The 111,339-nt window shown below is 61.0% G+C and carries 113 protein-coding genes (2 of these 113 running past the window's edge); 50 read left to right on the top strand and 63 right to left on the bottom strand.

Annotated elements, in window-relative coordinates; all coding sequences use genetic code 11:
* Window positions 1-379, top strand: the 3' portion of a protein-coding gene (locus NXC24_RS02470; RefSeq protein WP_104821856.1) for a hypothetical protein. It extends 221 nt beyond the left edge of the window; 379 of the gene's 600 nt are visible here — the last part of the coding sequence; the start codon falls outside the window, past its left edge; the stop codon is at window positions 377-379.
* A gap of 682 nt (window positions 380-1,061) precedes the next feature.
* On the opposite strand, the gene truA is transcribed toward NXC24_RS02470, so the two are convergent.
* The 5 genes from truA to def form a co-directional block, all read right to left on the bottom strand.
* Window positions 1,062-1,853, bottom strand: coding sequence for a tRNA pseudouridine(38-40) synthase TruA (gene truA / locus NXC24_RS02465; protein WP_104821855.1), 792 nt, complete (start codon window positions 1,851-1,853; stop codon window positions 1,062-1,064).
* Window positions 1,853-2,800, bottom strand: coding sequence for a methionyl-tRNA formyltransferase (gene fmt / locus NXC24_RS02460; RefSeq protein ID WP_104821854.1), 948 nt, complete (start codon window positions 2,798-2,800; stop codon window positions 1,853-1,855). The genes truA and fmt overlap by 1 nt, the downstream gene beginning before the upstream one ends.
* Window positions 2,801-2,878: 78 nt before the next feature.
* Entirely contained in the window at window positions 2,879-3,298 is a 420-nt protein-coding gene (locus NXC24_RS02455; RefSeq protein WP_104821853.1) for a type II toxin-antitoxin system VapC family toxin, read from the bottom strand.
* Window positions 3,295-3,585: a plasmid stabilization protein gene (locus NXC24_RS02450; protein WP_104821852.1), complete on the bottom strand. Its 291-nt coding sequence runs from the start codon at window positions 3,583-3,585 to the stop codon at window positions 3,295-3,297. The genes NXC24_RS02455 and NXC24_RS02450 overlap by 4 nt, the downstream gene beginning before the upstream one ends.
* A 64-nt stretch (window positions 3,586-3,649) precedes the next feature.
* Window positions 3,650-4,165, bottom strand: a complete 516-nt coding sequence (gene def, locus NXC24_RS02445) for a peptide deformylase (protein ID WP_104821851.1) — start codon at window positions 4,163-4,165, stop codon at window positions 3,650-3,652.
* Window positions 4,166-4,357: 192 nt separating this feature from the next.
* Between def and rmuC the strand changes: the two genes are divergently transcribed.
* The 3 genes from rmuC (at window position 4,358) to NXC24_RS02430 (ending at window position 9,077) form a co-directional block, all read left to right on the top strand.
* Window positions 4,358-5,545, top strand: a complete 1,188-nt coding sequence (gene rmuC / locus NXC24_RS02440) for a DNA recombination protein RmuC (protein WP_245463964.1) — start codon at window positions 4,358-4,360, stop codon at window positions 5,543-5,545.
* Between the two features lie 101 nt (window positions 5,546-5,646).
* The gene (locus NXC24_RS02435) at window positions 5,647-6,546 is read left to right on the top strand and encodes a ribokinase (protein ID WP_104821849.1); all 900 of its coding nucleotides are present in this window, start codon (window positions 5,647-5,649) and stop codon (window positions 6,544-6,546) included.
* 182 nt (window positions 6,547-6,728) lie between these two features.
* On the top strand, window positions 6,729-9,077 hold the full coding sequence (locus NXC24_RS02430) for a methyl-accepting chemotaxis protein (protein WP_104821848.1): 2,349 nt from the start codon (window positions 6,729-6,731) through the stop codon (window positions 9,075-9,077).
* A gap of 71 nt (window positions 9,078-9,148) precedes the next feature.
* Here the strand turns inward: NXC24_RS02430 and NXC24_RS02425 are convergent, their stop codons facing one another.
* Window positions 9,149-10,093: a nucleoside hydrolase gene (locus tag NXC24_RS02425; RefSeq protein WP_104821847.1), complete on the bottom strand. Its 945-nt coding sequence runs from the start codon at window positions 10,091-10,093 to the stop codon at window positions 9,149-9,151.
* Window positions 10,094-10,321: 228 nt separating this feature from the next.
* On the opposite strand from NXC24_RS02425, the gene NXC24_RS02420 reads away from it, so the two are divergent.
* Window positions 10,322-10,753, top strand: a complete 432-nt coding sequence (locus NXC24_RS02420; protein WP_104821846.1) for an Hsp20 family protein — start codon at window positions 10,322-10,324, stop codon at window positions 10,751-10,753.
* Between the two features lie 45 nt (window positions 10,754-10,798).
* On the top strand, window positions 10,799-11,056 hold the full coding sequence (locus tag NXC24_RS02415; protein ID WP_104821845.1) for a DUF1150 family protein: 258 nt from the start codon (window positions 10,799-10,801) through the stop codon (window positions 11,054-11,056).
* Window positions 11,057-11,298: 242 nt separating this feature from the next.
* On the opposite strand, the gene NXC24_RS02410 is transcribed toward NXC24_RS02415, so the two are convergent.
* From NXC24_RS02410 to mutS, 21 genes are all read right to left on the bottom strand, one after another.
* The gene (locus NXC24_RS02410) at window positions 11,299-12,000 is read right to left on the bottom strand and encodes a tRNA (guanosine(46)-N(7))-methyltransferase TrmB (protein WP_104821844.1); all 702 of its coding nucleotides are present in this window, start codon (window positions 11,998-12,000) and stop codon (window positions 11,299-11,301) included.
* Window positions 11,997-13,250 (bottom strand): methionine adenosyltransferase, encoded by a 1,254-nt coding sequence (gene metK / locus NXC24_RS02405; protein WP_104821843.1) that lies wholly within the window; start codon window positions 13,248-13,250, stop codon window positions 11,997-11,999. Before metK ends, NXC24_RS02410 begins: the two co-directional genes overlap by 4 nt.
* A 188-nt stretch (window positions 13,251-13,438) precedes the next feature.
* Complete coding sequence (locus NXC24_RS02400) at window positions 13,439-13,858, bottom strand: helix-turn-helix domain-containing protein (RefSeq protein WP_104821842.1); 420 nt, start codon at window positions 13,856-13,858, stop codon at window positions 13,439-13,441.
* Window positions 13,859-14,011: 153 nt separating this feature from the next.
* A complete protein-coding gene (lnt, locus tag NXC24_RS02395; protein ID WP_104821841.1) occupies window positions 14,012-15,613 on the bottom strand; it encodes an apolipoprotein N-acyltransferase in 1,602 nt (533 codons plus the stop codon).
* Window positions 15,614-15,691: 78 nt separating this feature from the next.
* On the bottom strand, window positions 15,692-16,864 hold the full coding sequence (locus tag NXC24_RS02390) for a hemolysin family protein (RefSeq protein WP_104821840.1): 1,173 nt from the start codon (window positions 16,862-16,864) through the stop codon (window positions 15,692-15,694).
* A 24-nt stretch (window positions 16,865-16,888) separates the two neighbouring features.
* A complete protein-coding gene (ybeY, locus tag NXC24_RS02385; RefSeq protein ID WP_104821839.1) occupies window positions 16,889-17,395 on the bottom strand; it encodes an rRNA maturation RNase YbeY in 507 nt (168 codons plus the stop codon).
* Window positions 17,395-18,453, bottom strand: coding sequence for a PhoH family protein (locus NXC24_RS02380; RefSeq protein ID WP_104821838.1), 1,059 nt, complete (start codon window positions 18,451-18,453; stop codon window positions 17,395-17,397). The genes ybeY and NXC24_RS02380 overlap by 1 nt, the downstream gene beginning before the upstream one ends.
* A gap of 30 nt (window positions 18,454-18,483) precedes the next feature.
* Window positions 18,484-19,896 carry a tRNA (N6-isopentenyl adenosine(37)-C2)-methylthiotransferase MiaB gene (miaB, locus tag NXC24_RS02375; RefSeq protein ID WP_104821837.1) on the bottom strand — a complete coding sequence of 471 codons (1,413 nt, stop codon included), beginning with the start codon at window positions 19,894-19,896 and terminating at the stop codon, window positions 18,484-18,486.
* 60 nt (window positions 19,897-19,956) lie between these two features.
* Window positions 19,957-20,754 (bottom strand): lysophospholipid acyltransferase family protein, encoded by a 798-nt coding sequence (locus tag NXC24_RS02370; protein ID WP_104821836.1) that lies wholly within the window; start codon window positions 20,752-20,754, stop codon window positions 19,957-19,959.
* Window positions 20,755-20,784: 30 nt separating this feature from the next.
* The gene (locus NXC24_RS02365; protein ID WP_104821835.1) at window positions 20,785-21,213 is read right to left on the bottom strand and encodes a Fur family transcriptional regulator; all 429 of its coding nucleotides are present in this window, start codon (window positions 21,211-21,213) and stop codon (window positions 20,785-20,787) included.
* Between the two features lie 38 nt (window positions 21,214-21,251).
* A complete protein-coding gene (locus tag NXC24_RS02360; RefSeq protein WP_104821834.1) occupies window positions 21,252-21,746 on the bottom strand; it encodes an N-acetyltransferase in 495 nt (164 codons plus the stop codon).
* Window positions 21,747-21,748: 2 nt separating this feature from the next.
* A complete protein-coding gene (tsaB, locus tag NXC24_RS02355) occupies window positions 21,749-22,405 on the bottom strand; it encodes a tRNA (adenosine(37)-N6)-threonylcarbamoyltransferase complex dimerization subunit type 1 TsaB (RefSeq protein ID WP_104821833.1) in 657 nt (218 codons plus the stop codon).
* A 124-nt stretch (window positions 22,406-22,529) separates the two neighbouring features.
* Complete coding sequence (locus tag NXC24_RS02350; protein WP_104821832.1) at window positions 22,530-23,096, bottom strand: NifU family protein; 567 nt, start codon at window positions 23,094-23,096, stop codon at window positions 22,530-22,532.
* Window positions 23,097-23,229: 133 nt separating this feature from the next.
* Window positions 23,230-23,721, bottom strand: coding sequence for a universal stress protein (locus NXC24_RS02345; RefSeq protein ID WP_104821831.1), 492 nt, complete (start codon window positions 23,719-23,721; stop codon window positions 23,230-23,232).
* Between the two features lie 68 nt (window positions 23,722-23,789).
* On the bottom strand, window positions 23,790-24,632 hold the full coding sequence (locus NXC24_RS02340) for a PhzF family phenazine biosynthesis protein (protein WP_104821830.1): 843 nt from the start codon (window positions 24,630-24,632) through the stop codon (window positions 23,790-23,792).
* A gap of 72 nt (window positions 24,633-24,704) precedes the next feature.
* A complete protein-coding gene (gene trpS, locus NXC24_RS02335; protein WP_104821829.1) occupies window positions 24,705-25,769 on the bottom strand; it encodes a tryptophan--tRNA ligase in 1,065 nt (354 codons plus the stop codon).
* A 111-nt stretch (window positions 25,770-25,880) separates the two neighbouring features.
* Window positions 25,881-26,273: a VOC family protein gene (locus NXC24_RS02330; protein ID WP_104821828.1), complete on the bottom strand. Its 393-nt coding sequence runs from the start codon at window positions 26,271-26,273 to the stop codon at window positions 25,881-25,883.
* An 83-nt stretch (window positions 26,274-26,356) separates the two neighbouring features.
* Window positions 26,357-27,946, bottom strand: a complete 1,590-nt coding sequence (gene murJ, locus NXC24_RS02325; protein WP_104821827.1) for a murein biosynthesis integral membrane protein MurJ — start codon at window positions 27,944-27,946, stop codon at window positions 26,357-26,359.
* The gene (locus NXC24_RS02320) at window positions 27,943-30,858 is read right to left on the bottom strand and encodes a [protein-PII] uridylyltransferase (protein WP_104821826.1); all 2,916 of its coding nucleotides are present in this window, start codon (window positions 30,856-30,858) and stop codon (window positions 27,943-27,945) included. The genes murJ and NXC24_RS02320 overlap by 4 nt, the downstream gene beginning before the upstream one ends.
* A gap of 156 nt (window positions 30,859-31,014) precedes the next feature.
* Complete coding sequence (locus tag NXC24_RS02315) at window positions 31,015-31,308, bottom strand: hypothetical protein (RefSeq protein WP_104821825.1); 294 nt, start codon at window positions 31,306-31,308, stop codon at window positions 31,015-31,017.
* A 22-nt stretch (window positions 31,309-31,330) separates the two neighbouring features.
* Complete coding sequence (gene mutS / locus NXC24_RS02310; protein ID WP_245463963.1) at window positions 31,331-33,988, bottom strand: DNA mismatch repair protein MutS; 2,658 nt, start codon at window positions 33,986-33,988, stop codon at window positions 31,331-31,333.
* Window positions 33,989-34,185: 197 nt separating this feature from the next.
* Between mutS and NXC24_RS02305 the strand changes: the two genes are divergently transcribed.
* Both NXC24_RS02305 and NXC24_RS02300 read left to right on the top strand, forming a co-directional pair.
* Window positions 34,186-36,474 (top strand): NADP-dependent malic enzyme, encoded by a 2,289-nt coding sequence (locus NXC24_RS02305; protein WP_104821823.1) that lies wholly within the window; start codon window positions 34,186-34,188, stop codon window positions 36,472-36,474.
* Window positions 36,475-36,551: 77 nt separating this feature from the next.
* Entirely contained in the window at window positions 36,552-37,961 is a 1,410-nt protein-coding gene (locus NXC24_RS02300) for an adenylate/guanylate cyclase domain-containing protein (protein ID WP_104821822.1), read from the top strand.
* A gap of 36 nt (window positions 37,962-37,997) precedes the next feature.
* Here NXC24_RS02300 and NXC24_RS02295 read toward each other — a convergent pair whose 3' ends face one another.
* The 5 genes from NXC24_RS02295 to NXC24_RS02275 all read right to left on the bottom strand — a co-directional run bounded on the left by NXC24_RS02295 (window position 37,998) and on the right by NXC24_RS02275 (window position 43,979).
* Complete coding sequence (locus tag NXC24_RS02295; protein ID WP_245463962.1) at window positions 37,998-38,837, bottom strand: GNAT family N-acetyltransferase; 840 nt, start codon at window positions 38,835-38,837, stop codon at window positions 37,998-38,000.
* Between the two features lie 271 nt (window positions 38,838-39,108).
* Complete coding sequence (locus tag NXC24_RS02290) at window positions 39,109-41,397, bottom strand: PAS domain-containing hybrid sensor histidine kinase/response regulator (protein ID WP_104821820.1); 2,289 nt, start codon at window positions 41,395-41,397, stop codon at window positions 39,109-39,111.
* A gap of 55 nt (window positions 41,398-41,452) precedes the next feature.
* On the bottom strand, window positions 41,453-41,971 hold the full coding sequence (gene lspA / locus NXC24_RS02285) for a signal peptidase II (protein ID WP_104821819.1): 519 nt from the start codon (window positions 41,969-41,971) through the stop codon (window positions 41,453-41,455).
* The gene (locus NXC24_RS02280; protein ID WP_104821818.1) at window positions 41,968-42,828 is read right to left on the bottom strand and encodes an RNA methyltransferase; all 861 of its coding nucleotides are present in this window, start codon (window positions 42,826-42,828) and stop codon (window positions 41,968-41,970) included. The genes lspA and NXC24_RS02280 overlap by 4 nt, the downstream gene beginning before the upstream one ends.
* Window positions 42,825-43,979, bottom strand: a complete 1,155-nt coding sequence (locus NXC24_RS02275) for a class I SAM-dependent methyltransferase (protein ID WP_199773559.1) — start codon at window positions 43,977-43,979, stop codon at window positions 42,825-42,827. Before NXC24_RS02275 ends, NXC24_RS02280 begins: the two co-directional genes overlap by 4 nt.
* Window positions 43,980-44,094: 115 nt before the next feature.
* Here NXC24_RS02275 and NXC24_RS02270 point away from each other — a divergent pair, with 115 nt between their 5' ends.
* Together NXC24_RS02270 and NXC24_RS02265 are read left to right on the top strand one after the other, a co-directional pair.
* On the top strand, window positions 44,095-44,547 hold the full coding sequence (locus NXC24_RS02270) for a carbon monoxide dehydrogenase subunit G (protein WP_104821816.1): 453 nt from the start codon (window positions 44,095-44,097) through the stop codon (window positions 44,545-44,547).
* Window positions 44,548-44,581: 34 nt separating this feature from the next.
* Window positions 44,582-45,040 (top strand): GNAT family N-acetyltransferase, encoded by a 459-nt coding sequence (locus NXC24_RS02265; protein ID WP_104821815.1) that lies wholly within the window; start codon window positions 44,582-44,584, stop codon window positions 45,038-45,040.
* On the opposite strand, the gene NXC24_RS02260 is transcribed toward NXC24_RS02265, so the two are convergent.
* The 3 genes from NXC24_RS02260 to sppA form a co-directional block, all read right to left on the bottom strand.
* Window positions 45,032-45,364 carry a LapA family protein gene (locus NXC24_RS02260; protein WP_104824967.1) on the bottom strand — a complete coding sequence of 111 codons (333 nt, stop codon included), beginning with the start codon at window positions 45,362-45,364 and terminating at the stop codon, window positions 45,032-45,034. The genes NXC24_RS02265 and NXC24_RS02260 overlap by 9 nt on opposite strands.
* 156 nt (window positions 45,365-45,520) lie before the next feature.
* Entirely contained in the window at window positions 45,521-45,826 is a 306-nt protein-coding gene (locus NXC24_RS02255) for an integration host factor subunit beta (RefSeq protein ID WP_004120746.1), read from the bottom strand.
* A 27-nt stretch (window positions 45,827-45,853) separates the two neighbouring features.
* A complete protein-coding gene (gene sppA, locus NXC24_RS02250; protein WP_104821814.1) occupies window positions 45,854-46,810 on the bottom strand; it encodes a signal peptide peptidase SppA in 957 nt (318 codons plus the stop codon).
* A gap of 329 nt (window positions 46,811-47,139) precedes the next feature.
* On the opposite strand from sppA, the gene lptC reads away from it, so the two are divergent.
* The 6 genes from lptC to ptsN all read left to right on the top strand — a co-directional run bounded on the left by lptC (window position 47,140) and on the right by ptsN (window position 52,443).
* The gene (gene lptC, locus NXC24_RS02245; RefSeq protein WP_104821813.1) at window positions 47,140-47,826 is read left to right on the top strand and encodes an LPS export ABC transporter periplasmic protein LptC; all 687 of its coding nucleotides are present in this window, start codon (window positions 47,140-47,142) and stop codon (window positions 47,824-47,826) included.
* The gene (locus NXC24_RS02240; RefSeq protein WP_104821812.1) at window positions 47,823-48,485 is read left to right on the top strand and encodes an LptA/OstA family protein; all 663 of its coding nucleotides are present in this window, start codon (window positions 47,823-47,825) and stop codon (window positions 48,483-48,485) included. The genes lptC and NXC24_RS02240 overlap by 4 nt, the downstream gene beginning before the upstream one ends.
* 37 nt (window positions 48,486-48,522) lie before the next feature.
* Complete coding sequence (gene lptB / locus NXC24_RS02235) at window positions 48,523-49,311, top strand: LPS export ABC transporter ATP-binding protein (RefSeq protein WP_104821811.1); 789 nt, start codon at window positions 48,523-48,525, stop codon at window positions 49,309-49,311.
* Window positions 49,312-49,505: 194 nt separating this feature from the next.
* Entirely contained in the window at window positions 49,506-51,065 is a 1,560-nt protein-coding gene (gene rpoN / locus NXC24_RS02230) for an RNA polymerase factor sigma-54 (RefSeq protein WP_104821810.1), read from the top strand.
* A 249-nt stretch (window positions 51,066-51,314) separates the two neighbouring features.
* Window positions 51,315-51,890 (top strand): ribosome-associated translation inhibitor RaiA, encoded by a 576-nt coding sequence (raiA, locus tag NXC24_RS02225; RefSeq protein ID WP_104821809.1) that lies wholly within the window; start codon window positions 51,315-51,317, stop codon window positions 51,888-51,890.
* An 88-nt stretch (window positions 51,891-51,978) separates the two neighbouring features.
* On the top strand, window positions 51,979-52,443 hold the full coding sequence (gene ptsN, locus NXC24_RS02220) for a PTS IIA-like nitrogen regulatory protein PtsN (protein WP_104821808.1): 465 nt from the start codon (window positions 51,979-51,981) through the stop codon (window positions 52,441-52,443).
* Between the two features lie 85 nt (window positions 52,444-52,528).
* On the opposite strand, the gene grpE is transcribed toward ptsN, so the two are convergent.
* Window positions 52,529-53,170, bottom strand: coding sequence for a nucleotide exchange factor GrpE (gene grpE, locus NXC24_RS02215; RefSeq protein WP_104824966.1), 642 nt, complete (start codon window positions 53,168-53,170; stop codon window positions 52,529-52,531).
* Between the two features lie 221 nt (window positions 53,171-53,391).
* On the opposite strand from grpE, the gene NXC24_RS02210 reads away from it, so the two are divergent.
* Window positions 53,392-53,826 (top strand): GFA family protein, encoded by a 435-nt coding sequence (locus NXC24_RS02210; RefSeq protein WP_104821807.1) that lies wholly within the window; start codon window positions 53,392-53,394, stop codon window positions 53,824-53,826.
* 47 nt (window positions 53,827-53,873) lie between these two features.
* Here NXC24_RS02210 and hrcA read toward each other — a convergent pair whose 3' ends face one another.
* Window positions 53,874-54,962, bottom strand: a complete 1,089-nt coding sequence (gene hrcA / locus NXC24_RS02205) for a heat-inducible transcriptional repressor HrcA (protein ID WP_104821806.1) — start codon at window positions 54,960-54,962, stop codon at window positions 53,874-53,876.
* A 171-nt stretch (window positions 54,963-55,133) separates the two neighbouring features.
* Between hrcA and rph the strand changes: the two genes are divergently transcribed.
* Genes rph through hemW form a run of 4 tightly spaced genes read left to right on the top strand, consistent with a single transcriptional unit; the run spans window position 55,134 to window position 58,152 of the window.
* Entirely contained in the window at window positions 55,134-55,850 is a 717-nt protein-coding gene (gene rph / locus NXC24_RS02200; protein ID WP_104821805.1) for a ribonuclease PH, read from the top strand.
* 19 nt (window positions 55,851-55,869) lie between these two features.
* Entirely contained in the window at window positions 55,870-56,283 is a 414-nt protein-coding gene (locus NXC24_RS02195; protein WP_104821804.1) for a VOC family protein, read from the top strand.
* 11 nt (window positions 56,284-56,294) lie between these two features.
* On the top strand, window positions 56,295-56,939 hold the full coding sequence (rdgB, locus tag NXC24_RS02190) for an RdgB/HAM1 family non-canonical purine NTP pyrophosphatase (protein ID WP_104824965.1): 645 nt from the start codon (window positions 56,295-56,297) through the stop codon (window positions 56,937-56,939).
* Window positions 56,940-56,973: 34 nt separating this feature from the next.
* Window positions 56,974-58,152, top strand: coding sequence for a radical SAM family heme chaperone HemW (gene hemW / locus NXC24_RS02185; RefSeq protein ID WP_104821803.1), 1,179 nt, complete (start codon window positions 56,974-56,976; stop codon window positions 58,150-58,152).
* Window positions 58,153-58,169: 17 nt separating this feature from the next.
* On the opposite strand, the gene NXC24_RS02180 is transcribed toward hemW, so the two are convergent.
* Entirely contained in the window at window positions 58,170-59,093 is a 924-nt protein-coding gene (locus NXC24_RS02180) for a DMT family transporter (RefSeq protein WP_104821802.1), read from the bottom strand.
* A 156-nt stretch (window positions 59,094-59,249) separates the two neighbouring features.
* On the opposite strand from NXC24_RS02180, the gene gcvA reads away from it, so the two are divergent.
* A complete protein-coding gene (gene gcvA / locus NXC24_RS02175; protein WP_104821801.1) occupies window positions 59,250-60,146 on the top strand; it encodes a transcriptional regulator GcvA in 897 nt (298 codons plus the stop codon).
* A 9-nt stretch (window positions 60,147-60,155) separates the two neighbouring features.
* Here the strand turns inward: gcvA and NXC24_RS02170 are convergent, their stop codons facing one another.
* The 5 genes from NXC24_RS02170 to mutM form a co-directional block, all read right to left on the bottom strand.
* Window positions 60,156-61,238, bottom strand: coding sequence for a saccharopine dehydrogenase C-terminal domain-containing protein (locus NXC24_RS02170; RefSeq protein WP_104821800.1), 1,083 nt, complete (start codon window positions 61,236-61,238; stop codon window positions 60,156-60,158).
* A 139-nt stretch (window positions 61,239-61,377) separates the two neighbouring features.
* A complete protein-coding gene (gene dnaA / locus NXC24_RS02165) occupies window positions 61,378-62,931 on the bottom strand; it encodes a chromosomal replication initiator protein DnaA (protein WP_104821799.1) in 1,554 nt (517 codons plus the stop codon).
* Window positions 62,932-63,811: 880 nt separating this feature from the next.
* Window positions 63,812-64,087, bottom strand: coding sequence for a 30S ribosomal protein S20 (rpsT, locus tag NXC24_RS02160; RefSeq protein ID WP_028750996.1), 276 nt, complete (start codon window positions 64,085-64,087; stop codon window positions 63,812-63,814).
* A gap of 192 nt (window positions 64,088-64,279) precedes the next feature.
* Window positions 64,280-65,053, bottom strand: a complete 774-nt coding sequence (locus NXC24_RS02155; RefSeq protein ID WP_104821798.1) for an enoyl-CoA hydratase — start codon at window positions 65,051-65,053, stop codon at window positions 64,280-64,282.
* Between the two features lie 16 nt (window positions 65,054-65,069).
* Entirely contained in the window at window positions 65,070-65,960 is an 891-nt protein-coding gene (gene mutM, locus NXC24_RS02150) for a bifunctional DNA-formamidopyrimidine glycosylase/DNA-(apurinic or apyrimidinic site) lyase (RefSeq protein WP_104821797.1), read from the bottom strand.
* A gap of 246 nt (window positions 65,961-66,206) precedes the next feature.
* Here mutM and ubiE point away from each other — a divergent pair, with 246 nt between their 5' ends.
* From ubiE to NXC24_RS02095, 11 genes are all read left to right on the top strand, one after another.
* Entirely contained in the window at window positions 66,207-66,983 is a 777-nt protein-coding gene (gene ubiE / locus NXC24_RS02145; protein WP_104821796.1) for a bifunctional demethylmenaquinone methyltransferase/2-methoxy-6-polyprenyl-1,4-benzoquinol methylase UbiE, read from the top strand.
* Between the two features lie 62 nt (window positions 66,984-67,045).
* Window positions 67,046-68,620 (top strand): 2-polyprenylphenol 6-hydroxylase, encoded by a 1,575-nt coding sequence (gene ubiB / locus NXC24_RS02140; protein WP_104821795.1) that lies wholly within the window; start codon window positions 67,046-67,048, stop codon window positions 68,618-68,620.
* Window positions 68,621-68,808: 188 nt separating this feature from the next.
* Window positions 68,809-70,392, top strand: coding sequence for an aromatic amino acid lyase (locus tag NXC24_RS02135; RefSeq protein ID WP_104821794.1), 1,584 nt, complete (start codon window positions 68,809-68,811; stop codon window positions 70,390-70,392).
* 27 nt (window positions 70,393-70,419) lie between these two features.
* The gene (locus NXC24_RS02130; RefSeq protein ID WP_104821793.1) at window positions 70,420-71,802 is read left to right on the top strand and encodes an amidohydrolase family protein; all 1,383 of its coding nucleotides are present in this window, start codon (window positions 70,420-70,422) and stop codon (window positions 71,800-71,802) included.
* Window positions 71,802-73,076 (top strand): Zn-dependent hydrolase, encoded by a 1,275-nt coding sequence (locus NXC24_RS02125; protein ID WP_104821792.1) that lies wholly within the window; start codon window positions 71,802-71,804, stop codon window positions 73,074-73,076. Before NXC24_RS02130 ends, NXC24_RS02125 begins: the two co-directional genes overlap by 1 nt.
* Before the next feature lie 3 nt (window positions 73,077-73,079).
* Window positions 73,080-74,180, top strand: coding sequence for a DUF917 domain-containing protein (locus NXC24_RS02120; protein WP_104821791.1), 1,101 nt, complete (start codon window positions 73,080-73,082; stop codon window positions 74,178-74,180).
* 18 nt (window positions 74,181-74,198) lie between these two features.
* Window positions 74,199-74,528: a TfoX/Sxy family protein gene (locus NXC24_RS02115; protein ID WP_104821790.1), complete on the top strand. Its 330-nt coding sequence runs from the start codon at window positions 74,199-74,201 to the stop codon at window positions 74,526-74,528.
* A 42-nt stretch (window positions 74,529-74,570) separates the two neighbouring features.
* Window positions 74,571-76,232: a urocanate hydratase gene (locus tag NXC24_RS02110; protein ID WP_104821789.1), complete on the top strand. Its 1,662-nt coding sequence runs from the start codon at window positions 74,571-74,573 to the stop codon at window positions 76,230-76,232.
* Between the two features lie 125 nt (window positions 76,233-76,357).
* Entirely contained in the window at window positions 76,358-77,032 is a 675-nt protein-coding gene (locus NXC24_RS02105; protein WP_104821788.1) for a hypothetical protein, read from the top strand.
* A 65-nt stretch (window positions 77,033-77,097) separates the two neighbouring features.
* The gene (gene vapB / locus NXC24_RS02100) at window positions 77,098-77,340 is read left to right on the top strand and encodes a type II toxin-antitoxin system VapB family antitoxin (protein ID WP_104821787.1); all 243 of its coding nucleotides are present in this window, start codon (window positions 77,098-77,100) and stop codon (window positions 77,338-77,340) included.
* A complete protein-coding gene (locus tag NXC24_RS02095; RefSeq protein WP_104821786.1) occupies window positions 77,337-77,741 on the top strand; it encodes a type II toxin-antitoxin system VapC family toxin in 405 nt (134 codons plus the stop codon). The genes vapB and NXC24_RS02095 overlap by 4 nt, the downstream gene beginning before the upstream one ends.
* Here the strand turns inward: NXC24_RS02095 and NXC24_RS02090 are convergent.
* The 5 genes from NXC24_RS02090 to NXC24_RS02070 form a co-directional block, all read right to left on the bottom strand.
* Window positions 77,738-78,142: a GFA family protein gene (locus tag NXC24_RS02090; protein WP_104821785.1), complete on the bottom strand. Its 405-nt coding sequence runs from the start codon at window positions 78,140-78,142 to the stop codon at window positions 77,738-77,740. The two genes, NXC24_RS02095 and NXC24_RS02090, sit on opposite strands and share 4 nt — an antisense overlap.
* Window positions 78,143-78,147: 5 nt before the next feature.
* Window positions 78,148-78,630: an SRPBCC domain-containing protein gene (locus NXC24_RS02085; RefSeq protein ID WP_104821784.1), complete on the bottom strand. Its 483-nt coding sequence runs from the start codon at window positions 78,628-78,630 to the stop codon at window positions 78,148-78,150.
* Window positions 78,614-78,955 carry a metalloregulator ArsR/SmtB family transcription factor gene (locus NXC24_RS02080; protein WP_104821783.1) on the bottom strand — a complete coding sequence of 114 codons (342 nt, stop codon included), beginning with the start codon at window positions 78,953-78,955 and terminating at the stop codon, window positions 78,614-78,616. The genes NXC24_RS02085 and NXC24_RS02080 overlap by 17 nt, the downstream gene beginning before the upstream one ends.
* Before the next feature lie 118 nt (window positions 78,956-79,073).
* Window positions 79,074-79,460 (bottom strand): VOC family protein, encoded by a 387-nt coding sequence (locus NXC24_RS02075; protein ID WP_104821782.1) that lies wholly within the window; start codon window positions 79,458-79,460, stop codon window positions 79,074-79,076.
* 22 nt (window positions 79,461-79,482) lie between these two features.
* Window positions 79,483-80,766 (bottom strand): MFS transporter, encoded by a 1,284-nt coding sequence (locus NXC24_RS02070; protein ID WP_104821781.1) that lies wholly within the window; start codon window positions 80,764-80,766, stop codon window positions 79,483-79,485.
* A 96-nt stretch (window positions 80,767-80,862) separates the two neighbouring features.
* Between NXC24_RS02070 and NXC24_RS02065 the strand changes: the two genes are divergently transcribed.
* Window positions 80,863-81,738, top strand: coding sequence for a LysR family transcriptional regulator (locus NXC24_RS02065; protein ID WP_104821780.1), 876 nt, complete (start codon window positions 80,863-80,865; stop codon window positions 81,736-81,738).
* Here NXC24_RS02065 and NXC24_RS02060 read toward each other — a convergent pair whose 3' ends face one another.
* Window positions 81,739-82,644, bottom strand: coding sequence for a LysR family transcriptional regulator (locus tag NXC24_RS02060; RefSeq protein ID WP_104821779.1), 906 nt, complete (start codon window positions 82,642-82,644; stop codon window positions 81,739-81,741).
* Between the two features lie 119 nt (window positions 82,645-82,763).
* Here NXC24_RS02060 and NXC24_RS02055 point away from each other — a divergent pair, with 119 nt between their 5' ends.
* The 3 genes from NXC24_RS02055 to coaBC all read left to right on the top strand — a co-directional run bounded on the left by NXC24_RS02055 (window position 82,764) and on the right by coaBC (window position 85,864).
* Window positions 82,764-83,528 carry an SDR family oxidoreductase gene (locus NXC24_RS02055; protein ID WP_104821778.1) on the top strand — a complete coding sequence of 255 codons (765 nt, stop codon included), beginning with the start codon at window positions 82,764-82,766 and terminating at the stop codon, window positions 83,526-83,528.
* A 152-nt stretch (window positions 83,529-83,680) separates the two neighbouring features.
* Entirely contained in the window at window positions 83,681-84,577 is an 897-nt protein-coding gene (locus NXC24_RS02050; protein ID WP_104824964.1) for a LysR family transcriptional regulator, read from the top strand.
* 75 nt (window positions 84,578-84,652) lie between these two features.
* Window positions 84,653-85,864: a bifunctional phosphopantothenoylcysteine decarboxylase/phosphopantothenate--cysteine ligase CoaBC gene (coaBC, locus tag NXC24_RS02045; protein WP_104821777.1), complete on the top strand. Its 1,212-nt coding sequence runs from the start codon at window positions 84,653-84,655 to the stop codon at window positions 85,862-85,864.
* Here the strand turns inward: coaBC and NXC24_RS02040 are convergent.
* The gene (locus NXC24_RS02040; RefSeq protein ID WP_104821776.1) at window positions 85,851-86,669 is read right to left on the bottom strand and encodes a class II glutamine amidotransferase; all 819 of its coding nucleotides are present in this window, start codon (window positions 86,667-86,669) and stop codon (window positions 85,851-85,853) included. The genes coaBC and NXC24_RS02040 overlap by 14 nt on opposite strands.
* A 302-nt stretch (window positions 86,670-86,971) precedes the next feature.
* Window positions 86,972-87,565 (bottom strand): hypothetical protein, encoded by a 594-nt coding sequence (locus tag NXC24_RS34995; protein WP_158704414.1) that lies wholly within the window; start codon window positions 87,563-87,565, stop codon window positions 86,972-86,974.
* A gap of 12 nt (window positions 87,566-87,577) precedes the next feature.
* Between NXC24_RS34995 and otsB the strand changes: the two genes are divergently transcribed.
* Both otsB and otsA read left to right on the top strand, forming a co-directional pair.
* Window positions 87,578-88,372 carry a trehalose-phosphatase gene (gene otsB / locus NXC24_RS02030; protein WP_104821774.1) on the top strand — a complete coding sequence of 265 codons (795 nt, stop codon included), beginning with the start codon at window positions 87,578-87,580 and terminating at the stop codon, window positions 88,370-88,372.
* A gap of 54 nt (window positions 88,373-88,426) precedes the next feature.
* Window positions 88,427-89,803: an alpha,alpha-trehalose-phosphate synthase (UDP-forming) gene (gene otsA / locus NXC24_RS02025; RefSeq protein WP_104821773.1), complete on the top strand. Its 1,377-nt coding sequence runs from the start codon at window positions 88,427-88,429 to the stop codon at window positions 89,801-89,803.
* A 10-nt stretch (window positions 89,804-89,813) separates the two neighbouring features.
* Here the strand turns inward: otsA and NXC24_RS02020 are convergent, their stop codons facing one another.
* Window positions 89,814-90,716, bottom strand: coding sequence for a LysR family transcriptional regulator (locus NXC24_RS02020; RefSeq protein ID WP_104821772.1), 903 nt, complete (start codon window positions 90,714-90,716; stop codon window positions 89,814-89,816).
* A 94-nt stretch (window positions 90,717-90,810) separates the two neighbouring features.
* On the opposite strand from NXC24_RS02020, the gene NXC24_RS02015 reads away from it, so the two are divergent.
* The 3 genes from NXC24_RS02015 (at window position 90,811) to NXC24_RS02005 (ending at window position 93,569) form a co-directional block, all read left to right on the top strand.
* Window positions 90,811-91,761, top strand: coding sequence for a choline ABC transporter substrate-binding protein (locus tag NXC24_RS02015; RefSeq protein WP_104821771.1), 951 nt, complete (start codon window positions 90,811-90,813; stop codon window positions 91,759-91,761).
* A 20-nt stretch (window positions 91,762-91,781) separates the two neighbouring features.
* A complete protein-coding gene (betC, locus tag NXC24_RS02010; protein ID WP_104821770.1) occupies window positions 91,782-93,296 on the top strand; it encodes a choline-sulfatase in 1,515 nt (504 codons plus the stop codon).
* A gap of 63 nt (window positions 93,297-93,359) precedes the next feature.
* The gene (locus NXC24_RS02005) at window positions 93,360-93,569 is read left to right on the top strand and encodes a molybdopterin-binding protein (protein ID WP_104821769.1); all 210 of its coding nucleotides are present in this window, start codon (window positions 93,360-93,362) and stop codon (window positions 93,567-93,569) included.
* 58 nt (window positions 93,570-93,627) lie between these two features.
* Here the strand turns inward: NXC24_RS02005 and tsaA are convergent, their stop codons facing one another.
* The gene (gene tsaA, locus NXC24_RS02000) at window positions 93,628-94,152 is read right to left on the bottom strand and encodes a tRNA (N6-threonylcarbamoyladenosine(37)-N6)-methyltransferase TrmO (protein ID WP_104821768.1); all 525 of its coding nucleotides are present in this window, start codon (window positions 94,150-94,152) and stop codon (window positions 93,628-93,630) included.
* Window positions 94,153-94,504: 352 nt separating this feature from the next.
* On the opposite strand from tsaA, the gene NXC24_RS01995 reads away from it, so the two are divergent.
* Window positions 94,505-97,021, top strand: a complete 2,517-nt coding sequence (locus tag NXC24_RS01995; protein WP_104821767.1) for a hypothetical protein — start codon at window positions 94,505-94,507, stop codon at window positions 97,019-97,021.
* Here the strand turns inward: NXC24_RS01995 and NXC24_RS01990 are convergent.
* Window positions 97,008-98,591 carry a peptide chain release factor 3 gene (locus NXC24_RS01990; RefSeq protein ID WP_104821766.1) on the bottom strand — a complete coding sequence of 528 codons (1,584 nt, stop codon included), beginning with the start codon at window positions 98,589-98,591 and terminating at the stop codon, window positions 97,008-97,010. The genes NXC24_RS01995 and NXC24_RS01990 overlap by 14 nt on opposite strands.
* A 92-nt stretch (window positions 98,592-98,683) precedes the next feature.
* Here NXC24_RS01990 and dut point away from each other — a divergent pair, with 92 nt between their 5' ends.
* The gene (gene dut, locus NXC24_RS01985; RefSeq protein ID WP_104821765.1) at window positions 98,684-99,154 is read left to right on the top strand and encodes a dUTP diphosphatase; all 471 of its coding nucleotides are present in this window, start codon (window positions 98,684-98,686) and stop codon (window positions 99,152-99,154) included.
* Window positions 99,155-99,164: 10 nt separating this feature from the next.
* On the opposite strand, the gene NXC24_RS01980 is transcribed toward dut, so the two are convergent.
* Entirely contained in the window at window positions 99,165-99,629 is a 465-nt protein-coding gene (locus tag NXC24_RS01980; protein ID WP_104821764.1) for an Lrp/AsnC family transcriptional regulator, read from the bottom strand.
* A 109-nt stretch (window positions 99,630-99,738) separates the two neighbouring features.
* Here NXC24_RS01980 and NXC24_RS01975 point away from each other — a divergent pair, with 109 nt between their 5' ends.
* Window positions 99,739-100,653, top strand: a complete 915-nt coding sequence (locus NXC24_RS01975; protein WP_104821763.1) for a DMT family transporter — start codon at window positions 99,739-99,741, stop codon at window positions 100,651-100,653.
* On the top strand, window positions 100,650-100,952 hold the full coding sequence (locus tag NXC24_RS01970; protein ID WP_104821762.1) for an NIPSNAP family protein: 303 nt from the start codon (window positions 100,650-100,652) through the stop codon (window positions 100,950-100,952). Before NXC24_RS01975 ends, NXC24_RS01970 begins: the two co-directional genes overlap by 4 nt.
* Here NXC24_RS01970 and NXC24_RS01965 read toward each other — a convergent pair whose 3' ends face one another.
* Window positions 100,953-101,585, bottom strand: a complete 633-nt coding sequence (locus NXC24_RS01965) for a LysE family translocator (RefSeq protein ID WP_104821761.1) — start codon at window positions 101,583-101,585, stop codon at window positions 100,953-100,955.
* A gap of 20 nt (window positions 101,586-101,605) precedes the next feature.
* Entirely contained in the window at window positions 101,606-102,163 is a 558-nt protein-coding gene (locus NXC24_RS01960) for a cysteine hydrolase family protein (protein WP_104821760.1), read from the bottom strand.
* A 128-nt stretch (window positions 102,164-102,291) separates the two neighbouring features.
* On the opposite strand from NXC24_RS01960, the gene NXC24_RS01955 reads away from it, so the two are divergent.
* On the top strand, window positions 102,292-102,909 hold the full coding sequence (locus NXC24_RS01955) for a LysE family translocator (protein WP_104824963.1): 618 nt from the start codon (window positions 102,292-102,294) through the stop codon (window positions 102,907-102,909).
* Window positions 102,910-103,044: 135 nt separating this feature from the next.
* Window positions 103,045-104,013, top strand: a complete 969-nt coding sequence (gene cysK, locus NXC24_RS01950; protein ID WP_104821759.1) for a cysteine synthase A — start codon at window positions 103,045-103,047, stop codon at window positions 104,011-104,013.
* Between the two features lie 70 nt (window positions 104,014-104,083).
* On the opposite strand, the gene NXC24_RS01945 is transcribed toward cysK, so the two are convergent.
* Window positions 104,084-105,616, bottom strand: coding sequence for a YifB family Mg chelatase-like AAA ATPase (locus NXC24_RS01945; protein WP_104821758.1), 1,533 nt, complete (start codon window positions 105,614-105,616; stop codon window positions 104,084-104,086).
* Between the two features lie 133 nt (window positions 105,617-105,749).
* Between NXC24_RS01945 and NXC24_RS01940 the strand changes: the two genes are divergently transcribed.
* Complete coding sequence (locus NXC24_RS01940) at window positions 105,750-106,151, top strand: hypothetical protein (protein WP_104821757.1); 402 nt, start codon at window positions 105,750-105,752, stop codon at window positions 106,149-106,151.
* 56 nt (window positions 106,152-106,207) lie between these two features.
* Here NXC24_RS01940 and gshB read toward each other — a convergent pair whose 3' ends face one another.
* The 5 genes from gshB to rsmI form a co-directional block, all read right to left on the bottom strand.
* The gene (gene gshB / locus NXC24_RS01935; protein ID WP_104821756.1) at window positions 106,208-107,155 is read right to left on the bottom strand and encodes a glutathione synthase; all 948 of its coding nucleotides are present in this window, start codon (window positions 107,153-107,155) and stop codon (window positions 106,208-106,210) included.
* Window positions 107,156-107,264: 109 nt separating this feature from the next.
* Window positions 107,265-107,768 carry a cupin domain-containing protein gene (locus NXC24_RS01930; protein ID WP_199773512.1) on the bottom strand — a complete coding sequence of 168 codons (504 nt, stop codon included), beginning with the start codon at window positions 107,766-107,768 and terminating at the stop codon, window positions 107,265-107,267.
* A 96-nt stretch (window positions 107,769-107,864) separates the two neighbouring features.
* A complete protein-coding gene (locus NXC24_RS01925; protein ID WP_104824961.1) occupies window positions 107,865-108,860 on the bottom strand; it encodes an endonuclease/exonuclease/phosphatase family protein in 996 nt (331 codons plus the stop codon).
* Between the two features lie 103 nt (window positions 108,861-108,963).
* A complete protein-coding gene (locus NXC24_RS01920; RefSeq protein ID WP_104821755.1) occupies window positions 108,964-109,332 on the bottom strand; it encodes a YraN family protein in 369 nt (122 codons plus the stop codon).
* Window positions 109,325-110,233 carry a 16S rRNA (cytidine(1402)-2'-O)-methyltransferase gene (gene rsmI, locus NXC24_RS01915; protein ID WP_104821754.1) on the bottom strand — a complete coding sequence of 303 codons (909 nt, stop codon included), beginning with the start codon at window positions 110,231-110,233 and terminating at the stop codon, window positions 109,325-109,327. The genes NXC24_RS01920 and rsmI overlap by 8 nt, the downstream gene beginning before the upstream one ends.
* Before the next feature lie 246 nt (window positions 110,234-110,479).
* Here rsmI and dnaN point away from each other — a divergent pair, with 246 nt between their 5' ends.
* Window positions 110,480-111,339, top strand: partial view of a DNA polymerase III subunit beta gene (gene dnaN, locus NXC24_RS01910; protein ID WP_104821753.1) — the 5' portion only. 259 nt of this gene lie beyond the right edge of the window; 860 of the gene's 1,119 nt are visible here — the first part of the coding sequence; it begins with the start codon at window positions 110,480-110,482; its stop codon lies off the right edge, out of view.

Raw genomic sequence — 111,339 nt, 5'->3', positions numbered from 1 at the left:
CTTCTTTCGCCTGGCGCTGGTCGAGGCAGCAAGCTGGCTGGCGCCGCTGATACTGGCCGGCGTGCTACTGATGATCTTTCGTTTCGGCGACAAATTCGCGCCTATCGTCGTGGTGGTCAACTGGCTCGGCTTGCCGACTTCCTATCTCAATTCCCTGCTGATCGCGCTGCTCGCCTTCGTACCCGGTTCCAATGGGCTGGCGGCCATCCTGTGGCTGGCCTTGATGATGGCGATCGTCTTCTCGCTGGCGCGTATCCTCCGAATGATCTGCGGTGCGCATCCGCTTTTCGTCGGCGCACTGACGCTGATACTGCTGATCCCGACCATGCTGCTGACGGATTTTCTCCAGCGCTTCCTCGGCATCTATCCGCCGGGTTGAGTGGTTAGACACCTCTGACAAAGTGGCGGACGAAAGCCGTCATACGTCGTCACGTGCCATCACTGCCGGGCGATGTAGTCGCGGCAATATATTCACGGGTCATGTCTCGATATTTTCAGTTGCGCTGAATACATTCAATATAAACCATATATTAACCGCAATCTTAATGTATCCCCATAGTAGATGGTCATTGACGCATTCCGGTTTATTATAGCTCGTCTGCATGATGCAGCGATAAATTAGAGAGCTATGATATGCTTGATCTGCCAAAGATGATGCAATTACTATTATTTGCAGCTTTGATTATTTTATTTTTCCGCTGGGTGGTTGAGGACATGAACAGGTGACGCTCTGTTGCACCTGAGGATCTCAGTGCCGCGATAACCTGCTCCCCCCACAGTCTGCTACTCAAGTCGAGTCCCTCCCAAATATTGGCATGGCGCTTGGCCAGACCGCGATGTGTGCGGCCACACTTGATGTGGACGCAATTCGTGGCAATGGCGCGCTCATGTTCAATTTCGGTGGCGCAGCTCAGACGCTGAGTGTGTCAATTGACGGAGGCGGCCGCCGCCCGATGGGCTGGATGCCGCTCTCGGGGCTGAGGAGAGGGTGGAATCGACGCAGAAATGTTGTCGAAGGATAGTGTCGTCGCTGACAGGCATCCCGAGCCATCCAACGGAGGCTAGGAATCGTCCTGTTCGTCATCGGCGTCCACGGGCCCAACGCCGTCGCGATAATCCACCTGCATGAAATAGAGCCCATCCGGCGGAGCGACGGGGCCGCATGCCTTGCGGTCTCGCGCATCCAGCGCAGCGCGCACGTCGTCCACAGTCCACTTTCCCTCGCCTGCAAGCTTCAGCGTGCCGGCGAACGAGCGGATCTGATTGTGCAGGAAACTCTGCGCCGTGGCGCGGATTTCGATGAGCTCGCCATTGCGGGTCACATCCAGCCGGTCGAGCGTGCGCACCGGACTATTGGCCTGGCAATGGGCCGAACGGAAGGTGGTGAAATCATGCCGGCCGACCAGCGTCTGGGCCGCCGCATGCATGACCTCATGATCCATATCCTTCGGCACCCACCAGGCACGCCCGGCTTCCAATGCCAAGGGCGCACGGCGGGTGATGATGCGATAGAGATAGTGGCGGCGGATGGCCGAAAAGCGTGCGTCGAAGTGCGCATCAACCTCGGCGATATCGAGAATGGCGACCCGCTCCTTGGCAAGCCTCAGATGCGCATTGAGCGCATTGCGGAGCGTGTAGGTCTTCCATTCCTTAGAGAGGTCGGCATGCATGACCTGGCCCATCGCGTGCACGCCGGAATCGGTGCGTCCCGCGCCGCGAATGGAGACCTTTTCGCCAGTCAGAGACAAGATGGCGCCCTCGATCGCGCCCTGCACGGAAGGACCGTTGTCCTGGCGCTGCCAGCCGACATAAGGGATGCCGTCATATTCGACGGTCATGCGGTAACGAGGCATCAGGCTGGTCCCGCCGCCAACATCGTGCCCGGCACAATCGGCGTGCCGCGCAGGAAATCGGCCGCAGCCAGCGGCTTGCCGCCCGCCTTCTGCAATTTCGTCAGCCGGACGGCGCCGGAACCGCAGGCGATGACCAGACCGTCGGTCAGCACTTCGCCGGCCGCGCCCTCGCCTTCGGCAAGTTCGGAGCCGAGAACCTTGATCCGTTCTGGCCGGCTGGCGATCTCGGCCTCGAACCAGGCGCCGGGAAAGGGCGAGAGGCCGCGAATATGGTTGTGAACATCCGCAGCCGGCTTGCTGAAATCGATGCGTGTCTCGCTTTTATCGATCTTGGCGGCGTAGAGGACGCCCTCGGCAGCCTGCGCGGTCAGCGGCAGTTCATCATGCTCCAGCTTGTTCATCGCCTCGACCATCGCCTTGGCGCCAACCATCATCAGCTTGTCGTGCAACTCGCCCGCCGTCATCGTGTCGCCGATCTCCACTTCCCGCGTGAGTGCGACCGGACCGGTATCGAGGCCCTTGTCCATCTTCATCACCATCATGCCGGTCTTCTTGTCGCCGGCCATGATCGCCCGCTGGATGGGCGCAGCACCTCGCCAGCGCGGCAGCAGCGAAGCATGGCCGTTATAGCAGCCGAACTGCGTACCCGAGAGGATTGCCTCCGGCAGCAGCAGGCCATAGGCGACCACCACGGCGACATGGGCATCGAGCTCGCGAAAACGCTGGCGCTCTTCGGGCTCCTTGAAATTGACGGGCGTGAAAACCGGCAGGCCGAGCAGCTCCGCCGCCTGGTGCACCGGCGACTTCTGGAGATCGAGCCCACGCCGCCCGCCGGGCCTTGGCGGCTGCGTATAAACAGCGCAAATCCGGTGTCCCGCATCGACCAGCAACCGCAAAGTCGGCACGGAAAATTCGGGCGTTCCCATAAAGATGATGCTGAGCGACATGCGATCCGTCCGGCTGAATTCTCTCGTTTGGCATGATCTTGGCCAAAAACCGCTTTGCGATTTTTTGGCGATCAGGCCCTAACCGCCTTCAAACGGGTTTACGAGCTTAAGATCAAGCCCCTCGAAGTCTTTTGTGTTCCGCGTCGCCAGCGTCGCGCCTTGTGCTAGGCAGATGGCAGCGATCATGGCGTCCTGGACGGAGATCTGATGGCCGGTCCTTTCACGCCCCGCTCGAATGCGACCGGTTTCGATGGCCGATTGATGATCGAAACGCAGGATCCTGCCGCGAAAAGAAACGAGTTGCTCGTTGAACATTTGAATGTAGCGGTACGATCCCGTTCGAAGTAAGAAGCGTTCCGCCCCATAAGACAGCTCCATCACCACAATATCACAGAGATAGAGATTCATGATGGGTTGCATCTGAAACCATGCTTCGACATTGCGGTCGGTCACAGGCTTCGTCAATTCGGAGAGGATATTCGTATCGAGCAGGATCACTCGAAATCCTCAACTGGTCGGCCGAAATCCTTTTTCCGTTCCGCTTCGATCTCTTTCATGATGCGCCCATATTCTTCGGCAGCAGCAGCATCTTCGGTATAGAAAATGGGACGCAAAACATCCCACGCAGACAATCCGCTGCGACCGGCGTTAGCATCCTCCGCCACTAACGCCGCCCGCAAAAGCTCCTTTGCCTCGTCGGAGAGACTGCGGCCAGTCTGTTTTGCCCGCTCTGCGAGATCATGCTTCATGGCATCCGGAATATCGCGAATCAAAAGGTCGCTCATTCAGCACCTCCATTTGATATCACTGATATCATAGGCCTGCCCGGATGGTTTTTCAACCTTCCCTTCAGAGCGCCTTTGCCTTCGCCGCCTTGGTGAACTTTTTGATGACCATGTCGCGCTTCAGGCGCGAGATGTAGTCGATGAATAGCACGCCGTTCAGGTGGTCGATCTCGTGCTGAAGACAGGTGGCGAGGAGGCCGTCGGCCTCGACGATCTGTTCCTTGCCGTCGCGGTCGAGATGCTTGACGGTAACGCGGGCCGGACGCTCGACTTCGGCATAATAATCCGGAATGGAGAGGCAGCCTTCCTCATAAACCGAGCGCTCATCCGAAGAGGCGACGATTTCGGGATTGATGAAGACCAGCGGTTGCTTGTCCTCGCCTTCGCGCGACACGTCGATCACCAGCATGCGGCGGGCAACGCCGATCTGGATGGCCGCAAGGCCGATGCCTGGCGCATCGTACATGGTCGCCAGCATATCGTCGGCAAGGCGTTGGACTTCGGTATCGACGCGCTCGATGGGCGCGGAGGCCTGGCGGAGCAACGGATCGGGCAAAATGATGAGTGGCTTGATCGTCATGAAGTTTCCCATAACGCATCTTGCAGTGCGATGGAATTATTTAGATGGCGGTTGGAGGGTGTTTTTTCAACGCTTGCGACTTCAGGTCGATCATAACTCCCTAAATTTTGTTCACGTTTTGATCTGGATATTCTCCAAAGTTTTGTTATGGTGCAGGCACGAGTTCCACGAGTATCCGATATCATGTCCTTTATGCTCTTCGGCCAAGAGATTCCGGCAGTTCCTGTTCTGACCGGCCTTGTCATCCTGCTGCTGATCGCCGTTGTCGTCCTTGTCCTCAACAATAATGGGCGGCGGGGTGAGGAGGATATGCTGCGGGCCGAGGATGCCGAGCACAATATGGCGGCGCTTCTCCGGGCGCAGGCGGAAATGCAGGGACGGCTCGCCACCATGGCCGAAGTGTTCGGTTCGCGGCAGGCGGAGTTCAACCATGCCATCAATCAACGGCTCGACGGCATGTCGCAGCGGGTGACGGCGACGATCGGCGAGCAGACGCGCTCTACGCACGAGAACCTGCGCCGCCTGCAGGAGCGGCTCGCCGTCATCGACGCTGCGCAGAACAATATTCAGTCGCTGGCAAAGGATGTCGTCGGCCTCCAGGCAATCCTTTCCAACAAGCAGACGCGCGGCGCCTTCGGCCAGGCCCGCATGGAGACGATCATCGCCGACGGATTGCCGATGGGCGCCTATGCCTTCCAGCCGACGCTCTCCAACGGATCGCGGCCGGACTGCACCGTGCGCATGCCGAACGGCTCGCCGCCGCTGGTCATCGATGCCAAATTTCCGCTGGAGGCCTGGAACGCCATCCGCAACGCGGCGGCGACAGGCCCCGAGCAGGGCAAGATCGCCGCGCAGCAATTCCGCCGGGACCTCGAAGTGCATATTCGCGATATCGCCGAAAAATACCTCATTCAGGGAGAGACGCAGGATACGGCCTTCCTCTTCGTTCCCTCCGAATCGATCTTTGCGGAAATCCACGAGAATTTCGAAGCGATCGTGCAGAAGGCGCAGCGTTCGCGCATTGTCATCGTCTCGCCGTCGCTGCTGATGCTGTCGATCCAGGTCATCCAGGCGGTGTTGAAGGACCAGCGCATGCGCGAGCAGGCACATATGATCCAGGGCGAAGTGGCGCATCTGATGAACGATCTTTCCCGCCTCGACGAGCGGGTACGCAAGCTGCAGGGGCATTTCGCCATGGCGCAGAAGGATGTCGACATGATCGTCACCTCCGCCGACAAGCTGGCACGCCGCGGCGAGAGGATAGAAGCGCTGGAATTCGAGGCCGCCGGCGAGCCGACGAAGGCGACCACCGACGACCGGCCGAAACCGATCGACAACCGCACCGGCCAACTCAAGCTCAGGGTGGTTGACGAGGACTGATCGCTTCGGGCAGTGTCGCGCCAAATCAATGCATGATCCTCAAACCTATAAATCGGTTCTGAATGGATCATGCGACATCAACAAGCAGGGCGGAACATCCCATGATCACCATTTTCGGCTCCATCAATATGGACCTCATCGCCACCACCGACCGTCTGCCGAAGCCGGGCGAGACCGTGGCGGGCAACGGCTTTTCCACCGCTGCCGGCGGCAAGGGCGCCAATCAGGCCTTGGCAGCGCGGCGTGCCGGCTCGACGGTGCGTTTGACCGGCGCTGTCGGCAATGATGGTTTCGCCGAGCCTGCGCTTGCCCTGCTTAACGCCGCCGGCACCGATCTTTCCACCGTCAACCACGTTTCCGAGCCGACCGGCACTGCCCTGATCCTCGTTGGCGGCGATGGCGAGAACATGATCGCCGTCGTGCCCGGCGCCAACGGCACGATAACAGCCGAACAGGCGACCGCAGTGGTCGATACGCTGAGCCCGAGCGATACGCTGATGCTGCAATTCGAAATCCCGGTCGCCGCCGTTGAGACCGCGCTCGCGGCGGCAAAGGCCAAGGGCATCCGCACCGTTCTCAATCTCGCCCCCCTCATTCCCGATGCGGCACGGCTCGGACGTCTTGCCGACATCGTCATCGCCAACGAGACGGAATTCGAAAGGCTGGCAGGCCAGGACAATATGTCGGCCAGCGATCGCGAGGCGGCACTAATCCGTCTGCATGGCGAAACGGGTCAGACGCTGATCGTCACGCTCGGCGGCGACGGCGTCATTGCCATCCGCGATGGCGAACTCTCGCGTGCCAAGGGTCTCGTCATCGAGCCGGTCGATACCGTCGGCGCCGGCGACACCTTCTGCGGCTATTTTGCCGCCAGCCTCGACCAGGGCCTGGATTTTCATGCGGCTCTGCGCCGGGCCGCGGTCGCCGGTTCGCTCGCCTGCCTGAAGCCGGGCGCGCAGCCATCGATTCCGGTTGCAGGCGACGTCGCCGCGCGTCTTTGAGACCCACCATTCCTAGCCGCACAAATTAATTAAATTTTTGCGCTTCACAATCATTCTCCTCCTGCCTGCCTTGGGTTTGCTCCCCCGCGGCGGGCGCTCACGGCGGCCCCATGATAGGGCCACCCTGCGCCGACCTTGCTCCGGATAATGTGCATCCGGCGCATCGTTCTCTCGAGGAAATGATGTCCATCTTTCATATGAAGTCGCTCGCGGCCAAGCTCATCCTGGTCACTGGGGTAGCGATTGCGCTTGTCCTGTTCGTCTCCAACTTCCTGCTGATTTCCCAGACGCGCGATCGCGTGGAAATGCTCACCATGGATCAGGCCAATAGCGAGGCCAAATCCATCTCCAATGAAATTGCCGCCAATGTCGGCGAACTCGCCAGCGCCGCCCGCTCCATGGCCGCCATCATCGGCCGCGGCCACGAGGGCCACACCTTCGATCGCAAGGGCATTATCAATATCCTCAAGGCCAATGTCGAGCAGAACGCCTTCGCCTTCGGCAGTTGGTTCTGCGAAAAGCTCGGCACATTCGACGGCAAGACAACTGAACTCGCCAACAACAAGGACGAAGGCGTCAACGACAAGGGCGTGTTCACACCCTATTGGTCGAAGACGAAGGACGGCGGCATCCAGTTCTCCACCTTCGACAACGACTACACCGCCGCATGGTGGAAGCTCGCCGCCGACAGCGGCAAGGGCGCCATCACTCCGCCATACTTGGCTGAAGGCACCGAAGTTCCGACGACCATGAGCTCGATCGCCTATCCGGTGATGTCCGGCGGCAAGATGATCGGCGTCTCGGGCGTCGATATCTCGCTCGCTTCACTTTCCGTCAAACTGCAGAACCTCCATCCCTTCGGTTCCGGCCGCGTCCTCCTGCTCTCCCAGGACAACAAGTGGCTGGTGGCGCCGAACAAGGACCTCCTGATGAAGGACTATAGCGGCGAGGGCGCCGATGCCATCAAGGCGGCATTGACCTCGTCGGCGACGGGCTTGGTGAAAAACCTTAGCGATAACGGCGGAGAAGAATTCGACCGTGTGGTCTATCCGTTCGCCGTGCCCGGCCTCAATGCCACCTGGGTCGTCCTCGTCGATGTGCCGCACAGTGCGATTGCCGCGCCCGTGCGCGACCAGACCTATATGATGATCATCGGCGGCGTCCTCGTGCTGGTTGCTGTCATGCTGGCGCTCTACGCCGCCGTGCGCGCCTTCGTACAGAAGCCGCTCGGCGGACTGGTCGCCAGCGTCAACGATCTCAGCGCCGGCAACTATGCCGAACCCGTCGAGGGCCAGAACCGTGCCGACGAGATCGGCTCGGTCGCCAAGGCGCTCGAAGGCTTCCGCTTCGCCCTTGCCGATACCAAGCGGCTGGAGGCCGAGGCCAACGACCAGCGCCGTGCCGCCGAAGGCGAACGTTATCGCTCGGAAGCGGAGCGAAGCGAAACCGTGGCGCTGCAGCGGCGCATCGTCACCATTCTCGGCCAGAGCCTGGCCGAGCTTTCCAAGGGCAATCTCGGCCACCGCATCGCCGAGGAATTCCCCGGCGAATACGCCCAGTTGAAGCAGGACTTCAATGCCGCACTCGCCAGCCTGGAAGAGACGGTGCACACGATGAACCTCAGCGTCGGTAATATCGGCAGCGGCACGGGCGAGATCAGCAACAGCGCCTCGGACCTTGCCCGCCGCACCGAGCAGCAGGCGGCAAGCCTGGAAGAAACCGCTGCAGCGCTCAACCAGCTTACGGCTCAGGTCAATTCCAGCGCCGAAAATGCCCGCACGGCTGCCAGCAGCGTCAACGCGGCATCCGAGGATGCCGGACGCTCCGGCGAGATCGTGCAGAAGGCGATCTCCTCCATGCATGGCATCGAGCAGTCCTCGCAGGAAGTTTCGCGCATCATCGGCGTGATCGACGAGATCGCGTTCCAGACCAACCTTCTCGCTCTGAATGCCGGTGTCGAAGCAGCGCGTGCCGGCGAAGCCGGCAAGGGCTTTGCAGTCGTGGCGCAGGAAGTGCGCGAGCTGGCGCAGCGTTCGGCCAATGCCGCAAAAGAGATCAAGACCCTGATCAACACCTCGGCCGGCCAGGTCAAGGAAGGCGTCGATCTCGTCGGCCGCACGGGCAATGCGCTACACAAGATCGCCGAGCAAGTGATGGAGATCAACGGCCTCATCCGCCAGATCTCGGCTTCTGCCAGCGAACAGGCGATCGGGCTGAAGGAAATCAACTCGGCCATGAACCAGATGGACCAGGTGACGCAGCAGAATGCCGCGATGGTGGAAGAAACCACCGCCGCCAGCGTGACGCTGAACGACGAGGCCCAGACGTTGAAAACGCTCGTCGCCCGCTTCCGCGTATCGCATGGCGGCCAGGATAATGCCTCCGCACTGCGCGCTGCCGCTCAGCAGATGCGCACGCCGGCCCCAGCCCCTGCCCGCAGTGTTACCCCGGCCGCCGCTCCAGCGCGCAAGGCGCGTCCGCAGACCCAAGGCGCAAATGCGCTGGCGCAGGGTGAATGGGAAGAATTCTGAGCCGACTAATGAAACCATAAAAGGCCGCCGGAGCGATCCGGCGGCCTTTTCCTATTCCTGCGGCAGCAAAGTCAGATGCGTGCAAAGCGCTCGGTCAGCAGCGCAAAGAAGCCGTCTGCATCGACATGGCGCATGACCTTGGCGTTGCGCTTACGGTCAGTGACATGCCACCAGTCGACAACGGTCATACCGACGGTCAGCTCCGATGTCACTTCGATCTCGACATTGCAATCGCGGCCTTTGAAAAGCTCCGGCTTCAGCAGATAAGCGATGACGGTGGGGTCGTGCAACGGACCGCCGTCAGAGCCATATTTTTCGATATCGAAACGCTCGAAGAATTCCAGCATCTCGACCATTGCCTTGGCCGGAGCAGTGCCAACGGCGGCGATAGCAGCCACACGATCCTTGCGGGTCAGAAGCTGGTGGGTCACGTCGAGCGGCATCATGACGACAGGTACGCCGGAGCGGAAGACGACATCGGCCGCTTCCGGGTCGACATAGATGTTGAATTCAGCCGCCGGCGTGATGTTGCCGCCTTCGAAGAAGCCGCCGCCCATCATCACCAGCTCGCGGACGCGCGCGATGATGTCGGGCGCCTTCTGGAAGGCGAGCGCGATATTGGTGAGCGGGCCAAGCGTGCAGAGCGTGACCGCGCCGGCCGGCTCGTTGCGCAGGGTGTCGATGATGAAGTCGACGGCATGACCGGGCTGAAGCTCCATGGTCGGCTCCGGCAGGTCAGGGCCGTCAAGGCCGGTCTTGCCGTGGACATGTTCGGCGGTGACCAGCTTGCGCTTGAGCGGCGCATCGGCGCCGGCAAAAACCTTCACGTCGCGGCGGTTGCAGAGCTCGCAGACGATACGGGCATTGCGGCTCGTCAAACTCAGGGGCACATTGCCGGCGACCGTGGTGATGCCGAGTACGTCGATTTCCTCACGACTTCCGAAGGCGAGCAAAATCGCGGCGGCGTCGTCCTGGCCGGGATCGGTATCGATGATAATTTTTCTGGGCTCGGTCATCTCTGGGCTTTCCTCCGGTGCGGCTTGGCAGTCTTGATGCGAGCCCGTTTAAGCTTTGTCAAGCAGCCGGATGCCGGCGTGGCCATTGGCATTGCGATACCGGAAGTAATCTCGCAAATGCGAAGGCCGCGCCTCCTTGCACTCCCCCGCCCCTGCTCCCATATTACACGTAACCGGGTGCTGAAAGATCAGGTCCGGAAAGGTCGCTTGACACCAAGGACTTGAGACATGAGCCGGACCACTCCCTTTGCCAGCCCTCTGCTTCTGGGCTTCGACACCATGGAAAAGACGCTGGAGCGGATTTCCAAGGTCAGCGATGGTTATCCCCCTTACAATATCGAACGCATGCGGGCCGACCGCCTCTCGGGCGAGCCTGAGCGCCTGCGCATTACGCTTGCGGTTGCCGGCTTCTCGGAAGACGAGCTCGATATCACCACGGAAGAAAACCAGCTTTTGATCCGTGGGCGGCAGGTGGAGCATGAGGAGCGCGATTATCTCTATCGCGGCATTGCGGCCCGTCAGTTCCAGCGCGTCTTCGTTTTGGCAGACGGCATGCAGGTGCTCGGCGCCGTCTTGAAGAACGGCCTGCTTTCCGTCGATCTCATTCGGCCGGAACCGGACCGGATGGTAAAGAAAATTAACATTTCGGTATCACAGTAAGACAACGGCAGATTGCCGCTGGTCCCTCATGCTGGAGGTACGAACATGCTTTTGAGAGAAGCCACTGCGCGCCTGACTCAATCCGAACTCGCCAATATTGGTGCGGGTGAGGTTGCCTATGTCAGAAAGATCCATTCGGACGAAGTGTCCCGTTGCTTTCCCGAGGCGCCGGACATCGATCCGAATGTCGACCTCTGGGCGCTTTTCGGCGCCGATGGCACTCCGATTCTTCTGACCGACAACCGGTCCAGCACCTTCTATAAGGCGGCTGAGGACGAGCTGAAGACGGTCAGCCTTCATTGAGGGCTCCGTGCCATTAGTTGATCGAGGCGCTGCGACCGCGATTGCGTCAGAGCATTCCTATCCCGGTGTAATGCCCCTCTCAACCGGCGCTGACGCTCGTCCTTCTCCCGCGGAGGAGAAGCTGTAACTCCACCTTCCAAACTGGCTGACATGCACATGGCAATAGCTTCTTCACCCTAACGGGTAGAAAGGAGGATTTGAGCGATTTCGCGCCGCGAAATTGCGAGAGGCGGGATTGCCGCTTAAACTCTCTTGAACGTCAGATAGGCCGAAGACCGTCCCTCGCGCCGGGCTTTTGCCTCATAGCGCGTGCTGGGCCAGCCTTCATAGGGCGTCAGCCAGTCGCTGGCATTGTTTGCCATCCATTCAAAGCCGCCATGGGCGGCGCAGTGCTGCAGCGTCCAGTTGACATAGGTGTCGATGTCGGAGGCGAAGCAGAAGATGGCGCCGGGCTTCAGGACGCGGTGAAAGCGATCGAGATTGACCTGCGAGACGAAGCGGCGCTTCCAGTGTTTTTTCTTCGGCCAGGGATCGGGATAGAGCAGATCGATCTGGTCGAGGCAGCCCTCCGGCAGCCAATCCAGCAGTTGCGTGGCGTCGTCATTATAGACGCGGATGTTGCGCGCGCCGGTTTCGTCGACGCGGGCAAGCAGCTTCTGCATGGAATTGACGAAGGGCTCGACGCCGATAAAGCCGGTCGCCGGAGATTCCAGCGCCCGGTGGATCAGGTGTTCGCCGCCGCCGAAGCCGATTTCCAGGCGCAGACGCTCGGTCTGCACCGGGAACAGATCATTCAGCGGCTGCGGCGCCGGTGCAGAGAGATCGACGATATATTGCGGCAGCAGCGCTTCCAGCCTTTCGGCCTGCTGGCCGCGCAAAGGCTTTCCCTTGCGCCGGCCGAAGAATGCTTCCGTCGCCCGCGACCGGCGCTCGGTATCGATCATGCAGCTTCCCGGGTCTTCACAGCTTCCTTCAGGGCCTTGACGAGGTCCGTGCGCTCCCAGGAGAACGAGCCGTCGCGGCCTGCTTTGCGGCCGAAATGGCCGTAAGCCGAGGTCTTCGCGTAAATCGGCTTGTTAAGGTCGAGATGGCGGCGGATGCCGGTCGGCGAAAGGTCCATGTTCTTGCGGATCGCCGCTTCGATCTGGTCTTCGCTGACGCCCTTGCCGGTGCCGTGCAGGTCGACATAGATCGACAGCGGCTGAGCAACGCCGATGGCGTAGGAGAGCTGGATCGTGCAGCGGTCGGCAAGAGCGGCGGCTACGACGTTCTTTGCGAGGTAGCGCGCAGCGTAGGCAGCGGAACGGTCGACCTTGGTCGTGTCCTTGCCGGAGAAGGCGCCGCCGCCGTGCGGTGCAGCACCGCCGTAGGTATCGACGATGATCTTGCGGCCTGTCAGGCCGGCATCACCATCCGGACCGCCGATGACGAACTTGCCGGTGGGATTGATGTACCAGTTGCAGTCGGCCGCGATCTTCAGCTCGCCGAGAGCTTCGCGGATATAGGGTTCGACGACGGCGCGAACCTTCGCCGAATCCCAGCTATCATCGAGATGCTGGGTGGAAAGAACGATCGAGGTCACTTCGGTCGGCTTGCCGTCGACGTAGCGGACGGTCACCTGGCTCTTGGCGTCCGGGCCGAGCTTGGCGACTTCGCCGTCGCCCTTCTTGCGGGCGGCAGCGAGGAGCTGCAGGATCTTGTGCGAATAGTAGATCGGCGCCGGCATGAGGTCCGGCGTTTCGCGGCAGGCATAGCCGAACATGATGCCCTGGTCGCCGGCACCTTCATCGCCCTGCTGGTCGGCGGCGTTGTCGACGCCCTGGGCGATGTCGGCGGACTGCGAGTGCAGGAGAACGTCGATGCGCGCCTTCTTCCAATGGAAGCCGTCCTGTTCGTAACCGATATCCTTGATGGCGCGGCGGGCAGCGGCCTTGAACTTCGAGGGATTGATGACGTCGTTGCCATCCTTGTCCTTCTTCATCAGGCTCGGCGGCAGACGAACTTCGCCGGCGATGACGACGCGGTTGGTGGTGGCAAGGGTCTCGCAGGCAATGCGCACGCCCCAGGGGTTGACGCCGGTCTTTGCCGCTTCGCGGTAGACCAGATCGACGATTTCGTCGGAGATGCGGTCACAGACTTTATCCGGGTGACCTTCGGCAACAGACTCGCTGGTAAACAGATAATTCGCGCGCATATGGGATTCCCCTCAAAGAACAAATCTCCGCTTTTGATATTCGTCTCGAGCGCGAAAAACAAGCCACAGAAGGACATAAATATATCTTTATATCCCGGCGAAAGTGATAAAATTTTGCCATAAACATGGAAAAGGCGGCCAAAATGACCGCCTTGCGACTTTGCCACTGCAGCGCTGCTTAAAAACGCTTATTCGGCGTCGGCCTCGGCTGCGAGGGCCTTGACGAGCTCGACCACCTTGCGGCGGACCTTGCCATCGGAAATTTTCACGAAGGCGCGGTTGAGCTGCAGCCCTTCCGAGGAAGAGAGAAAATCGACCACATAATTGGAACTGGAAGCCTCGGCCATGCCGCCGGCGGTTGCCGCATGCTCACCCGGCGCGTCCTCGAAGAAGAAGGAAACCGGAACGTTAAGAATGCTGGAAATATTCTGAAGACGGCTGGCGCCAACGCGGTTGGTGCCTTTCTCATACTTCTGAATTTGCTGGAAAGTGATTCCGAGGCTCTCGCCGAGCTTCTCCTGGCTCATGCCCAGCATGGTACGGCGGAGGCGGATGCGGCTACCGACATGGATGTCGATGGGGTTCGGCTTCTTTTTGTTCTCAATCATCATAATTGCCCTAACATAGGTTGAATTCAGGTCCTGCCATCCGGTGCCCTTAACCACCCCTATAACGCTACGTTGCAGCCGACGCCCCACCCGGCTTCTAGTTTACGTTCAAAAGGCAGACAACAACCACTATGCAATTTTAGGGTTTTTTGGTCAATTCGCCCTTGAAATAAAACCCATGCGTGAAATCACAGCGATTATACCGACTACCCCGATTGCCAACCAGAAGTATGCATTTCGTATCCTATCGTCGATAGGCGACACGGTTGCGCTACTCAAAGTGGCGTCGACAAATCCTTGCTCATTAAAGTCGATTCCGGAAATCAAACGTCCGTGAGCGTCGACATAGGCCGAAACACCCGTATTGGCGCTGCGAATCAGCGGCAAACCCTGTTCGACAGCCCTTACCCGCGCCTGCAGGAAATGCTGATAGGGGCCTGGCGTGTCGCCGAACCAGGCATCATTCGTAACGTTCAGAATGGCGTTGGCTTGCTGGATTTCCGGTGTCATTTCGTTCGGGAAAATGATCTCGTAACAGATCAGCGGATAAAGTTTGACGCCGCTTGGCAGCGTCAGCAACTGCCGGCTGGCGGCCGCTGAAAACCCGCCCGGCAACTCGATGACATTCTGAATTCCGAGATAACCGAGGATGTTTTCGAAGGGCACGTACTCGCCGAACGGCACAAGATGGGTCTTGTCGGAGGCGCCGATAATCTGGCCGCGGCCGTCGATCACATAGATGGAGTTGTAATAGCGCGGCTCGAGACCGGGACCCATGTCCTCGACGCGAACGGCGCCGGTGATCAGGATCTGGTCATCGTCGAGCTGATCGGCAATGCGGGTCAGCGCGTCCTGATTATCCGTCAAAATAAAGGGGATAGCGGTCTCCGGCCAGACGATGATGTCGGGCCGTTTGCCACCATTGATGGGCGGCTGCACCGAGAGCGACAGATGTTTGTCGAAGATCGCGGCGCGGTCGGCATCGGTGTCCATCTTGGCTTCCTGGTCGATCGCGGGCTGGACGATGCGCACCACCGGCGCCGTCTTGCCGCCGCTCGCCAGGGGTTCCGGCAGACTGAGCGCATAATAGCCGTAACCGAAATGCGCGGCGGCGATGAGTGCGGCGAGCCCGATCCCCGGCACCCGCCCCTGGCGCGTTCCAAGTAGTGCCGGGGACGCGAAAACGAAGACCGCAAGCACGGTGACGCCGAGCACGCCGATCACATGCGCCGATTGCATCATCAGCGGAATGGGCATGGCGCCGTAGCCGATGGCATTCCAGGGAAAGCCGGTGAAAAGGAAGCTGCGCAGCCATTCCAGCAGGCCAAAGGCGAAGGCGAGTGCGGCAATGCGCCCCATGCCGTCGGACCAGAGCAGCCGGGCCAGCGCCGCCGCCACGCCATAGAAAATCGCGAGAAACGCCGGCAGACCGAGGATCGCCAGCGGCAGCGCCCAGGCGAACGCATCGGCATCGATCAGAAGCGCATGGCCGAGCCACCAGAGACCGGCGACGAAATAACCGAAACCGAACAGCCAGCCGATGGCAAAAGCCGGCCAGAGGCGCCCAAGGAAGCCGCTATCGGGACCGGCGGCAGCGCCATCCAGCAGCCAGACAAGCAGCGTGAAAGAGACGAACATCGCCGCGAAGAAGCCGAAGGGCGGCAAGGCGAGGACGCCGATTGCTCCGGCAACGATGGCGAGAAATGCGCGCTTGAAACCCCAGACGAGGATAACCTTGCCCGAAAGCCGTTCCATGCGCGCGCTCCGTCCAAACTGCGAATCATTGGCCGCAGTCTTTCAAAAAAGCAGCGGTTTGTCCTGCTGAAGCGCCATTTATTGGCTGGCCGTGTTCCGTTCTGCCGAAGGTTCGTCCGGAAGCGTATCCGGCGACGGCAAATCGCGCTCGAGTACGCCACCTTCCCCCTCGGCCTTGGCCGGACGGCGGCGCACGGCATGACGCTTACGCGTGATGCGAACCCGTTTGATGCGGCGCGGATCGGCATCGAGGATATGGAATTCGAAGCCTGGCAGCGCCTGGACGAGCTCGCCGCGCACCGGGATCCTGCCGAGCGCCGAGAAGATCAGGCCGCCGAGCGTATCCACCTCGTCCACCTGCTCGCTGATGTCGAAATCGGTGCCGATGGCGGCGGCAATCTCTTCCAGCTCGACGCGGGCATCGGCGACGAAAACGTCTTCGGAGACACGCTTGAACATGACTTCCTCGTCGTCATGTTCGTCATCGATATCGCCGACGACCATTTCGACGATGTCCTCATGTGAGGCGAGGCCGTCGGTGCCGCCATATTCATCGATGACGAGGGCCATCTGCGTGCGGTTGACCTGCATGCGGCGGAGAAGATCCGACGCCAGCATGGAGGGCGGCACGAACAGGATTTTTCGGATGATGCCGGCTTCGGCGAGCGTCTTCTGCAGGTCGACGCGCGAAAGGTCGAAATTCGGCTTGGCCGAGCGCGGAGGCTTCTCAGTCGGGCTCGCAGTCGACGCAGATGCCGCTGCCGCCGCCTTGCCATTGCTGCCGCGGCGCTTGTTGCGCGCCTGCTTGGCGACATAAGACAGTAGGTCGCGGATATGCACCATGCCGCGCGGATCATCGAGCGTTTCGGCATAGACCGGCATGCGCGAGCGACCACTCTCCTCGAACAGGATCATCAGCTCGCCGATGGTGATATTCTGGTCAACCGCCTCGATATCGGCGCGCGGCACCATGACGTCCTCGACACGCACCTCGCGGAAACGGAGGATGTTGTGCAGCATTGCCCGCTCGTCCGGCGAGAAAGCGTCGTCATCGGTGGCGTTGGTCATCAGCGCGTCGGCGAGATCCTCGCGCAGACGTGCAGAGCCTTGAGCTGGGCGCAAAATGCGCGCAGCGCGGGCCCAGAAGGATGAGTGTGATCGTTTGCCGCTACTACTGCCCGCCTCATCGGAGGAGGCTGTTTCGGCTCCGTCTTTGGCCTCGGGGGCCGGTCTTGTCGTAAAGTCGCTCATTGTTCCTGATCAGACAGGGTTCAGTCAAATGGGGTCCTGCCCCGCATAGGGATCAGATAGGCCAAGCTCCGCCAAAATGCGAGTCTCCAGCCCCTCCATTATTTCGGCTTCGCTATTATTCATATGGTCGTAGCCGAAGAGATGCAAGAAACCATGCACCATCAAATGGGTCAGATGGTCATCAAAACTCTTTTCCAGCTCGACCGCCTCGCGCTCCACCGTCTCTTTGGCGATGATGATATCGCCGAGCATCGGGCCGGGTCTGCCGCCCGGCGCCAGCGGAAAAGCGGGGAACGACAGGACATTGGTCGCCTTGTCCTGCTCGCGCCATTCCGCATTGATCTCCCGGATCGAGGCATCGTCGGTGAAGACCAGCGACAATTCCGGCGCCATTTTCGGAAAAGGCTGCTTCTCGTATTTTTCGAGATAGGCCACAGCCGCGCCCAACACGCGCTCGGCCAGGGCCTGCAATGCCTCTTCCGAGGGCCAGCCGCCCTCTTCGACGCTGATCTGTATATCGAGATCGGCCATCAGATCTGCGGATCGGCCTCACCACCAGCGACGGGGGCGAGGTAGTTCGAGTCGTAAGCCCTGACGATGCGCGCCACCAAGGGATGACGGACGACGTCTGTGTCCTTGAAGCGCACGATGGTTATACCTTCGACGTCGTTCAGGAGCTGCAAGGCCTCCACCAGGCCGGATTTGACACCGCGCGGCAGGTCGATCTGGCTGGGGTCGCCGGTGATGATCATGCGCGAATTCTCACCGAGACGCGTCAGGAACATCTTCATCTGCATCGAGGTGGTATTCTGCGCCTCGTCGAGGATGACGGCGGCGTTGGCAAGCGTGCGACCACGCATGAAGGCGAGCGGAGCGATTTCGATGACGCCAGCGGTGATGGCGCGTTCGACCTTGTCGCCCGGCATCATGTCGTAGAGCGCATCATAGAGCGGGCGGAGATAGGGGTCGACCTTCTCCTTCATATCGCCGGGCAGGAAGCCAAGACGCTCGCCGGCTTCGACGGCCGGGCGCGACAGGATGATCTTCTCGACCGCGCCGCGCTCCAAAAGCTGAGCGGCGTGGGCAACGGCGAGATAGGTCTTGCCCGTACCGGCCGGACCGACGCCGAAAACCATCTCGGAACGGTCCATCGCCCTGATATAGGCGTCCTGCGTCGGCGTGCGCGCGATGATCGTCTTCTTGCGCGTCGAAATCTGCGCCATCGTCAGCTTGGCTTTTTTCTCCATCGTCGGCAGCGTCAGTTGGTCATCGGCGGCAACCGCCATGCGGATTGCTCCTTCCACGTCGGAGCGCTCCACATTCCCACCTTTCTGCAGCTTGTCATAGAGATAATCGAGCGTGCGGCGCGCCTGGTTGGTGGCCAGCACATCACCCGTGATAATGACGGAATTGCCGCGTGCGCGTGCGTCGATGCCCAGACGCTCTTCGAGCAGCTTCAAATTCTGATCGAACTGTCCGAAAAGTTCGCTGGCGAACCGATTGTTCTCGAACGTCAGGATGAAGTGATTGGCGTCGCTCGCGGTGCGTGGCTGGCGCGATGAAGAAGAAACCAATTCCTGTCCGTTCAAGCGGTCCGGCTCCTTTGCCTGGTCCGGAACCTAAAGCAACTCAGCAAAAAGGCTGTTCGTGCTGGTTCCGATGATTCGTACATTGATAATGTCACCGATTTGCGATGCTTTTGCATCAACATTCACAGATTGCAGCCAAGGAGATCGGCCGATCAACTGACCCGGCATGCGGCCCGGCTTCTCCAGCAGTATATCGACCACCTTGCCGACACAGGCGTCAGCGAAAGCGTGCTGCTGCTTCAAAAGCAGCGCCTGCAATCGTTCCAGTCGTTCCGCCTTGATCTCTTCCGGCACTTGGCCCTTCAATTCCGCACCCGGCGTTCCAGGGCGCGTCGAATATTTAAACGAGAAGGCTTGCGCATAGTTCACCTCCTCCACAAGACGAAGTGTATCCGCAAAATCCTGCTCTGTCTCCCCCGGGAAACCGACAATGAAATCACCCGAAAGGGCGATATCCGGCCGTGCCGCACGGATTTTTTCGATCAAAGCGAGATATTCCGCCGCCGTGTGCCGCCGATTCATCGCTTTGAGGATGCGGTCGGAACCGGATTGAACCGGCAGATGGAGATAGGGCATCAAGGTGCGCAAATCGCGATGGGCCGCAATCAACCGGTCGTCCATGTCGCGCGGATGGCTGGTGGTATAGCGCAGCCGGGCAAGGCCCGGGATTTCAGCCAGCAGGTAGAGCAAGTCGCCGAGACTCCAGGCTTCGCCCTTCGGCCCGGTTCCGTGCCAGGCATTGACATTCTGGCCAAGCAGCGTGATTTCGCGCACACCGCCATCCACAAGTTTTTGCGCTTCCTCGACGATCTGGGCGACCGGACGGGAGACTTCGGAGCCGCGCGTATAGGGAACGACGCAGAAGGTGCAGAACTTATCGCAGCCCTCCTGCACGGTCAGAAAGGCGGTGACACCTCGGGCGCGAATTTTGGTGCTCTCGGCGATCGGCAGATGTTCGAACTTGTCTTCGATCGCATATTCCGTATCGACCACGCGCTCGCCTTCCTTGGCGCGGCGCAGCGCGTCCGGCAGGCGATGATAGGTCTGCGGGCCGATGACGACGTCGACAGCGGGCGCGCGGCGGAGGATTTCCTCGCCCTCGGCCTGGGCGACGCAGCCGGTGACGCCGATCATCATGTCGCGGCCATCGGCGGCCTTGCGCTTCTTCATCTCGCGCAGGCGCCCGAGTGCCGAATAAACCTTTTCAGCTGCCTTCTCGCGGATGTGGCAAGTGTTCAGCAGGACGAGATCGGCTTCTTCCATGTCCTCGGTCGGCTCATAGCCATCACGGGCGAGCGCATCGCTCATCCGTGTCGAGTCGTAGACATTCATCTGGCAGCCGTAGGTCTTGATGAAAACCTTACGGCTGTTGGAGCCATCGCGCATCCCAATCTCTAAAACATTGGGCTGCGGGGCGTCGAGAAGTGCACTGTCCTTGGTCATGGCCGCTATGTAGTGGCTTTTGCTTCCTGAGAAAATGAAAAAGTTAAAATCGCCGGAATATCAGGCAATCTCGCGGCCGAGCAGCCGGCTCGCCAGCATGGCGCGGATGCGCCGCGCCACGGTGGCGCTGACCTCCTTGCGGTTGGTGTCGGCGCGATAATCCACCGCCTCGCCGAAGCAGACATCGACATCGATGGCCCCGCAGGCAAAGATGCCCTTCAGATGCGGCACCAGCTCGATGTCACCAGGCCAAGCCGCGATAGGGCGATAATAACGGCCCATGGCGACGCCATGAACCCGGGTATAGGCAACCGCGACCGGCTGGACGTGAACGACGGCATCCGGCGTCTTCGGCAAAGCGGCGGCGGCTGCGCCGAACAACGAGGATTTGACCTCGAGCAGACGGTTGCCGTCCGAGGTCGTGCCTTCCGGAAACAGCACCATGATCTCGCCATCGGCCATGCGCTCGGCGATCTCGCTCACTTGGTCGCCGGTCTTGCGCTTCTGCTCGCGTTCGATGAACACGCTCTTCTGCCATTGGGCGAAGAGTCCGAAGATCGGCCAGTCCCGCACTTCCGATTTTGCGATGAAGGCGACGTCGGCAACTGCGGAAAGCACCAGAATATCGAGCCAGGAAGCGTGGTTCGCAGCCAGCATCAGCGGCCGGCGACGCTCAAGCTCTCCGACAATGTGGATGCGGACGCCAAGGCAATGGCAAATGATGCGATGCCAGTAGCGCGGCAGATAGCGCCTGGGCTTCCAATCGAAGCGCAGGCAAAGAATCTGCAGCGGCAGCAGGACGAGGCTGACAACGCAGATGACAAAGACGGCACAGCCGACGCGCAGCCAGGTTATCAAATCATCCGCTCCCGCACGACCGCCGCCACTTCAGCGTTCGTCCTTGTTCAGCGGAATACCGTAGAGCTCCAGCCGATGGTCGACGAGCTTGAAACCGTGTTCGCGGGCAATGCGCTCCTGCAGCGCCTCGATCTCCGGCGAGTGGAATTCGATCACTTCGCCGCTCTTCAGGTCGATCAGGTGATCGTGATGCTCTTCCGGCACGGTTTCGTACCGCGAACGCCCGTCACGGAAGTCATGGCGCTCGATGATGCCGGCATCCTCGAAAAGCTTTACGGTGCGGTAAACCGTCGAAATCGAGATCTTCGCATCCACCTTCACGGAGCGGCGGTGCAGCTCTTCGACGTCGGGATGATCTTCCGAACTCTCGATGATGCGCGCAATGACCCGCCGTTGCTCCGTCATGCGCATGCCGCGCTCGGCGCAAAGCTCCTCAAGGGATTTTACGGGATCGGTCATTGAATACGGTCTTCGGTCTATTCGTCTAGGACAACGGACTAGCGAAGAACACGGCGCATGACAAGCGCCGTCGATTTCGCGCCGTTTTCGTCGACATAATAGGCCCTGCGTTCGCCGACCGTTTCGAAACCGAGCTTGCGGTAGAGACCGAGCGCCGGCTGATTGCCGCCATCGACCTCCAGGAACATGGTTTCGCCGCCGCGGTTGCGCGCCTCGCGCAACGCCGCCTGCATCAGCCGCCAGCCGAGGCCGGAGCGGCCAAGTTTGGCGTTGACGGCAACTGTCAGGATTTCCGCTTCACCCGCCGCCTGCCGCGCCAGAACGAAGCCGGGAAGCGGCTTTTTCAGGATGGCGTTGGTCTGGCGCGCGACAAAGCCGAAGGTCGTGTCCTGCGACAGGAGATTTTGAAACTCGCTATCGTCCCAAACCCGTGAAAACCGTTCGCCATGCAGCGCAGCCACCTCGGCACAATCCTGCAACTGCATCGGAACGATCTCGTATTCGGCTTTCAGGGTGAGATAGGATTCCAGCATGATTATACCCTGGCGACTGCGTACCCTGCCTGCGGTCTGGCGTCGGGTCCGCGAAGATAAAGCGGCTTCGGCTTTTCGCTGACAGGTTTGGCAGCGCCCAGCCGGGCGACGGTGGCAATCGGAAAAGCATCCGGCCGCGCCGCCGGCGGAGAGTCGCTGAGCCGGGCAACAGCCGAGCCGGTGACGACACCGTCGAAAGCATCTGATATCGCACGCGCTTCATCGATCGTCACGGCGCGCGCCTCATCCAGCGGATGGCCATCGGCATCGAAGGACTGGAGATAGATCTCCTCGCGCTTGGCGTCGATTGCGGCCAGAACCGATTTACCCGGATTCGTTTCCCGAGCGGCGGCGGCCATGACCTCGAGGGTCGTGACGCCAACGGCGGGAATGTTCAGGGAAAGCGCGAAACCGCGGGCGGCTGCAACGCCAATGCGGATGCCGGTGAACGAGCCGGGACCGACGGTCACGACCATACGCTCCACTGCCGCGAGCGCTATATCGGCTTCAGCCAGCGCCCGGTCGACAACATCCATCAAATGTTCGGCATGCCCTCGCCCGATCGTTTCCGTGACCTCCCCGATCACAGAATCACTGCCACTATCATACACAGCGGCAGCGCAATCCACACCTGCCGTGTCGAGCGCCAGTACGATCATCACAATTTTTCCGAAAAGGCCAAACTTGAAGCGCAGTGAATTAGCTTCAAACCGTCACTGCACTCCAAAATCTGTTTTTGCACAATCTTATCCAAAAACCGCTGCGCATGTTTGGGGACCATGCTTAGACGGCTTCGACTTCCTGCACTTCCGGGACGAAATGGCGCAGCAGATTCTGTATGCCATGCTTCAACGTCGCGGTAGACGACGGGCAACCGGAGCAGGATCCCTTCATGTTGAGGTAGACCTTGCCGTCACGAAAGCCGCGGAAGGTGATATCGCCGCCATCCTGGGCAACAGCCGGACGAACGCGGGTCTCGAGCAATTCCTTGATGGTCAGCACGATCGATTCGTCGCCTTCGTCGAAGAACTCACCGCCGGCGTCCTGTGCTTCGGAAAGAACCGAGCTTTCGCCCATGACCGGCTTGCCGGACATGAAATGCTCCATGATCGAACCGAGGATGGCGGGCTTCAGATGCTGCCATTCCTGGTTCTCCTTGGAGACGGAGATGAAGTCGTAGCCGAAATAGACGCCGCTAACGCCGGGTACATCGAAGATGCGGGCAGCGAGCGGCGAGGCTTCCGCTTCTTCGGCGTTGCGGAATTCGGCCGTGCCGTTTTCCATCACCACCTTGCCCGGCAGGAACTTCAGAGTTGCGGGGTTCGGCGTCGCTTCGGTCTGAATGAACATCTTGATCTCCATGCGGCGAGACCGAAGCCCCGTACCACGTCTGTCGTGTCCGACTTTAGAATATTTCAAAAGAAAATAGGCTTTTTGGCCGCGCTATTCAAGAGACTGATTCTCAAGAATTAGGCCCAAAAACTTAGCTCAGCGCGTCGATTTCCTCGTTCGTCAGCGTATCGGGCAGCACCGTCACGGGGATCGGAAAGGCCGCGGCACGCCCGGCGATCGAAGACACCAGCGGTCCCGGCCCTTCCTTGGCCGAACCAGCGGCGAGAACGAGCAACGCGATGTCCCGGTCTTCCTCGATCACCGCATTGATCTGCTCGGCGGCCGCCCCTTCGCGAATGACGATCTCCGGATCGATGCCGATATTTTCACGCACGATCTGCGCCGCCTTGGCCGTTGCCGCCTCGGCCTCCTCGCGCGCTTCGGCCCGCATGATCTCCTCGACGCCCAGCCACTGCTGGAAATCGCCTTCGGGGATCACAAAGAGGAGCACAAGGCCGCCGTTGGAATTCTTGGCGCGCCGGCCGGCATAATGGACGGCACGCTGGCATTCGGGAGTGCCGTCGATGACCGCCATGAACTTGCGGCGGTGACCTTCGAGCCGTGAGAGACGTTTTGATACCATGGGATCAAGTCTGACATCGAAATCCGTGCCATGGCAAGCCCCGTTTTGAACCCGGTGACAGATGCCGCTCAGCCGGCTTTTGGGTCCATAAGCCTCGCCTCACCTGATACTCGGATGGAGCTTCCAACTGCGGCCGGGATATCGGCACGCAGGCGAGAACGCATTCCCATATCCTCACCCTGGATGATGTCGACGGCCCCGCCATGCGGCCAGGCAATGTCGCGCAGATATCCAGCGAGGGCTGCGGTTGCAGCGCCGGTCGCAGGGTCTTCATAGACCCCACCCGACGCGAAGGCATTGCGGGTATGGAAGAGTTGCGGCGTTTCGGCGTAGGCGAGCAGGATCGTGATCCAACCTTCGCGGATCATCAAAGCGCGCCCCGCATCGAGATCGTAGGTCATTGCGGCAAGCGTCCTGCGGGATTTCAGGGCCAGCATGAAGTGATCGGCACCGCCATGAATAAGCGCGGGTGGAATGGCCGGGTTCAGATCGTCAGTCGAATATCCGAACAGCGCCAGCACCTCCGACAGCAATTCAGGCGTCGGCGCCTTGCTTTGCGTGGGCGGCGATTGCAGGGCCGCCGTGAGGACGTCGCCATTTCGGTGCCCCTCGACAGTGATATTGGCCTGATTGAGCGCGAGCGCAAAAATCCCGTCGCCCTCCCGCAACGCAAGGGCCGCTCCAAGGGCGATCGTCGCGTGACCGCAGAATGGAACTTCCGATTCTGGAGAGAAATAACGCACCCTCCAGCCCTGCCCTTCCGGGCAGGCGAAAGCGGTCTCGGAGAAACCGACGTCGGCCGCGATGCGCTGCATCTCAGCGGCATCGGGCAGGACATCGGCAATCAAGACGCCGGCGGGATTGCCGCCGGCTCCGTCTTCCGAAAAGGAGGCAATCCGCAAGATAGTCAAGGCCGGCCCATCCGTTCGCTAGTCTTGGCGCGCCGCAGCGGCCGCGCGCCAACCGATAAGAGACCAAAAGGCTCAGTAGATAAAGCCGATGATGTCGCGGACCTGCTTCATCGTCACTTCGGCGCGGGCTCTCGCACGGTTGCCGCCGTCGCGCAGGATGGCATCGATATGGCCGGGATCGGCCATCAGGCGGCGCATTTCGCCGGTGATCGGCGAGAGCACGTGCACGGCAAGATCGACCAGCGCCGGCTTGAAGACCGAGAACTGCTGGCCGCCGAATTCCGAAAGAATGTCCGCCTTCGACCGATCGGCAAGCGCTGCATAGATACCGACAAGATTGTCGGCTTCCGGCCGGCCGGCAAGGCCTGCGATCTCGCTCGGCAAGCCATCCGGATCAGTCTTGGCCTTGCGGATCTTCTTCGAGATATTTTCTTCGTCGTCGAGAAGATTGATGCGCGACAGGTCGGACGCGTCGGATTTCGACATCTTCTTGGTGCCGTCGCGCAGCGACATGACGCGCGGCGCCGGGCCATCGATCAGCGGCTCGACCATCGGAAAATAGGCATGTACCGGCTCGTCACCGACAGTGATGTCAATGCCGTAGCCTGAGCGGCGGATATGCTCCATGTAGTCCAGATTGAACTTCATGGCGATGTCGCGGGTCAGTTCCAGATGCTGCTTCTGGTCGTCGCCGACCGGCACGTGCGTCGCGCGGTAGACGAGAATGTCCGCCGCCATCAGGCTCGGATAGGCATAGAGGCCGAGGGAGGCCTGCTCGCGGTCCTTGCCGGCCTTGTCCTTGAACTGCGTCATGCGGTTCATCCAGCCGATGCGGGCGACGCAGTTGAAGATCCAGGCAAGCTCGGCATGCTGCGGCACGGCGGACTGGTTGAAGACGATATGCTTTTCCGGGTCGATGCCGGCGGCAAGGAAGGCGGCGGTGATCGAACGGATCTGGCCCGGCATGTCCTCATGCACGAGTTGGGCAGTCAGCGCATGCATGTCGACGACGCAGTAGATGCAGTCGTTGTTGGCCTGTAGGGCCACGAACTTGCGGATTGCGCCGAGATAGTTGCCGAGATGGAGATTGCCGGTCGGCTGGACGCCGGAGAATACGAGCGGCTTGAATTCGGTCATGTCGTCCTCAAAAGGCTTGTGGAGGGCCCGGGCGAGCGACGCTCGACCCTTGGTTTCGAGCGGCTTATGCACGGCGGGCAGCCGGGGATCAAGAGGATATCTGGCAGAGTCTCAGGAAGAATGCTGGATCAGATCCCAGGTGTTGCCATAGGGATCGGCAAAGACCGCCACCGTGCCATAGACCTCGCGGCGCGGCTCCTCCAGAAAGCGCACGCCCTTTTCCTTCATCGCGGCATGATCGCGAACGAAATCATCTGTCTTGAGGAAGAAGCCGACGCGGCCGCCGGTCTGGTTGCCGACTGCGGCACGCTGCGTTTCGTCGGCGGCCTGGGCCAGCAGCAGCGCGGCGCCCTCGCCGCCTTTCGGCTTGATGACGACCCAGCGTTTGCCCTCCGGCTGCGCCTCGTCCTGTAGGCAATCGAAACCGAGCGCATCGCAATAGAAGGCCTTGGCGCGATCGTAGTCGTCGACGACGAGGGTGACGAGAAAGAGGGATTGGGGCATGGGAAAGCTCCGCATCTGGCAAAATCGTCCCCTTGCCCTGCTTGCGGGAAGGGGTCGGGGTAAAGGAGTTTGATACTCCCCGTTCACGACCTCCGCGTCCGAAACGGCTCCGCCGGCTTGCGCTTCAAATTGCGGCGCACCATGCCTAAATCCACGCCGCCGATCAGGAAGGCGACAACGAAATACACCACCATCGCAATCAATATGAGCAAGCCCAGGACGCCGATCTTGGTAAGCAGCGTCGAGCTGGACCCCAGAAGCGGCTCCCAGCGATGAGACAAATATACGATGACGCCGCCCATGACGGCGGAGGAGACGAGCAGCATGACGGTGCGGCGCGCCAGCGACCATTCCCAGGCGAGATGTCCGCGGCGATAGAGCGTGACGAAGAGCTGTACAGCGTTCAGCCATCCGGCAACCGCCTCGGCGAGCGCAATGCCGCGTTCGGCCAGCACCGGGAAAAGCAGGATGGACAGCGCCGAATTGACGAAGACGGCGACCGCCGTGTAGCGCATCGGCGATTTCGTATCTTCGCGGGCATAAAAGCCGGGCTGCAGCGCCTTGATCAGCACGAAAGCCGGCAGGCCCAGGCCAAAGATGGCGAGAATGGAGCCGACCAGCGTCGTATTGTTCGGGTTAAAGGCACCGCGCTCGTAAAGCACGCGGATGATATCGTCGGAGAGAAGCCAGAGTGCGACAGCGGCCGGCAGGGTCAGGAACAGCACGAATTCGATCGAGCGGTTCTGGATATTGGCGGCTTCCTTAAGGTGGCCTGACTTCAGTGAACGGGCCAGTTCCGGCAGAAGCACGATTCCGACGGCAACGCCGACGACGCCGAGCGGCAGCTGGTAGATGCGGTCTGCATATTGCAGGGCGGCGATCGCGCCTTCCTTGCCCGAGGCGATCGCCTGCCCGATCACCAGGTTGATCTGGGTGACGCCGCCGGTGATGGCCGCCGGGATGGCAAGAAGCAGGAGCCGCTTGACATTGGGCGTGAAGCGCGGAAAGCGCAGGCCGATATTGATGCCGGCATGGCGCACGCCGATATAGACGACACCCAGCTGCAGCACGCCTGCCACCAGCACCGACCAGGACAGGTACCAGGCGGTAGCCAGCGGATCGGCGCCGAAATAGATCGAATAGAACAGCGCGCTGATCATCACCAGGTTTAGGAAGATTGGAGCCACGGCGGCGGCGAAGAAACGATGCAGCGAATTCAGCATGCCGCTCATCATCGCCGTCAGCGACATCGACATGAGATAGGGAAACATCACGGCGGCCAACCGGACCGTCAGGTCGAATTTCTCGGCATCGTCGGCGAAACCAGGCGCGATGACCCAACGCACCAGGAGCGGCATGGACAGTTCCATGACGATGGTGATCAGCAGCAGCACTGAAAACAGGACGCCGAAGACTTCCTCGGAAAAACGCTTGGCGCCCTCGATGCCGTTCGCCTCGATCTCCTTGGCGAAGAGCGGCACGAAGGCGGCGTTGAAGGCACCCTCGGCGAAAAGGCGACGAAACAGGTTCGGAAAGCGGAAGGCGGCGTAAAACACGTCAGCCATCGGCCCCGTGCCGAGAGCGGCGGCCATCAGCGTTTCGCGGGCGAAGCCGAAGATGCGGCTGCCAAGCGTCGCGCCGCCGACGGTGATGAATTTCTTGACGAGGCTCATGCGGCTGAACCGGCTTTCTTTTCAGGATCGAGCTTTTCAACAGCGGACGAACGCGTGGCAGCGGGCGCGATAATACCGGACGGCATGCGCTCGCGGACCTCGTCCTCTTCGCCAGCCATCACCGCCTTCAGACGCGCGGTGATGTTGGCTCGCTTGTTTTCGTTAGAGATTTTCTGTCCGACGAGGTCGGTCACGTAGAAGGTATCGATGACCTTTTCGCCGAAGGTGGTGATGCGCGCCGACTGGATGTCGAGCGACAGGTCTGAGAGAACCGCAGTGATTTCCGACAGGAGACCGGTGCGGTCGAGGCATTCCACTTCGATGACGGTGAACTTGTTCGACAGGCTGTTGGAGATCGTCACCGATGGCGGGATGACGAAAGCCTTGTTCTTTCGGCGGTTCTTGGTGCGGGTGGCGATGACTTCCGGCAGGCGCTTCCGGCCGGCGAGCACGTCCTCGATCATCTTGCCGATGGTACCGGCGCGCCGTAGCTCGTCCGCGTCGTCGGGGAATTCGCGGCTGACATGGATGGTGTCGAGCGCACGACCATCAGACGTCGTGAAAATCTGCGCATCGGCGATATTGGCGCCCGCGGCAGCGCAGGCGCCGGCGATCACCGTCAGAAGGCGCGGATGGTCCGGCGAGAGCACGGTGATTTCGGTGATGGCATGGAAACTGTCGGTGCGCACCATGGTCGCCAGGACCTGGCCGGATTTGTCGGTCTGGCGAATGAACTGCGTATGGCGGATCTGATCTTCCAGCGGCACGGAGAGAAGGTAGGGCTGGTAGTGCAGTTTGACGTAGGCCTTGCGGTCCTTCTGGCTCCAGTCCTCCAGCGCCTTTTCGAGCGCTTTGGCGGCGTCTTCCGCCCGCTCCTTGCGCGATACTTCTGAGAAACCGCCGGCGAGCAGCAGTTCGGTCTCGTAGTAGAGCGTACGCAGAAGCTGGCCCTTCCAGCCGTTCCATACGCCGGGACCAACGGCGCGGATGTCGCACACGGTCAAGATCAGCAGCATCTTCAGCCGGTCGAGCGACTGCACCCGGTCGGCAAAATCGATGATGGTCTTGCGGTCGGTCAGGTCGCGAGTCTGGGCGACCATCGACATGGTCAGGTGCTCGGCGATCAGCCAGACCACCAGCTCCGTCTGCTTCGGCGTCAGGCCGAAACGCGGGCAAAGCTTGCGCGCCACCTTGGCGCCGGCCTCGGAGTGGTCTTCCTCGCGACCCTTGGCGATGTCGTGCAGGAGAACGGCGACATAAAGCGCATCGCGGTCCTCGATGGTGCGTATCAGCTTGTTGGTCAGCGGGTGGATATCTTCCGCATTGCCCTTGTCGATCTCAGACAGCACCTCGACGGCGCGGATCAGATGCTCGTCCACCGTATAGTGGTGATACATGTTGAACTGCATCATCGAGACGATCTTGCCGAATTCCGGGATGAAGCGGCCGAGCACGCCGGCCTCGTTCATGCGGCGCAGAATCAGCGCCGGATCGCGCTTGGAGGTCAGGATCGCCAGGAACAGGCGATTGGCCTCTTCGTTTTCGCGCAGGTCGTTGTCGATCAGGCCCAGCGAACGCGTGACGCGCTTCAGCGCATCGGGATGAAACTCCAGTCCATGGATATCGGCAACGAAGAACAGCCGGATCAGGCTCACCGGATCGCGCTTGAAAACATCGGGATTGGCAAGCGCGATGCGGCCGCGATCCTCGACGAACTCGAGCGAACCGGGGATCTTGCGCGAGCGATGGGCAAAGCGGCTGATGACGCCGGTCAGGCCCGGCGTCGCCTTAGCCTGCTGCTCCTCCAGCGCTGCGCAGAGGATGCGAGTGAGATCGCCAACATCCTTGGCGACCAGGAAGTAGTGCTTCATGAAGCGTTCGACTGCGGAAAGACCGGGACGGGCATGATAGCCAAGCGCTTCGGCAATCTCGCGCTGGATGTCGAAGGAAAGCCGTTCCTCCGCCTTGCCGGTCAGGAAGTGCATATGGCAGCGCACGGCCCAGAGGAAATCCTCGGCCTTCTGGAAAAGGCGGTACTCCTGCTTCGAGAGCACGGCGAGCTTCACAAGATCGGCCGGATCGCGGACGTGATAGTAATATTTCGAAATCCAGAACAGCGTATGCAGGTCGCGGAGACCGCCCTTGCCTTCCTTGACGTTGGGCTCGACCAGATAGCGGGTATCACCGGCCTTGCGATGACGCTCGTCGCGCTCGGCAAGCTTGGCAGCAATGAATTCAGGCCCGGTGTTGGTGACGATTTCCTTATCGAAACGCGTTTCCAGTTCGCGCGCCAGGGGTTCGCTGCCGCAGATATAGCGCGTTTCGAGAATGGCGGTGCGCACCGTCATGTCGGATTTTGCCTGGCGCATGCATTCTTCGACGGTGCGGGTGGCGTGGCCGACCTTAAAGCCCATGTCCCACAGCATATAGAGAATGAACTCGACCGCCTTGTGCGTCTCGTCCTCGGGCTTCGGCTGGAAGAGGAAGAGAAGGTCTATGTCCGAGCCGGGCGCCAGCGTGTCGCGGCCATAGCCGCCGACAGCCGTGATCGCGAAGCTGCCTTTCTGCTTCGGATGGACGTGGCTGACCGTGAAGTCGTAGAGAACGGTGATGATCTGATCCTGCAGCCAGGAAATGCGGTGCGCGCAATTGAGCCCGCTGCCATCCTCCGAAAGCAGGAGGCGCACCTTTTCGCGGCCTTCCAGGCTGGCCTTTTTCAACAGGGCGAGAAGGGCGGCGCGCTCGTCCTTCTTGTCCTCATGGCGCTTGGCGAGGGTCTCGCATTCCGCCCTCAGCGCGGAGACGTCGAGAATGACGGGAAAATCGATGTCATGCATTACCATGCTCGGCCGACCGGGATCCTGTTCGTTGACCGCGGCCCATTGGCGGCGCGCCTGTCTTTTCGTCTGCATGCGCTATAGCCTCTTTGCCCGGCGATTGACACAGGCATTCTACGCCCGAATCCTCATATTCAGCCTAGACCAAATTTCCCGAATGAGCGGCTTCGGGAGTTCTATCGGGCCAAAGTTGACGAAGAGTGACGGCTGTCGATGCAGAAATCGGCAGTTTTAGGGCTGCGGCATCTCAAGCGATCGTCTGAGTTCGTTGATGCTATATAATATATTTCGCGATTGGGCGCCGATCTGCGTCAACATTTCCCGTTCGCACTCCCAATAGCCCGCCTTGGCGATCCTTGAGCTGATGTCGGAAATCCGGCTGCAGGACAGGGCTATGTTGAGAAGCCCCCGGTCGGATTCGCAGTCCGGCGCGTCGCCCTCGCCGCAGATCTTGCCGCGGGCGGCGATCGGAGAAAAACGCTCGGCCAGAATGCGGACCTCGGCGAGAAGATGTTCGATATGCATCGGGTTATCCTTTGAAATCGCCTCAGCCGGCCTTGTTCAGGGTCTTTTTCAGTTCGTAAAGCGCGTCGAGCGCGGCGCGCGGCGTCAGATCGTCAAGATCGAGCGCCTTCAGCGCTTCTTCTACCTTGGACGGTCCTCGCCGGCCAGCCACTTCCTCGCGGCGGACGGCGACCTGGAAGAGTGGCAGGTCGTCGATCAACTGGCTCGCAGGGTTCTTACGGTCGGCATCTTCCAGGCGCGTCAAAACGTCGCGGGCGCGCGCCACCACCGAAGCCGGCAGGCCGGCGAGCCGCGCCACTTGAATGCCATAGGAGCGATCGGCAGCGCCCGGCCCGACCTCGTGCAGGAAAATCACGTCGCCATCCCACTCCTTGACGCGCATCGTGGCATTCGACAATCGGCCGAGCTTTTCCGACAACACCGTCAGCTCGTGAAAATGGGTGGCGAAGAGACCGCGGCATCTGTTCGCTTCGTGCAGGTGCTCGACCGCCGCCCAGGCGATGGAGAGACCGTCGAACGTCGCGGTGCCGCGGCCGATTTCATCGAGGATGACGAGCGACCGGGCGGTCGCCTGGTTGAGGATCGCGGCCGTTTCGACCATCTCGACCATGAAGGTGGAGCGGCCACGCGCCAGATCGTCCGAAGCGCCGACGCGCGAGAACAGCCGGTCGACAATGCCGATATGGGCGGAGGCGGCAGGCACAAACGACCCCATCTGCGCAAGGACGGCAATCAGCGCGTTCTGGCGCAGGAAGGTCGATTTACCGCCCATGTTCGGGCCGGTCAGCAGCCAGATCGCGCCATCCTTGCCATCCGCCGTCGGCGACAGATCGCAATTATTGGCGACGAAGGGGCCACTCGCCTGGCGGCGCAATGCCTGTTCGACCACGGGATGGCGGCCGCCGCCGATCGCAAACATCCGGCTGTCGTCGACCAGCGGCCGGCAATAGCCCTGTTCCTCGGCAAGCAATGCCAGCCCGGTCGCGACATCGATTACCGATAGCGCGCGGGCACCGGCTTTGATCGCCTCCGCCTCGGCGACGACGGCTGCGACCATACGGTCGAAGGCCGCCAGCTCGATCGCAAGCGCCTTGTCGGCGGCATTGGCGATGCGGCTTTCGAGATCGGCAAGCTCGGTCGTAGTGAAGCGCATGGCGTTGGCCATGGTCTGGCGATGGATGAAGCGCGCCTTAGCTTCGCCGCTGTCGGTCATCGGCCCGGCATTGCCGGCCGTGACCTCGATGAAGTATCCGAGCACGTTGTTGTGCTTGATCTTCAGCGATTTGATGCCGGTTTCCTCGGCATATTGCAGTTGCAATCCGGCAATGACCCGGCGCGACTGGTCGCGCAGCGCCCGGACCTCATCCAGCTCGGCATTCGCCCCTTCCCGCAGGAACCCGCCGTCGCGTTTCAAGAGCGGCAATTCATCGGCGAGCATGCCGGCAAGTAGCACTTCGAGATCGGCGGGCAAGGCGCGGAGCCCGGCAAGTGCTGTTCCCAGCTCCTCGGGAAGCAACGCAGCCACTAGCAGATCGGCAACGCCGGCCGCCGCAGCGAGGCCCTGGCGGATCGCCCAGAGATCGCGCGGGCCGCCGCGGTCGAGCGCCAGGCGCGACAATGCGCGCGGCATGTCCGGCACGTGTTTCAGCGCTATCCTGAGATCGCTGCAGAGCGAAGGCTCTTCAGAAAGGAAGCCGATCGAATCCAGTCGTTCATTGATGCGCGCCGGATCGGTCAGCGGCGACATCAGCCGCTCGGCAAGTAGACGCGCACCGCCGCCAGTCACGGTCCGGTCGATCGCCCGCAAAAGCGAGCCGTTGCGGTCGCCGGAAAGCGTACGCACCAGTTCGAGATTGGCGCGGGTGGCGGGATCGATGAACAATGTCGACGCGCCGCTTTCGCGCTCCGGCAGCCCAAGTGGCGGCCGCTCGGAGATCTGCGTCTTCTCGACATAGGCAATGGCGGCAGCAGCGGCGGCAAGCTCGGCGCGGGTGAACGAACCGAAGCCATCGAGTGTCGAGACTTCGAAATACCGCGTGATACGCCCTTCGGCACTGGCACTGTCGAAGAGGACCGCCGGCTGCGGCACCGCCGTGCGGCCGAGCACGTCGAAGACCGGCTTCAGCTCGGGATCGTGGAATATCGTATCCGGCAGGATCAGCTCGCGCGGATCGATGCGCAGGATATCGGCGAGCAGCCGCGAGGCTTCGGTTTCCGCCAGACGGAAAACACCGGTGGAAATATCGATCCAGGCGAGCGCCAGTTGCGGCTCCGAGCCGCCGCGAATGCGGGCGAGCGCCATCAGATAGTTGGATTCCGAGGGCGACAGCAGCTTTTCTTCTGTGATGGTGCCTGGCGTCACAAGGCGAACGACATCGCGCCGGACAACCGACTTGCCGCCGCGCTTCTTCGCCTCCGCCGGGTCTTCCACCTGTTCGCAGACGGCGACGCGGAAACCCAGCGAAATCAGCTTCTGCAGATAGTCGTCGGCGGCATGCACCGGCACGCCGCACATCGGAATATCCTGACCCATATGCTGGCCGCGCTTGGTGAGCGTGATGCCGAGCGCGCGCGATGCATCGACAGCGTCTTCGAAAAACAGCTCGTAGAAATCGCCCATGCGATAGAACAGCAGCGAACCGGGATTGTTCGCCTTGATCTCGATATATTGCTCCATCATCGGCGTCGCCGAAGCGCGGCTTTCCTCCGAGGCAAGCTCGGCGGTCGAGAAAGCGTCGATGCTGGCAATTATTCGTTCGTTCACGGAGGTGCAGTTTTTCCCAAAAAATGAGGTGCCACCCTATCCGCGCGCCGCTATAGAAGACAACAGCTATCGGGCAAGAGGGACCGGTCGCCCACAGGAGGTTTGGAGGATACATGCCTGACACCAACAGCACGTCGCGTTCGGGAACGGGGATTACCGATCAGGAAGCGCTCGACTTCCACAAGCAGGGCCGCCCCGGCAAGCTCGAAATCAACCCGACCAAGCCTATGGCAACGCAGCGCGATCTTTCGCTCGCCTATTCGCCCGGCGTCGCCGTTCCGGTAAAGGCAATCGCCGCCGATCCCGGCACGGCTTACGACTACACGTCTCGCGGCAATATGGTGGCAGTCATCTCCAACGGCACGGCCATTCTCGGCCTCGGCAATCTCGGAGCGCTGGCCTCCAAGCCGGTGATGGAAGGCAAGTCCGTTCTCTTCAAACGCTTTGCCGATGTCGATTCGATCGATCTCGAAATCGACACCGAAAATGTCGACGAGTTCATCAACTGCGTCCGCTACCTCGGCCCCTCCTTCGGCGGCATCAACCTCGAGGATATCAAGGCGCCCGACTGTTTCATCATCGAGCAGCGCTTGCGCGAGCTGATGGACATTCCCGTCTTCCACGACGACCAGCACGGCACCGCCATCATCGCCGCCGCCGGCCTGATTAATGCGCTGGAATTGACCGGCCGCGACCTCAAGACCACCAAGCTCGTCTGCAACGGCGCCGGTGCGGCGGCGATCGCCTGCGTCGAGCTGATCAAGGCGATGGGCTTCAATCCGGACAACATCGTGCTCTGTGACACGAAGGGCGTGATCTACCAGGGCCGCAGCGAGGGCATGAACCAGTGGAAATCGGCACATGCGGTGAAAACCGACAGCCGCACGCTGGAAGATGCGATGAAGGGCGCCGATGTGGTTTTCGGCCTGTCGCAGAAGGGTGCCTTTTCCGCCGAGATGATCCGCTCCATGGCCGACAAGCCGATCATCTTCGCCATGGCCAATCCCGATCCGGAAATCACGCCGGAGGAAGTCGCCCGCATCCGCGACGACGCCATCATGGCGACCGGACGCTCCGACTATCCCAACCAGGTCAACAACGTTCTCGGCTTCCCCTATATCTTCCGCGGCGCGCTCGATGTGCGGGCTTCGACGATCAACGATGAAATGAAGATCGCCGCCGTCAGGGCGCTCGCCAGCCTGGCGCGCGAAGACGTGCCGGACGATGTCGTCGCCGCCTATCAGGGCGCGCGGCCGCGTTTCGGGGCGCAATACATCATCCCTGTGCCCTTCGATCCGCGCCTGATCTCGGCGATCCCGGTTGCCGTCGCGCAAGCCGCGATCGAAAGCGGCGTCGCCCGCCGCGCGATGCCGGACATGGCCGCTTATGCCCGCGAACTTTCGGCGCGGCGCGACCCGATCGCCTCGACGCTTGCACAGCTCTACGAGCGCGTACGCCGGCATCCAAAGCGGATCGTCTTCGCCGAAGCTGAGGAAGAGCAGGTCATGCGCGCCGCCTTGTCCTATGCCAACCAGGGGCTCGGCACCGCCATCCTGCTCGGCCGCGAGGACCTTCTCCACGCAACCGCCGACCGCGCCGGGATCGACCTCAACCGGCCAGGCCTGGAGATCGTCAACGCCCGCATTTCCAAGCGTGTTGAGGCCTATATCGACTATCTCTATGCCCGGCTGCAGCGCAAAGGCTACCTGCACCGCGATGTGACGCGCCTGATCCACAACGACCGTAACCATTTCGCCGCCTGCATGGTGGCGCTCGGCGATGCCGACGGCATGGTGACGGGGGTGACGCGCAATTATTCGACCGCGCTCGACGATGTGCGCCGCTGCATCGACGCCAAACCGGGGCACAGGGTCATCGGCGCATCGCTGGTGCTTGCCCGCGGCCGCACCGTCATCGTTGCCGACACCGCCGTGCATGATATGCCGACTGCGGAAGAACTGGCTGATATCGCCGAGGAAGCCGCCGGCTTCGCCCGGCGCATGGGTTATGAACCGCGTGTCGCCATGCTCGCCTACTCCACCTTCGGCCATCCCTCGGGCGAACGCTCCGAACGGGTGCGCGAGGCGGTGAACATTCTTGACAAGCGCTATGTCAATTTTGAATTCGACGGCGAAATGGCCGCCGATGTGGCGCTGAACCGCAAGATCATCGAGACCCAGTATCCTTTCTCGCGTCTCTCCGGTCCCGCCAACGTGCTTGTCATGCCCGCCTTCCACTCGGCCTCGATCTCGACGAAGATGCTGCAGGAACTCGGCGGTTCCACCGTCATCGGCCCGCTGCTCGTCGGCCTCGACAAGCCGGTGCAGATCACCTCGATGGGGGCAAAGGATTCCGACATCGTCAACATGGCGGCGATTGCCGCTTATGGGGCAGGATCGTAATCAACTACGCTGAATAGTGGAGCCGGCGGTCGGAGAAAGGCAATGGCCGCCGGGTCAATTCGGTGTAAAATAGGGAAATGAGTGAAGCCCAGTCCCTTTTCGAAGTGCTGCGCCATTCAGCGCGGCCAGATATTGTCGACGCTATTGAGCAGCTCGTCCGTGACGCGCCCGATCGCAAGCTCAACCGGGTGAACGCGCTTGCCTTCGCAGCCGAGCACGGCTTCGATGAAGAGCAGACCATCAACGCCTTCCTGCATGCGTCTCGCCTCGGCCTCTTCGAGATCTCCTGGAATGTTCTTTGCCCCGGCTGCGGCGGAGTGCTGGATGCCAATACCTCGCTGAAAACCGTTCAGAGCGACACCTATAGCTGCGCGCTTTGCGCTGCCGGCTATGAGCCGACCCTCGACGAGATGGTCGAAGTCACCTTCACCGTCAGCCCGCGCGTCCGCCACATCGAGGCTCACAATCCGCACGAATTGCCGCCCTTCGAATATTTTCGGCAGATTTATTGGGGTTCCGGCGTAGATCTTCCCGACAAGGGTTACGAAGCGAAGGTCGACCAATTCGTTCTGGAGGCGCTGGAACTGCCTGCCGGAGAAAAAGCCGTCGTGTCGCTTCAGTTGCCGGCGGAGTACGTCATCATCTTCGAGCCGGTTACGCATGCGGCTCAATTCGTCGATGTGAAAGGCGAACCATCGAAGGAGCGGCAGACCCTCACGCTCGTGTTCGATCGCATGCACCGGCACAGCGAACCCATTACCTTACGACCCGGCCCTCTGCGCATTTTGATGGAAAACCACACAGAGGTCCGCACGCTGCCATCAATCTGCGTGGCCAATGACGTGCTTCACGGCCTGCTGGGTCAGCGGCGTCCATTTCTGACCGCGAAGCGACTGCTCTCGAACCAAACCTTCCGCGACATCCACCGCACGGACACGATCGACGTGGACCAGCGGCTGAAGATCACCAGCCTCACTTTTCTGTTCACCGATTTGCGCGGCTCGACGGCCCTGTATGAGAGGGTCGGCGACCTTGCCGCTTTCGATCTGGTGAGGACCCATTTCAGCATTCTGCATGAGATCGTTGGTGCAGAGGCCGGTGCGGTGGTCAAAACCATCGGCGATGCCGTCATGGCGACGTTTCCAACTCCCGACCGGGCACTCGCGGCGGCAATGCGGATGCGCGAAGCAATGGTCAGCCTCAACAAGGAGCGCGGCAACGACGATCTTCTTTTAAAGATCGGCATCCACGAAGGGCCGTGCATCGCGGTCAGCTTGAACGAGCGTCAGGACTATTTCGGGCAGACGGTCAACATCGCTTCCCGCGTCCAGCATCTCGCCAATTCGCACGAAATATTCGCCACCGGCTCCGTACTCGACAACCCCCGCGCCAGCGAATTGCTGACGACCCATGGTTTGAAGCCGCAGACCCACCACGTCTCGCTCCGCGGCATTACGGATGAGATTGATATTTTTGCGATTCCCTGAGGATGGCCGTTGCCCGCCCAGCCCGGCTTGCGCCGATCAGCTCGCGAAGCGACCGGCGTCGGCGCCGTAATAGTTGACGTAGCGGTCCGAAATGCTGGCGATCGGCAAGACGATCAACACGTCCGTCGTGTTGAAGGCATGATCGACGACGGCGGTGGAACCGACCATGGCACCGAGACGCAAGTAACCCTTGATCAGCGGCGGCAGCGCCATCAGCGCCTTCTTGGAATTGACCGCTTCGACCGGCATCAGGTCCATGGTGCGGGCAAGCGACGGCAGCGCGCTGACGGCCCATTCATCCTTGGCAATGACATTGTGGTAGAGGAAAGAGAGAGCCAGCGCATGCTGCTCCGGACGGATGCCGGGGAAGGAGGCGCAGCCGAACATGGCGTTCATGCCGTGTTTCAGAGAATAGGCCCAATTGCCCTGCCACAGCAGTTCGACCGTGCGCTTGGTGCGATATTCCGGCAGTACACAGGAACGGCCGAGTTCCATGAAGCGCTTTTCTGGATGGCGAGCAAGCAGAGCGTCGATATCGAATTCCGAAGAGGAATAGAAACCGCCATTCGCCATCGCCACGTCCTGACGCAGCAGGCGATAGGTGCCGACGATCTGGTCTTCCGAATCACCTTCCAGCGAGCGGTCGAGAACCAGCAGATGGTCGCAGATCGAATCCCAGCTATCGATATCGCGCTGCCGACGCATGGCATCGGCCGGGAGTTGCGCATTCATCTCCTCAACGAAGACGCGATAGCGCACCGCTTGCGCGGCATCGATTTCCCGCGCCGTGCGAGCAAGGCGCGTTTCTAGATTTCCGATGCGTCCGAGCACATCGCTGGCAACCGGCGCAACCGTTGCCTTTGAAGACTGAACCATTTCGCCCTGAGCTTCGCGATTCAAAATTTCGATGGACATGGCGACTCCCCCTCTACGGGTTAATATAGGCGCCATAAAGCAAATTCGTGCGACAGGAAAGTGACATGGTGCGTTGCGAAAAGCAAGAACCGTGCCTGTTTCCACCATCGAATTTGGACAAAGCCCTTGTATCCCAGGGGATGCTCTTAAAAGATGCGAAGCGGCTTTTGGCTCAGTTCGTCATCGCGTGGGCGGATAAGGCCGAATCGCGATTCGGGGACATGTTTTCAATCTAGGCGCGTCCGAAAGCCTGTTTCGACAGGCCTTGCACCTCGGCGATCAAGCGATCGGGATCGACCGGCTTGACGATGACGGCATCGGCCCCGGAAAGCAGGGCCTGGCGACGGATGGCGTCGCGGCTGTCGGCGGTCAGCACGATCACAGGCAGCGGCGAAAGGCCGTATCGGCGCTCCAGCGCCCTCAGTTGCGCGAGCATAGCCGCGCCCTCGCCGCCTGGCATGGTGAGGTCGGTGACGACGACATCAGGGCGGTTCTCGCTGTTTTCGGCGCGGGCGAGCAAATTATCGAAATCCTCGACGAGACGAACCCTATGGCCGGCTTTGGCGAGCATGGCGCGCACCAGCATGGCATTGACGGGATCGTCCTCGCCCAAGAGAACGTTGAGGGCGGCATCTGCCGCCTCCGGCGTCACGAGACTGATCTGGGGCGGGCTACTCAGCACATCGCGCTTTTCCATGCCGCGCATGCGGCCGCTCAGCACATCGATCAGCGATTGTTCGCGCAGCGGCCGAATGAGCCAGGCATCGAAGAGATCGAGCGGATGCGTGTTGCGCTCTTCCGGATTGACCAGAAAGATCTTTCTGAGACCGAGCGCAGCAAGCTCAGTCCCTTCGCGGAAATACCAGGGCGCCATGCGATGATCGACAATGATATCCGTCAGCGACATGCCGGCGTCGTGAGGCGCAGACTGCGCCAGGTTTTTCACATCATCGGGACCGATCACGCGGCAGTGGCCGCCGAGCGTGCGGATGGTGCCGGCAATCGCGGTGCTTGCCGCGCCTTCCGGGGCCAGCAACAAGACACGGGAACCTTTGAGCAGTTCGCTGCGCCTAGCCGGCTCGTTCTCCGCAGCGACGACTGAAATCGGAAAACGGACCGTGAATTCGCTGCCCTCGCCCCGCGCGCTGGAAACGTTCAACGTGCCGCCGAACTCGCGCAGGATGCGGGCGGAGATCGCCAGCCCCAGGCCTGTGCCGGCGCTTCTGTCCAACACATTGCCCGCCTGTTCGAACTCGCCGAAGATGCGTGCCTGCTCCTCCTCGGTCATTCCCGGGCCGCTATCCCTGACCGATATCACCAGGTCGTCACCATCGAGGCCGGCGCGGATCAGCACGCCACCGGTCTGCGTGAACTTCACGGCGTTGCCGATGACATTGAACAACACCTGGCGCAGCCGGGCAGGATCGAACTCCATGGTTTCGGGAACATCCGCCGCGACGGTCGCGGCGATCTCGATGCCTTTTTCATGGGCCCGATGGGCGAGCATCTCGACAACGCCTTCCAGCAGCGGCCGCAGATGTTCGGCGCGTGGCCGGAGCTGGAAGCGGCCGACTTCGATCGTCGAGAAATCCAGCAGGTCTTCGACGAGCTGCACCAGGGCATTGCCGGATTGGCGGATGCCGGTCAGGTAATTGGCTTGCTCCAGGGTGAGCGGCGTCTGGGCAAGCAGATGGTTCATGCCGAGAATTCCCGACAGGGGCGTGCGGATCTCGTGGCTGACGGTGGCGAGCAGCCGTGATTTGGCGGCGCTGTTGTATTCCGCCTTCAGCCTTGCCTCCTCGCGAAGGCGCGCTGCCTGCCGTTCCTCGGTGACGTCGCGGGCGACGCTCTGGATTCTCAACTGTCCGGTGGCGGGGTCGCGGAACATGACATCGTGCCATGCGAAGATGCGCGGGCCTTCCGGCGTGGAAATCTCCGCATCCTGGCGCTGGGAATCCGTCGCAACCCGGAAGACAAGACCCGCCTCCTCCAGCGTCAAACCCTCCGGGTTCGACTTGCCGGTCAGGTTACGGAAGGTGGCGTTGGCATGGACGATGCGGCGTTCGATGTCGCGTGTCACAGTGATATCGCCAAGCGCATCGTGGATGGTGGCGAGCAGACTGGTGCTTTCGTTGCTCTCCCAGAGACGGTCATGCTCGTGTTCGCTGAGCGCCAGCATATCCGCTATGACCTTACGGGCAGCATGTCGCCTGTGCAAGACACCAGCGCCGACGATCGCCAGCGCTATCAGTCCCAGCAAACCGGCAAGCGCCAGCGGTCCACCTGCATAGCCGACCGACATGAGCGCCACGCCGGCGATCAAACCGCCACCGTTCAACCAATGGCGGTGCAGCCATAGGGAAAAATCGGACGGCGACGTATCCGGTCTGTTAGCCGGCGAAATCTCGATGGGACCGGTGGCCATGAGCGGCGTGCCGCCCACCGGCCGTTCGCGCGGCGCGTCGTGGTCGTCGGTGGTGGCGGCGACAAGCTTTTCCTGCAGATTTGCCAGAGTGCTCATGTGGCCTTACTAACATGAGCACTGTTCCCGATGCCTTCAGGGATTCGCTAGAATTTTAAGCTTTTGCCTTTTTCGGCAGAAGCAGCTCGTCCAGAATGACGCAACCGGCCCCGACAGTGATGAAACTGTCGGCGAGATTGAAGACGGCAAACGACCATGTTTCCGTATGGAAGAGAATATAGTCGATCACATGACCATAGAGGAACCGGTCGATCAGGTTGCCGAGCGCACCGGCTATGATCAACGCGAAGCCGAGATGGGCAAGCCAGCGATGATTGGGCGTCCGTCGCCAGAGCCAGAGCACGAAAACGACGATGACGAGGCGCATGCCGACGATGAACCAGCCGTCCATGCCCGATAGCATCGAGAAGGCGACCCCAAGATTATAGGTGCGATAGAGCGCCAGCATCGGAATGACCGGCACCATCTCCTGCAAAGGCAGCCAGTTGTCGACCATGAGCTTGACGGCCTGGTCGAGGATGACAGCGGCCACAATGAAAATCAGGATCGGCATGGGCCGGGAAAACAGTGCGGGTTTTACGGGCGCCTGTTCGTTTATCTCGCTGTCAGTCATCGCGTCTCGCTGAGGGTCAGAAGATGGCGGCGGGCTTCGAACAGCATCACCGCCGTCGCCACTGCCAGGTTGAGGCTATCGGCGCGGCCGGCCTGGGGGATGCGGGCAAGCGCATCGGCCTCCTTCGCCAAGGCATCCGGCAAGCCGGACTGTTCGTTGCCCATCAGCAGCACGACGGGCTTCTTCTTGTAGTCGATCGTGCGGTAGTCGACGGCGCCGGCCAGATGGGTGGCGACGACGGAAACACCCGCCGTCTTCTTCCAGGCCAGAAACTCCTCCGGCGTCGCCTTGACGACGGGAACGGCGAAGACCGAGCCCATGGTTGCCCTGACCGTTTCCAGCGAAAACGGGTCCGTCGTCTCGCCAACGAGGATGACGCCAGAGGCGCCGGCTGCATCCGAGGTGCGGATGATGGTGCCGAGATTGCCGGGGTCACGCACGCGATCGAGCGCCACCCAGGTATCGCCGGCTTTCGGCTTGACGTCACGAAGCTGCCGCCAGCGCTGATCGAATATGCCGACCACCATCTGCGGATTGTCGCGGCGGGTGATGGAGGCGATAACCTTTTCGCTGACTTCGAGCACCAGCCCGCCGGCCGCGACGGTCTTGGCGGCCACCTGCTCGACCAGCGGCTTGCCCTTGGCTGCCTTGGCATAGACCAGCGTGCGAATGGTCCAGCCGAGCTCCAGGGCATCAATGACCAGCTTCAAGCCTTCCGCCAGGAAAGCGCCGCTCTCCTCGCGGGACTTCTTATTGGTCAGCGCCTTGATATCCTTGATGATCGGATTGGCAAGGGAGGTGACCTCCTTGACATGTCCGACCTTGCGAGGGCCGTCATTGCGGAAATCATGGTTCATTTGGGCACCCAGCGGCTGAAGAGAGATGTGGAGAGTGCCCGGCCCGGCGTCTTGCCGTCGAGGCCTGCCTCGCGGATCACCAGTTCGCCGGATTCGACGACGCCACCGGCGCCCCGCATGGTTTCGCGCATCAGCTCATGGATCGAATAGAAGCTGGCGCGGATGGAATAGGCAGTCAGCACTAGGCCAAGCGCCTTGGGCGACAGAATCTCGCGGCAAATATCGAGCATCGACGGCAGGTGTTCGAAGAGATGCCAGACCTCGCCATTCGGGCCGCGGCCGAATTTCGGCGGGTCCGTCAGGATGATGTCGTATTTATTGCCGCGCCGTTCCTCGCGCAGGATGAATTTCATGGCGTCTTCGCAGATCCAGCGGATCGGCAGCTTTTCCATGCGGCCGAGCGCCTGGTTTTCCCGCGCCCAGCCGATCGCCTTCTTCGAGGCGTCGACATGGGTGACTTCCGCGCCGGCAGCGGCGGCGACCAGGGAGGCGACACCGGTATAGCCGAAGAGGTTCAGCACCTTCAGCGGCCGCTTTGCGGCTTCGACCTGCTCCTTCATCCAGGCCCAGTGCACGATCTGCTCCGGGAAGACGCCGACATGGCGAAAGGCGGTGAAGCGGCCGAGAAAATCGATGCCGAGCAATTGCAGCGGCCAGGTCTCGCCGAGCGCTTCGCGCGGAAACCGCCAGCGACCCATGCCGTCCTCATCAGTGTCGCCAGTGAAGATCGCATCGGCATTGTCCCAGAGATGGGCGGCAAGCGACGGCTGCCACAGTGCCTGCGCCTCCGGCCGGACGATGCGATAGGGACCGTATTGCTCGAGCTTCAGCCCGTTGCCGCTGTCGATCAGGTGGAAATCCCCGGCGCCCAGCGATTCAAGGATAACGGGCACGCGCTCCACGGGACGCTCACCGTTTCGCACGATCAACGGGCGTTCGGACGCGACCGCGACAGGCGCCGCGCCGCGGGATTCCGACACTCGCTCACCGCTGTCGCGCGCGGCCGGAGCAGACCGCGGGCCGTTATCGCGTGCGGGCTTTGCCGGTGGCTTGCCGGTCTTGAGGGGCGCGTCGCGCCTGGCATCCCTTTGGGGCTTTGCGCCGGGGCCGCCCGCGGCTTTCGAACCGGGCCGGCGTTCCTTCTGTTTCACCATGCTTGTCTCAAAATTGATATGTGCGTGCAAATAGCATCTGGCCGCCACTTGGCAAAGCGCTTTCCGATCTGCGATTATCCCCGGATGAAATGCCAGATCGGGAGGGTTGCGCATGGATATGACCGGTGAAGAACGGATTGCCGCGCCGCGGGACGTCGTGTGGGCCGCGCTGAACGACCCCGATATTCTCAAGCAGTGCATTCCCGGCTGCCAAAGCCTGGAGAAGATTTCGCCGACAGAACTGACGGCAACGGTGAAATTGAAGATCGGCCCGGTCTCCGCCACGTTCAACGGTGAAGTGACGCTCTCCAACATCAATGCGCCGGAGAGCTATACGATCTTCGGCGAAGGAAAGGGCGGCATTGCCGGCTTTGCCAAGGGTGGGGCCGATGTCACTCTGAAGGAGGAAAGCGGCGAGACGATCCTGCATTATGAGGCCAAGGCCCAGGTCGGCGGCAAGATCGCCCAGCTCGGCTCGCGGCTGGTCGATTCCAGTGCGAAGAAACTGGCGCAGCAATTCTTCGCCGATTTCACGGCGGCCCTCAACGGCCAGGCCAGCGCCTGATTGCGATCGTCATCCGACCCGCCATAGACTGCTCATGACGTCAAAATCAGATCTTTGGACCATCCGGCCGGCACGCGAGCGGGATACGGACATTCTCGCCGATATCTATCTGCGCGTCCGTCGCATGACGTTTCTCTGGGTCGACCCCGGCAAATTCCATAGCGAGGACTTCGCCATTCACACGAAAGGTGAGCGCGTCTTCGTCTGCGAGGATCGGAACGGCACCATCGCCGGCTTCATGGCGCTATGGGAACCGGATGATTTTATCCATATGCTCTACATCCTGCCCGCATTCCAGGGCCGGGGCGCCGGCAAGGCGCTGCTTGCCGCCCTGCCGGAATGGCCGAAGCGGCACTACCGGCTGAAATGCCTGGTGAAAAACACGCGCGCCATCGCCTTTTATCGCGGCCTTGGTTTTGCGATCATTGGCGACGGCTCATCGCCGGAGGGTGATTACAAGGATATGCAGTTCGGTGGCGACCAGTCACTTTGACGGAAGTTGGCCGGCGATCTGTTCGGCGCGGTTGCGGTGCTTGTCGGCTTCCGCCTGCCAGCGCACGGCTTCGCGCGACTGACTCCGGGCAAGCTTGCGGTGTTTGCCCTGATTGAACCAGGTGACAGCCGCGCCGACCAACATGCCGATAATCAGGGCCACAAACAGCAGCACGAACAGCGGCGCGCTCAGCGACAGCACCTGATCCTCAGGCCTGAACGGATTGAGCGCAAGCGTGACGGACTGCCGGTTGGCGACGCAGAAGATGATGAGGATGATGCCGAGCGGCAGCAATATCAGCAGGTTGATGATCTTCTTGGCCATTGCGAACGCTCCTTTGTCCAGGCGCATCCGTGCCATGCACTCCTATCGCCTATAGCCGCAGAATAAGAAAGACCGGGCCGAGTTCAAGTGCCACCCGGTCACGGCACAATCATGTCCACCAGGAACATTCGCGAAGAGTACTGGTCAAAACGACGATTAATTGTCGTCTTCTTCGTCACCGGCGCCAGGATTCAGGCGCTCGCGTAGCTCCTTACCCGTCTTGAAAAAGGGAACCCATTTTTCCTCGACGAACACCGTATCGCCCGTGCGCGGGTTACGACCGGAGCGCGAGGGCCGGTTCTTGACGGAGAAAGCGCCGAAGCCGCGAAGCTCAACGCGGTTTCCCGCAGCGAGCGCATCGGTGATCTCGTCGAGGACAGCATTGACGATATTTTCGACGTCCCGGTGGTAAAGATGTGGGTTACGTGCCGCAACAATCTGCACCAATTCCGACTTGATCACGGTTGGCCCCCTTAAATCATTGATTTATCAATTGGCTGCACCCTGCCAAACAGAAAGCAGGCCGTCAAGAAACAACTTCTCTGTCATAATTTTCTGGAGATCCTCTCCCTTCACAAAATCATCATAACCGAGACGATTTAGCAACCAGGAAGCGGCGCTCGGCCAAAAGAAGGATGAGGTTTTGTCCTGTGCCTTCCAATCGATGATCGGCAAGTCCTTTTTGACCTTGCGCGTGTCGAGATAGGCGCGGATTTCGTCCTCGCCGCCGAGGGTGTCGACCAGCTTGTTCTGCAATGCCTGCCGGCCGGTGAAGATGCTGCCGTCCGCAAGCTTCAACACGTCCTCGCGCGGCAATTTGCGGCGGTCGGCGACGAGATCGACGAACCAGCCATAGCTGTCCATGACCATGCTGCGGATCATAGCCTTGGCCTCTTCGCTCGCCGGATGGAATGGCGACGGCTCGGCCTTCAGCGGCGCCGACTTGATCTCGTCCAGCGAAAGGCCGAGCTTGTCGAGCAGGTCTTTCGCCTGCGGATACTGAAAGATGACGCCGATCGAACCGGTGATCGAGGTGTCGCCGGCGACAATATCATCACCCGCCGTGGCGATCATATAGCCTGCAGACGCCGCAACGGTGCGGATATCGGAAACCACAGGCTTCTTCGCGGCAACGGCACGAATGGCCTTGAAGATGCGTTCGCCGCCATAGGTCGTGCCGCCGGTCGAAGAAATCGAGACGATCAGCGCCTTGACCTGATCACTGTCCTGGATCTTCTTCAGCCGCTCCAAAAGCTCGGTGTCATCCTGGATAAGCCCGGAAATCTTGACCCGGGCGATCTGCGGCCCGCGTATGGCGGGCAAATCGCCCGCAGCGAAACTATAAAGCGCAAAGCCGAGCGCCACCAGGAGAAGGACGGCGACGACGCGCCAGAAGCCGAGCTTGCGGCGCAATTGCCGCCGATCTGCGATTGCAGAACTGTCCATGACGCCTTATCTCTCCCCTTGTCATAAATTGGATACACAACGAACCGGATAGACCAACACCATGAAACGGGCATAATCCTTCGCGAAAATCCATCTCGATTTTCGAGATTGTGCTCCAGGCTTTCCATGCGGCGTTTCGTCAGATAGGGCGATGACCGATCGGACGAAACCGCTGCGTATTATATTTTTTTGCTAAAATTGCTTGTTGCAGAAAAAAATCCATATTGGCAAGCCAATGCAATAATGCGAAACGATCTGCCAGGCTTGTTGGCACAGTCTGTGCATGACTCGAACGTGTTTTTCCGGATCAGAGAAGACGGACCTGTTGCATGCTCAATACTATCGAGACCTCCGGCCAGGCGATCGGCTCCGAGCTAGAAAGAAACGCGTATAAGGACGCGATCTTTCATTCCGCGCGCGTGAGAAGACTGAAAATCCTGCTTCCCTTGGCTGCGTTCATCGTCTCGCTGATCTTCATCGCGGTTTCGGTCGTGCGCGCATATCTGCCGGAGAGTATTCAGATCGAAGGCGCGAGGATCGAAGATGGCAAGGTCGTGATGGAGCGCCCTGCCATTGCCGGCCGCAACAAGGACGGTATCAACTACTCCATGCTCGCCGAGAAGGCGCTGCAGGACATTAAGAATCCCAATATGATCACCCTCAAGACCATCAAGGCCTCCATGCCGGTCAACAACCAGGTGATCGCGCATGTGACGGCTCAAAGCGCGGATTTCGACCGCCAGGCCGACACGCTGCAGCTCACCGCACCCTTTACCATTCTGATGGACAACGGTTTGCGCGCCGAATTCAAAACAGCTTTCCTCGACGTGAAGAAGGGTGACCTCTCCAGCCAGGACCAGGTTGCAATCTACAGAGGAGGCATGTCGATTGTTGCACAGTCGCTCAAGATGACGGATAAGGGGAGCGTAATCGTATTCGACGGGCAGGTTCAGATGCATATCGAACCAGCCACACTCCATAATTCAGCTAGCGACCAACAGCCGGGCGGTTCATGACAAACGATTGGCGTCATTCTCTTTTCAACTCTGGCCTGCGCAAGGCCGGCCTCTTCTGCGCCTTCAGCGCACTTGCGATTTTTGCGGCGACGGAAGTCGGCGCCCAGGCAACGACAAGCAACATGCCCGGCCTGAAGCTTTCCAAGGATCAGCCGATCCAGATCGAAAGCGACAAGCTGGAAATCCACGACGCGGAAAGCCAGGCAGTGTTCACCGGCAACGTCAAGGTCGTCCAGGGCACCACGACGATGCAGGCCGGCAAGATGACGGTCTTCTACAAGAAGAAGCAGCCTGCCGACGCCAATGCCAAGCCGGCAACGGAAAATCCGGTCGCAAACGCCGCCAAGCAGCAAAACCAGTCGCTGGTCTCGGGCGACGCCGACATCGACCACATTCTGGTCACCGACAAGGTCTATCTCGTGTCCGGCACGCAGACGGCGACGGCGGATGACGGCTCTTTCGACATGGCCAACCAGCTTGCCATTCTCAAGGGCCAGAAGGTCGTGCTGACCGACGGGCCGAACGTGTTCACCGGCTGTCAGCTCACCGTGCATATGGCCACGGGTGAAGCGCAACTGGATGCCTGCGGGGGTCGCGTCCAGATTCAGCTCGATCCGAAATCGCAGCAAGTGCAGCAGCAACAGCAAAAAAAGAACTGATCCCGGTCTTCTCGTGACGATATCGACCACACCCACCTTGCCCGGCGCGTCCGGATCGAGCACTGCGGCATCCAGCACGGCGGCCGGAGACAAAGCGCGTTATCAGGGCACCCTGATCGCGCGCGGCCTCACCAAAACCTACCGCACGCGGCGCGTCGTCAACGGCGTCTCGCTGGTCGTGCGGCGCGGCGAGGCCGTCGGCCTGCTTGGACCGAACGGTGCCGGCAAGACGACATGCTTCTACATGATCACCGGCCTGGTGCCGGTCGATGAAGGCACGATCGAGATCGATGGCAACAATGTCACCTCGATGCCGATGTATCGTCGCGCTCGCCTGGGCGTCGGCTATCTGCCGCAGGAAGCCTCGATCTTTCGTGGCCTGACGGTGGAAGAAAACATCCGCGCCGTTCTCGAAGTCCATGAAAAGGACAAGAAGAAGCGGGAGCGCAAGATCGACGAGTTGCTGGAGGAATTCCACATCCGCAATCTGCGCACGGTGCCGGCGATCGCCCTCTCCGGCGGTGAGCGGCGGCGCCTGGAAATTGCCCGCGCACTGGCAACCGACCCGACCTTCATGCTGCTCGACGAGCCCTTTGCCGGCGTCGACCCGATCTCGGTCGCCGACATTCAGAATCTCGTGCACCACCTGACGGCGCGCGGCATCGGCGTGCTGATCACCGACCACAACGTCCGTGAGACGCTCGGCCTGATCGATCGCGCCTATATCATCCATGCCGGCGAAGTGCTGACCCATGGCAGGGCCAATGACATCGTCAGCAATCCGGAAGTGCGCAAACTCTATCTCGGCGACAATTTCAGCCTTTAAACAGCTTAGGTTGAACCGGGGCGCTTCTATGCCTTACCACAGGGCGTAGCGCTCCGGAAATTCACCATCCCATCACGGTTCCGCTTGACCAAACCCAATAAAAAAGCAATTTTTGGGCCAGTTGGAATTTTGCGGATTTTTTTGAGCGAAGAACGCAGATTCCCGAAGAGATCAAGGGGAGTCTCGCGTCCGCCATGGCATTATCGGCCAATCTTTTCCTGCGCCAAAGCCAAAGCCTGGTGATGACACCGCAACTGATGCAATCCATCCAGTTGCTGCAGATGACGCATTTTGAACTCACCCAATTCATCGCCCAGGAAGTCGAGAAGAATCCGCTGCTCGAATTTACGTCAAATGACGAGGATATAGGCAGCAGCGGTGATCGCGAGGCGAAGGACGACAGGTTCGACGCGGCGGAGGAAAGCCAGGGCGATGACGGTTTCGAGCGCAACAGCGGCGATCTCGCCAGCGACTGGTACGAGAGCGAAAATACCGGCCATGCCGACCGGCTGAGCGACGAGCTCGATACCAATTTCAGCAATGTCTTTCCCGACGACGGCAGCCCGCAGCGTGCGGATGCGCCGGAACTGCTCAGCCAGTGGAAGTCGATGCCCGGCGGCGAAGCCGGTGAAAGCTACGATCTCGACGATTTCGTCGCCGGCCAAGTTTCCCTGCGCGACCACCTGAACGAACAGATCCCCTTTTCCCTGCCCAGCATGGCCGACCGGCTGATCGCGCAGTACCTCGTCGATCAGCTCGACGATGCCGGCTATCTGCAGGCCGATTTGAGCGAAGCAGCGGAGCGCCTCGGCGCCACCGTTGCGGACGTCGAGCGCGTGCTCGGCACATTGCAGTTGCTCGACCCTCCCGGCGTCTTTGCCCGTTCTCTCAGCGAATGCCTGGCGATCCAGCTTCGCCAGAAGGATCGTTTCGATCCGGCCATGGAACGGCTGATCCAGAACCTCGAGCTTCTCGCCCGGCGCGATTTCGCGACGTTGAAACGGCTCTGCGGCGTCGATGAGGAAGATCTGCTCGACATGATGGCAGAGATCCGCCAGTTGAACCCGAAACCTGGCAGCGGCTTCGAGACCGGCATATCCGAGGCCATCATGCCCGATATCGTGGTGCGCCCGGCCTCCGACGGAAGCTGGCTGGTGGAGCTCAATCCCGATACGCTGCCGCGCGTCCTGGTCAGCCAGTCCTATTTCGCCTCCGTCTCCAAGACGAGCCAGGATCACGCCTTCCTTTCGGAATGCCTGCAGAATGCCAATTGGCTGACGCGCAGCCTCGATCAGCGTGCCAAGACGATCATGAAGGTCGCGAGCGAGATCGTCCGGCAGCAGGATGCTTTCCTCGTGCACGGCGTCGACCATTTGCGGCCGCTCAATCTGAAGACCGTGGCGGATGCCATCAAGATGCATGAGTCGACCGTCAGCCGCGTGACCTCGAACAAATACATGCTGACGCCGCGCGGCCTGTTCGAGCTAAAATATTTCTTCACCGTCTCGATCAGTGCCGTCGAGGGCGGCGACAGCCATTCGGCCGAAGCCGTGCGTCACAAGATCCGTCTGCTGATCTCGCATGAGAGCCCGGACGCGGTGCTCTCCGATGACGATATCGTCGATACGCTAAAGAAGGGCGGCATCGAGCTTGCTCGCCGTACGGTTGCAAAATACCGCGAGGCGATGAACATCCCCTCCTCGGTACAGCGCCGCCGGGAGAAGCGTGCACTGGCAAAAGTCGCCAGCTTCTAGCAATTGCCCAGGTTCAACCGCAGACTGCGAATCCGCTAACGGATCCTTAAGATTCAGTTGACTTTCCGATGTGGCGGAGCTAGAAGCCCGCCGCAATCGTTGCAGGACATCACTGCCATGAACTTATCCCCACCATCCCCAGGGCGCCTGACAAACGCAATTTGTCTTTGACTGCGTGAAGTGCTTGGATGAGCTTGAGGCTTGGCGTAAACTGGCGCGCCCAATAACCGCTACAAGAAGGGAAACTCCATGAGTGTGCGTGTCTCCGGGAAACATATGGAAATTGGTGACTCCTTCCGCCAACGGATTGAAGACCAGATCGGTATGGCCGTTACGAAATACTTCGACGGGGGGTATTCGGGCCAAGTGACGGTACAGAAATCCAGTTCCCGCTTCGCAGCCGATTGCAAGCTTCATCTCGACAGTGGCGTCGTCCTGCACGCCGCCGGAGAGGCGATGGACCCGCAATTGGCCTTCGACGCGGCATCCGAGCGCATCGAAAAGCGCCTGCGCCGCTACAAACGCAAGCTCAAGGATCACCAGGCCGGCAACCACACGAATGGCCTCGCCGAAGTCGCCTATACCGTCATGGACGGTGTTCCGGACGACGAGGATGAAATCCCTGCAGATTTCGCGCCGGCGATCGTCGCCGAAAGCACGAAACAACTGAAGACCATGTCCGTCGCGACCGCCGTGATGGCGCTCGACATGACCGACGAGCCGTTGCTGCTTTTCCGCAGCCCCGGCAAGGAACATCTGAATATCGTTTACCGTCGTCAGGACGGCAACATTGGCTGGATCGACGCAGCCAATATCAAGGGCTGAGAAAAGAAGATGAGCGACGGCCCCGCGCAGTGTCTGCCGGCCGCCGCTCCTCCGTCATCGGATCTCTGCCACACGAAGGATAAAGAGAATGGCATTGGCAGATTTGCTGCACCAAGATGCGATCATCCCCGCCTTGAGGGCAAATTCCAAAAAACAACTGCTTCAGGAGCTGGCAGCCAAAGCCTCCAAAATAACCGGACTGCCCGAGCGCGAGATTTTCGACGTCGTGCTGCAGCGGGAGCGTCTGGGCTCCACCGGCGTCGGCAACGGCATCGCCATTCCGCACGGCAAGCTCATCAGCATCAAATCCATCATCGGTATTTTTGCGCGCCTGGAAGCGCCCGTCGATTTTGAGGCGCTGGACGACCAGCCCGTCGACCTCGTCTTCCTACTGCTTGCCCCCGAGGGTGCCGGCGCCGACCATCTGAAAGCGCTGTCGCGCATTGCCCGCGTGCTGCGCGACCAGGATCTCGTCGCCAAGCTGCGCGCCACCGAATCCGCCTCGGCGATCTACGCCTTCCTCAACGAGGAGCAGGCGTCCAACGCTGCCTGAGGAGCGACTCGAATTTTAACGCGGAAAAAAGAAGAGCCGGATGACCTCGTCATCCGGCTCTTCTTCTTTACAGACGACTTAAAGATCAAGCGTCTTTTTCATCGAACGGGCTGTTGGCGCCCGGCTCGGAAATCTCGGCAACCTTCGGGCCGCCCTTGGCGACGCCGACCATAGCTGGGCGCAGAACGCGCTCGCCGATGACGAAGCCGGCCTGCACCACCTGAACGACCGTATTGTTCGGCACTTCGGTGTTCGGCACCTCGAACATCGCCTGATGGAAGTTGGGATCGAACTTCTGGCCGACCGGCTCGATCTGGCGGACACCGTGGCGCTCCAAGGCCGACAGCATAGAGCGCTCGGTCATCTCCACGCCTTCGATCAGCGTCTTCAGGCCAGCATCGGCTTCGGCGAGGGCTTCCGCCGGAATGGCTTCCAGCGTGCGGCGCAGATTATCCGACACGGCAAGCATGTCGCGGGCGAAGCTGGCGACGGAATAGGACTTGGCGTCCTTGACGTCACGCTCGGTGCGACGGCGCAAATTGTCCATCTCGGCGGCAAGGCGCAGATAGCGGTCGCGCAGATCGCTATTTTCGGCCCTAAGCAGCTCGACCGGATCCGGCTGCGAAGGCTGGGCCGCATCCGCGGCTTCCGCAGCCTCCTGCGCAAAGCCCGCGGGATTATCAGTCGCCGTGGCGTCAGGTCCGGTTTTCGTTGTTTCGTCGGTCATGACGGTCTCCGAATTGCTTTGTCTTTTTGATGTGCCCGATATCGAGGTTTGGCCGGAAAAAATCAAGGCTTTGTCGTGAAGAACAGGCATTTCCCGGCAATCCGTTCATATTTGCCCGGATACCAATCGGGTGAGAGAGCCTCCCCCGTTGGGGCTTCTACTATCGAAGACCCTTTCCCGGTATAGTCTGGGCCGTTTCAACACGACATGAGGTATCGTCCATGTCCAGCAGCAAGTCCCATTCGGGTAAATGTTTCTGCGGCGCAGTGGAAATCACGGTCAGTGGTGAGCCGGCGGCAATGGGTTATTGCCATTGCGACTCCTGCCGGGAGTGGTCGGCGGGGCCGGTCAACGCCTTTTCGCTCTGGCCGCCGGAAGCCGTGCATGTCACCAAGGGCGCCGACCACATCGGCAGCTACCAGCGAAGCGAAAAGAGCGTGCGCAAATGGTGCAAGATTTGCGGCGGGCATCTGTTGACCGAACATCCTTTATGGGGCGTGACCGATGTCTACGCCGCCATCATTCCAACCCTCGATTTTCAGCCGATGCTTCATGTCAATTATGAAAACACCGTGCTGCACCTGAGGGACGGCCTGCCGAAGCAGAAGGACATGCCGGCGGAGATGGGCGGATCGGGAACCCTGCTACCCGATTAAACGCTCTTTGCGCGTTCGAATGGGCGCCCGCTCTCCAGAGGCTTTCGTCAAATTCCTGGCCGCGACAGCCTGGAAATCAATTGGGCGGTATAGTCCACCATCGGCACGATGCGGGCATAGTTCAGCCGTGTCGGGCCGATGACGCCGACGGCGCCGACGATGCGGTCGTCGTCATCGCGATAGGGCGCGACGATCAGCGAGGAGCCGGAGAGCGAGAAGAGCTTGTTTTCCGAGCCGATGAAGATGCGCACGCCCGGCCCGCTTTCGGCAAGATTCAGAATCTCGATCAGGCTGTCCTTCTTTTCGAGATCGTCGAACAGCAGGCGTAGCCGGTCCAGATCTTCAGCCCCGCCCACTTCGGCCAAGAGATTGGCGCGGCCGCGCACGATGAGCTGCGTCGGCTTGCCGTCATCCCCGTCGCCGGACCAGACGGCGATCCCGCGTTCGACGAGCTCGTGCGACAGAATATCGAGTTCCTGGCGCACACTCTCCTTCAACGTCTGCAATTGACGGCGCAGCTCCGGCAAAGTCTGGCCGGTCATGTGGGCGTTGAGGAAATTCGCCGCTTCCGTGAGCTGCGAGGACGTAACGCCGGCCGGCAATTCGATGATGCGGTTCTCCACCTGATCGTGGTCGCCGACGAGCACGGCGAGCGCCTTGGTCGGCTCCAGGCGGATGAATTCGACATGCTTCAGCACCGGATCGCTCTTCGAGGTGATCACCAGTCCGGCGCCGCGCGAAATACCAGAAAGCATGCGGCTCGCCTCGGTCATGACCGATTCCATCGGCTGATCGCGATTGCTGCCGCGCACTTGGCGTTCGATGGTAGCGCGGTCTTCCGCGGAGAGATCGCCGACCTGCATGAAGGCATCGACGAAGAAGCGCAGGCCGAGCTGCGTCGGCAGGCGACCGGCGCTGATATGCGGCGAATAGATCAGCCCCAGCTCTTCCAGATCGCTCATGACATTGCGCACGGAGGCCGGCGACAGGGACATGGGCAGCAAGCGCGAAAGATTGCGCGAGCCGAGCGGTTCGCCATTCTCAAGATAACCTTCGACGATACGGCGGAAGATTTCCTTCGAGCGTTCGTCCAGCGCTGCAATGGCATCCGAAACCGACGATGTCGTGAACCCCATTTCGCTGTCAAACCCGTTCTGTTGAGCCTTAGTCAAAATATAATCATTCAGTTAGCAATGGCAAAAGGGAAAAATGTCAAGGCCATCACAACAAGGCCCTTGCGCCTGCTTTTCCTTTGCAAAAGCCGCCTGTGGATCGTAGAAGCGGTCAATAACGTTCAGGAGAGTAGAATGCGGCCTTCAGGCAGAAAAACCGACCAGATGCGCAAGGTGTCGTTCGAGCGCAATTTTTCCAAGCATGCGGAAGGCTCGTGCCTGGTCAAATTCGGCGACACGCATGTGCTCTGCACGGCGAGCCTGGAAGAAAAGACGCCGCCATGGCTGCGCAACAGCGGCAAGGGCTGGATCACGGCCGAATACGGCATGCTGCCGCGCGCCACGGGCGAACGCATGAAGCGCGAAGCCGCTGCCGGCAAGCAGGGCGGCCGCACGCAGGAGATCCAGCGTCTGATCGGCCGGTCGCTGCGCGCCATCGTCGACCTGCAGGCGCTTGGCGAGCGCCAGATCACGATCGACTGCGACGTCATCCAGGCCGATGGCGGCACCCGCACGGCCTCGATCACCGGTGCCTGGATCGCGCTCTACGATTGCCTGAAGTGGATGGAAAGCCGCAATATGATCAAGACCGACCGTGTCCTGAAGGATCATATCGCTGCGGTTTCCTGCGGCATCTTTGCCGGCCAGCCGGTGATCGACCTCGACTACCTCGAGGATTCATCCGCCGAGACCGATGCCAATTTCGTCATGACTGGCGCCGGCGGCATCGTCGAGATCCAGGGTACGGCCGAAGGCACGCCCTTCAGCGAAGAAGAATTCACATCCCTGATGCATCTCGCCAAGAACGGCATCGCCGAACTGGTGGAGCTGCAGAAGCAGGCGATAGCCTGACCGAAGAGGCGGTCAACCGATGAACCCGTTGATGGAAGGCGTTCTGGAAACCGCTCTTTATGCGGACGATCTCGATGCAGCCGAGGCCTTCTATGGCGGCGTTCTCGGACTGCAGAAGATTTCGCGCGGCGGCAACCGTCATGTCTTTTATCGCTGCGGGCCGGGCGTGCTGCTCATCTTCAACAGTCATGAGACAGTGAAGCCGCCGGAATCGAGTTCCTTGCCGGTGCCGCCGCATGGCACGAAGGGCCACGGCCACGCCTGCTTCCGGGTCAGCGGCAACGATATCGAAGCGATGGCGCAGAAACTGAAGGCTGCCGGCGTCGCCATCGAAGCCGATTTTAACTGGCCGAATGGCGGCCGCTCGATCTATTTCCGCGATCCGGCCGGCAACAGCCTGGAATGCGCCGAACCCCGCATCTGGGGGCTATGACAGGACAGGATATGCGCAAGCTCGATACCAAGACTATCGTCGTCGCCAGCCACAATGCCGGCAAGATCCGTGAAATCCAGGATTTGATCGGCCCGTTCGGCTTTACAGCCAAGTCGGCCGCCGATCTCAATTTCATCGAGCCGGACGAGACGGGCACGACCTTCGAGGAAAACGCGACGATCAAGGCGCTGGCCTCGGCGCAAGCTTCCGGTCTGCCGGCGCTATCGGACGATTCCGGCCTGGTCATCGATGCGCTTGACGGCAATCCCGGCGTCTATACCGCCAACTGGGCGGAAACACCGGATGGTACCCGCGATTTCGCCATGGCGATGCGGAAGGTCGAGAGCGCGCTCGAAGAGGCCGGTGCCGCTTCGCCGGAGAGCCGTACGGCGCGCTTCGTTAGCGTGCTGTGCCTTGCCTGGCCGGACGGGCACACCGAACTCTTCCGCGGCGAAGTCGAAGGCCGTGTCGTCTGGCCGCCGCGCGGCACGCAGGGCTTCGGCTACGATCCGGTGTTCCAGCCCGAGGGTTACGACGTGACCTTCGGCGAGATGAGCGCCGAACAGAAGCATGGCTGGAAGCCAGGTGAACCCCAGGCCCTTTCGCATCGGGCCCGTGCCTTCAAAATCTTTGTTGAAACCTGCCTGGAGGCGTAAGCTCAAGCCCGTGGACACCCTGGAAGCGCAAAATATGACGCGTGAGGCGCCGTTGCTGCCCGATACCGGCGAACCCGGTTTCGGCGTTTATGTGCATTGGCCCTTCTGCGCCGCTAAATGCCCCTATTGCGATTTCAACAGCCATGTCCGCCACCAGCCGGTCGACCAGGAGCGTTTCGCCGCCGCCTTCTTGAAGGAGATGGCGTCGATGCGGGCGATCAGCGGCCCGAAGACGGTGACCAGCGTCTTCCTCGGCGGCGGCACGCCTTCGCTGATGAAGCCGGAGACGGTTGCCACGATTCTCGATGGCATTTCCAGATATTGGCACATGCCTGCAGGGATCGAGATCACCATGGAGGCCAATCCGTCCAGTGTCGAAGCCGAGCGTTTCCGCGGCTATCGCGCCGCCGGCGTCAACCGCGTGTCGATGGGCGTGCAAGCGCTGAACGATCGCGATCTGAAATTCTTAGGGCGACTGCATGACGTCGCCGATGCGTTGAAGGCGATCAAGCTGGCACGCGAGATCTTCCCGCGCATGTCCTTCGACCTCATCTATGCCCGCCCGAACCAGACCGTCGAGGAATGGGAGCGCGAGCTGAAGGAGGCGATCTCCTATGCCGTCGATCACCTCTCGCTCTATCAATTGACCATCGAGGAAGGCACGCCCTTTTTTGGGCTGCACAAGGCGGGCAAATTGATCGTGCCGGATGGCGACCAATCGGCGCTGCTCTACGAGGCGACGCAGGAGATCACCGAGCGCGAGGGCATGCCGGCCTATGAGGTCTCCAACCACGCACGTCCCGGCGCGGAGAGCCGCCACAATCTCACCTACTGGCGTTATGGCGACTATGCTGGCATCGGCCCCGGCGCCCACGGCCGGCTGTCCCACGGCCCCAAGAAATTGGCAACGTCCACCGAGCGGAAGCCGGAAAGCTGGCTGGAGCTGGTCGAGCGCGACGGCCACGGCATGGTCGAACAGGAAATGCTCGGCTTCGACGAACAGGCCGACGAGCTGCTGCTGATGGGCCTGCGTCTGAAAGAAGGCATCGACCTCGTGCGCTGGCAGCAGCTCTCCGGCAGGGAGCCCGATGCGAAACGCGAGCAGCTCTTGCTGGAGCACGGCTTCATCGAACGCCTCGGCAATTCCCGCCTGCGCTGCACGCCGGCGGGCATGCTGATTCTCGATTCCGTGGTTGCGGATCTGGCGTGCTGAGACGGTAATCGTCTTTCCTACTCCGCCGCCACGTTTTTCCTCGTGAAAGCGAATAACCGTCCATCGATCGCCGTAAGGCCGGCGGCGATCATCGCCATGCCGATAAAGTGCTTCGGCTGCAATTGCTCGCCGAGGATCAGCGCACCGAGCAGGATGGCGCTGACGGGAATGAGGAAGGTGACCAGCATCAGGTTGGTGGCGCCTGCCGTCGCCAGGATGCGGAAGAACAGGACATAGGCGATCGCGGTCGAGAGGATCGCGAGGCCGGCCAGCGCCATCCAGGTTTCCGCCGAAGGCATGCCGAGCGTCCAGGGGTGGTCGACGAGAAGGGCAAGCGGCAGCAGGAGGATCGTGGAGGCCGTCACCTGCCCGGCGGCGGGGATAATGGGAGCAAGCCCCATGCGGCGGAAGCGGCGGCCGAAAATGCCGGCGAGAGAATAGGAGAAGGCGGCGCCCAGCACGGAGAGCTGTGCCAGCACGTTCGAACCGAGGCTGCTCAGCACCGACGGGCCGATCATCAGCGCCACGCCGGCAAAACCGACGATAACGCCGATCAGGCGATTGCCGGTCATCTTCTCATCCGTCGTCAGAAAATGCGCCACCACGACGGCGAAAAGCGGGGTCGTCGCATTGAGGATGGAGGCCAGGCCACTGGCAATATGCGTCTGGCCCCAGACGATCAGCAGAAAGGGAATGGCATTGTTGAGGACGCCCATGCCGAAGAAGGCGGCCCAGGCCCGACGGTCGTGCGGCATCACCTGCCCGGTCATCCGGACGATGACATGCAAGGCGATCGCCGCCAGGGCGACGCGCGCAGCGACGATGGTGAAGAGCGGCAGTTCGTGTACCAGGATGCCGTTGAACAGAAACGAGCCACCCCAGAGGATCGACAATCCGAACAGCATGGCCCATTCCGCCGCGCCCATTGATTTCTGCGCCATGGCGATATCTCCTGTTTTCCAGTCTATTAGTTTGGCTCGATGGCGGCGGGGATGCACTTTCTTGTCAACCATCGATATTGATGGAATAATCTCGCGATTATAGGGCTCTTGCAAACGAGTCTTTTTCGCAAAATTGTTTAGCTGAACTCAATCGTCATGGATCAATTGCCTTCCCTTTCGGCGCTGCGCGCCTTCGAAGCCTCGGCGCGGCATCTGAGCATGACGATTGCAGCCAGGGAGCTGCATGTGACCCCCGGTGCGGTCAGCCTGCAGGTACGCGATCTCGAAACCGCGCTCGGTGTGCGGCTTTTCGACCGCCGTGCGCGGGGCCTCACCTTGACGGCTGACGGTGCGGATTATTTCGCGACGCTGCGCACCGCCTTCCGCCTGGTGCGAGAAGCGACGGCGGCGCTGACAATGCGGGCGCGGGACACGGTGCTCACCGTCACCTGCACTGCCGGCTTTGCCACACACTGGCTGGTGCCGCGGCTGATGCGCTTCGAGCAGGCGCATCCCGAGATCGATCTACGGATCAGCGCCTCACATAGGATGATGGATTTCCAGCGCGACGGCATCGACATCGCCATCCGCCATGGGCTCGGCGGCTATGAAGGGCTGGCGAGCGAGCGGCTGCTCGATGACGAATATGTGCCGGTCTGCACGCCCGAGATCGCTGCCTCCCTCGGCCCCTCACCCACGGCCGACGCGCTGGCCGCCCTGACCCTGATCCATGATGTCTATCGGCGCGATTGGCAGCTCTGGCTGCAGGCGGCGGGCGCAACCAAGGTTGACGCTATGCGGGGGCCGATCTTCACCGACGGCACCGGCGCCTACCATGCCATGAAGGCGGGGCTCGGCGTCGCGCTGATGCGGCGCTCTTTCATCGAAAGGGAATTGGCTGAGGGCTCTGTTGTCGCGCCCTTCCCGATGGGGCTTGCCAGCACGCTAGCCTACCATCTGGTCTATCCGCCAACCGCGCTGGAGCGGCCGGCCGTCGCCGCCTTTCGTGCTTGGCTGCTTACCGAGGTCCCGCACACGACGGCGCCGGCATAGGCGCGCGCATCATCCGTGATGGGTGATGCCACCCTTGAACAGGCGGCCGGTCCGCGTTTCCAGGAAAGTGTCGAGCGGAATATGCTCCTGATGCAGGAAGCCTGTCGAAGGCAGGCGGCCGGCGCGCACCAGCTCGATAACGGCGACGACGGAGGCCGACGTGGTCCAGGAAATGGCGGTGCGGCTCTCCCCGGCGACTTCGATCGGATAATAGGCGCGCACGAATTCCCGCCGGCGCAGATTGCCGTTGATCGTTCCTTCGGCCGAGACATGGACATAGACGACGTCGTCATCGACCGGCGGCTTGGCCTCGGTCAGGATCTCGCCGGCAAGCTGGCGGCGGTCGCGCATCAGCAACTCATGGAAGAAGAAGTTCATCAGCTCCATATGGCCGGGATATCGCATTGTTTTATAATCGAGATTTTCCACCCGACCGAGCATGGTGCTGCACATGGTCCCGAGGCCGCCCGAGGTGGTGAAGGCTTCGAGCTTGACGCCGTTGACATAGAGCGTCTCGTGCCATTCCATCGGCGAGACCAGCTTGCGCACCCCGCCCTCGATGACTTCGCAATCATTCAGATATTCGTTGACCACACCTTCCGGCGACCAGTTGAAGGCATAACCCAACAGTCCGGTCGGATTCTGCGGCAAGGCACCGACACGCATGCGGATCGAGCGGCAGCGATCAAAGACGTCGGCAAGGCTTGCGCCGACGATGCCGACGAAACCGGGCGCCAAGCCGCATTGCGGCGCCATCAGGCCACGCGCGCTCTCCGCAAGCGCAATGATGCCGTTCGTGGTCGGCACATCCTCGGTCAGGTCGAAGTAATGAATGCCGGCGCCATGGGCTAGGCGCGCCAGTTCGGCGTTCAGGTGAAACGGCAGGCAGGAGAGCACGGCATCGACGCGGGAAAAGAGATTGCCGATCAAGGCCGGATCGGAGACATTGCCCGCCTCGCAGGCGAAAGGCAGTGCCTCGGCAGGCAAACGCGCGTCGATACCGGTGACGGCAAAACCGCTTTCATGCAGCAATGTAGCGGCGAGCCGCCCGACCTTACCGAGGCCGAGAACGGCAATCCTGTTAAAACTCATAGGCATCCTCCCAGTCGGCTCCGGCCTCCTCCGGCCGGTGTCCGATTCCGTATTTCAGACATCTATAGAATAAAAGCCGCATAAATGAAAACGGCCGGCAATGAAGCCGGCCGTGGATAAATGCGAATAATATCGCCGATTATTCGTTGATCAGACGCTTCAACAGCTCGATTTCATGCGACAGCTTGCTGTCACCGGAAATCAGCTCCTCGATCTTGCGCACCGCATGCAGCACGGTCGTATGGTCACGACCACCAAAGCGGCGGCCGATCTCCGGGAAGGAGCGCGGCGTCAGCGTCTTCGACAGATACATGGCGATCTGGCGCGGCTTGACGATGACGCGGGTGCGGCGATTGGACACCAGCTCCTGGCGAGAGACATTGTAGTGACGCGCCACGATACGCTGGATGTCCTCGATGCGCACCCGGCGCGGCTCGCCGGAGCCGACCAGATGGGCCAACAGCTCGTCGACGCGCTCGACCGTCAAATTCGGCTCGAAAGAACGGCGGAAGATCAGTTGGTTGAAAGCGCCTTCCAGCTCACGGCCGCTTGCCGTCACATTGCGGGCGACATGCGAGAGAAGTTCGGCCGGAATTTCCAGCGACGGATCGTCCTGACGGGCGGCATCCAGGCGGCGCTTGAGGATTTCGAGACGCATCTCGTAGTCTGGCGCCTCGACCTCGATGGCGACACCGCCCTGCAGACGCGAACGCACGCGCGGATCAAGCGATTCCAGCTCCCAAGGCGCGCGGTCGGCGGCAACGACGACCTGCTTGGCGCTGTCGAGCAGCATATTGAGCAGATGGCAGAACTCGTGCTGGATCATCTTGCCCTGCAGGAACTGCATGTCGTCGATGATCAGGAGATCGATGTTGCGCAGCGAGTCCTTCAGGGTCAGCGCATCATTATCGCGGATGGCGGTGGCGAAGCGCCACATGAAATATTCCGCCGTCAAATAGACGACACGCAGCCCGCGCGGGTTCTGCACGGCGGCATTGGCGATCGCCTGCAAAAGGTGGGTCTTGCCGAGGCCGACCGTCGCGTGGACGAAGAGCGGATTGAACCGCACGGCGCCGGAGCCGGCTTCGGCAATCGTCTTGGCGGCGGCAAGGCCGACGCGGTTCGAGCTGCCCTCGACAAAGGTATCGAAGGTAAAGCGGGAATCGAGCGGCGAGCCGAACAGCGGCGCGCCCACGGTCGCCGGGCGGGCGGCGGCTGCAGCACTAACCGTCTGGGCAACGACCTGACCGGCAGGCTGGGCAACCGGGCGGCGGATCGGCGCCACCGAAGCCGCCTCTGGAGCCGCGACATGTTCGTCCGCACAGGGCTTCGCACCATGACGGGTCGCCGTGCGCACAAGAATCTCAACCTTCAGGATTTCAGCATCTTCTGCCTGGAACAGGTTGGTGATCAGATCGAGATAACGATTGTTGATCCAGGACTTCAGAAACGTCGTCGGAACAGTCAGCCGTACGACGCTCTTCGATACCGAGTGCAGCTTCAGCCGTGCAAACCAGCTAGCATAAACATCCGGACCGACCTGAGCCTTCAAGCGTGCACTGACACGCTCGAACAATACGTTATGCTTCATGTCTCCTTTTTCCCCCGCCGCTTCAAGGCAAACCGCACTGAACGCCTGCTGTGCATTGTCCCCATTCTCCAACGCACCCGTCGTTCTCGTAATCATTTGCATAATGCCGCCTTCCACAGTCTCTTTTTATAGGGCGGAAATTGGATGATACCGCCGCCCTTAGGTCTACGCCATGGCATAGCGGTCGCGCTCGTTGTCGGAGCTTCGCCGCATACCGGTTCATCAGCCGGGTCCAGCCAAACGGACCTTACGCAAAACACCCTGGCGAAAACTGCTCCCCGAGCGGCCTTCGTCTTGGTATCTGCATCTGGAGCAGTCGCTCGGTCCTCGTACTCCGACCGACTGCGCCAAACGGCTGTCAATTTTTCTCCCCTCCCCACAGCCACGCTTGGGACTTAGGCTGCAAAGAGCAGACAAGTGTCCTCGTTCCGCAGGCGTTACCGCTTACGGCCTTAACTCGTCAACTGTTTGAAAAAACGGAACTGAACCGCTCCGTCACAAGGAACAAAAACCACCCCCGCTGCCATGACTGGCAGTGTTCGCCGAAGCCGTTTCAGATGATGTTCCGCGCCCCTTGTTGAAAGCCATTTAGGCAGGATCGTAGGCGGAGATCAACGATGAATTTTACACAAAATTAAGAGGCGGTCCTTGACTCTGGAGGCCGTTTTTGAGTGTCACAACCCCGTCAAAAAAGAATCGCTTTTGAATCAAGGAGATTCGCGTTCAGCGCGATTCCCACAGCTTTCAAAACAAAAAAAATAAAAAAATCCTTGACTCACTCGGGAGCCCGCAGGCCGTCATGCAGATCACCCAACGTCAAGACATCCTGCTATAACCGCTTGTTTTTAAAAGGTTTTTTCTGTCACCTCAGTGACATGGTCAGCCGGCTACATTTTAACGATACGAGCCAATTTTGGCTGAATCCAAAAAGCCCGGCACAAGGGCCGGGCTCAAGTCTAACGATTAAATCGTTAAGGAAAAATTACGCGGTCGGAGCCGAAAGTGCCTTCACGCGCTTGGCAAGACGCGAGACCTTGCGGGAAGCGGTGTTGGCATGCAGGACGCCCTTGGTGGCAGCGCGAGCCAGTTCCGGCTGCGCTACGAGGAAGGCTTCCTTCGCACGATCCGCATCACCCGATGCGATGGCTTCTTCGACCTGGCGGACGAAAGTGCGAACGCGCGAGCGACGAGCCTTGTTGACTTCGGTGCGGCGGGCGATCTTGCGGGTCGCTTTTTTCGCCGAGCTGGTATTGGCCATGTATGCCTCTCTTAGAATTCGAACATAACTCCGTCAGTGCAGCGCGGGCCCTGCGGCCACTTCATCCAGCAATGCGGGAGCAATTGCGGAAAACCAGATCGGCTTTCCAAACTGTGGCGGGCATATAACCGGAATGAGCGGCGGCGTCAACGCGGATTCTCACGGAACCCGCGCAATTCCGGAATCTCGTTCTCACCTGTTCTTGAAGACAGGTTTGCGCTTCTCGATGAAGGCCGCCATGCCTTCCTTCTGATCCTCGGTGGCAAACAGGCTATGGAAAAGCCGGCGCTCGAAGCGCAGGCCCTCTTCCAGCGTCGTCTCCAGCGCCCGGTTGACCGCCTCCTTGGCCATCAGCACCGAGGGGCGCGACAGCGAGGCGATCTTGGCGGCGGCGGCAAGCGCCTCATCGAGGAGCTTGTCGGCCGGCACGACGCGGGACACCAGACCCGAACGCTCCGCTTCGGCCGCATCCATCATCCGGCCGGTCAGGATCATATCCATCGCCTTCGCCTTGCCGACGGCGCGCGTCAGGCGCTGCGAACCGCCCATGCCGGGGATGATGCCGAGCGTGATCTCCGGCTGGCCGAACTTTGCCGTATCGGCGGCAATGATGAAGTCGCACATCATGGCGAGCTCGCAGCCGCCGCCGAGCGCAAAGCCGCCGACGGCAGCGATGACGGGCTTGCGCGCCTTGGCGATCTCGTCCCAACCGCTGATGAAATCGCCCTTATAGACATCGGCGAATTCGAGCGGCTGCATTTCCTTGATATCGGCGCCGGCGGCAAAAGCCTTTTCCGAGCCCGTCAGCACGATTGCGCCGATCGTCTCATCGGCGTGAAAAGCGCCGTAGGCCTGCTTCAGTTCGGCGAGCACCGTCGAATTCAGCGCATTCAGCGCCTGCGGCCGATTGAGCCTGATGAGACCGACAGGCCCGTGCGTTTCGATGATCAAGGTTTCATAGGCCATGTGTCTCTCCTTCACATTAGCTCTGGCAGGAGGCGCAATAGAAAGAAGAGCGCCCCGCCTGGACGATGCGGGCGACCGTACCGCCGCAACCGGGCGTGCTGCAAGGCTCAGCCTCGCGGTCGTAGACGGAAAAAGAATGCTGGAAATAACCGAGCGAACCATCCGTCTGGATATGATCACGCAATGACGAGCCGCCGGCGGCTATGGCATCGGCGATGACCTCGCGGATCGCGACGACCAGCCGAAGCAATTCCTCTTTCGGCATGCCGGCTTCGCTCACCAATGTCCCAGCGGCCCGCAGCGGCGACAGATGCGAACGCCACAATGCCTCGCACACATATATATTGCCGAGTCCGGCGATATTCTTCTGGTCGAGCAGCGCGCTCTTCAGCGGCTGCGCCTTGCCCGAGAAGCGTTCGGCCAGATAATCGGCGCTCAATTCATTGCCGGTCGGCTCCGGGCCAAGATCGCGGAAGGAGGGATGGCTGGCGAGATCTGCACGCCGGACGATGTCCATGAAGCCGAAGCGGCGGGGATCATTGTAGATGACGCGCGCGCTGCCGTTGGCGCCCTTCAGATGGAAGACGACGTGATCATGCTTCTCGTCCTTGGAGCGCGGATGGTGAAATGTGCCGGGCGCCTCGGCGGCGGCATCGCTTTCGACCCGAAAGGAACCGGACATGCCGAGATGCGATACGATCGTCATGCCGTCGTCGAGATCAATCAGCAGATATTTCGCGCGCCGCGACAGCGACGTGATGCCGCGGCCGGAGACAAGGCGTGAAAACTCGGCCGGAAAGGGAAAGCGCAGATCGTTGCGGCGCAACTCCAGTTCAGCGAGCAGCGCGCCTTCCATGGAGGGAGCAAGCCCGCGCCTGACGGTTTCGACCTCTGGTAATTCCGGCATCGCTATCCATCTTTATGTTTCAACCGCTTATGATCTGAGCTATAGCCCAAGGCATTGCGGCTGGTGGCCTGGTTGATGAGATAGCGTGGCAAACGCGATTTCGCTATGGTCCGTCGCTGATTACTGCATAATTCCTTAGGTCGGAATCGATTTAAGGATAAAATTATGCAGCAGATTTAAAGTGCTACAGCGACCCTTGCGCGTCACATGCGACGCGCGGCGCTGTGGTGTAACGGAGTTGAGCTGATGGCAGAAAGCCGCACCTCCGCCGATGGCGGCATGGAAACATCCTATGGCTTCCGCGAAGTGGCCGATGGTGAGAAGCAGGGCCTCGTCAACGAGGTGTTCCACAAGGTCGCCAAGCGCTACGACATCATGAACGACGTCATGTCCATGGGCCTGCACCGGGCCTGGAAGGATGCGATGATCGCCGTGCTCAATCCGCGCAAGGACGCTGGCTATAAGGTCCTCGACGTCGCCGGCGGTACGGGCGACATCGCCTTCCGCATCGTCGAGGCCTCGAACCGGCTGGCGCACGCGACCGTGCTCGACATCAACGGCTCGATGCTGGGTGTCGGCGCGGAACGCGCTGCGAAGAAGAAGCTCACCGATAATCTCACCTTTGTCGAGGCCAATGCCGAGGAACTGCCCTTCGAGACCAATTCCTTCGACGCCTATACGATCGCCTTCGGCATCCGCAACGTGCCGCGTATCGATGTGGCGCTGAAGGAAGCCTATCGCGTGCTGAAGCGGGGCGGGCGGCTGCTGGTGCTGGAATTTTCCGAAGTCGACCTGCCGCTGCTCGACCGTGTCTACGATGCCTGGTCCTTCAACGCCATTCCGCAGTTCGGCAAGGCGATCACCGGCGATGCCGAACCCTATCAGTATCTTGTGGAATCGATCCGTAAATTTCCGAACCAGCAGGATTTCGCGACGATGATCCGCGAGGCCGGCTTTTCGCGCGTGAGCTTTACCAATTATACCGGCGGCATCGCCGCCCTGCACTCCGGCTGGAAGCTCTGACGCATGGTTCCGAAAAATGTGACGCGGGTTTCGGCCGGCATCAAGCGAGACCTTGAGACCCGATGAGTGCTTTTAACGCATATTTCGGCCTCATCAGGGTCGGCTGGGTGATGGTGCGCGAAGGCGTGGTCATCGCGCTTCCGTCCGAGGGATTGCCGCCCTCCGTCAGCCTCGCGAAATCCTTCGTCAGCATTTTTGCCCGCAAACGCGCCAAGACCCAGGCGCGCAGCGATCGCCTCGCCAAGGCCGTCGAGCGTCTCGGACCTTCCTATGTGAAAATCGGCCAGTTCCTGGCGACGCGCCCCGATGTCGTCGGCGTCGACATGGCCAACGACCTGTCGCAGTTGCAGGACCGCATGGCTTTCTTCCCGAATGCGGCGGCAAGGGCCGCGATCGAGGGTTCACTCGGCCGTCCGATCGATGACCTCTATGTAAGCTTTGACGAACCGATTGCCGCCGCGTCGATTGCCCAGGTACATCCAGCGGAAGTGCAGACGGCGGAAGGCCGCAAGCGCGTTGCCGTCAAGGTTGTCCGGCCCGGCGTACGCCAGCGTTTCGTCAACGATATCAAGGCGATGTATCTTGTCGCCGGTCTGCAGGAACGCTTTATGCCGTCGAGTCGCCGCTTGAGGCCCGTCGAAGTAACGCGAACGCTGGAGCAGACAACTAAGGTCGAGATGGATCTGCGGCTCGAGGCGGCAGCACTTTCCGAGATCGCCGAAAACACCGAGAAGGACCCGGGCTTCCGCGTCCCCAAGGTCGATTGGGAGCGCACCGGCCGCGACGTCATCACCATGGAATGGATCGACGGCGTCAAGATGTCCGATGTCGAGGGGCTGAAGGCCGCCGGCCATAATCTCAATCTGCTCGCCGACACGCTGATCCAATCCTTCCTGCGGCATACGCTGCGCGACGGCTTCTTTCATGCCGACATGCATCCCGGCAATCTCTTCGTCGACGCCCAAGGGCAAATCGTCGCCGTCGACATGGGCATCGTCGGACGGCTCGGCAAAAAGGAACGCCGTTTCCTTGCCGAAATCCTCTATGGCTTCATCACGCGCGATTATATCCGCGTCGCCGAGGTGCATTTCGAGGCCGGTTACGTGCCGGGGCATCACAATACCGAAAGTTTTGCGCAGGCAATCCGCGCCATCGGCGAGCCGATCCACGGCCAGCCGGCCGAAACGATCTCCATGGGTAAGCTGCTGACGCTGCTCTTCGAAGTGACCGAACTTTTCGATATGGAGACGCGGCCGGAACTAGTCATGCTGCAGAAGACCATGGTCGTGGTCGAGGGCGTGTCGCGCATGCTCAATCCGCGCTTCAACATGTGGAAGGCTTCGGAACCTGTCGTCGGCGACTGGATCCGCACCAATCTCGGTCCCAAACGTATCGTAACCGACCTGAAGGACGGTTTGAAAGCGGCTGTGAAACTCGCCGAAGCGGCCCCCGAAATCGCCGCCAAGACCGAGAAATTCCACCATGAACTCCTCGCCATGAGCGAAAACGGTCTGCGCTTCGACCCTCAGACGGCGGAGGCGATCGGCAAGGCCGAGGCGAAGCACAGCCGTTATGGGCGCTTGGCGCTCTGGATCATCGCGCTCACGCTGCTTTACATTGCATGGCATTTGAGCTGACCTATTTCTAAGGCCACGCCGTTTCATAGAAATGGATGCCTCCCCCTTTCGGCCGTGATGGGTCATTGAAGGTGCTGCGGCAGGTCTTGCGCAGGCTTTGTATGCACGGCGCTACAGGTGTTCGCGATTTGGGATATCCCATTATCGATGATGCTCGCATAGCCTTGCGGGAAAGGAGAACAGCAGAGATGGAGCGTCAGAAAGCCAGCATCGAACTCACCGGACAGCCCTTGGGCTTCAGCGATCTGGTGCGGATCGGCGCAGGCGTCGTGATGCCCACGGCATCGGAAAGCGGCCTGGTGCGCGTGCGCGCGGCGCGCGAAGTCCTCGAAAGCACGATCGAGTCCGGCATGCCCGTTTATGGCTCGACCACCGGCGTCGGAGCGATGAAGGATGTGGAGTGGTCTCCGGAAGACCTCGACACCTTCAATCTCGGCCTGGTGCGCGCCCATCATTTCGGCACCGGCGCGCCTTTTTCCATGTCCGTCGTGCGCAATGCCATGGCGATCCGGGTCAATACTGCGCTGACCGGCCGGGTTGGCTGCTCGCCGGAACTGATCGACGCCTATCTCCAGCTTCTGAACGCGGATGTCATTCCCGTCGTGCGGCGCACCGGCTCGATCGGCTGCGCCGATATCGGCCTCATGGGCCAGATCGGCGCGGTGCTGACCGGGGTCGGCGAAGCCGTCTATCACGGCCGGCGCATGCAGGCAGCCGACGCCTTTGCCGCGGCCGGCATCAGGCCGGTGAGAATGCTGCCGCGCGACAGCCTGGCCTCGCTCAGCGTCAACGCCGTCAGTTTCGCGGCGGCGGCCGAGACGACCCGCAATGCCGCCTCCTCGATCCGCGTGCTGCTCGCAACCGGCATGATGGCGGCCGGCGCGCTTGGTGCCTCGCGTGATCCCTGGCATTCGGTGCGCCATGTCGGCACGGCGCGCGAAGCGCTGATCGGCTCCTGGCTCTGCAACGCCTCCGAAGAATGGCCTTGGCCCGTCGCAACGCATGTGCAGGACCCCTTGAGCCTGCGCATGATCGGTCAGGTCTTCGGCGCGGTGATCGAAAATCTCCTGTCCGCCGGTCACAAAATCCTGGCCGCGACCGGCCGCTCCGACGACAATCCCGTCATCGTCGACGGTCGCGTCATGACGTCGGGTGGTTCCTTGCCCCTTGATGTAACGATCCTGCTCGAGGCAGCAGTCATCTGCATGGCGCATGCGGCGCGCAATGCCTTCAACCGCTGCGTCCTGCTCGGCAATGGCCAGCGGCGCGGCCTGCCGGTCAATCTGGTGCCGGAGGGCAAAATCGCCACCGGCTTCGGCCCGATCATCAAGCTTGCCGGCGAGATCTTTTCGCGGGTGCTCTCCATGTCCAATCCGGTATCGGCGCAGTCGCTGGTGGTCGCCGCTGGCATGGAGGATGAAGCCGCTTTCCTGCCGCTGGTCATCGAACGTTTTGAGCGGCAGATGCGGGCGTTGAAGCGCCTTGCGGCACTGGAAGCCCTGCTCTCGGCGCAGGCGATCGACATTCTCGGCGACAAGCCGGAAGGCGTGGCCCGCATGCTTTACGACGTCGTACGCAAACATGCCGACTTCTATGTCGTCGACCGACCGCTGTCGGCTGAAGTGGAAGCGATCGAAGAAGAACTGGGTTCAGAGGCCTTCGTATCCGAAATGATCGCCCAGGCGCCGATCCTCGCCTACGATGACTTCTTTGCCCTTGGCTCGCTGGAGCGGGTCGAAGAGCGGCTTTATCGCGACACCGTCGTGATCTGAACAAACCGGTGAACGGGGAGACTGGATATGGCTGACTTCGATCTCGTTCTGCAAGGCACGGTGGTTCTGCCCGAGCGTATCGTGGAACAGGGTTATGTCGCCGTGCGCGACGGCAAGATCGCTGAGATCGGCATCGGCGTCCCACCCGCAGCGCATGAACGGCATCTGCTCGGAAAAGCACTGATCCTGCCCGGCGCGATCGACGCGCAGGTGCATTCGCTCTCTCAGAAAGACCAAGAGGATTTCATCTGGTCGACGCGCTCGGCCGCGGCTGGCGGCGTCACCACCATCGTCGACATGCCCTATGATGAAGGCAATCTCGTCTGTTCGGCGACGGCGGTGAAGAAGAAGGTCGACCATGCCTCTCCGCAGGCCCGCGTCGACTTCGCGCTTTACGGCACGGTCGACCCGGAAGAAGGGCCTGCACGCATCCACGAAATGGTGGAGGCCGGTGTCGCCGCCGTCAAATTCTCGACATTCGGCACGGACCCCAAGCGCTTCCCGCGCATTCCGCCCGCCCTGCTCGACGCCTGCTTTGCAGCGATTGCACCGACGGGAGTGACGGCCGGCGTGCATAACGAGGACGATGAAGCGGTTCGGACCTATATGGAGCAGATCAAGGCAAGCGGCATCACCGATTACCGCGCGCACGGCCTGTCACGGCCGCCGATCACCGAATTGCTCGCCATGCATACGATCTTCGAGACAGGCGCCCACACCGGCTGCCCGGCGCATGTGGTGCATTGCTCGCTCGGCCGCGGCTACGATATTGCCCGCGCTTACCGCCGCGACGGCTTCGAGGCGACGGTAGAATGTTGCATTCACTATCTGACGCTGGACGAGGAAAACGACGTGAAGCGCCTTGGCGGCAAGGCGAAGATCAATCCGCCGATCCGCCCACGCGCCGAAGTGGAGACGCTATGGCGCAAGGTGGCGGAAGGCAATGTCTGGCTCGTCTCGACGGACCATGTGAGCTGGTCGGAGAACCGCAAGACCAATCCGGATATGCTGGCGAATGCGTCGGGCGTTCCAGGCCTTGAAGTCATGGTGCCGCTTTTCGTCAAGGGCGCGTTGGAGCGTGGCGTGCCACTTACTTGGGCGGCGAAGCTGATGGCGGAAAATCCCGCCAGGCATTTTCGTCTCGATCATATCAAGGGCGCGCTGACGCCTGGCAAGGATGCCGACATCGTCGTGCTGGAACCGCGCGAAACCGTCTACGACGCCGCTTCGAGCGGCAACAATGTCGTCGACTGGAGCCCCTATAACGGCATCCGCCTGCCTTGGACGGTATCCGCCACCTATCTCAGAGGCACACAAATTGCCGATGGAAACAAAGTGCTGGCCGAGCCCGGCAGCGGCAGATTTGTCCGCCCGCTTCCTCGCCAGATTATCGCCGGAGAGACTGCCTGATGAACCAACCGAAACGCCACAATCTGCCCGTCAACGCCGACCGCATCGCCGAAGATATCGATGCGCTGGCAGGGATCACCGAACCCGATCACCCTTGGACGCGCCGCGCCTTCTCGCCGCTGTTTCTGGAAGGTCGTGCTTACATTGAGGCGCGGATGAAAGCCGCCGGACTGGAAACCCGCATCGATGCCGGCGGCAACCTGATCGGCAGGCGCGCAGGCACAAAGCCCGGTCTCGGCACGATCCTCGTCGGCTCGCATTCCGATACCGTTCCCGATGGCGGCCGTTTCGACGGCATCGCGGGTACGATTGCCGCGCTCGAGGTCGCGCGCTCCTTGAGAGATCGCGATATCGAGCTCGATCATGATCTGGAGATTGTCGATTTTCTGGCTGAGGAAGTCAGCATCTTCGGCGTATCCTGCATCGGCAGCCGCGGCATGACCGGGCAGATCCCCGAGGCGTGGCTCACACGCACCAGCGGTAACCGCACGCTTTCCCAGGGGATTGCTGAAGTCGGTGGCGACCCCTCCGTGCTGCTCGCACAGAAGCGCCCGGATCTCGCCGGTTTCCTGGAGCTGCATATCGAGCAGGGTCCCGTGCTGGAGGCCGAGAACAAGGATATCGGCATCGTCACCGCGATCGCCGGAATCACCCGCATCGAGATCACTGTCGAAGGCCGCGCCGACCATGCCGGCACGACGCCGATGGACCGCCGCGCGGATGCGCTGGTGGCCGCCTCGCAGCTCGTGCTCGACATCCGCCAGCGCGCTGCTGAACAGGCGAAGACGCCGGGTCATTTCGCCGCGACCGTGGGCGAATTCCGCATCGAGCCGAATGCCGCCAATGTGGTGCCTTCCAAGGTGGTGCTGCTGATCGACGGCCGCGCCGAAATTCGCAGCGACATGGAAGAGTTCCTGGCCTGGATCGATGGTGCCGTTCAACAGATAGCTACGGCTTACGGAGTGACGATCAAGCCACCCGTCCGCGTCTCCGACAATTTTCCAACGCCGGGTGCTCCCGCTCTGCTCGAAACGCTCGAGCGCGCCTGCGACACAGTCGGCGCAAAGCATCGCCGCATGGCGTCTGGCGCCGGCCACGACACGGCCTGGATCGCCAAGGTCGCCCCAGCCGCCATGATCTTCGTGCCCTGCAAGGAAGGCCGCAGCCATTGCGCCGAGGAATGGGCCGAGAATGACGATATCGCCATGGGCGCCGCCGTTCTTTTCGAAGCGGTGCGCGACATGGACAAGAACCTCAAACAGAACCGGGAGTAGCCGATGAGACGCGTACTCGTTGCCAAGGATGTGGAAGCGGCCGTCAAGGGCGGTTCGGTTTATGCAGCCGGCGGCGGCGGCTGGGCCGATCATGGCCGCATGCTCGGCTATGCGGCCGTCAATGTCGGCAAGCCCGAGCTGGTCTCGATCGACGAACTTGATGACGACGACTGGATCGCCACAGCAGCCGCCATCGGCGCGCCGGCCTCCACGACCCCCTGGGAAATGCAGGGTATCGATTACGTCAAGGCCGTGCAGCTCCTGCAGGACGAGCTTGGCGAGAAGCTTTCCGGCCTGATCATCGGCCAAAACGGCAAATCCTCGACGCTGAACGGCTGGCTGCCCTCGGCCATTCTCGGAACGAAGGTCGTGGACGCGGTCGGCGACATCCGCGCCCATCCGACCGGCGACATGGGCTCGATCGGCATGGCGGGTTCGCCCGAGCAGATGATCCAGACAGCCGTCGGCGGCAATCGCGCCGAGAACCGCTATATCGAGCTGGTGGTGAAGGGCGCGACGGCGAAGATCTCGCCGATCCTGCGCGCGGCGTCCGACCAGTCCGGCGGCTTCATCGCCTCCTGCCGCAATCCGCTGCGGGCCTCCTATGTCCGCACGCATGCGGCCCTTGGCGGCATCTCCATGGCGCTCTCGCTCGGCGAAGCGATCATCGAGGCAGAAAAGAAGAGCGGCAGCGCCGTCATCGATGCCATTTGCAAGACCACCGGCGGACATATCCTGGCCGAAGGCACGATCACCAAGAAGGATGTCGTCTATACGAAGGAAGCCTTCGACATCGGCACGGTCACGGTCGGTAGCAGCGACAAGGCCGTCATCATGCATGTGATGAACGAATACATGGCCGTCGAGGATGCCAATGGTAAGCGCCTAGCGACCTTCCCCTCCGTCATCACGACGCTATCGCCGGAGGGCGAACCCTTGAGCGTCGGCCAGTTACACGAGGGCATGAAGGTTTTTATCCTGCATGTGCCAATGGATATCATTCCGCTGTCTGCCAGCGTGCTCGATCCGACCGTCTATCCCCCTGTCGAAAAGGCCATGGGGATCGAGATCGCGAAATACGCTCTGGCCGGCAAGAGGGGTTGAAAAGCGCGGGAGGCGCAGATGGCGCGTGACGCCGGTCTCGAAGAATTGCTGAAAGAGGAGCTCGGACAACGGCCCGGGCTCAGCGAAAAAGGGATGTTCGGCGGCTGGGCCTTTCTGCTCAACGGTCACCTGCTTTGCGGCGCCCGTGAAGACGGGATGCTGATCCGCCTCGGCAAGGGCAGCGATGCCTGGGCGCTGGAGCAGCCTGACGTCAAACCCATGCTGTCAGGTAGCCGCGAAATGCAGGGATGGGTGCGCGCCGGGCCGGAGGCCTATGGCAACGACATGCTGCGCAAGAGGCTGCTTCTGGCCGCGCTGAATTTCGTCGAAGGCCTGCCGCCGAAATAGCCGGGCCGCCGAAACAACAACGAAAATAGGGAAGGGAAATCAATGCCAAAAGCCAATCCACGTCACCCGAAATTCCCTATACCGGGCGGCCCGGAGCTGCGTGCCAAAGGCTGGCGGCAGGAGGCCCTGCTGCGTTTGCTGGAAAACGTGCTCTCGGTCGGCGAAGATCCGGATAATCTCGTCGTCTACGCCGCACTCGGCAAGGCAGCCCGCAATTGGGCGGCGCACAAGGGCATCGTGAAGGCGCTGATCGAAATGGATGAGAACCAGACCCTGCTCATTCAGTCCGGTAAGCCGATCGGCCTCATCCGCACGCATGATAAGGCGCCGCTCGTCATCATGGCGAACTGCAATCTCGTCGGGCAATGGGCGAAAGCCGAGGTGTTCTATGAGCTGCAGCGCAAGGGTCTGATCTGCTGGGGCGGTCTGACAGCGGGCGCCTGGCAATATATCGGCAGCCAGGGCGTCATCCAGGGCACTTACGAAATCTTCATGCGCATCGCCGAGCGCCGTTTCGGCGGTGATCTCTTCGGCCGTTTCGTGCTCACCGCCGGTCTCGGCGGCATGGGCGGAGCGCAGCCGCTTGCCGGCCGCATGGCGGGAGCCGCGATACTCTGCGTCGATATCGATGCAGAGCGTGCTAGGAAGCGCCAGGACATCGGCTATCTGCAGGAAATCGCGCCGGATCTCGATTCCGCGCTGGCGATGATCGACGCCGCCGTCAAGGAGAAGCGCGCGCTTTCCGTCGGCCTTGTTGGCAATGCGGCCGAGATTTATCCCGAGATTGCCCGGCGCGGCATCGTCCCCGATATCGTCACCGACCAGACCTCGGCTCACGATCTCGTCTATGGCTATGTGCCGAAGGGCATGACCCTGAGCCAAGTCAAGGACCTGCGCGACGACGGCCAGGGCCAGCTCATGGCAGCGAGCCGCGCTTCGATCGTCGAGCATGTGAAGGCCATGCTGGACTTCCAGAGACAAGGCTCCGAAGTCTTCGACAACGGCAACCTGATCCGGACTCAGGCGAAGGAAGGCGGCGTCGCCAATGCCTTCGATATCCCGATCTTCACCGAAGCCTATCTGCGGCCGCTCTTCTGCCGCGCCATCGGCCCGTTCCGCTGGATGGCGCTTTCCGGCGAGGAAAGCGATATTGCCCACATCGACGATCTGCTCTTGGAGATGTTCCCGGACAACAAGATCATCACCAACTGGATCCGCCTCGCCCGCCAGCATGTGCCTTTCGAAGGGCTGCCGGCGCGTATCGCGTGGCTCGGGCATGGCGAGCGCACAGCGCTTGCCCGCCGCGTCAACGAGCTTGTGGCAAGCGGCGAACTTAAGGGGCCGATCGCGTTTTCGCGCGACCACCTCGATGCCGGCGCCATGGCGCATCCGAACATCATGACCGAGCGCATGAAGGACGGCTCCGACGCCATCGCCGACTGGCCGCTGATCGACGCCATGATGCTCTGCTCGTCGATGGCCGATCTCGTCGTTGTCCATTCCGGCGGCGGCGGCTATGCCGGCTACATGACGAGCTGCGGCGTCACCGTGGTTGCCGACGGCACGCCTGCCGCCGACGAACGGCTCGACCACGCGCTGACCAACGACACCGCACTTGGCGTCATGCGCTATGCCGATGCCGGCTATGAGGAAGCGCTGGACGAAGTTGCGAAAAAGGATGTGCCCTATATCCGTCTCGGATAAGCACATCTGTTCTTACCAGCTTTGAACGACTATGGTCCCGCGCAATTCGAAACCACCTATTTCACCGCAATTCCGGGCGGAAAGCCGCTACGCATTTTTCCTGGAATTGCTTTGGAGAGTTGCCCGTGATCCCCTGGACCTTGCTCGACACTGCGAAAATCCCCGGTGGCGGCGAGCTGCGCTTGAAGCAGCGCGGCCAGGAATTTTCCATCATGCTCGGCACCAACGAGCTGATGAACAGCCGCTTGAGCGGCTCAGAGCGCGCGCTTGCAACCCTTTCCTGCGAGAAGATCAAGAGCCGGAAGGCGCCGCACATACTGATCGGCGGGCTCGGCATGGGCTTTACCTTGCGCGCAGCACTCGGCGAACTCGGTGCGGACGCCAAGGTCACGGTTGCGGAACTGGTTCCGGCTGTCGTGACCTGGGCCCGCGGGCCGATGGCAACGGTCTTCGACGGCTGCCTCGACGACCCGCGCGTCGCCATTCACGAGGGCGATGTGCGTCCGCTCATCCGAGCCAGCAAGGCAACTTATGACGCCATCCTGCTCGACGTCGACAATGGTCCTGATGGTATCACGTCCGAAGCCAATGACGGTCTCTATGATTATAGAGGCCTAAAGGCGGCGCGCGACGCATTGCGCCCGGGCGGCGTACTGGCGGTCTGGTCATCGGGACCAGACCGGGATTTCACGAGACGGCTCAACGACAGCGGTTTCGCTGCCGAGGTGGTCAATACGCGCGCCAATGGCAAGACAGGCGCACGTCATGTCATCTGGCTGGCGACGAAGACGGGATCGTAACGCTTCGAATTGAAATCGCGCTCCAATTGCTATATATCAATGTCATATCTCAAAGGAGCTATGGCATGGACACCGCAAAAATCTTCTGGTCCGGCCGCTCGCAGGCCATACGCCTGCCAAAGGAATTTCGTCTCGACGGCGAAGAAGTGCGCATCCGGCGGCAGGGAAAGGCAATCATTCTGGAGCCGATCGCCGAAGATTGGGATTGGCTGGAATCCGTTACAGGGCCGGTCGACCACGATTTTGAAGAGGCGGCGACCGAACAGCCTGCCGAGCAGCAGCGCCCCGAACTGGATATCTTCAAGTGAAGTATTTGCTCGATAGCAATGCTGTCATCGCTCTGATGAAAGGGCATACCGGCTTCGTGAGCGAGCTTCGCAGACACAAGCCGCAGGATTTCGCCATCTCGGCCATCGTCGCGCACGAATTGTTTTATGGTGCCTATAAGGGGCAGCGTGTTGCAGACAATCTTGTGCGTGTCGATGCTTTGCAATTCGAGACACTGGATTTCGATAGGGAAGATGCCCGCGTGGCGGGCGAAATTCGTGCCAACTTGGCTTCGCTCGGCACGCCAATCGGTGCCTATGACGTTTTGATCGCGGGTCAGGCAGTCGCCCGCGATCTGATCCTGATAACGCGCAACGTCAGGGAATTTGAGCGCGTTCACAAGCTACGTTTCGAAGACTGGGAGTCCTTGCCGAGTAGCTAAAGATAGCGCGTTTCCTCCGGCGCGCGATCGAAGCGATCGTCGCGGCCGTCGAAATAGCCGACGGGAAGCGAGGCGAGTTCCGCGTCGGTGGTATCGTCCAGGCAGCTTATGCTGATGGCATAGAACTTACCGCCGAGTGCCGGGTTTTCACCCCAGTTGAAAGAGCTGATGCCGCAAGTCTTGCAGAACAGGTGATGCAGGATGCGTGGGCCAAACTGGTATTCGCCGATACTGTCTTCGCCGGAGGTCAGGCGGAAATCGGCGGGCGTGGCAACTGCCAGCCAATTGCGCTTCTTCTTGCAGATCGAGCAGTTGCATTTGAACGTGCCGCCCTGCAAGTCGAGATCCGCTTCGTAGCTGACGGCGCCGCAATGGCAGCTTCCATGGTAGGTCTTCTTCATCACTCTCATCCTTCCCCTGAGGTGGCTTCTGCATAGGCGACATATTTGTCGAGCGCCTGTTCCCAGCCGCCGGTCTGCAGCTTCAGTTCGGTGTCGTCAGGCAGCTCGGCCTTGCGGAAAACGAGACGCGTCTTCTCGCCAAGCTCATGGAATTCCACGCTAACCTGCATCGGATGGCCGGGCTTGCCGTCCTGATTTTCCCAGGCGAAGGTGAAGACGAGACGCTCGGGCGGGACAATCTCCAGATAGCGCCCATGGCTCCAATATTCCCTGCCCTCCGGCGTCAGAATGCAGTGCCGCCAGGCGCCTCCTTCCCTTAGATCGACGGAAACGGATGGCGCCGTCATGTTCTGCGGCCCCCACCAGCGCATCAAATGTTCCGGCTCCGTCCAGAGGCGAAACAGCAAGGTTCGTGGCGCGGCAATGTCGCGGGTCAGCACGATCTCGCGCAGCGGGCGTCCGCTGCCGCCGTCATTGGCTGGGGTCATCCACGCCTCCCCTTTGCAACAGCGCCGCGTAGGCTTCCAGACGATCGAGATTATCGTTCCAGAACTGCCTGTAACTCTCCAGCCAGTCATCCACCTGCCGGAGCGGCCTGGGCTCCAGCCGGCAGGGCCGCCACTGCGCCTCCCTGCCCTTCGAGATCAGACCGGCTTTCTCCAGCACCTTCAGGTGCTTGGACACGGCGACCAGCGACATATCGAAAGGTTCAGCCAGCTCGGAGACGGACGCCTCGCCAGTTGCCAGCCGCGCCAGGATCGCCCGGCGGGTCGGATCGGCAAGGGCTGACAGGGTCATGCTCAAGGTATCCATATGAAATATTAAACCAGAAAGTTAATTAACTTATTGGTTTAGTATAGGTCGACAATCTGGAAGTCAAGCGGCTGCGTTTGGAGACAGCCTGGGGAGGGAGATCCGTCAGCCGACGATCTCAAAAGAGCGTATTGGACACTTCGATCAGGTTGCTATCCGGATCGCGGAAATAGACCGAGAGAATGGGGCCCGTCGCGCCGGTCCTGCGGACGGGGCCTTCCTCGATCGCGACACCCTCGGCTCCCAGATGAGCGATGATGTCCTCCAGCGGCGTCTTGCTGATGAAGCAAAGATCGGCCGAGCCCGGTGTCGGCCGATCGGCCTTCGGCTCGAATTCATGCCCGGCGCGATGCAGGTTGATCTTCTGATTACCGAAGGTCAGTGCTTTGCGGCCCTCCCCGAAGGTTTCGATGCCCATACCGAGGACACGGGCGTAGAACGCACAGCTTTCCTCGATGCTCGCGACCGTCAGCACCAGATGATCGAGATGGTCGATGCAGATCATCGCAAGCCTCCAATCCTATTGCTCAGCGGTGCGCCAGCCTAGCCACTCCGAACGCGGCCACAAGGCAGATGGCCAGCATGGCGAGGATGAAGGCAACCACAGCGGACCAGCCGTCAGCATGCCAGAAATAACCGCCGACGGAACCGGCTATGCTGGAGCCGAGATAATAGGCCAGCAGATAGAGCGACGAGGCATGGCCCTTGGCTCCGCGGGCCAAGCGCCCGACCAGTGCGCTCGCGACAGAATGGGTGACGAAGAACCCGATCGTCACCAAGACGATGCCGAGAATGACCAAAGGCAACGGCGTAGCGAGCGTAGTCGCCGCGCCAAGGGCGGCAACCAACACGCCGGCGGGCAGTACGACGAAATGACCGATGCGGTCGCCAAGGAGACCCGCCACCCAGGAGGCGACGATACCAAAGAGATAGGCGGTGAAGATCAGACCAAGTTCGGTCTGGCTGAGATCATAGGGATCGGCCACCAACCGGAATCCGGCATAATTATAGACCGTGACGAAGGAGCCCATGACCAGGAAACCGATGGCAAAGAGCAGCGGCAACGCCGGATTGCGGAAATGCTCCGCCCAGGCCCTGACATGGAAAGCGATGTCAAACCCCTTGCGCGGCGTGAAATTGCGCGACGGCGGCAGCAAAAGCAGGAAACCGGTGGCGGCGATCAGCCCGAGCACGCCGACGGCGGCAAGCGCCGGACGCCAGGTGAAGAATTCGGCGATCGTGCCCGTCACGACACGGCCGGCCATGCCGCCGAAGGCGTTGCCGGCGATATAGAGTCCCATGGCGCCGCCAAGGCCGCGCGGATCGATCTCTTCCGCCAGGTAGGTCATGGCGACCGCAGGCACGCCGCCGAGCAGGAAACCTTCCAGTGCGCGAAAGATCAACAGCATCTGCCAGTTCGGCGCAATGGCGCAGGCGATCGTGCACAGGGCGGCACCCAGCAGCGAAAAGAACATCAGGCTGCGGCGGCCGAGATTTTCGGAAACGGCAGCAGCGCAGAAGATCGCGAAGGCGAGGAAGCCGGTCGAGAGCGACAGAGACAGCGAACTCGCAGCCGGTGTCACGCCAAAATCCTCGGAAAAGAGCGGCATCAGCGGCTGCACGCAATAAAGCAGCGAAAAGGTCGCAAAACCGGAGAGGAACAGCCCAATGGTCGCTCGCTTGAACGCGGGCGTACCCCGCGTCAGGAATTGGCGAATCTCGAGCTTCGGCTCGGTTTCGACGAGCTTCAATTCGGGGCGAGAGGGGGCTTCAGAGACGGTGAGTTCTTGCTGTTGCACGGCGCGGGACATGAGGCACACAACCTTTCTTGACCGCAAATCTAGTCAGGTGCGCCTCATTAGTCCAATATATGGAACAGACGATCTCAATATGTTTTGGAGATAGCGATGGAGCTACGTCATATCCGCTATTTTCTGGCGCTGGCGGAGGAAGGGAATTTCACCCGTGCGGCCGCCAAACTCGGCATTGGACAACCGCCGCTCAGCCAGCAGATCCGCGATCTCGAAAACGAGGTGGGCGCAGCGCTCTTCCATCGTGTTCCACACGGGGCGGAACTGACGGCAGCAGGCGAGGCCTTCCTTGCCGAAGCGAAGGCCGCCGTGGATGCAGCGGAAAAGGCAAAGCTCGCCGCCCAGCGCGCCAATCGCGGCGAGATCGGCCGCCTGTCGCTCGGCTTCACCGCATCCTCGGCCTTCAACACGATCGTCAGCGCCACTATTCGCGAATTCCGCAACCGCTGGCCGGCGGTGCGCCTGTCGCTGACCGAGATGAATACCAATGCGCTGATGGAACGGCTGATGCGCGGCGAAATCGACGCCGCCTTCATTCGACCCGGCCTGGAAGATCCGCACGACGTCCGGCTCAAGCGCTTCGCCGACGAGCCGATGGTGATCGCGCTGCCTGCCCATCATCCTCTTGCAGGCAAGGACCGCGTGCAGGTCGCCGCGCTGGCAAACGAGCCCTTCATCCTCTTCCCGCGCATGGTGGGACTGAGCCTCTATGACGATATCGTCGCCGCCTGCCGCGATGCCGGTTTCGAACTGGTGGTGACGCAGGAAGCGCCGCAGATCCCTTCCGTCGTCAATCTCGTCGCCGCCAATCTCGGGGTCTCCATCGTTCCGGCCTCGATCGCGCAGATCAAGCTCGACGGCGTCGCCTATCGCCCGATCGACGGGCCGCCACTGGTGGCGCGCCTTGGGCTTGCCATCCTCAAGGCGCAGCGCTCGCCGGTTGCGGCCAATCTGATGAGCCTGATCGGCTGACTATCCAATAGGATCCCAATACGGCGGATTGCCGAATGTCTTCTTCAGATGATCGGCGATGGCGCGCAGCTTTGCCGAGGGATTGCGCCCCTCCGGATGTGCCATGAAGATGAATTCGCCCTCCGGCCTGTAGCCGACATCGATTTCGACGAGCAGCCCCTCGTTGATCGCCGGACCGGCGATGAAGGTCGGCAGCAGCGCGATGCCGAGACCGGCGATGGCCGCATCGCGGGATACGTCGCCATTGTTGATACCGAGCGCCAGCTTGCCCCTGATGACCACTGGACCCTCCGGCCCCTGGAAGCGCCAATCGGCCACACCGCGGTTGGTGTAGAAAATCCCCCGGTGATCGCCGAGGTCCGCCAGCGAAGTCGGTGAGCCATTGCGGGCGAGATAGTCCGGCGATGCCACGAGAAGCCGGCGGCTGGGGGCGAGTTTCCAGGCAACGAGGCGTGAATCGGCAATCGGCCCGTGACGGATGATGGCGTCATAACCGTCCGAGGAGGCATCAACACGACGGTCGTCGAGATCGAGTGTCAGTTCGATTTCGGGGTGATCGGCCAGGAAAGAATAAAGCGCCGGACCAAGATGCATGCGGCCGAAGGTAACGGGGGCGGCGATGCGCAAGGGGCCCGCCAACGTGCCGCGCCGTTCGGCGAGATCGGCCGCTGCCTCCCGCACCTCATGCACGATCCGCGAGGCGCGCTCCAGAAAGGCGGCACCGTCTTCCGTCAACGTCAGCTTGCGGGTCGTGCGATGCAGCAGCGTGGCGCCGAGCGTCTTCTCCATCTCCGCCAACCGCTCGCTCACGACGGATTTCGATAGACGCAGCCGGCGCGCCGCTTCGCTGATCGATCCCGCTTCGGCTATGGCCACAAAAGCAGCGATTCCTTCAATCTTGAGCATCGTTCGGCAATCCCGAATTCGAATTCCATGATTTAAAGACTAATCCGAACGATCGAAAAACACCATTCTCTTTGCATCGGACGGAACAACAGACACGTCCTCACACAGGAGATGGAACAATGAACCGCTTGAATGGAAAAGTCGCAATCGTCACCGGCGCAAGCTCGGGCATCGGGCGCGCTACAGCGAAACTCTTTGCTGCCGAAGGCGCCAAGGTTATCGTCGGCGCCCGTCGCCAGCCGGAATTGGAAAGCCTTGTCGCGGAAATCAAGGCCGCGGGCGGCGAAGCTGCCGCACTCGCCGGCGATGTGCGTTCTGAAGATTATCACAAGGCGCTGGTCGCCCTCGCCGTCGAGCGCTACGGCAAACTCGACATCGCCTTCAACAACGCCGGCACGCTGGGCGAAGCCGGCCCGAGCACTGAAGTCTCGGAGGCAGGTTTTGCCGATGCATTGGCAATCAACCTCACCGCTTCGTTCCTTGCGGCAAAGCACCAGATCGGTGAAATGGTCAAGCATGGCGGTGGTTCGGTGATCTTCACGTCGACCTTTGTGGGCTACAGCTTTGCCTTCCCCGGCGTCGCCGCCTATGCCGCCAGCAAGTCCGGCCTGATCGGTCTGACCCAGGCACTCGCTGCCGAATTCGGCCCGCGGAATGTGCGCGTCAATGCCGTGCTGCCGGGCGCCGTCGATACCGACATGTACCGCGAGATGAACGATACCCCCGACAAGCAGGGCTTCGTCACCAATCTGCATGCGCTAAAGCGTGTCGCTGGCCCCGATGAGCTTGCCCGCTCGGTCCTCTACCTCGCCTCCGACGATGCGAGCTTCGTCACCGGCACGGCATCCCTGGTCGATGGCGGCGCCTCGATCACGCGCACGTAATCGACGGCGGCACGAACAATCGCCGAGGTCGGAACCCCGGGGTGACTGAAGCGAGGCTGCGGAGCTTCTCCGCGGCCTTTCCGCATTCGAAAGACTTTGACTGAAATGTACCGCCCCTCCATGATTGCTGACGGAAAATCATGGATGGAACGATGTTCGACGGACGATTGCTGAATGGCGTCAGCGTGCTGGCAGCCGTAGTGGAAGGCGGCAGCTTCGTGCGGGCGGCGGAAGTGCTTGGCCTCACGCCCTCCGGGGTCAGCCGGGCAGTTTCGCGGCTGGAGGCGCGCATCGGCGTGCGCCTGCTGGACCGCACGACGCGAGCGCTGCGGCTGACGGATGATGGGGCTCGTTTCTACGAGCAGGTGGTGCCGCTGCTCGGCGGCATCGAGGAGGCCGCGACGACAGTGGCTGGCGTCGCCCAATCCGTGCGTGGCCGCCTGCGTATCAATGTCGATCCCTATTTCTCTCGCCTCATCTTGGCGCCGCGCCTCGGTGCCTTCCTCGATCGCTATCCCGAGCTGCAGATCGAGATTTTGACCCGCAACGAGATCGGCGATCTCGTTGCCGACGGCATTGATGTCGCCCTGCGCTTCGGCGAGCCGCCGCAAACCTCCCTGATCGCCCGGCTGCTTCTGGAAACCCGCGTGATGACGGTCGCTGCACCCGCCTATATCGAGCGCTATGGCAGGCCGAAAACGCCGGCCGACGTCGCGAACCATCTCTGTATCCATTATCAGGATCCGCGCACCGGGCGCGCATTCGAATGGGAATTCCGGCGCGGGCGCAAGGTCATCCCCGTCGAGACGCGCGGCCGCATCCTGGTCAATGACGCCGGGACGACGTTGGGAACCTGTCTTGCGGGCCTCGGCATCGCCCAAGTCTTCACGCTTGGCATTGCGGATTTTCTGGAGCGCGGAGAGCTTGTCGACCTTTTCCCCGACTGGAAGGACGAGCTTTATCCGCTTTATGCCTTCTACCCGTCCCGTCATCACGTGCCGGCAAAGGTGCGTGTCTTCATCGACTTCTGTGTCGACATTCTCGGCTGACCATCAGAGCCGATTGCCTATTGTGCGCCAAAGGCTTAGGTTCATGAGCATAAAAACAGGCGACGGGTTCGGGCCATGGTTCTCGCGGGAAAACGCATCCTTCTCATCATTTCCGGGGGCATCGCGGCCTATAAGAGCCTCGACCTGATCCGGCGGCTGCGCGAACGCGGCGCCACAGTCCGCCCGATCATGACATCGGGGGCACAGGAATTCATCACGCCGCTTGCCGTCGGCGCACTGGCGGCAGACCATGTCTTCACCGACCTGTTTTCCCGACAGGACGAGCAGGATGTCGGCCATATCAGGCTGGCGCGCGACTGCGATCTGGTGCTCATTGCGCCGGCAACGGCCGATCTCTTGGCCAAGATGGCCAATGGCTTGGCGGACGACCTTGCGTCGACCGTACTGCTCGCGACCGATCGGCCGGTGCTCGCAGCGCCTGCCATGAATCCGAAGATGTGGGCGCATCCGGCGACGAAGCGCAATGTCGAGATCTTGAGGGGCGACGGCATCCGTTTCGTCGGGCCGATGTCCGGGGAAATGGCTGAGGGCAAGGAGGCCGGCACCGGCCGCATGGCCGAGCCACTGGAGATCGTTGCTGCCGCCGAAATGCGACTGGACGACGGGGCAAGGCCGCTCGCCGGCAGAAAGGCCGTCGTCACGTCGGGTCCGACGCATGAGCCGATCGACCCCGTGCGCTATATCGCCAACCGGTCCTCCGGCCGGCAAGGCCATGCCATCGCCTCGGCGCTTGCCGCCCTCGGGGCCGACGTCACGCTCGTTTCCGGGCCTGTCTCGATCCCCGATCCGATGGGCATGCATGTTGTTCATGTCGAGCGGGCGGAGGAAATGCGCGATGCCGTGCTTTCAGCCCTTCCGGCCGATATTGCCGTAATGGTCGCGGCTGTTGCCGATTGGCGCGTCGCCTCGGCCGCCGATCAGAAGATCAAGAAACATCCGGGCGAATCCATTCCGACACTGGCGCTCACGGAAAATCCCGACATCCTGAAAACCGTCGGCCATCACACGCAGCGGCCGAAACTCGTCATCGGCTTTGCGGCCGAAACGCAGGATATGGAGGCGAATGCAAGGGCGAAGCTGGAGCGCAAGGGCGCCGACATGATCGTCGCCAACGATGTCTCGCCGGCAACCGGTATCATGGGCGGCACGCGCAACAGCGTGAAACTCATCCGCCATGACGGCGTGGAGCAATGGCCCGATCTCGACAAGGACGAAGTGGCGGCGCGTCTGGCGGCTTTGATTGCCGAACAGTTCAAGCAGGGATAGTGACGGGCGTCTGCGGTCCGGTGGAGGATGCGCGCGTTTCCGGCTGGAAGGGCGTGATGTGAACGCCCATATCGTCGATCAATACGGCGCTGCCATCCGGAATTTCCGTCCAGGCATCGATATCGTCGTTCAGCGGTTCGGAGACGAGGCAATAGCCGATGCCCACGGGCGAGGCGTAAAGCGTCGGCGCCTTGCGATCGGTGGCGTAGCGCACCGCATGCAGCGACTTGCCATCGGAAAAAGCGGCCGTGAAGCGCACCAGCGCCGAGCCGGTCAGATGAACCGACAGGCCCTCGACAAAACCGATGGTTTCCGCGATCGCGGCGAACGGATTGGTTGCAAGGCCGAATTGCAGCGCCAACAGGAACAGAAGCTCGGAATCCGTCGTGCCGCCGCGGGCGTGGAAAAGCTGATCATCGAGCATCGTTTCCATCGGCCGGCGCAAACGGTCAAAATTGGAAATCTGCCCGTTGTGCTGGAAAGACCAGTTCTCGTAGACGAAGGGATGGCAATTGTCGCGCCGCGTGCCGCCGCCGGTTGCGGCGCGGACGTGGGCGAGAAAGAGCGGGGAACGGATCTGCCGCGCCAAGCTCTTGAGATTGCAATCGGACCAAGCCGGAAGGATGTCGCGATAACGGCCCGGCTCCGGCCGATCGCCATACCAGGCAATGCCAAATCCGTCGCCGTTAGTCGCCGTCTTGGCGCGCGTTGCGCAATGGGATTGTTCGATGAGGGAGTGGGCAGGCGAAGACACCAGCTCCTCCAGATAGAGGGGGTCTCCACGATAGGCTGCCCAGCGACACATGCGTCTTTCGCTCCAATTCCCGCTTGCTTCCTGTCCCGCGGGAGAATGTCAAAATCAAGGACGATTGTTTGTGCGGAATAGGTAATAAACTCTTAATCTACCAAGGATTGATGGTTGAAGGTGACAGATTCTTGACACGCCGTCCGATCACATTTCGGCGTCGCAGCATTATTCTTTTGTGACCATGCCTGCTTCGAATCGGCTTTTTCGGCCTCTCGCTGCCTAGCTTGATGAAAATGTCGGCTTGGCCTATATTGCTGGAGTGAGGGGCAGGTTGCAGCCCACCCCTCTTTATTTCGCTGTTAGAAAGCTACCCGGACTTCAAGCTGCCAGCTAGTCCGGGTTTTTCTTATGCGAAACGTGATGCTAAGTGGAACCACATAGCTCACCTCCTTGTTGACGGCGAGGCCGATCGCCACGGTCGAGGTTGCCCATCTTCCCCGCGATCCTGCCCGCTGGCAGGGACAGGCGCTGCTTTCGCTGCCAACTGCGGCAATCAATATCACGCAAAAGTTGAACGAAGCCTTGCGTTTCAATGCGACACGAAGAGTGAAGCCTCTTGCCTTCTGCACTCTTGAATTCAGCAAAATTTGAGTTACGTTAGGCATATCGTCAACGTAACGAAAGGAAGGTGATCCAATGTCTAGTGAGATTTCGGTCCGCGTATCAGGCATGGAAATGGTTGTGAGCGCTGCGAGGCAGTCCTCGCTCTGATCAAGCCTTCCGGAAGCGTTTTGCTTCAGGCCAGTTACGGGCCAAAACTCATGGAAGGGTCGCTTCGCGCGGCCCTTTTTTGCATTTATCGGTTGCCGATATCGCGGCGCTTCGGGCTCTCTTTCCCGGAATAAACGTTTTCGTGTGGTCGTTTTTCTCTTGCCGAACGGAAAGCGCGCCATAGCTAAGCTTCCATGACTTACAAGGAACAGCCCGAACAGGGTGAAGCCGAACCCGCGCCGTCGAATGAGCCGGCGCTCACCGCACTCTCATTGTATCCTGACGAATGGGCGCTGTTCCTCGACATAGACGGAACGCTGCTCGATCTCGCGGAGACCCCGGACGCGATAGTCGTACCTCCGTCCCTGCCCTTTGTGCTTCAGGCGCTCTCCCGCCAGCTCGGCGGCGCGCTGGCGCTGGTGACCGGGCGCGGGGTTGCTTTTGTCGATCCTCTGTTTACTCCCTTCCACTTCTCCGTCGCCGGCCTGCATGGCGCCGAACGGCGCGATGCGGCAGGACGCTTACGGCGCGCGCTGATCCCGCCTGCCTTCCAGGAGATGAAGCGCATGATCGCGCGGGAGGTCGAGGCCTGGCCCGGCGTTCTTGTCGAAGATAAAGGGGCTGCTGTCGCCGTTCACTACCGGCTGGCACCCGAGCGCCAAGCCGACGTCGCCGAAGCGATGCAGCGCTATCTGCAGGAAGCCGGCCCGGACTGGATCCTGCAGCATGGCAAGCTCGTCGTCGAAATTTGCCCCGCGCATGCGAGCAAAGGGCATGCCGTCGAAGCCTTTCTCAACGAGCCTCCCTTCAACGGGCGGCGGCCGCTCGCGATCGGTGACGACGTCACCGACGAGACCATGTTCGCCGTCGCCAACCGCCTCGGCGGTCAATCTGTGCGCGTCGGCCCGCCCAGCGGCAAGACGCTTGCACGCGCATCCATTCCCTCACCCGCGCGTTTAAGAGAGATACTCGCAGCGCTAGCCAAATAATCATTTTTTGGTCATTTCGGCCTACCGCCGCGGCCCTCTCGAAAGGAGCATTCCGTGAGTCGTCTCATCATCGTTTCCAACCGCGTTTCCGTCCCTGACAACCAAGGTGCGGCGGCGGCCGGCGGGCTTGCCGTGGCGCTGCAAGCTGCCCTTGCCGAACGCGGCGGCGTGTGGATGGGCTGGTCGGGCAAATCGAGCGGCGACATCGAGCCCGAACCGCTGGTGCTGACCGAAGACGGCAACATCACCTATGCACTGACCGATCTCACCCAGACCGATGTCGAGGAATATTACCAAGGCTTCGCCAACCGGGTGCTCTGGCCGATCTGCCACTACCGGCTGGACCTGGCCGAATATGGCCGCAAGGAAATGGCCAGCTATTTCCGCGTCAACCGTTTCTTCGCCCATCGGCTGGCGCCGTTGGTCGAACCCGACGATATCATCTGGGTGCATGACTACCACCTCATTCCGCTGGCGGCGGAGCTGAGGCAAATGGGGTTCAAGAACCGCATCGGTTTCTTCCTGCACATTCCCTGGCCGCCGGCCGACGTGCTCTTCACCATGCCGGTGCACGAAGAGATCATGCGAGGCCTCTCCTCCTATGACCTCCTCGGCTTCCAGACGAAATACGATCTCGAAAATTTCGCCGGCTGCCTGAAGCGCGAGGGCATGGGGGTCGAAAACAGCCCTGGCCATTTCAGTGCCCACGGTCACAACTTCCGCGGCGGTGCCTATTCGATCGGCATCGAGACCGCGGCCTTCGCCGCCTTTGCCCGCAAGGCCGCAGCCCACAGCATGGTGCGCAAGGCGCAGCAAAGCATCGAAGGCCGCGACCTGATCATCGGCGTCGACCGGCTCGATTACTCCAAAGGGATCACGCAGCGCATCGACGCATTCGAGCGTTTCATCGTTAACAATCCGGCCCATCAGCGCCGCGTCACCTATCTGCAGATCACGCCGAAATCGCGCTCGGAAGTGCCCGAATACGAGGCGATGCAGCATGCCGTCGCCGAGCAGGCCGGCCGGGTCAACGGCGCGATCGGCACCGTCGACTGGGTGCCGATCCGTTATATCAACCGCTCGATCAGCCGACCGGTGCTGGCCGGCCTCTACCGGCTGGCGAAAGTCGGCCTGGTGACGCCGCTGCGCGACGGCATGAACCTTGTCGCCAAGGAATATGTGGCGGCGCAGGACCCGGACGATCCCGGCGTGCTGGTGCTCTCGCGTTTCGCCGGATCGGCGCGCGAATTAAAGGGCGCGTTGCTGGTCAACCCCTATGACGTCGACGGCACGGCAAATGCCTTGGCGCGGGGCATCAATATGCCGCTGGAAGAACGGCGTGAACGCTGGCGCGGCATGATGGACCATCTGCTGGAAAACGATGTTTCGCGCTGGTGCGATACTTTCCTCGCGGATCTGCGGGCAGAGTGACGGGCACCGGCTACATAGCCGCCGCTTCCCTGACGAGCCATTCCGTCAACTGTTCCGCATGCATGCTCTGCGACTTTGGCGGCAGAAGCCAATAGCCGCGATTCGGTCCTTCCAGCGCCGGGCCGGCGGTCACCAGCATGCGCCCGGCCAGCAGCGAATCCACCAGTCCTATCCAGCCGAGCGCCAATCCCTGCTCACCGATCGCCGCCTGAACGACTAGCGAATAGGTGTTGAACCGCAGATCGCCATGGCCAGCATAGGTGTCGCGGCTGATGCCAAGTGCGGCGAAATAGCTCTTCCAATCGAACCAGGGCGACGGCGTTTCCGTGTCGAGATGCACGAGCGTTGCTTGCGCCAGGCGGCTTGGATCGCTGAAGGGACCGTATTTGTCGACGAAGCCCTGCGTACAGATCGGCGCTACCTTCTCGGGCAACAACAATGCGGCTTCCGGCCCGAACTCCTCCCGTGCTCCGAAGACGACGGCGACGTCGTCGCTTTCCGAATGGCCGCGTTCCTGTCGCTGCGTCGCGACGATCTGAATATCCAGCTCCGGATGAAGGAGACGAAACCGATGCATGCGGGGGATCAGCCATAGCGCCGAGAAGGCATAATCGGTCCGAAGCCGCACTGTCGGCCGCTGCGCCTCGGCGCGAAAGCTGCGCACCAGTGAATCGACGCCGCCGACGGCCTTCTCCACGATCTCGAACAGACGACGACCTTCCGGGGACAGCTCGACACCGCGATGCTGGCGATGAAAGAGCGTCACGCCCATCTGCTCCTCGATCCGCCGGATCTGATAGCTGACCGCCGGCTGGGTCAGCCCGAGGCTTGCCGCCGCGGACGACAGGCTGCCCGAGCGCCCCACCTCGACAAAAATCCGCAGCCATCCGAGGTCTACGGGCCGTTCAGCCATAGAAATTCCTTTTGCCATCCATCGAAAAAAGCCCGCTTCACAGGCCGAATGCTAGTGATGTTCAATAAAATGAGCAAATATAAAGGGAACTGTCATCATGCGAATTTCTACTATCGGCCGGCTTGCTGTCGGCGCGCTCCTTTCTGCATTGTCCTTCGCCGGCATCGCCAGGGCCGATGTCGATTCCTGCCGCACTATCCATCTGTCCGATCCGGGCTGGACCGACATCACCTCGACCAACGGCGTCACGGGCGTGCTGCTCGGCGCGCTCGGCTATGAGCCGGACATCAAGACGCTTTCCGTGCCGATCGGCTATCAATCGATGAAGACCGGCGAAACCGACGTCTTCCTCGGCAATTGGATGCCGGCGCAGAAGGCCTTCGTCGACGACCTCAACAAAGCCAAAGCCATCGAAGTGCTGAACCGCAATCTTCAGGGCGCGAAATTCACCCTCGCCGTTCCGACCTATGTCGCGGACAAGGGCGTCAAGAACTTCGCCGACCTGCAGAAGCATGCCGACGAATTCGACCATAAGATCTACGGCATCGAACCCGGCGCGCCGGCCAATGCCAATATCCAGAAGATGATTGATGCCAACGATTTTGGCCTGAAGGGCTGGGAATTGGTGGAATCGAGCGAGCAGGCGATGCTGTCGCAGGTCGAGCGCGCCGGGAAGGACAAGCAGGCGATCGTTTTCCTCGCCTGGGCGCCGCATCCGATGAATGAGCGTTTCCAGATTGCCTATCTCGCAGGCGGCGACGCCTATTTCGGTCCGGACTACGGCGGCGCACAGGTCTACACGCTGGCACGCACGGGCTGGGCGGCCGCCTGCCCGAACGCGGCGAAATTGTTCCACAATCTGACCTTCGACATCGGCATGGAAAATTCGCTGATGGGTTCGATCCTCGGCGGCGAGGATGCGAAGACGGCGGCAACCGCTTGGCTGAAGGCGCATCCGGAGGCTATGACACCCTGGCTTGCCGGCGTGACGACGATCGACGGCAAGCCCGGTCTCGATGCAGTCAAGGCCGCAGTCGGCCTCTGATCCAGTAAAGGACATCCAACATGGCGCGCCCGAACATCCTTATCCTCATGGTCGATCAGTTGAACGGAACATTGTTTCCCGATGGCCCCGCCGATTTTCTCCATGCACCCGTGCTGAAGGCACTGGCGAAACGCTCCGTGCGCTTCGCCAACAGCTATACGGCAAGCCCGCTCTGCGCGCCGGCGCGGGCGTCCTTCATGTCGGGGCAATTGCCGAGCCGCACCCGCGTCTATGACAATGCCGCCGAGTTTGCCTCCGATATCCCGACCTTCGCACACCATCTGCGGGCAGCGGGCTACCAGACGGCGCTCTCCGGCAAGATGCACTTCGTCGGGCCGGACCAGATGCACGGCTTCGAGGAGCGGCTCACGACCGATATCTATCCCGCCGATTTCGGCTGGACGCCCGACTATACGAAACCGGGCGAGCGCATCGACTGGTGGTATCACAATCTCGGTTCGGTGACCGGGGCCGGCGTCGCCGAGATTACCAACCAGATGGAATATGACGACGAGGTCGCCTATCACGCGACGCGCAAACTGCTCGACCTGTCGCGCGGCCATGATGAAAGGCCGTGGTGCCTGACCGTCAGCTTCACCCATCCGCATGACCCCTACGTCGCCCGCTGCCGCTTCTGGGATCTTTATGAAGACTGCCTGGCACTTGACCCGGACGTTGCGGAAATTCCCTTCGACAGGCAGGACCCGCATTCGCAACGGCTGATGAAGGCGAGCGATCATACCGCCTTCGACATCACACCCGAACAGATTCGCCGGGCGCGCCGCGGCTATTTTGCCAATATTTCCTATGTCGATGAGAAGATCGGCGAAATCCTCGACGCGCTGGAGCGCGGCCGCATGGCCGACAACACCATCGTGCTCTTCGTTTCCGACCATGGTGATATGCTCGGCGAACGCGGGCTGTGGTTCAAGATGAACTTCTTCGAAGGCTCGGCGCGTGTGCCGCTGATGATCGCGGCGCCCGGCTGGAATGCCCGGCGCATCGACCAGCCGGTGTCGACGCTCGACGTGACACCGACGCTTGCCGGCCTTGCCGGGCTCGATATCGCCTCGCTGAAGCAATGGACGGATGGGGAAGACCTTGCTCCCCTCGTTCATGGCACCGGAAGCCGTGGCCCGGTGCCAATGGAATATGCGGCGGAAGGATCGGAAGCGCCGCTCGTCTGCTTGCGCGACGGCCGCTACAAGTTGGCGCTCTGCGACAAGGACCCGCCCCTGCTTTTCGATCTCGACGCCGATCCCAAAGAACTGATCAATCTTGCCGACGATCCGGCGCGCGCCGAAATCCTGGCGCGGCTGACGGCGCAAGCGAAACAGCGCTGGAATCTTTCCACCTTCGACGCCGCCGTGCGCGAAAGCCAGGCGCGGCGATGGGTGGTCTATGCGGCCCTGCGCAACGGTGCCTATTATCCCTGGGACTACCAGCCGCTGCAGAAGGCATCCGAGCGCTATATGCGCAACCATATGGATCTGAACGTCTTGGAGGAGAACCAGCGTTTTCCACGGGGCGAGTAAGGTTTTTGTGGCCGTGATTTTCGGGAGGCGATATGGTCGCGCCGACATATCGGAGAGGTATCCATGAAAATCAGCGCACGTAACCGACTCAAAGGCAAGATCGTCGACATCATCAAGGGTGCCACGACGGCCCATATCCGCATCGATATCGGCAACGGCTCGATCGTCACCTCGTCGATCACCAATGAGGCAGTCGACGAATTGGGACTGACGGTCGGCGCCGATGCCTATGCGGTCATCAAGGCTTCGGATGTCATGGTGGCTGTCGACTGACATCCAAAGTGAGTATGATCTTGTCCGAAAACCGCTTCACACTTTTCGGGATCATGCTTCACGCCTTCTGACAATGATGCGCTGTCTCGCCGTCGCCGGTCTGGAAATCGCCAGATTGCGGCGGCGCGATGGGTTTGAACAAGCTCCGATCCGGCTTCAAGTCGAGCAGCGGCGTCCCATCCAGGCAATCGAGACCGCGCACAAGCAGGATGCCACCTTCGACCGCCTCCAGCTTGACAATGGAGGTGCCGATCGGATTTGGCCGCACCGGCGAGCGCAGCGAGAAAGTACCGTGCACCTTGCCGTTGCTGGCCGGACTCTGCAGCACGAGATCGCGCCGCGAGCGGTCCAGCCAATAGAGGATTTCCAGCCGCTCGAAAGTCTCCACCCCCTTCAGCGCCGGCACCCAGGGCTCGAAAATCTCGATGCGGCAGAGCGGCCCGTCATGCCGCCCCTGACGCGGCGTCTCCATCCGAGAGGTCCACGGTGTCGAAATGCGGCCGATGAAGACAAGACCGGCATCTGTCGCTGCCGGCGGCTCAATCGCCACTTCGTTTTCCCGAATTTCGTTTTCGCGGACCATATTTCCCTCCGAAGCGTTGCGGCGCGATCATCCGCTAAATCCACCTGATAGAATAGCTCGTAAAGCCGTAGCACGGCATGGCGTTATATTCGATAGAATATCGCGAAAGTGCAATTTCCCTGATCGCTGCGCCGCGTCCTGTAATCGGCAATATTAGCCGGCTTTTTGGCCTCTACGGCAGTTGTATTGCCGATGGATAAACTGTCACAAAAATTGTAGGATCATGTGTCTCTAATGCAGAATGCCATCACACCAATCGTGATGAAATGCCGTCTGATGCAATCATTTCGCTCGCGGCGCATGCTTTTCGAAAGCCACATCCAAACAACTCTGAAACCTGGTGGGCGGACCCATGGATATCCTCTTCAAAAGCAGCAGCAACTTCGCCTCTCTTTCCCTTAAGGACCTGGTGGAGGCGCGCGATCTCTTCCACTACCATTTGATGAACAAGAAGAACGTGGTGGCGACCGCGCTGGGTCTTTATAGAATTCGCAAGAGCGATCCCTGGCCCTCCAAGCATGAGGACGCGACGCGCAAGCGTTCTCCGGAGAGCGAGCGACGAACGCTTTTCAACTCGGAAGTACGCCCCTATTCCTGGCCTTGCATCTATGTCTTCGTGTCCAATTGGGAATATGAGAAGGACCTGGCGAAGACGAATCCTTCCGATGTCGTCCCCAAGACGCTCTATCTGCCGGACGGGCGAACCGTGCCGGTCTGTGTCATCGAAGCGCGCAAACAGCAGCTATCCAAGGACCTGAAGATCAAGCTCGACGGCCGGACGCCGCGCAATCTGCTCGCGCCAGGCTCGGCCATCATCAACGAGGATGGTCAGGGCATGACCCGTCTGGCGACCGCGGGCTGCGTCGTGCGCGATAGCGAACGCTATTTCGTGATGACCAATCGGCATGTCGTCGGCGAACCGGGCACCGAGATCAGCGCCTTGCAGACCCATCGCCGCCCCAAGATCGGTGTCAGCGCGAAAAAGGGCCTGGGCCGGCAGGACTTTCGAACGATCTATCCGAATTTCGCCTCGACGAACCAGCGCCTGCTGATGGACGTGGGATTGGTGGAACTTGATAACATCCTGCAATGGAAAACCGAGTTTCCGGGCATCGCGCCCATCGGCCCGGTGCTGGACCTTTACGACAACAGCTTCAGCCTCAAGCTGATCACCATGAAAGTGATTGGCCAGTCCGCGGTCACCGGCACCATCAGAGGCGAAATCCACGGCCTGTTCTATCGTTACAAGGCGATGGGCGGATCGGAATATATCAGCGATTTCCTGATCGGCCCGGAGACCTATGGCATCGACAAGGAACGCCTGAAGACTGAGGAGGATGCGGAAGCGCGCAATCCGGCGGAGAATATCAGTCTCGGCGTTCATCATGGCGATTCCGGCACAGCTCTCTTCATCGAGCATGTTGAAAAGACCGACAGCGAGGATACAAAGGCCGTTAAAAAGATCAGCTATTATCCGTTCGCGCTGTTGTGGGGGAAAGAAGAGTTCTTCGAAGACGGTGAAAGCCTGTCCCAGCCCTATGCGCTCGCCACATCCCTCAGCACGGCGCTCGATCACCTGGATCTTGATTTCGTACGCGACATCAATCTGGATCAAGATTTCATCTGGGGATGGGTTGGACACTATATTATCGGCCGCTCCCTGCCCTTGTCCGCAGATCTCGTGACATCACAGAAGCTGCAAGGGTTCCTCGACAATAATCTCGATCTCTTGGCGCTCACGCCGGACGCTGCGCTCGGCAACGATCCGCGCGTTCTCGAAAAGGACGATGACGAGGTTCATTTCGTGCCGCTGGCCGACGTTCCCGACAATGTCTGGAAAAGCAATGTCAATTTCATCATGGTGGAAGGGCCCGACGGCAAGAAGCAGCGCAAGGTTGGACCCGGCAGTCGCGGACAGAACGACAATCCGAACCATTTTGCCGATCTGGATCTCCCCTATGAGAATGGCGAGACGTTTCTCGCTCTCAATCAATCCGCGCCGGACACCTACCTCAATCCTAAAGCCTGGATCGACTATTTTGCCGAGATAGAGCCCCAATATGACGCCTGGGCGCAATTGCTCGATCCCAATGCCGACCTGCGCAACAAACATTGGGGAGCTTTGCCCTTCAGAGTTCACCAGCTATTCGACATCATGGTGAAGGCGGCCAGGGATGGCGATGCGGCGATGTTTCTTTGTGCCGGCGGCGTCCTCATCCACTATATGGGCGATGCCTGCCAGCCGCTGCACACTTCCTATCTCTCGCAGGGCGATCCGGCCAAGGTTGTCCCGCGCCCGCGATCCAGCAAAATGAAACTGGAAGCCGATGGCGTGCATGTGGGCTACGAAGACGACATGATCGCCTATGGTTATCAGCAGAAGAATCTCGGCGCGGAACTCGCACAGCGCATTACGGATCTTGCCGCCGAGCCGATGCCGCCCATCACCGATGGCTATGAGGCCAGCAAGGCGGTCATAGCTCTCATCAGCGCGACGCAAAGAGATATAGCGCCGCGGGATATCGTCGACAAATGGGTTGAGCTCATAGGCAAACCAGCCAAGGAGAAGGCGGCGGCGATGTGGGATGACTTCGGTGACCGCACCATCACCTGCATGGCGCGCGGCACCCGCTATCTGGCGAAGATCTGGCAGGCCGCCTGGGAGCAAGGCAATGGCGACGCCAATATCCAGGCAGCCGCCGCCATCACCGAGGCGGCCATCATGGCACTCTACAACGATCCAGATAAGATGCCATCGGTAGCGCTCGACCGATATCCGGACGATCGGAATTCCGATTGGTCACACGGAAAGTGCAGGCATAGAGCACTGCCGTCGTGTTGGCAAAGAACCGATATCACGCCGCCTTGACGGCGTGATATTCCTTGATGGCGACCATCTTGATAGCCGGATAACGTTCAGATTCGTAGCGCAGCGAAAAGCCGTCCTGGGCGAGGAAGACCGGATCGCCGTCGAGGTCGCGGGCGATATCGCCGCGGCGGGCGGTGACAAACTTGTCGAGATCGCCGGTCTGATCGGCGGAAATCCAGCGGCAGACGGAGAAGCGCGACATTTCGAAGGAGACCGGCAGGCCGTATTCGGCCATCAGCCGCTCTTTCAAGACGTCGAGCTGCAGTGCGCCGACGACGCCGACGATAGCGGGCGAGCCATCTTCCGGCGAGAAGAGCTGCACGACGCCCTCTTCGGCCATCTGCTGCAGCGCTTCTTTCAGCTTCTTTGCCTTCATCGCGTCTTCAAGACGAACGCGGCGCAAGATTTCCGGCGAGAAATTCGGTACGCCTTGGAAGACGAGGGATTCGCCTTCCGTCAGCGTATCGCCAATGCGCAGCGTACCATGATTGGGAATGCCGACGACGTCGCCGGCATAGGCGGTATCGGCGAGCTGACGCTGCGAGGCGAAGAAGAATTGCGGTGCGGTCAAACCAAGCTGCTTGCCGGTGCGCGACAGCCGGGCCTTCATGCCACGCTCCAGCTTGCCGGAGCAGATGCGCGCAAACGCGATACGGTCGCGATGGTTCGGGTCCATGTTCGCCTGGATCTTGAAGACAAAGGCCGTCATCTTGTCGTCAGTCGCCTGCACGGTCCTGATATCGGCGACCTGATCGCGCGGCGGCGGCGCGAAAGCGCCGAGCGCGTTGATGAGATCGCGCACACCGAAATTGCGAAGAGCCGAGCCGAAGAACACCGGCGTCATGTGACCTTCCAGGAAGGATTCCCGGTCGAAGGGACGGCAGGCTTCGATAGCAAGCTCGGTCTCGTCGATGAAGGCTTGCCGTTCATTTTCCGGTAGACGGTCGGCGACGGCCTGCGGGCCATTGACCCGGGCAGCCTCTACTTCTGTGTCGGAGCCGCGGACGGTATTATCAGCCAGATGATAGGAGCCGCAGAAGGTCTTCGACCGGCCGATTGGCCAGGTGACCGGGGCGGTGTCCAGCGCCAGCTTCTCTTCCACTTCATCGAGAATTTCGAAGGGGTCGCGGCTTTCGCGGTCCATCTTGTTGATGAAGGTAATGATCGGGATATCGCGCATGCGGCAGACTTCGAACAGCTTCAGCGTCCGCGGCTCGATGCCCTTGGCAGCATCGATGACCATGACGGCGGCGTCGACCGCGGTCAGCGTGCGATAGGTGTCGTCGGCGAAGTCTTCGTGACCGGGCGTATCGAGAATGTTGAAGACGTTGCCGTCATACTCGAAGGTCATGACCGAGGTCACGACCGAGATGCCGCGCTCGCGCTCGATCTTCATCCAGTCGGACCGCGTCTGCATGCGATCCTTCTTTGCCTTGACCTCACCGGCAAGCTGAATGGCGCCGCCGAACAGCAGCAGCTTTTCGGTGAGCGTCGTCTTGCCCGCGTCCGGGTGGGCGATAATAGCGAATGTGCGGCGGCGGGAGACCGCCTCGGCGAGACTTTCGGCCATGCTTGTGAAATCCTGTGAATTGCGGCTGTATCTAGCGATTCAAAGACGGGATTGCAATTGACCTCAGCGATTCCAGCACAAACTAATGCCGCATGACCATTCACACCGATACGCGCCCGACGCTGAACCTCATCCGCTTGGCCCATGGCCAAGGCCTCGATTTGCCCGCCTATGAGACCAAAGGCGCGGCCGGCATGGACCTGCGCGCGGCCGTCGAGGAAGGCGCGACGCTGACGCTCGCGCCCGGCAAACGGGCGCTGGTGCCGACCGGTTTCATCTTCGAGATTCCCGATGGTTTCGAAGCCCAGATCCGCCCCCGCTCCGGCCTCGCCTTCAAGCACGGCATAACCTGCCTCAACACGCCTGGCACGATCGACAGCGACTACCGCGGCGAAGTGAAGGTGCTGCTGATCAATCTTGGCGACGAGCCGTTCGACATCACCCGCGGCATGCGCATCGCGCAGATGGTGATCGCGCCGGTAACGCAGGCGCGTGTCGCGGAAATCGCCCACGTCAGCGAAACGACGCGCGGCGCCGGCGGCTTCGGCTCTACCGGCGTGTGACGGCGGAATTTTAGCGGGAGAGCGGCGGCAGGCGCCGTTTGACCGGGGTCGCCTTGATCATCGACGTGTTCGTCTCGGCGCGCTCGGCGATCTTGTCCAGGATGCCGTCCAGTTCGCCCATCGAGCGCACCACAAGGCGGCCGATGAAGCAGTCGTCGCCGGTGACCTTGTCGCATTCGATGAATTCCGGTGTCTCCTGGATGATACGCTCGACCACATGCAATTGACCGGGCAGCGGCCGGATGCGCACGATCGCCTGCAGGGGATAGCCGATCACCTCCGGCGCGATATCCACGGTGAAGGCCGCGATGACACCGCGCTCCTCCAGCCGGCGCAGCCGCTCGGCAGCGCTTGGCGAGGATAATCCAGCGACTTCAGCCAGCTCCTTCAACGAAATCCGGGCATTGCGGGCCAGGGCCTCCAGCATACGCTGGTCGATCGCGTCGAGCTCTATGGCAGCATTAGGCGCACCCATATTTCCACCTCATATAATTAGGCGCTCTATCCACTACTGTTTATTCAGATTATATCATCCGCTTCCTTCCCGCAATATTATCAGGCTCCGGAAAACGGGAAGCCCGACAATGAACGAGATAAGACGCGGAACAGCGGAAATGACAGCAGCAATGCTGATTTCAGGGACGATCGGCTGGTTCGTGCTGATGTCGGGGCAGCCTGTTACTGGCGTCGTCTTCTGGCGCTGCCTGTTTGGTGCACTCACGCTTCTTGTTGTCTGCGGAGCCATGGGTCTGTTGCGCCCCGGCATTCTCAGCCTCAGGACCTTTGCGATCGCCGTTGCCGGCGGTATCGCTATCGTCCTCAATTGGCTGCTGCTTTTCGCTGCCTATTCGCATGCCTCCATCTCGATCGCGACAACGGTCTACAATACGCAACCATTCATGCTGCTCGGCCTCGGCGCGCTGTTTCTCGGCGAAAAGATCACGCTCACCAAGCTTTTCTGGCTGGGTCTCGCCTTTGCCGGCATGGCTGTCATCGTCGAAGGCAAACCCGCGGAGACGGCGGGCATCGGCAGCTATGCCATCGGCATCCTGCTTTCGCTCGGCGCCGCTTTCTTCTATGCGTTGGCCGCTCTGGCCGCCAAATGGCTGAAGGGCACGCCGCCGCATTTGATCGCCCTGATCCAGGTTTCGACCGGCATTCTGATGCTTGCGCCCTTCGCCGATTTCTCGGCTCTGCCGCGGGACGCAGGCGGATGGTCCATTCTGATGACGATGGGCATCGTCCACACCGGCTTGATGTATGTGCTGCTCTACGGCGCGATCCAGAAGCTGCCGACGCATCTGACCGGCGCGCTGTCCTTCATTTATCCGATCGCCGCCATCGTGGTCGATCGCTTCGCCTTCGGGCATGTGCTCGGCATGGCGCAGATCATCGGCGCTGTGATCATTTTGGCCGCGGCGGCCGGCATGAACCTCGGCTGGACGATTACCTTGCCGCGTCCTAAAAGCGATGATCTTTCAAAGGAAGCCGCCGAATGATCACCTGCTATCTTCGCTATACGATCGATCCTTACAAGCTTGCGGAATTCGAACATTACGCGAAACTCTGGATCCCGCTGGTCAACCGGCTCGGTGGCACGCATCACGGCTATTTCCTGCCGCACGAGGGCGCCAACAATATCGCACTGGCGCTCTTCAGCTTCCCGAGCCTTGCTGCCTACGAGGGCTACCGGCAGGCGATGGCCGAGGATGCCGAATGCCGCGCCGCCTTTGCCTATGCGGAGGAGACGCGTTGCATTGTCAGCTATGAACGCAGCTTCATGCGGCCCGTGTTCTGATCAGCGCTGCGCCTCGAAGGCCATGCGCATGGCGAGCCCGGCCAAGACCGTGCCCATCAGCCAGCGCTGCACCAGCATGAAGGACGGACGGCTTGAGAAGAACAGCGCGACGGAGCCGGCCGTCAGCGCGATGATGGAGTTGAGCGTCACGCTGACGGCAATGTGGGTAAAGCCGAAAATGACGGATTGGTTGAAGACGCTGCCGATCGTGGGATCGATAAACTGCGGCAACAGCGAGAGATAAAGGACCGCGACCTTCGGGTTCAGCAGGCTGGTCACCAGGCCCATGCCGAAGAGTTTGCGCGGTCCATCCTTCGGGAGATCGCGGACCTGGAAGGCCGAACGGCCGCCCGGCCTCAGCGCATTCCAAGCAAGCCAAGCGAGATAGGCGGCACCGGCAAGACGCAGCGCGTCATAGGCAAAGGGCACGGCGAACAAGAAGGCCGTGATGCCGAGCGCGGCCGAAAGCATGTAGAAGACGAAACCGAGCGCCACACCGCCGAGCGAGATCAGCCCGGCCCCCGGCCCCTGCGAGATCGATCGCGACACCAGATAAATCATGTTCGGCCCGGGCGTCAGCACCATTCCGGCAGCGATCAGGGCAAAGGTGATGATACTGGCGAGATGCGGCATGGAGGTCTCCGGGGGGGAATTCAGAAGGCGATTTGGGCGGTCGGGATAAGCTTGATCTCATGCGGGCCGGCATCGAAGCCGTCCAGCAGCATATTATGATGAGCGATGATCGCCTCGAATGTCAGCTTGCCCATATCGGCGGTGGTATGACCGTCCGAGAGCAGCGTCACATCGAAGCCGAGCGAAACCGCGCGTCGTGCAGTCGTGTCGACGCAGAATTGCGTCATGCAGCCGCCGATGACGAGATGGGTGATCCTCTTTGCGCGCAAGCGCGCCTCGAGATCGGTCTCGAAGAAGGAATCGCAGCTCGTTTTATGCACGACCACATCGCCGGCTTCCGGTGCGATTTCGCGGCGCAACTGCCAGCCTTCGCCGCGCTTTGCCAGGCGATGCGTTCCCTGGCCATCATGCTGGACGATGAAGGAAGGAATTCCGGCGGCGCGGGCCTTTCGCTTCAATTCCGCAAGCCTGGCTACGACCGCCTCCAGAGCGGCGTCGATCGCTGGTTGGCGCTCTGGCGAGCCGAGGCCGCTCAAAATGGCATTCTGAAGGTCGATCAGGAGCAATGCGGACGACATGGGAGCCTTATGCAACACGGTTTCGACGGGCCGTTACCCTTGGTAGTATGTTCGCGCCGTTTGCGCAATCGCTTGAAAACGCAAGAGTGCTGCGATACAGCAATTGCCTATTCCTGGAGGATCGCACCATGACGCTTGCAGCCCTGCTCGCCTATAGCGGCGCGCTTTTCATCGCCGCCGCGATTCCCGGGCCGGGCATCACCGCGATTGTTGCCCGCGCTCTCGGCTCCGGCTTCCGGGAGACCTTTTTCATGGGTCTCGGGCTCGTGCTCGGCGATATGATCTACCTGACAGCGGTCATTCTCGGCCTAGCCTTCGTGGCGCAGACCTTTACGGAGATCTTCATCGTCATCAAGATTGCCGGTGCGCTTTATCTCGGCTATATCGCCTGGAAGCTCTGGACCGCTGGGCTGCTCTCCACCGATGTCGCAGCGAAAAAATCGATGAGCGCCGGCATGTCCTTCCTCTCCGGTCTTCTGGTGACCCTTGGCAACCCGAAGGTCATGTTATTTTACGTGGCGCTCGTGCCAACCCTGATCGACATCGGCAGCATCGGGCTTCGCGAATATGCCACGCTGCTTGCGGCGACCTTCATCGTGCTGTTGGTGGTGCTGATCCCCTATATGCTGCTCGCTTCCCGGGCCCGCACCTTCCTTAAGAGGCCAAAAGCGCTGCAGATTTTGAACCGGGTCGCCGCCAGCATTCTCGCCGGCACGGCTGCCTTCATCGCTGCCCGCGCGGCCTGAAAAAACCTTTCTCGGCACAACGACGCGGGAGATTCTTTTCCCACGGTAGAGGATCGGCAGAGTGATCCCAGACTGGTTTCCGCCGACGTTTAATCCTATTGTGCCTGTACAATTCCAATGGAGGGAGAGCTACCCATGTCCGACACCCGCAAACCAGGCCGCGGCCGCGTCTATGCCTCGATCACCGACACCATCGGTGACACGCCGATCGTGCGTCTCGACAAGCTGGCCAAGGAGAAGGGCGTCAAGGCCAATTTGCTGGCGAAGCTCGAGTTCTTCAACCCGATCGCTTCCGTCAAGGACCGTATCGGCGTTGCCATGATCGAGAGCCTTGAAGCACAGGGCAAGATCACCCCCGGCAAAAGCGTGCTGATCGAGCCGACCTCCGGCAATACAGGCATAGCACTCGCTTTCGCCGCCGCCGCTAAGGGCTACCGGCTGATCCTCACCATGCCGGAGACGATGTCGATCGAGCGCCGCAAGATGCTGCTGCTGCTCGGTGCCGAGCTGGTGCTGACCGAGGGTCCGAAGGGCATGAAGGGCGCGATCGCCAAGGCCGAGGAACTGGCATCGACGCTGCCCGACGCGATCATCCCGCAGCAGTTCGAAAACCCGGCCAACCCGGAAATCCACCGCAAGACGACAGCAGAGGAAATCTGGAACGATACGGACGGCCAAGTCGATATCCTCGTGTCCGGCATCGGTACCGGTGGCACGATCACCGGCGTCGGCCAGGTGTTGAAAGCCCGCAATTCGAATATCAAGGTCATCGCCGTCGAGCCGGCTGACTCGCCTATCCTCTCCGGCGGCAATCCGGGTCCCCACAAGATCCAGGGCATCGGCGCCGGCTTCGCCCCGAAGATTCTCGATACGCATATCTATGACGAAGTCGTCACCGTCACCAATGACGAAGCTTTCCAGCATGCACGCCACATCGCCAAGCTCGAAGGCGTGCCAGTCGGCATCTCCTCCGGTGCGGCCCTGGCGGCTGCAATTAAGATCGGCCAGCGTCCCGAAAACGAAGGCAAGAATATCGTCATCATCATCCCCTCCTTCGCCGAGCGCTATCTCTCGACGGCGCTGTTCGAAGGGCTGGGCGGCTGACACGGTCAGCTTCGATCGTCAGGGATTCAAAGGGCGCTGCGGTGCCCTTTGTCATTTCAGCCGTTTGCGCTTACGCCGCAGCGGTCAGCCGTTCGCCGGCAATGCGGTAGGAAATGGCTTCTGCGAGGTGGATGCGCCCGACGGTTTGCTTGTCGTCGAGATCGGCGAGCGTGCGGGCCACTTTCAGTACGCGATGATAGCCGCGGGCGGAAAACTTCATCTTCTCGGCCGCGTCGCGCAGCAATTGCAGGCCGGCGGCGTCCGGCTCGGCGATCGTTTCGATCATCGATGTCGAGCAGCGGGCATTGGTGGAAATTCCCTTCATCCCGGCAGCCTCGAAGCGTTCGCGCTGCCGCTCGCGGGCACGGGCGACACGAAGCGCGACATCGGCGCTCTTTTCGGCCGTCGTCGGGCGGATGAGATCGGCCGCAGAGACGGCGGGCACGTCGAGGCGGATATCGATGCGGTCCAACAGCGGTCCGGAAATCCGGCCCTGATAATCCGCGACGCAGCGCGGGCCGCGGGCGCAGGTGTGACCCGGCTCGCCGGCCATGCCGCAACGGCAGGGATTCATCGCTGCAACCAATTGAATGCTCGCCGGATAGGAAACGCGATGATTGGCCCTGGCGATGACGCATTCGCCCGATTCCAGCGGCTGGCGCAGCGCGTCCAGCGCCTGCGGCGAAAACTCGGGCAATTCATCGAGAAAAAGGACGCCGTGATGGGCAAGCGAGACCTCGCCCGGGCGGGCACGCAAGCCGCCGCCGACCAGCGCCGCCATGGTGGCGGAGTGATGCGGCGTGCGATAGGGCCGGCGGTCGGAGAGCTTTCCGCCCGAAAGCTGACCGGCAACGGAATGGATCATCGACACTTCCAGCAGCTCCGCCGTCGACAATGGCGGCAGAATGGATGGCAGGCGCGAGGCCAGCATCGACTTGCCGGAGCCGGGCGGGCCGACGAAAAGCAGATTATGTCCCCCGGCCGCCGCCACTTCCAGCGCCCGCTTGGCGCTTTCCTGGCCCTTGATATCGGCGAGATCGGGGACGTTGGCGGCATTGGCGCGGATCGCCGGTTCGGGGCGTGACAGAACCTGGGTGCCGCGGAAATGATTGGCGAGCGCGATCAGGCTGCGCGGCGCGAGAATATCGATGTCGGCGCCGGCCCAGGCGGCCTCAGGACCGCTTTCGGACGGGCATATCAGCCCCTTGCCGATGGCATTGGCGGCGATCGCGGCCGGCAGCGCGCCAGCGACCGGCGCGATCGTGCCATCGAGGTTGAGCTCGCCGATGACGGTGTAGGCCGCAAGCGCATCCGCCGGGATGGCGCCCAGCGCCGCCATCAGCCCAAGCGCGATCGGAAGATCGAAATGGCTGCCCTCCTTGGGCAGGTCCGCGGGTGCGAGATTGACCGTGACCTTCTTCGGCGGCAGCGACAGGCCAGAGGCATGAAGAGCTGCCTGCACCCGTTCGCGGCTTTCGGCCACGGCCTTGTCCGGCAGACCGACGATATGCATCAGCACCTTGCCCGGGGAAATCATCACCTGCACTTCGACAGGAACGCCCTCAATGCCTTGAAACGCAATCGTGCTGACGCGCGCTACCATCCCCGCCCTCTTTTAACTCGTTTACCGTTATCAATTTTTCATAACAGACTATGGGTTGCATAGTGGCAGAAAACATGGAATAAAACAAGAACAATAAAAGAACGAAGGGACGATTTCTACAATCGGAGCAAATATGAGACTTGTAGTATCGCTATCCCTTCTACTGAGCGCTGTTCTGGCCGGCTGCCAATCTATCGATGGCGGGGATAATCTGGAAAAAGGCGCTCCCTATCAATTAAGCGCCAAGGAAATTGCCGCGGTGGAAAAGGGTTTGCACGAGCAGCTTCCCTATGAGGGCGTGCTGATCTTCGGGCCGATGGCGGCTTCCAAGGATAGCAAGGGCTACGTCAGCGTCTGCGGCACCATCAGCTCCTTTGGCGGCCTGCACGGTGTCATGGACAAGCGGCCTTACGTCGGCATGATGGTCGACGTGAAACCACTTTTCGGCTTCGTGCCGACGGTCATCGCAGACGATAGCTCCACCGGACCGTCGGCAGTGATCCTAACCTGCCGCCGGATGGGCATCGCGATATAGCCCGCCTTGCGGCGAGCGGAGGGGTGGCGTCACGATTCCTAGAGGGCTGGCGCCCCTCAAGCCCGCTTCGCTTCGATCGCATCCCACAACAGGCTGGCGATGTCGGCGCCGCCGAAGCGCTTGACTTCGCGCAGGCCGGTCGGCGAGGTGACGTTGATCTCGGTCATATAGTCGCCGATGACGTCGATGCCGACGAGCAGGAAGCCGCGCGCTCTCAATGCCGGGCCGATGCGCTCGCAGATTTCCTTTTCGCGCGGCGTCAGTTCGGTCGCCTCGGCGCGGCCGCCGACATGCATGTTGGAGCGGCTGTCATGCTCGGCCGGCACACGGTTGATCGCGCCGACCGCCTCGCCGTCGACGAGGACGATGCGCTTGTCGCCCTTGCGCACGTCGGGCAGATATTGCTGAGCGATGAAGGGCTCACGGAAGAGCTGGCCGAACATTTCGAGCAGAGAGGATAGATTGCGGTCGTCCCGCGTCGAATGAAAGACGCCGGCGCCGCCATTGCCGTAAAGCGGCTTCAGGATGATATCGCCCATCTCCTCGCGGAAGCGGCGAATTTCGGCAGGATCGCGCGTGATCAGCGTCTTCGGCATCAGGTCGGCGAATTCGGTGACGAAGATCTTTTCCGGCGAATTGCGCACCCAGGCCGGATCATTGACGACGAGCGTCTTGGGGTGGATGCGCTCCAGCAGATGCGTCGAGGTGATATAGGCCATGTCGAAGGGCGGGTCCTGGCGCAGCAGCACCACGTCCATGGTCGAGAGATCGACGCGCTCCGGCTCGCCGAGCTCGAAGTGATCGCCCTTGACGTCGCGAAGGATCATCGGCTCAACCGTCGCGTAGACATTGCCGTCACGCATGCTGAGGCGCTCGGGCGTGTAATGGAAGAGCTTGTAGCCGCGGGTCTGGGCTTCCAGGCTCATGGCGAAGGTCGAGTCACCCGCAATGTTGATGCTCTTCACATGGTCCATCTGGACCGCAACATTCTTGATACCAGCCATAGTCAGCCCTCGCTCGAATTTGCGGACAGATGTAGGTCGGCCCGCATCCAAACGCAACGGCTATTCAAGGGCTTCCGTCAGAGACGTCTTTCGTCTGGGCTGGCCGCGCTCAGGCGGCAAGGCCCTGTGCGCCGCCCTGCCGGATGAAGTTGCGCAGGCGATAAGCCATGGTCAAAGGCTTCGGGAATGGCTTGCGGCAGAAGGCGACCTTGCGCAGATAGTGATCAATGCGCCATGTGGCCCAGGTTCCGCCGGCGAAATAGGCGACATCGCCCGCGCTGAGCGTGCGTTCGACGCCGTCTTCCGTCGTGATATGCACCTCGCCCTCAAGGATCATCACCGTTTCGTCCCAGCCGAAATACCAGCGAAACTCGCCTGCCGTGCAATCCCACAGCGCCGTCATCGCGGCATCATCCCGCCCACGCGAATGCTCGGCAATGCGCGCAACCGGATCGCCGGCCAGGATCCAGGACGGTTCGATCGGCGAGGGCTTCATTTCCATCTCATCGCTGGCGCCAGCCACGAAGCTCTTCGACTGCGGCAAGGCAACAACAACCGGGACCGCACGCGCGGCAAAGGCCGCCATGCTCGCCAACATTAATCTCAAAACCATGCAATCCCCCAATTCCAAGCGCGTCTCAGTTTCCATTGCACGGAAGAGGTAACGGCGCGGTTCATGAAATCTGGCGCATTTTAATGATTGCAGAGATCAGGCAGAAAAACCTTCGATTGTACAGACGACCATGTCATGATCGGATAGCGGCTTGCCCTCCTCATTGAGGGAGGAAACAAGGTGGCTTTCGCCGATCTTCAAACCGCGGGTGATGAACCAATCGAGCTTCATGGTGCGATCGGGAAAACGCGTGATCAGGCTCGGGCGCGTGCTCGTCTGATCCAGCGGGCCACCATGGCATTCAAAGCCGCGGCCTTCGGCCGTGGCGAACAGGGTATCGGTCGAGAAATCACCGCCGGTGTGATTGCCGGTATTGAGATCGCCGCCGATCAGGATCGGAAGACCGGGCGCGAAGGCCTCGACAGCGTCGATCAACGCCGCCATCTGCCGCTCGCGATAGGCAGCGGTCGCGACACTTTCGAGATGGACCGACACGGCAACGAGGGGACCGGCCTCGGTCCCGACGATGGCGCCGACAGCACAGCGATCGCCGATGCGCGGCTGCTCATTTCCGTCGTTGAACCAGACGGCCTCGCCCGGCAGGCGGAAGAGGAAAGCATCCTTCAGGGCAACGGAGGACATCAGGGCGTTGCCGTGAAAGCCCTTCTCGTTGAAATCGTCGCGGCAGAAGGAACGCTCGATTTCCGAGCCGAGGCTGAGTTCCAGGAATTCCACGCCATAAGCATAATTCATGCCGAGTTCGCCGGCGACGATCGCGGTCGGGTCATTCTGTTCGGTGCGCGCCATGCCCTCGTCCATCTCGGAGAGCAGGATCAGCGGCGCTTTGGTCGCCTTCAGCTTGGCGGCGGATTCGAGGGGGAAAAGGCAGCGCTCCAAATTCCATGCAGCCACCGTGAAGGGGAAAGCAAGCGGCCGATCCTCGCCAGTCACGCCACCAACGCGCACCGTGTTCATACAGGCAAGCGACGCCAATGTTGCCGCGTGAATGTCAGGGGTCTTTTCCAACGAAATGAAGCCCTTGCGTTCCTCCTGCGAGGGAACGGCGAAGGCGGAAACGGTACTGCGGATCATCATAAGACCTGTCGAAATGGGTGAGGCGCGATGCCTGGAAGTGGGCTGAAGCGCGATAGCCCGGCAATAGTTGCGCTTTGTGACGTTGCCATGATGGCAGACGTTAAAAAGCATCCGGAAAATGGCGTGGCCAGCGGCCAGGCAGGATGGCAACGATATCGTAGCGCTGCGACAACAGCGCATAGTCTGGCTGGCGGGCAAGCCAGAGGTCGCTCGCAGCACGGATGCGCCTTTGCGCGGAAAAAGAGACGGCATCGATCGCCTCTTGTTCGCCGCGCCGGGCTTTGACCTCGACGAAGACGGCGAGATCGCCTTTGCGGGCGATGATGTCGATTTCGCCGAGCTTGGTACGATGGCGAATGGCGAGGATGCGGTAGCCCTTGAAGAACAGGAAAAGTGCTGCGGCATATTCCGAGACATGGCCGCGCCGCCACGCCTCCCGCCGCTTCAGCCTCTCGCCGGTCTCAGCCATGGCGCTCCTTCATATCGAGCAGTCGCTGGTAAAGCTCCTTGCGCGGCAGGCCGGTGATGCGGGCGGCTTCTGCCGCGGCCTTGGCGGTCGGCATGCTGCGGGCGAGATCCCCAAGAATGGCCTCGACATCCGCCTCCGCCGCAACACTTTCCGCCGGCGGGCCGACGAGCAGGACTATCTCGCCTTTCACATGCTCGACGGCCTCATAGAACACGGCAAGCTCGGTGAGCGTGCCGCGACGGAATTCCTCGAAGGTCTTGGTGAGTTCGCGGCAGACGGCCGCCTTGCGCTCGCCGCCAAGTACATCGGCGGCGGCGGCGAGCGTCGCGGCGATGCGATGGGGCGATTCAAAGAAGATGAGGGTAGCGGGAACGGCGGCGAGTTCGGCCAACCGGTCGCGGCGGCCCTTGTCCTTGGCGGGCAGGAAGCCAGCGAAGAAAAAGGCGTCGTTGGGCAGGCCGGAGCCGACCAGCGCGGCGAGCGGCGCGGAGGCCCCGGGGATCGGCACGACACGGTAGCCCGCCTCGATCGCCTGCAGCGCCAGCCGATAGCCGGGATCGGAGACCAAGGGCGTGCCGGCATCGGACACCAGCGCCACCGAGCGGCCGGCTTCCAGCGCCTGCAGCAGCCGCGGTCCTGCCTCGTCGGCATTGTGCTCATGATAGGCGAAGGGGCGGTTCTGTATTCCGTAACGGTCGAGCAGCACGCGGGTGACGCGCGTATCCTCGCAAGCGAGAACATCGGCACCGGCCAGCGTTTCCAGCGCCCGCAGCGTGATGTCGCCGAGATTGCCGATCGGCGTGGCGACAAGATAAAGCGCGGGCTCCAGCGGACGGGCAGGAACCGTGGTATTGTGCAGGCGGAAGCTGCGCGCTCCGCCGCTTGTGTGTTCGTCGCTCATGCCGACCCTGAATTCGCCTCGGATTCATCGTCTTTATGGGCGAGGTATGGCCTGACGGCAAGAGCGGCGCAAATCCTGTGAGCATTGTCGGCCAAATACCGAAATGAGGTGCAGCATACCCGGATGCCTCTTGCATTCGCATGCTGAGTTCTGTCATTTTGCCCGTCCAATCTCGGGCCTTGTCCGAAAAAGCATCCTTCGGGCGCCTGTGGCTGCCCGGGAGTAACGGTCGAAAGCGGTAGCATCATGCGTATTACAATTGAGCGGTCGAACCTCCTGAAATCGCTGAACCACGTGCATCGCGTGGTCGAGCGTCGCAACACGATCCCGATCCTGTCCAACGTGCTGCTCAAGGCCGAGGGCACAAGCCTCGACATGAAGGCGACCGACCTCGATCTCGAAATCACCGAGGCGACGCCCGCCAATGTCGAAAAGGCCGGCGCCACCACCGTACCGGCGCATCTGCTCTACGACATCGTGCGCAAGCTGCCGGACGGTTCGGAAGTGCTTCTCGCCACCAATCCTGACGGCAGCTCGATGACGGTTGCCTCGGGCCGCTCGAAATTCTCGCTACAGTGCCTGCCGGAATCGGACTTTCCGGACCTGACCGCCGGGAGCTTCAGCCATTCCTTCAAACTGAAGGCGTCGGACCTGAAGATGCTGATCGACCGGACGCAGTTTGCGATTTCGACCGAAGAGACGCGTTATTATCTGAACGGCATCTTCTTCCACACGATCGAAAGCAAGGGCGACCTGAAGCTGAGAGCGGTGGCGACCGATGGTCACCGTCTCGCCCGCGCCGATGTCGACGCCCCTGCGGGTTCGGAAGGCATGCCGGGCATCATCATCCCGCGCAAAACGGTCGGCGAATTGCAAAAGCTGGTCGACAGCCCCGATGTTGTCGTCACCGTCGAAGTGTCCGATGCGAAGATCCGCCTGACGATCGGCTCGATCGTCATGACCTCGAAGCTGATCGACGGCACCTTCCCCGATTATCAGCGCGTTATCCCCACCAGCAACGACAAGGAAATGCGGGTCGATTGCCAAAGCTTTGCCCAGGCGGTCGACCGCGTCTCGACCATTTCGTCGGAGCGCGGCCGCGCCGT

Origin of the sequence: Rhizobium sp. NXC24, assembly GCF_002944315.1 — a bacterium.
Taxonomy (GTDB): Bacteria; Pseudomonadota; Alphaproteobacteria; order Rhizobiales; family Rhizobiaceae; genus Rhizobium.
The sequence above is the reverse complement of the archived record's forward strand: the minus strand, read 5'-3'. Positions and strand labels throughout refer to the sequence as shown.

Bases quoted from the DNA above. Each gene is read 5' to 3' on its own strand.
- NXC24_RS01925 (WP_104824961.1), bottom strand. From the start codon at position 108,860: ATGATCCGCAGTACCGTTTCCGCCTTCGCCGTTCCCTCGCAGGAGGAA.
- NXC24_RS01970 (WP_104821762.1), top strand. From the start codon at position 100,650: ATGATCACCTGCTATCTTCGCTATACGATCGATCCTTACAAGCTTGCG.
- hemW (WP_104821803.1), top strand. From the start codon at position 56,974: ATGACGCGTGAGGCGCCGTTGCTGCCCGATACCGGCGAACCCGGTTTC.
- ybeY (WP_104821839.1), bottom strand. From the start codon at position 17,395: ATGGCCGATCTCGATATACAGATCAGCGTCGAAGAGGGCGGCTGGCCC.
- metK (WP_104821843.1), bottom strand. From the start codon at position 13,250: ATGCGCGCGAATTATCTGTTTACCAGCGAGTCTGTTGCCGAAGGTCAC.
- coaBC (WP_104821777.1), top strand. From the start codon at position 84,653: ATGGTTCTCGCGGGAAAACGCATCCTTCTCATCATTTCCGGGGGCATC.
- rpsT (WP_028750996.1), bottom strand. From the start codon at position 64,087: ATGGCCAATACCAGCTCGGCGAAAAAAGCGACCCGCAAGATCGCCCGC.
- sppA (WP_104821814.1), bottom strand. From the start codon at position 46,810: ATGGACAGTTCTGCAATCGCAGATCGGCGGCAATTGCGCCGCAAGCTC.
- lptC (WP_104821813.1), top strand. From the start codon at position 47,140: ATGCTCAATACTATCGAGACCTCCGGCCAGGCGATCGGCTCCGAGCTA.
- ubiB (WP_104821795.1), top strand. From the start codon at position 67,046: ATGAGTGCTTTTAACGCATATTTCGGCCTCATCAGGGTCGGCTGGGTG.
- vapB (WP_104821787.1), top strand. From the start codon at position 77,098: ATGGACACCGCAAAAATCTTCTGGTCCGGCCGCTCGCAGGCCATACGC.
- NXC24_RS02055 (WP_104821778.1), top strand. From the start codon at position 82,764: ATGAACCGCTTGAATGGAAAAGTCGCAATCGTCACCGGCGCAAGCTCG.
- NXC24_RS02070 (WP_104821781.1), bottom strand. From the start codon at position 80,766: ATGTCCCGCGCCGTGCAACAGCAAGAACTCACCGTCTCTGAAGCCCCC.
- NXC24_RS02300 (WP_104821822.1), top strand. From the start codon at position 36,552: ATGAGTGAAGCCCAGTCCCTTTTCGAAGTGCTGCGCCATTCAGCGCGG.
- ptsN (WP_104821808.1), top strand. From the start codon at position 51,979: ATGGCATTGGCAGATTTGCTGCACCAAGATGCGATCATCCCCGCCTTG.
- tsaA (WP_104821768.1), bottom strand. From the start codon at position 94,152: ATGGTCCGCGAAAACGAAATTCGGGAAAACGAAGTGGCGATTGAGCCG.
- NXC24_RS02115 (WP_104821790.1), top strand. From the start codon at position 74,199: ATGGCGCGTGACGCCGGTCTCGAAGAATTGCTGAAAGAGGAGCTCGGA.
- NXC24_RS02315 (WP_104821825.1), bottom strand. From the start codon at position 31,308: ATGCATATCGAACATCTTCTCGCCGAGGTCCGCATTCTGGCCGAGCGT.
- NXC24_RS02060 (WP_104821779.1), bottom strand. From the start codon at position 82,644: ATGCTCAAGATTGAAGGAATCGCTGCTTTTGTGGCCATAGCCGAAGCG.
- NXC24_RS01990 (WP_104821766.1), bottom strand. From the start codon at position 98,591: ATGGCCGAAAGTCTCGCCGAGGCGGTCTCCCGCCGCCGCACATTCGCT.
- betC (WP_104821770.1), top strand. From the start codon at position 91,782: ATGGCGCGCCCGAACATCCTTATCCTCATGGTCGATCAGTTGAACGGA.
- NXC24_RS01945 (WP_104821758.1), bottom strand. From the start codon at position 105,616: ATGGTAGCGCGCGTCAGCACGATTGCGTTTCAAGGCATTGAGGGCGTT.
- NXC24_RS02125 (WP_104821792.1), top strand. From the start codon at position 71,802: ATGAACCAACCGAAACGCCACAATCTGCCCGTCAACGCCGACCGCATC.
- dnaA (WP_104821799.1), bottom strand. From the start codon at position 62,931: ATGCAAATGATTACGAGAACGACGGGTGCGTTGGAGAATGGGGACAAT.
- NXC24_RS02210 (WP_104821807.1), top strand. From the start codon at position 53,392: ATGTCCAGCAGCAAGTCCCATTCGGGTAAATGTTTCTGCGGCGCAGTG.
- NXC24_RS02290 (WP_104821820.1), bottom strand. From the start codon at position 41,397: ATGAGCACTCTGGCAAATCTGCAGGAAAAGCTTGTCGCCGCCACCACC.
- lnt (WP_104821841.1), bottom strand. From the start codon at position 15,613: ATGGAACGGCTTTCGGGCAAGGTTATCCTCGTCTGGGGTTTCAAGCGC.
- NXC24_RS02005 (WP_104821769.1), top strand. From the start codon at position 93,360: ATGAAAATCAGCGCACGTAACCGACTCAAAGGCAAGATCGTCGACATC.
- NXC24_RS02260 (WP_104824967.1), bottom strand. From the start codon at position 45,364: ATGGCCAAGAAGATCATCAACCTGCTGATATTGCTGCCGCTCGGCATC.
- NXC24_RS02135 (WP_104821794.1), top strand. From the start codon at position 68,809: ATGGAGCGTCAGAAAGCCAGCATCGAACTCACCGGACAGCCCTTGGGC.
- cysK (WP_104821759.1), top strand. From the start codon at position 103,045: ATGTCCGACACCCGCAAACCAGGCCGCGGCCGCGTCTATGCCTCGATC.
- mutS (WP_245463963.1), bottom strand. From the start codon at position 33,988: ATGATGGAGCAATATATCGAGATCAAGGCGAACAATCCCGGTTCGCTG.
- ubiE (WP_104821796.1), top strand. From the start codon at position 66,207: ATGGCAGAAAGCCGCACCTCCGCCGATGGCGGCATGGAAACATCCTAT.
- otsB (WP_104821774.1), top strand. From the start codon at position 87,578: ATGACTTACAAGGAACAGCCCGAACAGGGTGAAGCCGAACCCGCGCCG.
- NXC24_RS02065 (WP_104821780.1), top strand. From the start codon at position 80,863: ATGGAGCTACGTCATATCCGCTATTTTCTGGCGCTGGCGGAGGAAGGG.
- NXC24_RS02430 (WP_104821848.1), top strand. From the start codon at position 6,729: ATGTCCATCTTTCATATGAAGTCGCTCGCGGCCAAGCTCATCCTGGTC.
- NXC24_RS02450 (WP_104821852.1), bottom strand. From the start codon at position 3,585: ATGAGCGACCTTTTGATTCGCGATATTCCGGATGCCATGAAGCATGAT.
- rmuC (WP_245463964.1), top strand. From the start codon at position 4,358: ATGCTCTTCGGCCAAGAGATTCCGGCAGTTCCTGTTCTGACCGGCCTT.
- tsaB (WP_104821833.1), bottom strand. From the start codon at position 22,405: ATGATCGTACTGGCGCTCGACACGGCAGGTGTGGATTGCGCTGCCGCT.
- def (WP_104821851.1), bottom strand. From the start codon at position 4,165: ATGACGATCAAGCCACTCATCATTTTGCCCGATCCGTTGCTCCGCCAG.
- NXC24_RS02345 (WP_104821831.1), bottom strand. From the start codon at position 23,721: ATGGTATCAAAACGTCTCTCACGGCTCGAAGGTCACCGCCGCAAGTTC.
- NXC24_RS02360 (WP_104821834.1), bottom strand. From the start codon at position 21,746: ATGCTGGAATCCTATCTCACCCTGAAAGCCGAATACGAGATCGTTCCG.
- NXC24_RS02270 (WP_104821816.1), top strand. From the start codon at position 44,095: ATGGATATGACCGGTGAAGAACGGATTGCCGCGCCGCGGGACGTCGTG.
- NXC24_RS02425 (WP_104821847.1), bottom strand. From the start codon at position 10,093: ATGACCGAGCCCAGAAAAATTATCATCGATACCGATCCCGGCCAGGAC.
- NXC24_RS02295 (WP_245463962.1), bottom strand. From the start codon at position 38,837: ATGGTTCAGTCTTCAAAGGCAACGGTTGCGCCGGTTGCCAGCGATGTG.
- NXC24_RS02240 (WP_104821812.1), top strand. From the start codon at position 47,823: ATGACAAACGATTGGCGTCATTCTCTTTTCAACTCTGGCCTGCGCAAG.
- NXC24_RS01930 (WP_199773512.1), bottom strand. From the start codon at position 107,768: ATGGTTTTGAGATTAATGTTGGCGAGCATGGCGGCCTTTGCCGCGCGT.
- NXC24_RS02280 (WP_104821818.1), bottom strand. From the start codon at position 42,828: ATGAACCATGATTTCCGCAATGACGGCCCTCGCAAGGTCGGACATGTC.
- raiA (WP_104821809.1), top strand. From the start codon at position 51,315: ATGAGTGTGCGTGTCTCCGGGAAACATATGGAAATTGGTGACTCCTTC.
- NXC24_RS02400 (WP_104821842.1), bottom strand. From the start codon at position 13,858: ATGATTGAGAACAAAAAGAAGCCGAACCCCATCGACATCCATGTCGGT.
- NXC24_RS01980 (WP_104821764.1), bottom strand. From the start codon at position 99,629: ATGGGTGCGCCTAATGCTGCCATAGAGCTCGACGCGATCGACCAGCGT.
- NXC24_RS02330 (WP_104821828.1), bottom strand. From the start codon at position 26,273: ATGCCCCAATCCCTCTTTCTCGTCACCCTCGTCGTCGACGACTACGAT.
- gshB (WP_104821756.1), bottom strand. From the start codon at position 107,155: ATGGCTGGTATCAAGAATGTTGCGGTCCAGATGGACCATGTGAAGAGC.
- NXC24_RS02265 (WP_104821815.1), top strand. From the start codon at position 44,582: ATGACGTCAAAATCAGATCTTTGGACCATCCGGCCGGCACGCGAGCGG.
- NXC24_RS02120 (WP_104821791.1), top strand. From the start codon at position 73,080: ATGAGACGCGTACTCGTTGCCAAGGATGTGGAAGCGGCCGTCAAGGGC.
- NXC24_RS02050 (WP_104824964.1), top strand. From the start codon at position 83,681: ATGTTCGACGGACGATTGCTGAATGGCGTCAGCGTGCTGGCAGCCGTA.
- rdgB (WP_104824965.1), top strand. From the start codon at position 56,295: ATGCGCAAGCTCGATACCAAGACTATCGTCGTCGCCAGCCACAATGCC.
- lspA (WP_104821819.1), bottom strand. From the start codon at position 41,971: ATGACTGACAGCGAGATAAACGAACAGGCGCCCGTAAAACCCGCACTG.
- NXC24_RS01960 (WP_104821760.1), bottom strand. From the start codon at position 102,163: ATGTCGTCCGCATTGCTCCTGATCGACCTTCAGAATGCCATTTTGAGC.
- NXC24_RS01975 (WP_104821763.1), top strand. From the start codon at position 99,739: ATGAACGAGATAAGACGCGGAACAGCGGAAATGACAGCAGCAATGCTG.
- rph (WP_104821805.1), top strand. From the start codon at position 55,134: ATGCGGCCTTCAGGCAGAAAAACCGACCAGATGCGCAAGGTGTCGTTC.
- NXC24_RS02420 (WP_104821846.1), top strand. From the start codon at position 10,322: ATGAGCCGGACCACTCCCTTTGCCAGCCCTCTGCTTCTGGGCTTCGAC.
- NXC24_RS01995 (WP_104821767.1), top strand. From the start codon at position 94,505: ATGGATATCCTCTTCAAAAGCAGCAGCAACTTCGCCTCTCTTTCCCTT.
- mutM (WP_104821797.1), bottom strand. From the start codon at position 65,960: ATGCCGGAATTACCAGAGGTCGAAACCGTCAGGCGCGGGCTTGCTCCC.
- dut (WP_104821765.1), top strand. From the start codon at position 98,684: ATGACCATTCACACCGATACGCGCCCGACGCTGAACCTCATCCGCTTG.
- NXC24_RS02085 (WP_104821784.1), bottom strand. From the start codon at position 78,630: ATGACCCCAGCCAATGACGGCGGCAGCGGACGCCCGCTGCGCGAGATC.
- miaB (WP_104821837.1), bottom strand. From the start codon at position 19,896: ATGACCAAGGACAGTGCACTTCTCGACGCCCCGCAGCCCAATGTTTTA.
- NXC24_RS02180 (WP_104821802.1), bottom strand. From the start codon at position 59,093: ATGGCGCAGAAATCAATGGGCGCGGCGGAATGGGCCATGCTGTTCGGA.
- NXC24_RS02415 (WP_104821845.1), top strand. From the start codon at position 10,799: ATGCTTTTGAGAGAAGCCACTGCGCGCCTGACTCAATCCGAACTCGCC.
- NXC24_RS02365 (WP_104821835.1), bottom strand. From the start codon at position 21,213: ATGACCGATCCCGTAAAATCCCTTGAGGAGCTTTGCGCCGAGCGCGGC.
- NXC24_RS02155 (WP_104821798.1), bottom strand. From the start codon at position 65,053: ATGGCCTATGAAACCTTGATCATCGAAACGCACGGGCCTGTCGGTCTC.
- NXC24_RS01920 (WP_104821755.1), bottom strand. From the start codon at position 109,332: ATGGCTGAGACCGGCGAGAGGCTGAAGCGGCGGGAGGCGTGGCGGCGC.
- NXC24_RS02320 (WP_104821826.1), bottom strand. From the start codon at position 30,858: ATGCAGACGAAAAGACAGGCGCGCCGCCAATGGGCCGCGGTCAACGAA.
- NXC24_RS01940 (WP_104821757.1), top strand. From the start codon at position 105,750: ATGAGACTTGTAGTATCGCTATCCCTTCTACTGAGCGCTGTTCTGGCC.
- NXC24_RS02350 (WP_104821832.1), bottom strand. From the start codon at position 23,096: ATGTTCATTCAGACCGAAGCGACGCCGAACCCCGCAACTCTGAAGTTC.
- NXC24_RS01965 (WP_104821761.1), bottom strand. From the start codon at position 101,585: ATGCCGCATCTCGCCAGTATCATCACCTTTGCCCTGATCGCTGCCGGA.
- rsmI (WP_104821754.1), bottom strand. From the start codon at position 110,233: ATGAGCGACGAACACACAAGCGGCGGAGCGCGCAGCTTCCGCCTGCAC.
- murJ (WP_104821827.1), bottom strand. From the start codon at position 27,946: ATGAGCCTCGTCAAGAAATTCATCACCGTCGGCGGCGCGACGCTTGGC.
- NXC24_RS02130 (WP_104821793.1), top strand. From the start codon at position 70,420: ATGGCTGACTTCGATCTCGTTCTGCAAGGCACGGTGGTTCTGCCCGAG.
- NXC24_RS02305 (WP_104821823.1), top strand. From the start codon at position 34,186: ATGCCTGACACCAACAGCACGTCGCGTTCGGGAACGGGGATTACCGAT.
- NXC24_RS02110 (WP_104821789.1), top strand. From the start codon at position 74,571: ATGCCAAAAGCCAATCCACGTCACCCGAAATTCCCTATACCGGGCGGC.
- NXC24_RS02170 (WP_104821800.1), bottom strand. From the start codon at position 61,238: ATGAGTTTTAACAGGATTGCCGTTCTCGGCCTCGGTAAGGTCGGGCGG.
- NXC24_RS01955 (WP_104824963.1), top strand. From the start codon at position 102,292: ATGACGCTTGCAGCCCTGCTCGCCTATAGCGGCGCGCTTTTCATCGCC.
- NXC24_RS02410 (WP_104821844.1), bottom strand. From the start codon at position 12,000: ATGATCGATACCGAGCGCCGGTCGCGGGCGACGGAAGCATTCTTCGGC.
- NXC24_RS02020 (WP_104821772.1), bottom strand. From the start codon at position 90,716: ATGGCTGAACGGCCCGTAGACCTCGGATGGCTGCGGATTTTTGTCGAG.
- grpE (WP_104824966.1), bottom strand. From the start codon at position 53,170: ATGACCGACGAAACAACGAAAACCGGACCTGACGCCACGGCGACTGAT.
- NXC24_RS02040 (WP_104821776.1), bottom strand. From the start codon at position 86,669: ATGTGTCGCTGGGCAGCCTATCGTGGAGACCCCCTCTATCTGGAGGAG.
- NXC24_RS02435 (WP_104821849.1), top strand. From the start codon at position 5,647: ATGATCACCATTTTCGGCTCCATCAATATGGACCTCATCGCCACCACC.
- trpS (WP_104821829.1), bottom strand. From the start codon at position 25,769: ATGACCGAATTCAAGCCGCTCGTATTCTCCGGCGTCCAGCCGACCGGC.
- fmt (WP_104821854.1), bottom strand. From the start codon at position 2,800: ATGTCGCTCAGCATCATCTTTATGGGAACGCCCGAATTTTCCGTGCCG.
- NXC24_RS02075 (WP_104821782.1), bottom strand. From the start codon at position 79,460: ATGATCTGCATCGACCATCTCGATCATCTGGTGCTGACGGTCGCGAGC.
- gcvA (WP_104821801.1), top strand. From the start codon at position 59,250: ATGGATCAATTGCCTTCCCTTTCGGCGCTGCGCGCCTTCGAAGCCTCG.
- rpoN (WP_104821810.1), top strand. From the start codon at position 49,506: ATGGCATTATCGGCCAATCTTTTCCTGCGCCAAAGCCAAAGCCTGGTG.
- NXC24_RS02090 (WP_104821785.1), bottom strand. From the start codon at position 78,142: ATGAAGAAGACCTACCATGGAAGCTGCCATTGCGGCGCCGTCAGCTAC.
- hrcA (WP_104821806.1), bottom strand. From the start codon at position 54,962: ATGGGGTTCACGACATCGTCGGTTTCGGATGCCATTGCAGCGCTGGAC.
- NXC24_RS34995 (WP_158704414.1), bottom strand. From the start codon at position 87,565: ATGGCGCGCTTTCCGTTCGGCAAGAGAAAAACGACCACACGAAAACGT.
- NXC24_RS02195 (WP_104821804.1), top strand. From the start codon at position 55,870: ATGAACCCGTTGATGGAAGGCGTTCTGGAAACCGCTCTTTATGCGGAC.
- NXC24_RS02390 (WP_104821840.1), bottom strand. From the start codon at position 16,864: ATGAGCGACTTTACGACAAGACCGGCCCCCGAGGCCAAAGACGGAGCC.
- NXC24_RS02080 (WP_104821783.1), bottom strand. From the start codon at position 78,955: ATGGATACCTTGAGCATGACCCTGTCAGCCCTTGCCGATCCGACCCGC.
- truA (WP_104821855.1), bottom strand. From the start codon at position 1,853: ATGCCTCGTTACCGCATGACCGTCGAATATGACGGCATCCCTTATGTC.